The following is a 115,343-nucleotide window of genomic DNA, read 5'->3' on the forward strand; positions in this document are numbered from 1 at the left end:
CGTTATGCAGTCAACCAATATGGAGCCACGAATGGGGCGTAATACGACGAATTGGATAAAGTTCTGGGGAATCCTTGCGATGCTTCTGGCCGGTACTGTCCTAGCGAAGTCGTCCAATTCTCCGAGCTACGTTACAGGAAAAGCCAAGAAACTATATAGCGTAATCTTTGGTATTGTGGTGGAGGTCAATGGGTCTGTTCGTTCAGTGCGGGTTGCCCGCGTCACTGATCCAATATCTGGCGGCGTAGCTCCAGTTGATGTGTCTGTTCCACCAGTATATGTAGATGCGGCTAAGAAATTTATCCTTGATAAGGGGTATTCACCGAAACTCGATAATGGCAAGCCGGTTGAGTTCTATACCTATTTCTTTTACGACCCAGCAAATCCTAACGTGTTGATAACCGAAACAAAGTAACAATCAATGCATAACTTATCATTCCAGCCGACCGCTTTCCGCTACGCTTCAAGCATCGGCCGCTGAAAATCGTGGAAACGGAGCGCTAGCGAAGTGACGATTTTTAGTCCCCGATAGGCGTAGCGCCGGGCGGGTTTTCGCAGTGAAACGGAGAAAACCTGCAAGGCATCGCGAGACGCCGTCAAGTCATGCGAGAGCCCATGTTTCGCCCCCTTGTTGGGGCGAAACGAGGCGACGCGGACGAATCGGGGCCGCCGGAGGCATTGGCGGTCGCGTAATTTTTTGCCGATTTTTCGGGCAAGGGATTGCCGAAAAATCTTTCGCAAAAATAGCGACTCCCCGATGAATTCTACGTTAAATGCGGGGCCAATCTCGAAAGGCTTGGAAAGCAATTAATTTATCGTAAAGAAATAGCAAATAATGGCTGAAGAAATCATGAAAATATGTTTTTCCCTCCAGGTTAAGCCATGATTTTCAGCGTCATTCGCGTTTCTTTGCTTGAATCAAAATTATTGTTTGGAAATGTCATCAAGGCATTTAACCAGTCGTTAAACCTGACCAAAACTCCGCTTCGCTCCGTTTTGGCAGGTTAACTCTATTCGTTGGGTGTCATGAATCACATATCGAGGCGTACATCAAGAATCGGTGGGACCGTCTTAGTTGTTTCTATTCTATTAGGGGTCTGGTATGTCGCAGATCGTTTTTTGCATTATCAGGTCTATGCAGATAGGCTTGTTGCATTCCTAATTAATTCGAACGGCAGTTTGAATCAGACTGTGGTTATTGCAGCGGTACAAGCCAGATTTCCCGTTGGAACATCTTCGTCCGAAATATTGAACTTTGCAGAGCTACAGGGGGGGCATTGCAATATGTCAGGAGGCACACATGAATGCATGATTGTCGTTGGCGGTGCTTTTTGTCATGCAACGTCTATCATTTTGGAGTTTCCTGACGGTAAACTTTCTCGCTCAGTTGACACTTTTGTGTTTGAGGACGGATGCTGATCGCAAACCACCCAACCAGCGTATCAACTTGACCCCCGCTGAAAATCGTGGAAACGGAGCGCTAGCGAAGTGACGATTTTTAGTCCCCGATAGGCGTAGCGCCGGGCGGGTTTTCGCAGCGAAGCGGAGAAAACCTGCAAGGCATCGCGAAACGCCGTCAAGTCATGCGAGAGCCCATGTTTCGCCCCCTTGTTGGGGCGAAACCAGGCGACGCGGACGAATCGGGGCCGCCAGAGGCATTGGCGGTCGCGTAATTTTTGCCGATTTTTCGGGCAAGGGATTGCCGAAAAATCTTTCGCAAAAATAGCGACTCCCCGGAAAAAGCTATGCTCCTACCGTCGCTCCGCTTTTCGGGGTCAAGTTATACTTGGCGTTATAAGGCTCAATTATCAACTTTCTTCTGTATTTAATTTCAAGTTGATGCCTATTTTCTCTCGCCAGATTTTCAGTTTCAAATCGAGTGGCTTCTTGACGGATTGTTGTTCTTCCTGGGTCGCCATCAATACTAAAATCAACCCAGCCCGTAGGATGATGACATGGACTCCTCCCCACCCCTAGCCCTTAGGATCCGCCAACCAACGGGCGGCGCATCTTTCGAGTTATTCAATGCCTTCAATATCCAAGGGCATAACGCTACCCCAGTTTTCGGGATAAATTCCTTGCTTGACGTAATTTTGAAAACTCGAATAAGGCCAGTCCTTTACCGAATTTGCCCATTGATGCTTTACCGGATTCCAATGGATGTAATCCATGTGGCGGCTGTAATCTTCTTGATCGCGCAAGCCATGTTCCCAAAATCGCCGCTGCCAAATGCCACGTTCCCTTCGAGATTTTCGACTGGCTGAAACTCGCTCCCCTTTTTCGAGACTTTTGGAAAAGGCTCCTTTCAAAATATTCCAGCGGGTTGAGAAATCGGAATCCCCTTCAGGTAAAGTCCAAATACAATGAATGTGGTCCGGTAAAACAACCACGGCGTCTATTTTGAAAGGATGTCGGCGTTATTATCAATCAATAATCGGTTTCCCTTTCGTTGCGCCAAATTTATGGTAAAAAACCATGATGCGCCGGGGATATAGAGCCTACGATAATCCGTCATATTAAATCGATGGTTTGTGTCATTATTATCTCGAACGATGCGCCGCCCGTTGGTTGGCAAATCCTACCCGAGTTTCAAATTTAATCACCAGTTACCGGTAATTTTAAATGTCAGGTATGTATCGAATAGCTAACATACAACGTTGCATAGTGAATGGCTACTCTGGGTCGTTTTCCGCCGAACGCGGATGAAGCCGGCGAGTGGTGTTCTCGGAAAATCCGAAAGGACAGTGTCGTGAGAAGGGAGTTTGTCCTTACACAGGCAGGGCCCGCGCGATGGTTTTCGGCGGACTCTTGCAAAGGACAATTCGCCCGGACTTTCGCGCCGTAACGCTCGGTTTTTAGCTTCGGTCTGCTAGGGTTGAGTCGGCCGATATTTCCCGCCGGCTCCGTTCGGGAATCTCGTCAGTTGTTCCTTGTGGCGGTAAAGGAAATTTAGTCATCACCAAGTCTGTTCGACCGAACTTAATCCCAAAAAAGTGCGGATGGGTGGTTTCGCGGGGGGTTATTGCTTAGATCGTTGCCGCCGCGCATCCATCGGATTTTGTTTCAGCGGCCGATAAATCTCCACCCGGTCGCCGTCGGTCAGCGTTGCGTTGGGTTTGGCGACGATGCCGAAAATGCCGAACTTTTGAACGGTCAAATCGATTTCCGGATGCCGGGCCAAGATGCCTGATGCCTGGATGGCTTGTTCGGCGGTGGCGTCCGGCGGTAGGGTTAGCGCGATCAGGGTTTGCCGCTCGGGCGTCGCGTAGGCGACTTCGATGCGGATGTCAGCCATACACCGCTTTGGCGCGTTGGGTGAAGGCGCCGACCATGGTGTTGCAGATTTGATTGAAGACCGGGCCGAAGGCCAGGCTGGCGAAGGTGCTGGCGATTTCGAACTCCAAATCCAGCGAAATCTTGCTGGCGTCTTCGCGGAGCGGCATGAAACTCCAAAAGCCTTCCAGCGATTTGAACGGCCCGTCCAGCAGGCTGATTTGAATCTTGCCGCCTTGATCGGATTTATTGCGGGTCGTGAACGATTTATGGAAACCGGCCTTGGCGATGTCGATTTGGCCTTCGACGATGTTGCCCTCGCGTTTCAGCACCTTGCTGCCGGCGCACCAGGGCAGGAATTTGGGGTAGGACTCGATGTCGTCTACCAAATCGAACATCTGTTTGGCCGAGAATTTGACCAACGCGCTTTTTTGCACGACGGTGATCATTACAGTACCCCCAAGACATGCAGGAATACCAGGAATACCGAAGTCGGCGCGACGTAGCGGATCAGAAATTGCCAAGCTTGAAAACCTTGCGGCGGCAGTTCCAGTTCCTGTTCGGCGTGGGCCGGTTTCATTTTCCAGCCGGCGAATACCGCGATCGCCAAACCGCCGAGCGGCAGCATCAGGTTGGCGGTCAAATAATCGAGCAGCTCGAACAGATTCTTGTCGAACCATTTATGTTCCGACCAGATATTAAACGAAAACACCACCGCCACGCCCAGCGCCCAGCAGGCGCCGCCGGCCCACAGACAGGCTTCGCGGCGTTGCAGATCCTTGTTTTCCACCAACCAGGCCACGGCGGGTTCGATGATCGAAATCGACGAGGTCAGCGCGGCGAAAAACAGCAATACAAAAAACAATAGACCGAACAGCCAGCCGCCGCCCATGTGGCCGAAAGCCAGTGGCAGGGTCTGGAAGATCAGGCCGGGGCCGGCGGCGGCTTCCAGGTGATTGGCGAACACCAGCGGAAAGATGGCGATGCCGGCCAGTAGCGCGACGATGGTATCGGCGCCGGCGATGTAAAAGGTGGTTTTGGCGATGGATACATGGCCGGGCAGATAGGAGCCGTAGACCATGATCGCGCCCATGCCCAGGCTCAGTGTGAAGAAGGCATGGCCCATCGCGGTCAAGACCGCGTCGGCGTCGATTTTGCTGAAGTCGGGGTTGAACAAAAATTCGATACCTTGTTCGTAACCGCCGGAACTCATCGCATAAGCGACCAGGATCAGCAGCAGGAAAAATAAGGCCGGCATCAGAAATCGCACCGATTTCTCCAGGCCGCCTTGCACGCCGCGCATGACGACTTGCATCGTCGCCAGCATGAATACGGTGTGCCAGAAAATTTGCTGGATTGGGCTGGCCATCAAGTCGTCGAACAGGGCCTTGATGTCGCCGGCGTCCGAGCTAAAAAATTGGCCGGTGAAGGATTTGACGATATAGGCCATGGACCAGCCGGCGATGACGCTGTAATAACCCAGGATCAAAAAACCGCCGACCATGCCCAGCCAGCCCATGTATTGCCAGCGCGGGTCGGCGCCGGCTTCGACGGCCAGACTCTGCATGGTGTTGATCGGGTTTTGCCGACCGCGCCGGCCCAACATGATTTCGGCGATCATGATCGGCACGCCGATCGCCGCCACGCAAAACAGGTAAACCATGACGAAGGCGCCGCCGCCGTTTTGGCCGGTGATGTAGGGAAATTTCCAGATGTTGCCCAAACCGACCGCCGACCCGGTGGCCGCCAAAATAAAGGCGAAGCGGGACGACCATGCGCCGTGGATGGATTGGGTTTTGTCGCTCATTGCTGCTGGCCCTGTTATTTAAAGTGTTATTTGATGGGGGTGCGGGTAAAATATCAAAATTACAGTTTACAGTCAGTTTAATCATCGTCGCTAGTCATGGCCGCCAAGAAAAAAAAGGACAATAAAGCCACCGATAACACCATCGCCGTCAATCGCCAAGCGACTCACGAGTACACGATCGAGGAGCAGTTCGAAGCCGGTTTGGTCTTGGAAGGCTGGGAAGTCAAGAGCTTGCGTGACGGTCGCATCCAACTCAAGGAAAGCTATATCGAGATTCGCCGGGGCGAGGCTTGGTTGTGCGGGGCTCATATCTCGCCGATGTTGTCGGCGTCCACTCACGTCAACCCCAATGCGGTGCGCCGTAAGAAATTGCTGCTGCATGCGCGGGAACTGGCCAAGTTGATCGGTTCGGTCGAGCGCAAGGGCTACACCTTGATTCCGTTGTCGATGTACTGGATTCGCGGTCGCGCCAAGCTCAAATTGGGTCTGGCCAAGGGCAAAAAATTGCACGACAAGCGCGTCGCCTCCAAGGAAAAGGACTGGCAACGCGAGAAAGCCCGCATCATGAAACACGCTTAACCGATGGCGCCGCATCAGGATTTGGCCGATTGCGCGGACAGCGTGCTGGTCGTCATCGATTTGCAGGGCCGCCTGAGCGCGGTCATGCCGGCCGACGAGGCCGAGAGGGTCGGTAAGGCGACGCTTCGCTTGCTAAAGGCCGCCGATTGTTTGGGCGTGCCGGTGCTGGCGACCGAACAATATCCGCAAGGTCTCGGGCCGACTCAGGCCGAAATCGCCGCTGCTTGGCCTTCCGCGACGTCGGTCTTCGCCAAGACCGGATTTTCCTGTTGCCGGGCTCCCGGTTTCGTCGAGGCGCTGGCCGAGAGCGGCCGCCGACAAGTACTGCTGGTCGGGCAGGAAGCCCACGTCTGCGTCTTGCAATCGGCCTACGACTTATTGCAATTGGGTTACCGGGTGCAGGTGCTCGGCGATGCGGTCTGTTCCAGAAATTCCGAGCATAAAGCATCGGCGCTGCGGCGTTTGCAGTCTCGGCAAGTGATCGTCACCAATCATGAATCGGTCTTGTTCGAATGGTTGGGCGATGCCGCTCATCCGCAATTCAAAGCGGTGTCGGCGCTATTGCGCGAAAAAATTTAATAATAATCGTCACGGATAAACGAAAAGGGGGATGCATGCGGTACGTGTGGATGGTGGGGCTGCTGGAAGCGTTGATGTTGGTGGGCTGCCAGGAGCCGTTGCCGCCGATCGAGAAATTGAGCGGCTTCGCGCAGGGCACGACCTATAACATCAGCTATTGGTCGCCCGAGCCGGTCGACTTCAAGCAAGTCGAGGCTGAGGTCAATCAAGCGTTTGCCGACCTGGATAAAGTCTTGTCCAATTACCGGCCGGATTCGTCGATAGAACAATTTAACGCCAATCCCTCCACCGAAAGTCAAACGGTCGATCCGCAAGTCGTCACGCTGGTCAAAATCGCACGTACCGTCAGCGAGCTGAGTCACGGCTGTTACGACTTGACCATCAAGCCGCTGTTCGATTTATGGGGTTTTAAGGACGACAAATTGGTCATCCCCGAGGATGCCGCGATTCAAGACGCAATGGTTAACGTCGGCATGGACAAGCTTGCGGTGGTCGACGACAACCACATCCGTAAGCATTTGGCGAAGGTCAGGGTAGACTTGTCGTCGATCGCCCAAGGCTATAGCGTCGGAAAAATCAGCCAGGTCATGGAACAATTGGGCGTGGACAATTATCTGGTGGAAATCGGCGGCGAATTGAAAACCCACGGCCACAAACCGGACGGCAAGTCCTGGCGTATCGCGGTGGAAAAGCCGTTGCCGGGTGAGCGCGAGTTGCACAAGGTGGTGACCTTGCCCAAGGACGAGGCGATGGCGGTAATGACCTCCGGCACTTACCGGCACTTTTTTGATGTGAAGGGGCAGCGCTACAGCCATATTTTGGATGCCCGCACCGGCCGGCCGGTCAATCATGATCTGGTTGCGGTCAGCGTGTTTCACGCCGACCCGACGATCGCGGATGCCTGGTCCACCGCCTTGTTGTGCCTGGGGCACGATGAGGGCATGAAAGTAGCCGACGAAGAAAAATTGCAAGCGCTGTTCGTGCGCCAGCAAGGCACCGAATTTACCGAAAGCAAGACTCGGGCACTCACGACATCGGCGCAAATCGCAATCAACTGACGATTCGGGCGGGAAAGCCCGGATCGATATAGGCTCAACGAAAACGGGGGACGTATGTTGGGATGGCAACAGCATTTGACGATGGCGGTGCACGGCGGCGCCGATAGTGGCGGCGGGTTTGCGGGCAGCGTGGCCGGCTGGCTGGCCGCGATTGAGAGGGCGGCGGGGCGATCGCCCGGCGAGAATTTCGCCGATTTGCTGCCTGGCATTGCCGCGATGGAGAACTGGCATCCGTTGCTGGTGCATTTTCCGATTGCGCTGTTGCTCTTGTTCGTCGCGATCGACATCGTGGCCAGTTTGGCGGGCAAGCCGGCTTGGCGCGGCGCGGCGAGCTGGTTTCTGTATGCCGGTACGCTATTCGCGGCGGCGACCGTCGCGGCGGGTCTGATCGCGGCGGCCAATGTCGCGCACGGCGGCAATGTCCATGAAATCATGGAAAAACACGAACACTTGGGAATTTCGGTATTGGTCTTGGCTGCGCTGTTGTCGGTCTGGCGTATCGCGGTAAAAGGGGGGATCGGCGGGCCGGCCAATCAAGTGTTTGGTTTATTGGCCATGCTACTTGCCGGTTTGTTGGTGTTTACCGCCGACTTGGGCGGCTTGATGGTTTATAAGTTCGGCGTTGCGGTGCGGGCCGCCGACCCAATCAACCAAGGCGCCGCCCAGCAGCACCGGCACGAGGGCGGGGCGGAGGGCGCGGACGATCATTCCGCCGAAGACCACGGCGGTCATGCTCATTGACGGTACGTCGGCAAGAACGCGGGTTAGGGGCTAAGCGGCCCCGGCCTTTTTTGATTTCGCCTAGCCCGACTCGGCGGGCAGTTGTGTTATCCTACGCCGCTTTTTTTCAGAGACGTTTCGATGCGGACCCGCGTTAAAATTTGCGGATTTACCAGGGTAGACGACGCGCTTGACGCGGCTGGCTTGGGGGTCGATGCGATCGGCTTGGTGTTTTATCCACCCAGCCCTCGCCACGTCGAGATCGGGGCGGCCGCCGCGATAGCCAGAGCCTTGCCGGCCTTCGTTTCGGTGGTCGGCTTGTTTGTCGACGCGGAACCTGACTGGATTCGAAGCGTATTGGGCCAAGTTCGGATCGACTGCCTGCAATTTCACGGCGACGAAACGCCGGAGGCTTGCCGAATCTACGACAAATCCTACATCAAGGCAGTGCGGATGAGGCCTGAAAGCGATCTCGACGGCTTGCAGCGCCAATACCCGGATGCGGCCGGGCTGTTGTTGGATGCTTATCATCCGGGTTTGCCGGGCGGTAGCGGCCAGCGCTTCGATTGGGAGTTGATCCCGACGGCCAGACAACTGCCTCTGATTCTGGCCGGCGGATTGACGCCGGACAATGCCGGCGACGCGGTGCGCGCGGTGCGGCCTTATGCGCTGGATGTCAGCAGCGGCGTCGAGGCGGGTAAGGGTGTCAAGGATGCGGCGAAAATGGCTGACTTTATAAGAACGACCAACCTAGCGACATTAGAATTATGACAGACAAGTACCAAATGCCGGACGCCCGGGGCCATTTCGGGCCTTACGGCGGTATTTTCGTGGCGGAAACGCTGATGCCGGCGATTACCGAGCTGAACGAAGCCTATCAACGCTATATTCAAGACCCCGAATTCGTTGCCGAGCTCGATGCGGACTTGCGCGATTACGTCGGCCGGCCGTCGCCGCTGTACCATGCCCAGCGCTGGAGCCAACATCTGGGCGGCGCTCAAATTTATCTGAAGCGCGAAGACCTGAACCACACCGGCGCTCATAAGGTCAACAATACCGTCGGCCAGGCTTTGCTGGCTAAGCGCATGGGCAAGACCCGCATCATCGCCGAAACCGGCGCCGGTCAGCACGGCGTGGCGACCGCGACCGTCGCGGCGCGGCTGGGTTTGGAGTGCGTGGTCTATATGGGCGCGGTCGATGTGGCTCGCCAGGCGCTGAATGTGTACCGAATGAAATTGCTCGGCGCCACCGTGGTGCCGGTCGAATCAGGCTCGAAAACCCTGAAGGACGCCTTGAACGAAGCCCTGCGCGATTGGGTGACCAATATCGACAATACCTTCTATATCATCGGCACCGTGGCGGGTCCTCACCCGTATCCGGCGATGGTTAGAGACTTTCAGGCCGTGATCGGCCGCGAAGCCCGTCAGCAATGTCTCGCCCAAGCCGGTAAATTGCCGGACGCCTTGGTGGCTTGTGTCGGCGGCGGTTCCAATGCGATCGGCTTGTTTTATCACTTTATCGACGATGCCGGCGTCAAGATGTACGGCGTCGAGGCGGCCGGCGACGGCATCGCCACCGGTCGCCACTCCGCGCCGTTGTCGGCCGGACGGCCCGGTGTGTTGCACGGCAACCGCACCTATCTTATGGCCGACGACGATGGTGAAATCATCGAAACCCATTCGATTTCGGCCGGTCTGGATTATCCCGGCGTCGGACCCGAGCATGCTTGGCTGAAGGACACCGGCCGCGCGGAATATCCCAACATCACCGACGACGAAGCCTTGGAGGGCTTCCACGCCTTGACCCGGATGGAAGGCATCATTCCGGCATTGGAGTCCAGCCACGCCCTGGCCTACACGATGAAATTGGCGCCGACGATGGCTAAGGACCAAGTGATCATCGTCAATTTGTCCGGCCGCGGCGATAAGGACATGCACACCATCATGCAACGCGAAGGAATTAGCTTATGAGCCGTTTAGCCGCCAAATTCGCCGAACTGAAGGCGTCCGGCCGCAAGGCCTTGATTCCGTTCATTACCGCCGGCGATCCTTATCCCGAATTCACCGTGCCCTTGCTGCACGAGATGGTCGCCGCCGGCGCCGACGTGATCGAACTCGGCGTGCCGTTTTCCGATCCGATGGCCGACGGTCCGGTGATACAGCGAGCCAGCGAACGCGCCTTGGCCCACCATGTCGGTTTACGCAAGGTATTGACGATGGCCATGGAATTTCGCAAAACCAATCAAGTCACGCCGCTGGTGTTGATGGGCTATTTGAATCCTATCGAAATCATGGGCTACGAAGGCTTTGCCAACGCGGTACAGCGTGCCGACGTGGACGGCGTTTTGACCGTCGATTTGCCGCCGGAGGAGTCCGATGAGTGCGTCAAACTGTTGCGCGAGCGGGGCGTCGATCAAATCTTTTTGTTGGCGCCGAATACCACCGCCGAGCGCATTCAAAAGATGCACGCGGTCGGTAGCGGTTATTTGTATTACGTATCGTTGAAAGGCGTGACCGGCGCCGGCCATCTGGATACCGCCGACGTCGAGGATAAATTGCAATTGATCAAAGCGAACACCGACCTGCCGGTTGGCGTCGGCTTCGGCGTTAAGGATGCCGAAACCGCGAAAACCATCGCCAATATCGCCGACGGCGTGGTGGTCGGCAGCGCGTTGATCAGCAAGATCGAGGCGAATCTCGACGATCCCGAGCAGGCCCGGCGTGAAATCATCGGCTTGTTGAAGTCCATGCGCCAAGCGATGGACAGTTAAACAGTGGTTAGCGGAGTAGTTTACGCATGAGTTGGTTTGAAAAATTAGTTCCCTCGGTGATTAGGACCGAAAGTACCCCGAAACGTACCTCTGTGCCCGAAGGCTTGTGGAGTAAGTGTCCGCGTTGCGATGCAATCTTGTTCAACGCCGAATTGGTCAAGAATTTCCATGTGTGCCCGAAATGCAGCCACCATTTGCGCATTTCGGCGCGTGCCCGTCTGGATATCTTTTTGGATGAAGGCGAGCGCGTCGAAATCGGCGCCGGCCTGAAACCCAGCGATCCTCTGAAATTCAAGGACAGCAAGAGTTACAAGGACCGCATCAAACAGGCGCAAAAACAAAGTAACGAAAACGATGCATTGGTGACGATGCGCGGCAAACTGATGGGCGAGGGCATCGTCGCGGCGGCTTTCGACTTCGGTTTCATGGGCGGCTCGATGGGTTCGGTGGTTGGCGAGCGTTTCGTGCGAGGCATTAACGAAAGCTTGCGCACCGGTTTTCCGTTCATCGTGTTCACCGCCAGCGGCGGGGCGCGGATGCAGGAGTCGCTGTATTCGTTGTTTCAGATGACTAAAACCAGCGCGGCGTTGACCAAATTGGCCGAGGCCGGGATTCCCTATATCTCGTTCATGACCGATCCGACGATGGGTGGCGTGTCGGCCAGTCTGGCCATGCTCGGTGACATCAACGCGGCCGAACCGGAAGCTTTGATCGGTTTCGCCGGTCCTCGCGTGATCGAACAGACCGTTCGGGAAAAACTGCCGGAAGGATTTCAGCGTAGCGAATTCTTGCGCGAGCACGGCGCGATCGACATGATCATCGACCGACGGGAGATGCGCGAAAAAATTGCATCGATACTGGCGATGCTATGCGTCGGCCGTTCGACTGGGGCGGCGCCGGGCGGCGAAAGTTATGCCGATTCCGGAGACGCCGGAGCGGGCCAGGGGTAGTCGCGGTCGCAATGGCGCGCTTCGAGACGCTTCAGGCATGGCTAAACTGGCAGGAACAACTACACCCCAAGTCTATCGATCTGGGACTGGCGAGAGTCGCCGGCGTGTATGCCCGGCTTCGATCAGACCGTCCGGCGCCGCTGACCGTGACCGTGGCCGGGACCAACGGCAAGGGTTCCTGCGTGGCGTTTTTGGAAGCGATCTACCGCGCGCAGGGTTATAAAGTCGGGGCCTACACCTCGCCGCACATTCTGCGGTATAACGAACGTATTCGCATCGCCGGGCGATCGGCCGGCGATGCGGAGATTTGCGATGCTTTCGCCCGCATCGATGCCGCACGGGGCGAGACCAGTCTGAGTTATTTCGAATTCGGTACGCTGGCGGCCCTGGATTTGTTTGCCCGCGCCGATGTCGATGTGCAGTTGCTGGAAGTAGGGCTTGGCGGCCGACTCGATGCGGTCAACATCGTCGACCCGGACGCGACTTTAGTGACGACGATCGCGCTGGACCATGTCGATTGGTTGGGCAACACGGTCGAAGCCATCGCTCGGGAGAAGGCCGGGATTTTTCGGCCGGGTGTTCCGGCCGTCATCGGCGACCAACAACCGCCGGCTTCGCTATTGGCGACCGCAGCGGATATCGGCGCCGTGACCTTGCGCATCGGCGCCGCATACCGTTATCGCAAACGGGGCGAAGTCTGGGATTGGCTGGGCGAATCCGCCGAACTGCTGGGATTGCCGGTGCCGGCCTTGCAGGGCGAGCATCAGTACCGCAACGCTTCGGCGGTCATCGCCGCCGTCCAGGCGTCGAACGGGCGGCTGCCGGTCGGGGCGGAGGCGATACGGAGGGGCGTGGCCGAGGCCCGTTTGAATGGGCGGTTTCAGCTCATTGATCGCAGCCATCCGGTGTTGCTGGATGTCGGTCATAATCCGCAGGCGGTGGGGACCTTGCTGGAGTATCTCAGCGAAAGCTTCCCCAATGCCAAGATACGCGCGGTGTTCGCGATGATGAAGGACAAGGACATTGCCGGCGTGATTCGGATCATGGCCGATCGGGTCGCCGAGTGGCATCTCGCGCCGCTGGCCAATCCGCGCGCCGCGCCGCCCGAAACGATTGCGGCACTGTTTCCGCCCGAACTGCGCGACCGCGTTCGCGACGGCTATCCGGATTTTTCCGCCGCCTACCGAGCGGCCAGCGGGCAGGCCGGGCCCGGTGAACTGACGCTGATTTTCGGTTCTTTTTTTCTGGTATCCGAATATTTATCTAATTTTCCCAGAGGTGCTTGAGTATGGATCAGGAGTTAAAGCAACGATTGATTGGCGCTGCGGTAATTACCGCGTTGGCCGCCATCTTCGTGCCGATGTTGTTCGACGACCCAATCGACGAAACCGGTAAAACCATCAACGAATTGAAAATCCCGGAAGTGCCGGCCAAGACTCAGGATGTAGAATTCATGCCGCTGCCCGATAAGCCGGAAGCGGTGGCCGAAACCGCGCCGGCTGGCGAGCCGCCGGTCGGCGAAGTCCCGGCGCCGAGAGCGGTGGCGGAGGAAGGTGAAGGGGAAGCGGCGCTCGAGGCGCCGAAACCGCAATTGAAACTGGGCGCTCGGGAAACCTTGCCGCTTCCCAAGAAAGCGGCGCCGGCTCCGACGCGCGCGCCGACGCCTGTCGTGGGTGACGACGAAGAACCGGTGGTGGCCGAGGCCGAAGACGTACCGCCGCCGCGTCCGACCAAATTGCCGGCGCCGACCGCGGCACCGGCCGTACAGCCCTTGGCTCAGGTCGCGCCCAGTGCCATCGCCAAGCCGAAGCCGACAAAATTACCGGAAACCAAACCCGAGACGGTCGTTGCACCGGCGACCGCGCCGGCCGTTAAGGCGCCGGTCGGCGGAGAGGAAAGCAACCGCTGGTATTTGCAGGTCGGTACGTTTAGTCAGAAACCGAACGCGGCCGCATTGCAAGAAAGCCTGAAACAACAAGGTTTCGCCGCTTCGGTCAAGGAGTTCGCCAGCGATAAGGGGTCGGTGTTCAAAGTTCGGATCGGCCCTATCGTCGATAAGGCTAAGGCTCAAGCGATCAAGGCTAAACTGGCGCAAATCAACGTGAACAGTTTTGTTTCGCCGGACGAGTAAGCTAACGATCCCGGTTTAAGCGATGCTGGATTTTGTGCCTTGGCAGCAAATGCTATGGGTCGATTACCTGATTATCGTCATCGTGGGCGGTTCGGCCCTGATGGGTTTGTTTCGCGGCTTCGTCAAGGAGGCGTTCGCGCTGACGATATGGTCGGTCGCGGTCTGGGTCGGTGTGCACTACAGCCGCGATGTGGCGGTATTGTTGCAGTCGACGATCAGTTATCCGTCGGCCCGCGCCGCTGCGGCGTTTGCGCTGCTGTTTTTCGCGACCTTGATTCTGGGCAGTTTGATCAGCTTTTTATTGAGCCAGTTGATTGAATCCACCGGATTGACCGGCAGCGATCGCTTGCTGGGCATGCTGTTCGGCATCGTGCGCGGTTCGGTGCTGGTGGCCTTGCTGGTGATGATGGCCGGCGTGACGCCGCTGCCGGAAGACCCTTGGTGGAAACAGTCGGTTCTCATTCCGCCGTTCCAGGCGCTGGCCTTGTGGTTGAAAAACCATATGCCGGCAGGTTTGGCGGATTACATTCATTATCGTTAAATCGGATCAGCTATGTGTGGTATTGCGGCAATCGTTTCTCATCAAAGCGTTAATCAGGATCTCTACGATGCCCTGACGGTGTTGCAGCATCGCGGCCAGGATGCCGCCGGCATCGTCACCTGCGACGGCGGGCGCTTGCATCTGCGTAAGGATAACGGGCTGGCGCGCGACGTGTTTTCAACCGAGCAAATGATGAAGCTGAAAGGCAATATGGGGATCGCCCACGTGCGTTACCCGACGGCCGGTTGCACCAGTTCGGCCGAAGCCCAACCGTTTTACGTCAACTCGCCGTTCGGCCTGACGCTGGCGCACAACGGCAACTTGACCAATACCGAGGAATTGAAGCGGCAGGTGTTCGTCGACGATCAGCGCCATATCAACACCGACTCGGACTCCGAGGTGTTGTTGAACGTGTTCGCCCACGAGCTGCAACAATTCGGCAAGCTGCGTTTGACCGTCGACGACGTGTTCCAGGCGGTCAGCGCGGTCCACAAACGCTGCCGAGGCGCGTATGCGGTGGTCGTGATGATTGCCGGTTTCGGCGTGTTGGGTTTTCGCGATCCGCACGGCATTCGGCCGATCGTGTATGGCGAACGCAAATCGGATGAAGGCATCGAATACATGATCGCTTCGGAAAGCGTGGCCTTGGACGTGTTGGATTTTCGCTTGATTCGCGATTTAGCGCCCGGCGAAGCGGTGTTTATCGAGGCTTCCGGCAAGCTGCATACCCGGCAGTGCGCCGAAACCACCGATCATTGTCCGTGTATTTTCGAGTACGTCTATTTCGCCCGCCCCGATTCGATCATTGACAACATCTCGGTGTACAAAGCCCGGATGCGGATGGGTAAGAAACTGGCGGAAAAAATTCAGCGGGAATGGCCGGATCACGATATCGATGTCGTGATTCCGATTCCGGATACCAGCCGCACCGCCGCCTCGCAGATCGCCCACGACCTGGGCGTCAAATTTCGTGAAGGTTTCATGAAAAATCGCTATATCGGCCGGACCTTCATCATGCCCGGCCAGAAGATGCGGAAGAAGTCGGTCAAGCAAAAGTTGAATGCGATTTCGCTGGAATTCGACGGCAAGAACGTGTTGCTGGTCGACGATTCGATCGTGCGCGGCACCACCTCCGAGCAAATCATTCAAATGGCCCGCGATGCCGGCGCCAAGAAAGTCTACTTCGCATCGGCCGCGCCGCCGGTGCGCTATCCCAACGTTTACGGCATCGACATGCCGGCCGCGCGCGAGTTGATCGCCCACGACCGGAGCGAGGAGGACGTTTGCAAGGCCTTGGGCGCCGATAAATTGATATTCCAAGATCTGAGCGATTTGATCGAAGCGGTCGGCAGGGGTAATCCCAATATTAAGCATTTCGATACTTCGTGTTTTAGCAGCGAATACATCACCGGCGACATCGACATGGCGTATCTGGCGCGTATCGAGGCCCTGCGCAACGATCACGCGCAGTCGCAGCGCAATGGCAGCAACTTCATCATCGATATGCAGGTGGCGAAATAATGAGCGAATTCGATTGGCAAGACTTCGGGCCGGAGACCCAGGCGATTCGGGCAGGCCAGCGCCGAACCCACGAAGACGAACATAGCATGCCGATTTTCGCGACCTCCAGCTACGTGTTTCAGTCCGCCGAACAAGCGGCTTTGCGCTTTACCGGTCAGCAAGCGGGCAATATTTATTCACGCTTCACCAACCCGACGGTCGCCGCCTTCCAGGCGCGTTTGGCCCTGTTGGAACAGGGCGAACGCTGTTTGGCGTTTGCGTCAGGGATGGCGGCCATCATGGCGGTCGGGATGGCTTTGCTGAAGGCCGGTGACCACGTGGTTTGCTCGCGCAGCGTGTTCGGCAACACCGTGTTGGCGTTTCAAAATTACTTCGGCAAATTCGGGGTCGAAACCGACTTTGTGGCCTTGACCGATCCGGCGGCCTGGGAGGCGGCCATCAAGCCGAATACTCGGCTTTTGTTCCTGGAAACGCCATCGAATCCGCTGATCGAGATCGCCGACATTCGCGTGTTGGCCGACATCGCCCACCGCCACGGCGCCTTGTTGGTGGTGGACAACGTGTTTTGCACGCCGATCCTGCAGAAGCCGTTGTTGCTGGGTGCCGATCTGGTCGTGCATTCCGCGACCAAATACATCGACGGACAGGGCCGTTGCGTCGGCGGCGCGGTGGTCGGCGGCGAAGCCCTGATCGAAAAACAGGTCTATCCCTATCTGCGGACCGGCGGCGCGACGATGAGTCCGTTCAACGCCTGGGTGTTTTTGTCCGGTCTGGAAACCTTGGCCGTGCGAATGCAGGCGCATTGCGACCGAGCTTTCGAACTGGCTCAATGGCTGGAAAGCCAGCCGGCGGTCGCCAAGGTGCATTATCCGGGTCTTAGCTCACACGCCCAGCACGAACTGGCTAAACGCCAGCAAAGCCATTTCGGCGCGGTCGTCAGTTTCGAATTGCGCGGAGGCAAGGACGAGGCTTGGCGGCTGATCGATTCTACTCGGATGCTGTCGATTACCGCCAATCTGGGTGACGTCAAAACCACGATCACCCATCCCGCGACCACCACGCATGGCCGCCTGTCGCCGGAGGCTCGCGCCGAAGCCGGCATCAAGGACAGCTTGGTGCGGATTTCGGTCGGTTTGGAGAATCTCGACGATATCAAAGCCGACTTGCTGGCGGGTTTATCGGCCGCGAACGTCGAGAACGCTGGTCGCGCGACGGTCGCCGATTCGGCGTAGTGCGAAATATCGGCTATCTTTGTCCGAACTATCACCTGGATTTTCAGTATGTTTCAAGACCGCAAGGAATACCGGAAAAACTTTAGCGCCGAAGGTTTTTTATATGTCGGCGGCGAGGTATTGAAACTCGGTTGTTACGATGTCTCGTTGAAAGGCGCGATGATCGAGGTGGAACCCGGCGAACTGCTGAGCGGTATTGCCGAGTTCGAAAGCCTGCTGGCCGAGGACCGCCGCGCCGAGATCTTCGTCGAGGCCCTGTCGCTGGCCGGCGAAGTCGATATCGTCTGGGTCAAGCGCGAACGCCAACGGATCATGATGGGCTTGGAGTTTCGCGATGTGGTCCACAACGCCCAAAAACTTTGGCGGCGGAGGCGGGGCTATCGGAAAACGGAAAGCTTCGAGGTCGATCTGTTCATCGATAAGGATCGCTACAGCGCGGAAGGTATCAACCGTTCTACCGAAGGCATGTGCTTGCGCGTCCAGGCGCCGGCTTCGGTGAAGATCGGCGCCCCGGTCAAGCTACAAGTCAATCAATTGGGTTTTAGCGCGCTCGGCAAAGTGGTTTGGGTGGAAGCCAACGATTTGGCTTGCCGATTCGGCGTGCAATTGGTGATCGTTAAATAGTCGAGGCCTTCAAGCCTGCAACAAAGGGTCGAGTTCGCGGCCCACATCCAATGCATAGAGATCGTCGAAGCCGCCGATGTGGCGGTCGCCGATGTATATTTGCGGCACGGTGCGGCGGCGGGTCTTCTCCATGACTTCCTCGCGCAAACCCGGTTCGCTGTCTACGTCGATTTCGGTGTAACTCGCGCCTTTCTTGTCGAACAAACGCTTGGCCATCGTGCAATACGGGCAGAGTTTCGCGGTATAGATGATGATTTCCGGCATGATAAAATTAATAAATACTAATGAATGCTGCATTTTAGCGGGCTGGCGGGCATTGCTCAATAGCCATCGCTCGGCTCAATTGGCAAAGCAGCTGGCAAGCGGCTTCGGCCAAGCTGGTTCCGAAGGCGACGACACCGTCGAGATGGCCCAGCATTGTAAATAACGGTAGGGCCTGCAAGTCGCCGTTGGCGAACAGTTCGGCGACAGCCTCCGCCATTCGCGGCGTGCCGTACGGAATGTCGGCGCCGGTGTGGGGTAAGGCCAGCGCGGCGGTTTGCCGCCAAATTTCCGGGCTGTGCACATGGATGACGGCTTGCGCGTCCGGGCATTCGCGATACACGCCGGCATGGGTCAGCGCTTCCGACGACGGTTGGCAGGCGCCGCGCGAACACAGCCGATTTTGTTCGGGAACGGCCTCGACGACCCAGACGAATTGCCGGGCCTCGAGTTGCGGCAAGTCGCCGGTTTGGGTGCCGGAGATGATAAATTCGTCGCGGCCGGGAACCAGTCGCCGGCTGATGTTGCCGAAACCCAAGCCATCGTAACGGTCGGGGACCCGGCCGATCAGACCCAAACGATGCATGATCGATCGCCAGGCGTTCAGTTCGGCGAAGCCGAAGTCGACCGGTAAATCGGCGAGCTGATGCTCGAGCCGGTATTTGATCACGCCTTCGCGGTCGCTCATGATGTTTTTCCGTTTATTTTCACGTTTTCCCAAGCGCGCATGAAGCCACATTCGTTCAAAATCGGCCTGGTTTGGCCGCTGTTATTTTTGTTTTTCAGTGTAACGCTTGCTCATGCCGCAAATCAAAAGCCGGCGATCAAGCCGGCGTCGATCGCCGACATCAAACAGCGGATACAGTTCGTCAAGGATAAGCAGAATCTGGGCGAGGACTTGAAAAATCGCATCTTGTCCGCTTATTACGAAAGCGAGGATAACCTTAACGAAACCGAAGCTCAGGACGCTCAAGCCGAGTCGTTCAAACAGGCTTTGAACAGCTTGCCGCTGGAAACCAAGCGCATTGCCAAACAGATCGAAGAAGCCGAAGCCAACCTGAAGAATCGCCGGCCGGAACGTTGGTCGCTGTTTCCGACCGACGAGTTGGAGCAGCGTTTAATCATCGAGAAAACCAAACTTAGCGATTTGGATGCCGAAATCAGCCGCGTGGAAGCGCAGATCGGCGAGTTGATGAATCGGCCGCAATTGCTCAGGGAAAAGGTTTCGGAACTGAAGGGCAAGCAGGCCAGCAGCCAACAGGAACAGCAATTGCTCGCCAGCCGGGGCGGGGACAATCTTTACGAGAAAGAAGCCAGCCAAATTCAGTTGGAAACTCGCGTCAAGTTGCTGAACAGTACCTTGAAGACGCTGGAACTGGAAAACATCAGCAATCCGCTGCGCTTACAGGCGCAAAAGGACAGGATGCATTTGTTGAATTTGCAGCGAGAGCAACTGGCCATGCTGATCGCCGATCTGGACAATCACTTGCTCGACCGTCGTCAGCAATTGATCGACAAGGAGCGTGACGAGTTGTTGCAGGCGGAGAAGGACGCCGAGGGCAAGCATCCGTTGATCCGCGAAGCGACTAAGGAAAACATGCGCTACAACCGCAGTTTGCAGGCGGTCAATAAGAACATGGAGCAGTACCTGATTCAAAAAAACGAGATGGATGCTCGATACAAGCAGTTGGAAAAGGACTACCAGAGCGCCGAGCAAAAAATCTCGCTGGCCGGCTTGAGTCCGGCGCTGGGCAATCTGTTGCGCGAGCAGCGTCGTAACATTCCGCAACATAAGCAGTTCGGCGCGCTGAACGATGAGATTCAAGATCAGATCGCGCTGACCAGTCTGGAAAGCTTCAAGCTCGACGAAGCCAAGAAAAATCTGTCCGATATCAATCAGACCTTACTGAACCGGGTGGCTCAATTGCCGGCCGATACCGACGACGCCGAGAAACTCCGAATCCGTGCCGAGTTGCGCCTGTTATTGAACGACCAGAAGGATTTGGTGGTTCGCTTGGCCGGGGCTAACACCGAATACGCCCGCGTGTTGGGCGACGTCGATTTCAGTTTGCAGCAAATGCTGGGTATCGCCGATAAATTCGGCGCCTACCTCGATCAGCGTTTGCTATGGGTGCCGAGTGCGCCGGTCATCGATCAGCAGTATCTAAAGGATATTGTGCACTCGGTCTTTTGGTTTTTTGACCCCGGTAATTGGCGGCAAGTCGCTCAGGGATTTTGGGATGGCCTGGTTCATAATCCGGTATCGGTGCTGGTCGGCTTGGCGATCGTTTTGCTGCACTGGCGGTTTCGCAAGTCGGTCAAACTTCGGCTGGAAACCTTGCTGCGCGGCAATGCCGCCAACGCCAGTGTCGGTGAAACTTTGTCGGCACTGGTTTACCTGGGGCTGCTGTCCTTGTACGGTGCGTTGCTGATGGCGTGGATAGGCGGCGTGCTGGCATTGAACGCCCGTGCCGATTTTTTCAGCCGCTCGTTTGCCGAAGGATTGCTTTCCACTGCGTCGGCCTTGTGCGTGGTGCAATTTTCGTTTCGCTTGTTCAAGCCGTCCGGGGTCGCGGAAACCTTGTTTCAATGGCCCAACCAAGTCGCGCAGTTGCTGTACCGCCAGATCAAATGGTTGCGTTTTTTGCTGGTGCCCAGCGTTTTCGTGACCGCGATGACCGGTAGCGATTTGTTTTCGGAGCACAGCTATGCGTTGGGACGCACCGCGCTGATTGTGCTGATGCTGGCGTTTACCTATGTGTTTCATTGCCTGGCCCATCCGCAAACCGGTTTGGCCAAGAGTTTTTACCGGCTGTCGCACGGCTGGCTGAGCCGCTTGCGCTTCGTTTGGTACGCGATCGCGGTATTGACACCGTTGGTCATCGTCGGTTTCGCGGTGGCGGGTTATTACCAAAGCGCGCTGGAACTTTACGAAAAACTGGTTTACAGCCTGCGGTTGATGTTCGCGACCGCGTTGTTGTATGCGCTGATCTTGCGCTGGTTTCGGCACACCGAGCGCCAACTGGCCTTGCGCAACGCCAAGCAAAAGCGCAAGCAGGCCGAGCAAGTGCAAACCAGTAGCGCCGCCGACGAGGCCTTCGCGCCCGACAAGGACTTATTGGACATCACCAAAATCAATCAGCAGGGACGCAAACTGCTGACGACGCTGGTCATGGCGACGATGTTGGTCGGTTTCTGGGCGATCTGGAGCGATATTCTGCCGGCCTTTTCGGTGTTCGATAACGTCGTGCTCTGGCAATACGGGCAGATGATCGACGGCAAGGACGCGCAGCAACCGGTGACGTTGATTAATTTGTTGATCTGCCTGCTCTACGGCGGTTTGGCGTTTGTGTTTGCCAGCAATTTTCCCGCTTTGGTCGATCTGTTGACGGTCGGCAAATTCGCGATGACGGCCGGCAGCCGCTACGCCTTGATTCAACTGGTGCGTTACACGTTGACCGCGATTACCTTTCTGGCCGTGGCCAATGAACTTGGCGGCAGTTGGTCGCAAGTGCAATGGCTGGTGGCGGCGCTGTCGGTGGGGCTGGGTTTCGGCTTGCAGGAGATTTTCGCCAACATGGTATCGGGTATCATCTTGCTGTTCGAGCGGCCCATCCGGGTTGGCGATACCGTCACGGTCGGCGATGTGACCGGTCGGGTCAGCCGCATTCAAATGCGCGCGACCCATATCGTCGATTGGGATCGCAAGGAATTGGTGGTGCCGAATAAAACCTTCATCACCGACCGTTTGATCAACTGGACTCTGTCCGATACCGTGACGCGGGTGATGGTTCCGGTCAGCGTCGCCTACGGCAGCGACATCGAGATCGTCGAGCGGATCTTGCGCGAGGCCATCAAGGCAACCGAGCTGGTGTTGCAGGAGCCGGAGCCTGCAGTGATTTTCGTCGGTTTCGGCGAAAGTTCGCTGGATTTCAAAATCCAAGTGTTTGTCAGCGAACTCGCCGAGCGGGTAACGGTGACCCACCAATTGCACGTCGGCATTTACAATGCGTTGCAATCGCATCATATCGAGATTCCTTATCCGCAACGCGACGTACATATCCGCTCGATCGCCGACGTAATTTTGCCGGATCGCGGAGCGTCTTGAGCGAACGATTTCGAGATAACCCCGTTCTGTAATAGAATGGCCGACTTTTAGCCTAGATAGTTTGCCGATATGCGTTGTCCGTTTTGTGCCGCGCAGGATACCCGCGTCATCGATACCCGCCTGGCGGACGATGGCGATCAGGTCAAGCGCCGCCGCGAGTGCGTGGCTTGCAAGGAGCGCTTTACCACCTTCGAAGTGGTCGAATTGGCGCTGCCACGCATCGTCAAGCGCAGCGGAGCTAGGCAGAGTTTCGACGAAAATAAATTGCGGGCCGGCATGCTACGCGCTTTGGAAAAGCGGCCGGTTCAAGTCGATGCGGTCGAAGCGGCGATCAGCCGGATCAAGAAAGTACTGGTTACCCGCGGCGAGCGGGAAATACCGGCGCTGGCGCTGGGCGAACTGGTGATGCAGGAACTCAGTCAGCTCGATCACGTCGCCTTCGTGCGCTTCGCCTCGGTCTATCGCAGTTTTCAGGATGTCAGCGAATTCACCCGGATGATAGAGACACTGCAGCAACATGATCCAGGCTAGTTCGGACGCCTATTTCATGGCGCGCGCGGTCAAATTGGCCGAGCGCGGGCTGTATACCACCGATCCCAATCCCCATGTCGGTTGCGTATTGGTCAAAAACGGCGAGGTTCTGAGCGAGGGCTGGACTCAGCGGGCCGGATTTGCTCATGCCGAAGTCGACGCGCTGAATAAGACCCCCGATGCGCGCGGCGCGACCGCTTACGTGACCTTGGAGCCATGTAGCCATCACGGTAAGACCGGCCCGTGTACCGACGCCTTGTTGGCCGCCGGCATTGCCAGGGTCGTCGTGGCGATGGTGGATCCCAATCCGCTGGTGGCCGGACGCGGCCTGCAAAAATTGCGCGACGCCGGCGTCGAAGTCGTTTGCGGCGTACTGCAACAGGAAGCCGAAAAGCTCAACCCAGGCTTTTTCAAACGGATGCGGCTCGGTTTGCCGTGGATACGCAGTAAACTGGCGATGAGTTTGGATGGCCGCACCGCGATGGCCAGCGGCGAAAGTCAATGGATCACGTCTCCGCAAGCTCGCGCCGACGTCCAGCGCTGGCGGGCCGCCAGCAGCGCCATCGTTACCGGCATAGCGACGGTGCTGGCCGACGACCCGCGCATGAGCGCCCGTGTGGATTTCGATGCGGAACAGCCGGTCAAGGTGGTGTTGGATTCCGGCTTGCGTTTGCCGCCGACCGCCAAGCTGTTCGAGGCCGGGACCGAGGTCTGGGTATTGACTTGCAGCCAAGACACCGAGAAGGCCGATCGCTTGCGCGCGGTCGGCTGTCGGATTTTTCAGATCGGCGCCAGCGGCGGACATGTCGATTTGCGGCAAGCCTTTCGTTTGTTGGCCGAGCAGCAAATCAACAGCGTCTGGATCGAAGCCGGCGCGACCTTGAATGGCGCCTTGTTGGACAGCGGACTGGTCGACGAATGGTTGTTTTACCTGGCGCCCTGCATATTGGGCAGCGAAGGATTGGGCTTGTTTCATTTACCCGGCTTGCAAAGTCTGGCGGACAAAAAATCCTTACGTTTGCTGGAAACTCGCCAAGTGGGTCCCGATCTACGGCTGCGTTATCGCTGCGAAGCCTGATATAGTCATCTCTTAAGTTCACCGGAATTTAATCATGTTTACCGGAATCATCCTGGCGGTCGGCCGAATCTCGGCGATACAGGCTCGCGGCGGAGACTGCCGTCTGCAAATACACACCGGCAAATTGTCGCTGGCGGGTGCCGCGCTCGGCGACAGCATTGCCGTCAACGGCGTCTGCCTGACGGCGGTTGAGTTGGGCGAACACCATTTCGTCGCCGACGTGTCCAACGAAACCTTGTCGCGAACCACCTTGAGAAATGCCGTGGCCGGCACCCCGGTCAACCTGGAACTGGCGCTGATGCCGTCCAGCCGCCTTGGCGGTCACATCGTCAGCGGCCACGTGGACGGCATCGGCGGTGTCGTCGAAAAGCAGCCTGACGGCCGGTCGATCCGCTTCAAGTTTAAGGCGCCCGACGAGTTGGCTAAATATATCGCCGAGAAAGGTTCGATTTGCATCGACGGCATCAGTCTGACCGTCAACAGCGTCGACGGCGGGTTTTTTTCGGTCAACATCGTGCCGCATACCTTGGCCGAAACCACGCTCGGCCAGATTGAAGTCGGCGGCAACGTTAACCTGGAAGTCGATTTGCTGGCCCGTTACCTGGAGCGACTGATGAAGGGCGAAGCGGCGGCTCGTTGCGGCGGTGGCGTCACCGAAGCTTTGTTACATAACGCAGGATTCATGCAATGAACACAACCGAAGAGATTATCGAAGACCTGCGACGCGGCAAAATGGTCATCATCATGGACGACGAGGATAGGGAAAACGAGGGCGATTTATTGATGGCCGCCGCGTTTGCCCGCCCGGAGGACATCAATTTCATGGCCAAATACGGCCGGGGCTTGATCTGTCTGACCTTGACCCGCGAGCGCTGCCAACAATTGCGCTTGCCGCTGATGGTCAACGATAACAAAACCCCGTACACGACCAATTTTACGGTATCGATCGAGGCGGCCGAGGGCGTGACCACCGGCATTTCCGCCGCCGACCGGGCCTTGACCGTGCAACGCGCCGTCGCGCCGAACGCTCAGCCCGGCGACTTGGTGCAACCCGGCCATATTTTTCCGTTGATGGCCCAAGCCGGCGGCGTGTTGAATCGAGCCGGTCATACCGAGGCCGGTTGCGATCTGGCGCGCTTGGCCGGCGTCGAGCCGGCGGCGGTCATCGTCGAAATTCTGAACGACGACGGTTCGATGGCGCGTCGTCCCGATCTGGAGGCCTTCGCCGAGCAGCACAATCTGAAAATCGGCACGATCGCCGATTTGATCCATTATCGGATCAAGCACGAAAACACGTTGGAGCGGATTGCCGAATGCGCGTATCCGACCGAGTTCGGCGATTTTCGACTCTACGCCTATCAAGATCGTAACGACGACAACGTGCATCTGGCTCTGGTGCTGGGTGAGGTCGCCGGCGAGGAACCGGTCCTGGTCAGAGTGCATGCCCGCAACGTCGTCGACGATTTGTTTTGCTCCAAGCGTAGCGATTGCAGTCTGCCGATCCGCGAGGCCATGCGGCGGATCGCCGAAGCCGGGCGCGGCGTGCTGGTATTGATTCGCCAGAACGAGAACAACAAGGCACTGGTCGAATTGATCCATGCTTACCAGATGCAGGACAACGGCATCAAAAGCCAAGCCAGCGCCGAAGTCGGTTGGCGCACCACCGGTACCGGTTCGCGAATCTTGGCCGATTTGGGCGTGCGTCGCCTGAAGGTGATGGGTGCCAAGAAAAATTACATCGGTCTGGGCGGTTTCGATCTGGAGATCGTCGAGCAAGTCGAGTTCGGCGTTTGATCGCGATTTTTCGGGGCGCCGCACGCCGAAACCGCGTAAAATTAGCGGCCTTTTTATTTGCGCGGCGGCCGGTGTTTCGGTGCCGACCGCCGCGTCGTCATCGCTCAACTCTATTGGATAAGTTATGTCAGTCAGTATCGTAGAAGGTCATTTGTCGGCCCAGGGCGGCAAGTTTTGCATCGTTTCCTCGCGTTTCAACAGCTTCATCGTCGGCCAGTTGGAAGCCGGCGCCATCGACGCGTTGGTCCGCCACGGCGCCGCCGAAGCCGACATCAAGTTGATCAAAGTGCCGGGCGCTTTCGAATTGCCGGTGGCGGTGCAACGCATCGCGGCCGCGAAAAAATACGATGCGATTATCGTACTGGGCGCGGTGATTCGCGGCGGTACTCCGCATTTCGAATATGTGGCCGGCGAATGCGTCAAGGGCATCGCCCAAGTTGCGTTGCAGTACGACGTGCCGGTCAGCTTCGGCGTGTTGACGGTCGACAGCATCGAACAAGCCATCGAGCGCGCCGGCACCAAGGCCGGCAACAAGGGCGCCGAAGCGGCGATGTCCGCCATCGAAATGGTCAGCCTGTTCAACAACCTGAGCCTTTAATGAGTCAAGCCAAAACCAACGCCAGAAAATGCGCGGTTCAGGCGCTGTATCAATGGCAGATGTCGGGCGATAGCCTGAGCCGCATCGAAACCTATTTCCTGGAAGAAGAGCATCTGAAGGGTGCGCAAAAAAGCTATTTCAGCGAGATTTTTCACGGCGTGCCCAAGCAACTGGATATCGTCGATGCGGCGTTGGCGGGCTTTGTCGATCGGCCCATCGAAAAAATCGATCCGGTCGAGCGAGCGATACTGCGGATAGGCGCTTACGAGTTGATTTACCGGTTGGAAACGCCGTACAAAGTCATCATCAACGAAGCCGTTAACTTGGCCAAGTGTTTCGGCGCGGAAGGTAGCCACAAATACGTCAACGGTATTCTTGACAAAGTCTCCCAGACTCAGCGAGCGGTCGAAATCGCCGCTAAGCAGAAGCAAGGGTTGCCGAAAGTCTGACGACCGGCGCGATGGCGATTTCTTGGGTGGCTCATGCCTGAACGACTAGGCGAATTCGATCTGATTCGCCGTTATTTCGCGGCGGACGCGCCGCGCCATCCCCACAACAAGCTCGGAATCGGCGACGACTGCGCGCTGATGAGTCTGCCGCCCGGCCAGCACTTGGCGATCACCGCCGACACCATGGTCGAAAATGTGCATTTCTTCGCCGATGCCGCGCCCGAGGATTTGGGTCACAAGTTGCTGGCCGTGAACCTCAGCGATCTCGCGGCGATGGGGGCCGAGCCGTTTGCGGTGACCTTGGCCTTAACCCTGCCCAAAGTGGATCCGACTTGGTTGGAAGCGTTTTCGCGCGGTTTTTTGACGCTGGCTCGCCGCTTTAACGTCGATTTGATCGGCGGCGATACCACGTCGGGACCGTTGACGCTGACCGTGCAGGCGATGGGCACGGTGCCGAGCGGGGCGGCGTTGACCCGCTCGGCGGCCAACGTCGGCGATTTTGTGTATCTGAGCGGACCTGTCGGCGATGCCGGGTTGGGCTTGAAGATCAAGCGAGGTTATCGCTGCGCGTTCCCTGAAATGCCACTGCGCTGTTTTCATCGGCCCGAGCCTAGAGTCGAACTGGGGTTGGCGTTGCGGGGCATCGCTCACGCCTGTATCGATATTTCCGACGGATTGGCGGCCGATTTGGGACATATTTTGACGCAAAGCCGGGTCGGCGCCTGTCTGGACTGGTCGGCCTTGGTGTTTTCCGATGCGATGGACGCCTATTTGGCCGAAACCGGCGACTGGCGGCTACCGCTCACCGCCGGCGACGACTATCAACTCTGCTTTACGGTGCCTCCGGATCGGTCCGCCGCGCTACCGGCCGGTTGCCGGAAAATCGGCGTCATCGAAGTCGAACCTGGCCTCCGTCTGCGCCGCGCCGGGTCTATCGAATTGTTGGAGTTTACCGGTTATGAGCATTTTCTTTAGAGCGTCCTACGGTAAGGCTGGCTTATCGGCCGGCGACATCTTGCGCGATGTCAGGCTGTGGCTGGCGTTCGGTTTTGGCGCCGGCTTGATCAAGCGCGCGCCGGGTACCTTCGGCACGTTGGCGGCCTTGCCGGTTTACGCGGCCTTGTTGCAAACCGGTTTCTGGGGCTACTGGTTGGCGACGGCGGTAGTCATCGCGGTCGGCATTCATTTGTGCGATTACGCCGCCGCGCGCCTGCAAGTTCACGATTTCGGCGGCATCGTCTGGGACGAAATCGCCGGCTTGTTGTTGACGATGGCCTGGGTGCCGTTTTCGTGGAGGAACTTGGCGCTGGGTTTTGCGTTGTTCAGATTTTTCGACATCGTCAAGCCTTGGCCGATCGGCTGGCTGGACCGTCGCATCCACGGCGGTTTGGGCATCATGTTGGACGATGTCGTCGCCGGGCTGTTCGCGGCGCTAGTATTGGTGTTGTGCGCGCCGTGGATGTCGCAATATTAGCGCCAGCTAAACCGTTAGACAGGATGGCGGGCCTTTGCTATAAATAAATTCCCGCTCAACGCGCGGGGCCATTCCAGAATAATCAAATAACGAGAGAAGCAACTATGAAAACAAAAAAACTGTTGGCCTTAAGCCTGGGTAGCGCCGCGCTGGTATTGTCCGCGCAAACCGTTTCCGCGGCTTGCAGCGATGTTTCGCGCTCGGCGTTGACCGACGCGATCAGTGCCGCGGAAGCCGCAAGCACTGGAGGTTATGGACTGAATATGTGGGTGACCGTGGTCGACGAGACCGGCAAGGTGTGCCACGTCGCCACCAGCGGCACTACCGGCTCGGCGGCAGGTAACTCCGAATGGCTGGGCAGCCGGGTCATTTCGGCTCAAAAAGCCTTTACCGCCAACGCCTTCAGTCTGGACGGCTACGCCATCTCCACCGGTAACTTGTACTCGGCGGTGCAGCCTGGCGGCAGTCTATACGGTCTACAGCACAGCAATCCGGTTGATGCCAGCCGGGCTTACGCGGGCAGTCCGAATGCCTACGGTACTAACAGCGATCCTTTGAAAAACAAACGGGTCGGCGGCGTGAACGTATTCGGCGGCGGATTGGCTATCTATAGTGGTGGCCATAAAGTCGGCGCAATCGGCGTCTCCGGCGATACCTCCTGCCGCGATCATGCCTACGCTTGGCGGGTTCGCGAAGCATTGGGCATGCATCCGGCCGGTACCGGCATCACCACGTCCAACATGAATGCCGCCGGTACCGCGCAAACGGCGTTGACCGGCGCGGCCAAGGGCGACGAATTGATTCTGACTGGAACCGGCGGCTATTGGGACGCCTGGTCGCAGCCGGCTTGCCCGAATTCCACGCCGACGGCAACGACGGCCAACGGCACTTTGCAAGCGCCTTGATTGCTTGAGGCAGGTGTCGCGCGGCCTGCTGCCATCGGCGTGAGAGTGTCGCTAGTCCTGGTTGGGGCGTTGCTTATGGCGCCTTATCTCGCATTGGGCCTGTTGCCGATTTGGCAACAGGTCCGCGTCGTTCGGCCTTGCCCGGCGGCGGGAGGGGTTCCAATTCAGGCGTCCCGGTCCATGCCGGACTTGCACCAGCTTGCTTCGTCAGCCGAATCCGGCGGTGGAGCGTCTACCCCGGAGCAGATCGCCGAAGAAGAGAGTGTCGACCTCGAACAGGTGGAAACCGCCAGACAGTGGCTCGGCGATCACGATCCCGCGCAACGTATCGCAGGCGCTCAACAACTGGCGGCCTATCCGACTCCGGAGGCCGGTCGCTATCTATTGGAAGCCTTGCGGCAAGATCGAGTCGGGGAAGTTCGTGCGGCGGCGGCGGAAAGTCTGGGTTATTTCGATCAACCAGCGCTGCCGGTCTACGATGCCTTGATAGCGGCATTGAACGACCCTGACGAAGCGGTTCGATTCAATGCCTTCAGCGCCCTACAAACACTGATGGATAAGCTGGTGGACCAGCCCAGGTTGCTGGCGCGATTGCAGGCAAAATTAAAACAAATCTTGAAGTCCAAGAAACTGCCGGCCGATAGCCGTGTAGCGGTCGAGGGCTATTTGCAAGATCAGTCGCCTTGACAGCCGCGTTGTCCGGCTGTCTGGCCGGACGAGAGGTGCGAGTATTTCGGCCGAATTAGGTCAAGCAAAATACGTAGTAACTGTAGTAAAACACGATAAAAAACAACAGTACGTTCAACAGTCTCTCGACGGCCAAATGCCCGGCCGATACTTTGGATGTTTTAGTTTTCAAGACTCCCTCCCGAACTTTAGTGCCGCGAAAGCGGTTTTGATCTATCAAGGCTTAGCGGCCGATGCCGTTGCCTATCCACGCGCCGGCGGCAGCGCCCAAACCCGCGCCCAGCGGGTCACCCTTGCTGATTTCGTAGCCGACCGCGCTACCGAGCGCGCCGCCGACCAAGCCTTCGGTCGAACGTCGATCATTGCTTGGATTAGTGCCGGGCATTTGCGCGTAACGCGGTTGTAATGCGGGAGCCGGGCGGTAAACGTGCTCCACGACGACCGGCTCGCGATGATGGTGACCGTGTTTGCGGTGCCCGTGCCCGTGGTCGTCGGCCATCGCAAAATTAGGAAAAACGAATCCGACGCAGACTACCAGCGTGGTTTTCAACATGATGACTCCATTTCAAGATTGTTAAGGAAAAGTCTAGTCACGCAAGCTGAATCCCGAATGAATAAACCATTAGGAATCGATTAAAACTAAAGAGGCTTGGCCGATAGGTCGGGACTGTTTACCGAATTTCGCTTCAATGTACACGAAAGTCAAAAAACGTGTTAGCATTTTTGCTCAGTTGACAGGTGGCTGTTCAACGCCATCGTTTTCAGCGATGTCAAACGGCGCGACCGATTTTTTGGTGGGCTTGATGGTAGCGAATCGATTATACTGCAACTGTTCCGGTGCCTTGTTTTTTGCGGCGGCTAAGCTGCTGCGTAAACGTTTGGTTTTCAATGATTTCTAGGAGCTGTTCATGTTGATAAGTAGTCGAAATCGAGTAGTTGCGGGAATTAGCCGGGTAGTGCTAGTGGTGGCGGGTGTCTTATTGATATCACTAGGTTTGTCTCCCAGTATTCGGGCCGATAATCTATCGGAGCCGCCATTCGGCGGGGCGGGAGTCGGGTGTCCAACCAGTTTCCGGTAAGGCGATACGCTGAGCAAGGAGACTAGCGTAGTTCTCGGCTCGTAGAGGTAACTCTACTTGAACAGTTCGGCCATCGAAATCACGTTTTTCGCCATTTCGCCGATTGCCATGTTGCGGTCCATCGCTAATTTGCGCAAGGCATGGTAAGCCTCTTCTTCGCTAAAGCTCTGCGATTTCATTAGGATTGCCTTCGCGCGGTCCACCAGCTTGCGATCTTCCAGCTGGGTCTTGGTTTTTTTCAATTCGTCCTTGAGGGCTTGATGTTCCTTGAAACGGGCGATGGCGATATCGACGATGGATTTGATGCGTTTCGCTTCCAGGCCGTCGACAATATAAGCGCTGACGCCGGCCTTGATGACTTTGTTGATGGTTTCGGTTTGCTGGTCCTCCGCAAACATCACCACCGGCAACGAATAGCTCTGATTGATTTCGATGATGGTTTTCAGAATCGGCTCGGTAGGGGTGTAAAGATTGAGTACCACCACGTCCGGGTGCAAGGTTTGGACGATGCGCAGCATATCCAACTCCTGCAGCTTCAACGTGGCGACTTCGCAGCCGTGTTGGCGTAGCGTGCGTTCCAGCACGCGATCGCTGTCGAATTCGTCGACGACTAAGACATTCAACACTGTCATCGTCAATCCAGCTCGATTTGTACCAAGCTGCCGTCCGGCATGATTTCGGTGATAAAGTTTTTCGGTTCCCTCAGAAAATAAATCAATCCGAGAAGGATCGCGCACGCGCCGCCCAACATCAGAAAAAAGCTGAATGTGGAGACGAAAGTCAGCAAGATCAGAAACACGATGGCGCCGGCATTGCCGTAAGCGCCGACGATGCCGGCGACTTCGCCGGTGATCGATCGCTTGATCAACGGCACGAACGCAAAGATGGCGCCTTCGGCCGCTTGCATGAACACCGAACAAATCAACGTGACGGCCACGCTCAAGGCGATGGACCAGTCCGGCGAAATCCAGGCCATCGCCAGATAGCCAAGCGCAAGTCCGGCCACGAACAGCGTCAGCGACAGTTTGCGGCCGATCTTGTCGCTGAGCCAGCCGCCGGCCGGCCGGGCGACGACGTTGGTCACGACGAAACTGGAGGCCAGCAGGCCGGCATCCAGCATGTCTATGCCCTGGGTCTCGTGAAAGGTATGGAAAAAAAACATCGGTAACATCGATAGCACCGCCAATTTGGACCCGAACGTGACCAGATACGCGATCGCCAGGATGAACACTTGCTGGTAGCGGTAATGGTGAATGCTGGGGATGGGGGCGCTCAGTTTATCGGCGTTGTTGTTGACGAGTTGATGAGCATGAGCCAGAAACAGCAGCCACACCGTCAACTGGATTCCCAGATGCCAATCCTGGCTCAACACCGGCGTTGCCGGCATCGCCAGCTTCCAGGCAAGTAGCGAAATCGTCGCGTACAACGGTATCAAGCTGAACATGTACAAAAACAGATCGCGGATGCTGGAAACTTCCATCGCCAGAGGTCGGCGGGTTTTCAGGCCGGCCAGCTCCGGAGGCAAATTCTCCACGCTAAAGTAATAAACGATCGAGTAAAGCAGCGCGATCGCGCCTGTCAACGCCACCGCATAGCGCCAGCCGTGCTCTGCGCCGAAATAAAACGCCAGGCCCGGCAGAAAAATGGCCGCGAATGCCGAGCCGAAATTGCCCCAGCCGGCATAAATACCTTCGGCGGTGCCGACCTGGCTAGCCGGAAACCAGTCGCCGATGATACGCACGCCAACCACGAAACCGGCACCGATAAACCCTAGCAAGAATCGCGACCAAGCCAATTCTGCGAAATTGTCGGCGGCGGCGAACATAAAGCACGGAATGCTACAAACCGCCAACAACACGCTGTAGCTGATTTTTGCACCAAACCGGTCCACCAGCATGCCGGTCGCGACTCTGGCGGGAATTGTCAGCGCCACGTTCAGTAGCAACAAAATGTCGATTTCGGTTTGACTGATGCCCAGGTCTTGCTGAATCAAAACCAGCAGAGAAGCATGGTTAAACCAGACCACGAAGCTGATGAAAAAGGCCATCCAGCTCATGTGTAGCACTTTGGCCTTGCCTTGTAGCGACAGTAACTTGAACGGCGTAAAAGTCATGAAAGATCCGAACGATTGAATTTGGGTAAGCGGGAAGCAGATTGCATGCCAGCGATTTCAACGAGTCAAGACGGTTGCGGCGTTGATACGGCCGCGCGACCGTGTGCTCAAGCGATAGACGGAGAGGGAAGCGTTGGACATTGGGCATGGGTCTTGGTTAATCGTGGGCCAGTTTGGTGCGAATATTTTGTTGGTTTGCATTGTTTGGGTGCGCTGATCGTCCCGGTCGAGCGCCGTTAATTTTATAAAGTCGTTATAAATCAATTGAAAGAGAGTTGTGGCATGGAATTTGATTGATTCTGGTCAAGTCTCGTCGTTGGACTTGCCCCCGTATTAGACCTGGACAAAGGCGTCCTGCGCGAATGATGTTAATCATTCGCCAGGGCGCCTTTTTTTTGGCCTGAACAAAAGTTTCGCGACGACTAGACCCGAATTAGCTTGCAACGCGGGCGGTTCGGAGTAATTCAGCCCAATTAACAGGAGTCGCGGATGAGCACGCAACAAACCTTGGTCGTGATCGGTAACGGTATGGTCGGCCAGCACTTTTTAACCGGCTTGGTCGAAAGCGAAATCGCTGATCGCTATCGCGTGGTGACCTTTTGCGAGGAGCCGAGGCCGGCCTACGATCGGGTGCATTTATCGGCCTACTTCACCGGTAAGACCGCCGACGAATTGTCGTTGGTCGAGACAGGCTTTTTCGAACGGCACGGCATCGAGCTGCATCTGGGCGACAGGGCAATCGGTATCGATCGCCAGCGCAAGCAAGTGATTTCCGCCAACGGTGCGATCATCCAATACGACAAGCTGGTCTTGGCGACCGGTTCCTATCCGTTCGTACCGCTGATCGCCGGCCGGGATCGCCCGCGTTGTCTGGTGTATCGCACGATAGAAGATTTGGAGGCGATCAAGGCCGCCGCCGCCGAATCCCGGATCGGTGCCGTGATCGGCGGTGGGCTGTTAGGACTGGAAGCGGCCAAGGCTTTGAAGGATTTGGGCTTGGAAACCCATGTCGTCGAATTCGCCTCGCGGCTGATGGCGGTGCAACTCGACGACGGCGGTGCCGCGATGTTGAAGCGGAAAATCGAGGCCTTGGGCGTCGTTACCCATTTGAATAAAAACACCACCGCGATCATCGACGGCGAAACGGCCTTGCACCGGATGACCTTTGTCGATGGCAGTCATCTGGAAACCGATATCGTGTTGTTTTCCGCCGGGATTCGACCGCGCGATGAACTAGCCAGCGCCAGCGGTCTGGCGGCCGGGTCGCGCGGCGGGATTGCGATAGACAATCAGTGCCGGACTTCCGATCCGGATATTTACGCGATCGGCGAATGCGCGTGCTGGAACGGCCAGATCTTCGGTTTGGTCGCGCCGGGTTACGCGATGGCCAGAACCGTGCTGGCCGACTTAGCCGAGGCCGACGCGGCCTTTACCGGCGCCGACATGAGTACCAAATTGAAGCTGATGGGGGTCGATGTCGCGAGTATCGGCGACGCTCAGGCCAGGACCCCCGGTTCGCTGGTCTACAGCTATCAGGACGGTGCCGGCGAAATCTACAAACGGCTGGTCGTCAGCGCGGATAACCGGCGCTTGCTGGGGGCTGTGCTGGTCGGCGACGCGGCCGATTACGGTACCTTGCTGCAATATTGTTTGAACGGTATCGAACTGCCGGCGCAACCGGATACGCTGATTTTACCGGCGCGCGGCGATGCGCCGGCCGGACTCGGCGCGGATGCCTTGCCGGCCAGCGCCCAAATCTGTTCCTGTCACGACGTTAGCAAGGGCCAAATTTGCGATGCCGTCGCCGCCGGTTGCGTCAGCATCGGCGATTTAAAAGCCGCCACCAAGGCCGCCACCGGCTGCGGCGGTTGCAGTGCCTTGTTGAAATCGGTGCTGGATAGCGAACTGACCAAACTCGGCGTCGCGGTCAGTACCGATCTTTGCGAGCATTTTCCGCATACCCGCCAGGACTTGTACCATTTGGTGATGGTCGGCCAGATCAAGACCTTCGACGAGTTGTTGGACCGGCACGGACACGGCTTGGGTTGCGATGTCTGCAAGCAAGCGGTCGGCTCGATCTTGGCTTCGTACTGGAACGACTACATATTGGAAAAACCGCATGTAGGTTTGCAGGATACCAATGATACCTTTTTGGCCAACATCCAAAAAGACGGCACTTATTCGGTGGTTCCGCGCATTGCCGGCGGCGAAATTACCCCGGAAATGTTGATAGCGCTCGGCCAAGTCGCTAAAAAATACCGTTTGTATACCAAAATCACCGGCGGTCAGCGCGTCGATTTGTTCGGTGCTAGGGTCGAGCAATTACCGGTGATTTGGCGGGAATTGATCGCGGCCGGCTTCGAGTCCGGTCATGCTTACGGCAAATCCTTGCGCACCGTGAAATCCTGCGTCGGCAGCACTTGGTGCCGCTACGGCGTCGACGACAGCGTCGGTCTGGCGATCGAATTGGAAAATCGTTACAAAGGCTTGCGGGCACCGCATAAAATCAAAATGGCGGTGTCCGGTTGCACCCGCGAATGCGCTGAAGCGCAGGGTAAGGACATCGGCGTGATCGCCACCGAAAACGGTTGGAACTTGTATGTGTGCGGTAACGGCGGCATGAAGCCGCGCCACGCCGATCTGTTCGCGACCAATCTGGATAGGGAAACCTTGATTCGCTACATCGATCGGCTGCTGATCTTTTACGTGCGCACCGCCGCGCGCCTGCAACGGACCTCGGTGTGGCTGGAAAACCTGGACGGCGGCTTGGCTTATTTAAAAGAGGTGGTGATGGCCGACAAGCTCGGGATCGCCGCCGATCTGGAGCGGCAAATGCAGCACGTCATCGACACTTATCAATGCGAATGGAAAACCACGCTGGCCGACGAAACCCGTTTGAAACGTTTCCGGCAATTCGTCAACAGCGATTTGGGAGACGAAGGTGTCGTGTTTGTCGAGGAACGCGGTCAAATCCGGCCGGCCGATCCTGACGAACGCAAGCATTTCAAATTGGTCGAGGAGGCCGCGTGATGAGCCGCTGGATAGAAATCTGCTCGGTTGAGGATTTGCAACCCGATTCCGGCATTTGCGCCCGGCTAGCCGGCAAGCAAGTCGCGTTGTTTTTTCTGCCCCGTTTGAACGCGGTATTCGCGATTGGCAATTGCGACCCCTTCAGCCAAGCCAACGTATTGTCGCGCGGGATGGTGGGCGACATCGGCGGTGAGCCGATGGTGGCCTCGCCGATGTACAAGCAGCATTTCAGTCTGCGGAGCGGGATTTGTTTCGAGGACGCCGCGGTTCGGGTACCGGTATTTCAGGCCCGCATCGAACAAGGCCGGGTTGAAGTCAACAGTTCGGCGGACTGATTGGCACTTGCCGGCCAGTCCGCCGCCGGGCCTATTCCTGCGATTTAGCGCGTTTCGACGGCGAGCCGACCCGCTTTTTGCTTTTGGCCTTTTTGATCGAGGCGGGGTCGAAGTGTGAGATATTCAGCGGCTTGCCGACGACCCGCACCTTTTTCAGCGCCTGAAACAGGTCCTTGGGCATGCCAGCCGGCAATTCGACGGTGCTGTAGGTTTCCTCGATTTTAATCCGGGCGATATGTTCGCCGTCGATGCCCGTTTCGTTCGCGATCGCGCCGACAATATTGCCCGGCTTGACGCCGTCGTTACGGCCGATTTCGATGCGGAACAATTCCATTTCGACCTGGCTGGCGCCCCGGCCGCGCTCGTGCCGCGGGCCGCGCTCGCCCCGTTCGTGCGGTCTGTCGTCGGACGGCCGGGCCGGTTTTTTTCCGGAATCCTTGAGTAGCAACGGGGTGTCGCCCTGCAGCAATTGCGCCAGCGCGGCGGCAATGTCGATGGCCGGCACGTCGTGTTCGACTTGGTACTGATTGATCAGTTGGTGGAAAAAGCTCAGTTCCGCGGACGCCAGTGTGTCGGTGATTCGCTGCTTAAAGCGGATCACCCGGGCATTGTTGATGAACTCGGTGGAAGGCAATTGCATTTCCGCGACTTTCTGGCGGGTGGCTTGTTCGATGTTGGCCAGCAAACGTTTTTCGCGCGGCGAAACGAATAGTATCGCATCCCCGGTGCGGCCGGCGCGGCCGGTGCGGCCGATCCGGTGGACGTAGGATTCGGTGTCGTAAGGAATGTCGTAGTTGACGACGTGAGTGATCCGGTCCACGTCCAAACCGCGCGCGGCCACGTCCGTGGCAATCAATATGTCCAGCTTGCCGCTTTTCAAATGATCGATAGCCCGTTCACGCAAGGCCTGCGACATATCGCCATTGATCGCGGCGGCGGAAAAACCGCGGGCTTCCAGTTTTTCGGCAACCTCGACGGTGGCGGTCTTGGTGCGGACGAAAATGATCATGCCGTCGAAATTCTCGGCTTCCAGAATTCGGGTCAGCGCGTCCATTTTGTGCTGGCCGTTGACGAAGCAATAGCGCTGGCGGATGTTCTCGGCGGTCGTGGTTTTGACCTTGATGGTGACCTGTTCCGGTTCGTTCAGATAGCGCTGAGCGATCTTGCGGATTTCGGCTGGCATTGTCGCGGAGAACAGTGCGGTTTGTCGGGTCGGCGGGGTTTGCTCCAGGATCCATTCGACGTCATCGATGAAGCCCATGCGCAGCATTTCGTCGGCTTCGTCGAGCACTAGCGTCGTCAATTGGTCCAGTTTCAAGGTTCCGCGGCGCATGTGATCCATGACCCGGCCCGGCGTGCCGACGATCACATGCGCGCCGCGATTCAGTTGCCGCAATTGGCTGGTGTAATCCTGGCCGCCGTATATCGGCAACACGTGAAAACCCTTGATATGCGCCGCGTAGCTTTGAAAAGCCTCGGCGACTTGGATGGCCAGTTCCCGGGTCGGCGCTAGCACCAAGGCTTGCGGGTCTTTTTGTTTCAGATCGATTCGGGTCAGAATCGGTAAAGCGAAGGCGGCGGTCTTGCCGGTACCGGTTTGGGCCTGGCCCAACACGTCGCGGCCGGACATCACGAAGGGGATAATTTGGGCCTGAATCGGCGAGGGGGTTTCGTAACCGATGCCCTCTAGAGCTTTAAGAATGGGGTCGGATAGCGCTAGATCTTTGAAGGAAGGCGTGGCGGCGGGGGTTTCGGACATTAAATTTACCTGTGGAAAAAAAGAGATCGCCCCGGTTGATACCGGGTCACTCGACCATTGTACCTCAGTTTGCCGGGTTTATTTTTAACTTATTGATAATTTGGATAAAACGTCCACGGATTAGGCCGGGCGCCCAGATGCGTATTTCAGACAAATCCAAATGAAAAATTGAGCGCCGAAAATCAGATTCGCCATCAGCAAATGTAGCGGTTGGGCGGCGGCCGGAAAACCCAGGCGATCTAGGCTCACGCCGGCCAGAATCGCGGTAACGATCAGACCGCTTAGGGCATAGGCCATGCGCCGCAATAGATTGCCGGGCGCGGTGTGCTCGACGATTTGCCAGGCCAACCACAGATTGGTGAACAGGATGATCGACGAGAATGAGCGGTGTACGTAAAAAATGATGGGAAAGCTATCCCGCCAAAATTGGCGATCGATATAGCTGTGCTGGTGAGCGATGAAATCCACTGATTCCCTGACTTGAGTGCCCATCGCGACCTGCAGCAAGGTCATGCCGATCGCGATTTTCAACACGAGCGCGAATCGCGGGGTTTGCCACCCGCCGTCCAATTGCGCCAACAGCGGTTGTTGCGAGCGGGCGATGGCGTAGATCAACAATGCGACAATGCCCAGCGCCAACAACATGTGCAGGGTGATCATCAACGGCTTTAAATTGCTGGCGACGACGGCCGATCCCAACCAACCCTGGAAGCCCACCAGCAGAAACACCGTCACAGCCAGATAGAAGATCCCCTTGTCGCCTTTCAGGTAAATGCGCGAAGCCCAGGCGGTCAGCAATATCAGCAGGCCGGTGCTGGCGCCGATCAAGCGATTAGTGTATTCGGTCCAGGTTTTTACCGGGTTGAAAGTGGTGTTCTCGTAGCCGCGTTGGGCGTAGATGTCGTGATAATTGGCGGGTAACTGCGCTTCGTCGGTTGGCGGTACCCATTGGCCGAAGCAGGTCGGCCAGTCCGGGCAGCCCATGCCGGCTCCCGAGGCGCGGACGATGCCGCCGACCAGAATCACGAAGTAGACGGCAAAAATGGTTAATGTGCCCAAGCGGCGAAAGCGGGCGGCGGCAAGCGGGTCTATCATCGTGATTTAAAAAAATAGGGATTGAGCTAATTCGATTTCTTCGGACACGCCTTCGATTTCGAGAATTTCGGCATCGCCGGCCAGTCCGAGCTTGGCGAAGGCCGGTACGGAATGCCAATCGACCCGGCAGGCCGGGTGGTCGGTGCCGGCCACGCTTTGCAGAAACGCGACTTGCACCAAATCGACGTAATCGGCTTTCGGACCCGCGTCGCGCTGAAAGTCGACGTATTCCGACGGCACCGGCTTGAGTTCCTCGGGAAAATGCCAGGTGTCCATGATGATTTTGCCGACGTGCGGGTGGGCTTTTTCCAATAACTTGTCTAGGCGGGACGGACTGTCGCGAAATTCGGGGATATTCTCGACCAGGCTGAGTATCGGCAATTTGCCGATTTGGTGTATCAAGCCGGCCAGCATGGCTTCGTCGGCGTTCAGATGCGGAGCAAAACCGGCCAGTGCCCGGCAGATTGCCGACACGTTGACGCCTTGCTCCCAGATCGTTCGGAAGTAACTTTCCAGCAAGGCCGATTTGGGGGCGAACATTTGTTGCATGATCAGGCTGGTGACTAAAGTTCGGATGGTGTTGTTACCCAGGCGAGTCACCGCCATCTGGATATTTTTGATTTCCATCGCCCCGCGATAGAGCGGGCTGTTGGCGACTTGTATCAAACGCGCGGAAATCGCCGCGTCGGTGGCAATGATCTCGGCCAGACTTTGCGCGGTCACGTCGCCCTTGCTGACGGCATCGCGCACTTTGATCGCCACGTCCGGGAGGGTCGGGAGCACCAAACGGTTGGCGTCCAATTCCGCTTGGACATGGGCTAAAAAGTCGTTAACGGATTTGAATTGCATGATGCTGTGCCCTATTCGGCGAGGATTAAACTAAGCGGCGTCTGATGTTCGTCGCCAAGTATAAAGCGTTTTGACTCGCCTTCAAGCGCGTGTAATACCAGTAGCAAGCGGGTGTCGCCGTTGTGAGCGGAGCTCAGCACGCTGCCGACGGTTTGACCTGTGTCGCCATCCAACACCGGTGTACCCGGTGCGATCGTCAATTCGCCGGCACAGCCGCCAACAAGCAATTGCCGTTTCACCTTACCAAGATAATGGCTTCTGGCGACGATTTCCTGGCCGGTGTAACAGCCTTTGGTGAAGCTGATGCCGCCGAGGCCGTCGATGTTGAGCATTTGCGGCAAGTGTTGTTCGGATTGAGACGCATCGAACCAAGGCAAACCGTCAAGCATATCCTGGTAGCGCCAATCGGTTTCAGGTCGGCTAATTAAGTCTGTTAGTATGGCGCTATCGTGCTTTGCCAAGATCAAAAACCGACGGTGGCCGGGCAGTTTGACTATCGTTAGCGGTGCGTGGCCGACCGACCAATCCTTCTCCGGCAACGGAAGCGAGTGGAATTCGTGGCCGGCCGCAATCGTCAGCCCGGCGACGCTTAGACGGTCGCTGGCGTCGCCGAGAGTCACGGCGGCGCGCAACACGTATTTGCGCAGTTTTTCGATAACCGGGGTGGCTAGCGAGGTTGGCATTACCAACCAATAGCCGTTGGTTTTTTTTATCACCAGCAAGGTACTGATGACCCGACCCTTGGCATTGCAAAAGGCCGCGATACTGGCTTGGGTTTCGCTGATCTGCTGAATGTCGCACGTCAGCTGACCTTGCAAAAACCGGGCGCTGTCGGCGCCGATGACCTCGATCGCGGCTAGCCCGGTGGCCGGGTAAAGAGTGGCATGCTCGTCACGCGGATCAAGATTGTCGGGCAGTTTGTCGATCGTATCGGTGTTCATGTTTAAGTTTAAAGGTGGCTTCCGCTATTAGTTTACCGTAGCCTGATCGCGAGATCGTTTTAATGAAGCGAAATTTCGAACCTCCGTTGCAGTTTGCCGTCCGTGAGTCGCGATCGGCGCTCAAAATGTTGTGTGGCCTGCACGCCGCGGCACTGTACGCTTGCTTTGAGAACGGCATGCCGTTGGTCTATCGGTTGGCGGCGGCCGGCTTATTGATTTTGACGGCGGTTAACAGCGGGGTGTTTCGAAAAACACGGCCATTTTTTCTGCGCTATACTCCGGGCGGCGGCTGGGAAATATCGGCGGACCTTGAAGCATTTCAGCCGATACGAATCGAATCAACTACGGTGACAACTCGGATGCTGACAATTTTGCATTATCGGACGGATGGCGGAAGTGTCGAGAGGTTGCCGATTTTTCGGGATGCACTGCCCGAGAACGACTATCGCAGATTGGTCGTCAGTCTAAAAATTTCCGGCTTTTCGCGAGATAGACGCTAGTGAATGCGATGGAAACCTTGCAGTTGCAAGTCGGGGCGCTAAAAAATTTGCCGGTATTGCCCCAAGCCAGTTTGCAAATTTTGCAGGCGATTAACACGCCGGATATTTCCATTGACCGTCTGGTCGCGGCGCTTTCGACGTCGCCGAGTTTAGTGGCTCGCCTGTTGGGATTGGCTAATTCCGCGTATTTTTCGCGAGGCAAGACGACTACCGACATTCGGAGCGCGGTGTTTCAGGTTTTGGGGCTGGATTTAGTCAAGGGCTTGGCGTTAGGGGTGATTTTTAACGTCCAGTTCGATACCGGTAAATGTCAAACTTTCGAAAGCGACTATTTTTGGATGCGTTCCCTGGTCACGGCGGTCGCCGCGCAAAAGCTGGCCTCGGAAATAGGCGCGCTGCAACATTTGGCGCCGTCTACCGTATATACCAGCGGCTTGTTATTGGACATCGGTATATTGGCCTTGGGATTTCTGGCGCCGGATCAACTTAACCAGATCTTTATCGCCGCCGAGCGTGGCCCGGAACGAGTGACCGATTTGGTCAGCGATCAGTTTGGTCTCAGTCATTTTCAAATCGGCGGGGCTCTATTAAAAAAATGGCATTTGCCGGAGTTGTATCAGTTGGTCTTGTCTGAGTATCAGCGCCACGAATATGTCGGGCAGGAGCAGTCGTTGTTGGATTTGTTACGTCTTTGTCGACGGCTCAGCGCGGAGTTCGCCTCTGGCGTCGAATTCGAGCCGGCCGCTTATTTGCAGAATTGTCAGGCGTTGCGGTTGCCGATCGAGACGTTGAACGCGATAGCCGAGCAGTTGCTGGAAAGCCGGGTGGCAATGCAGCAATTGGCCTACGTGATGGGGAACTGATGGCCGACAATAGTTATGGTTCCGGGACGAACGGCGGTGCTTACGGATTCGGCATGCACGATCTGGTGGTGGACTTGTTCAACGCGCTTTCGACCGTTAAAGAACTGTCGGAAGTCAGCTATCAGGCCGACGATGAAAAACAATTGATTCGCCGGGCCTTGGCCAGTTTGATCCAAAATCAGGACATGGAACGTTGTTCTTTTTTTGCGGTGGACGGCGATGGCTGGTTAACCAATGTGGTCGGCCTGAGTTTTGTCGAACTGAACTTGCCGGAGGTGCCGGCCGGCGACACGACCCGATTCAAGGTCGGGGACGGCGTGATCGGTTTGGCCGCATCTACGGGGCAATTGCAGTATTGTCAGAACTGCCTCGAGGACGAACGCTTCAGCTCGGAAAGCGACAGCGCCGCGATGCCGGGTTCGTTGATCAGTGTGCCGGTGTTTACTTGCGACGAGCAATTGATCGGGGTCTTGAACGTTTCGCATCCGCTGCCGTATTTCTTCACCGATTGGCATATGCGCTTGCTGGAAATCTACAAGAACATGTTGGGTCAATTGATAACGACTCGGCGATTGCTGCGACAAATGGATCAGCAGATTGCGCTAAGAACCTCGCAATTGGAGTCATTGGTTGCCGAGACCAAGCAACTCAAAGACCATTTCGCCAGTATGTCGATGCTCGACCAACTGACGGGATTGCACAATCGCCGCTACTTTTACGACCAAGTGGAAATCGCAATTTCGCATCACAAGCGCTACCGGAACAGCTTCTGCCTGCTGGTAATGGATATCGATTTCTTCAAGCGCATCAACGATCTCTACGGGCACTTGTTTGGGGATGAAGTTCTGGTAGGGGTGTCCGAAGCACTCAAAAAACTGGTCAGGGCTAGCGATATCCTGGTTCGGTTTGGCGGGGAAGAATTCGTGCTGGTATTCACCAATACTTGCTGCGAGGGCGGCTACGCGTTGGCGGAACGTATCCGGCAGGAAATCAAGACCTTGCGCTGGCATGTCGGGCTGGAAACGGTCAACGTGACGTTGAGCGTGGGTTTGCATTGCGTCGATAGCGGTTACCACGATACCCACGAAGCCATCGATATCGACGACATCATTCATTGCGCCGACTTGGCGCTTTATCAAGCCAAAACCAGCGGCCGGGACCGTATCGTGGTGTACTCCAACGGTTTGACCAAAGACGGTTGAATTCGCCGCGGCAATAAAAAAGGCGCCGGTTAAGCGCCTTTAACGAGTGCCGGCCTGGCGCTATTTTACTTTCAACGAACCGCCGGTACCCAAACCGTCTTGTACGTCTTGCGCTTTATAGTTGCGTACGGCGATGACCATATTGTTGTAAGCGTCGAAGAATGCCGCCGCGATGGCTTGGCCTTCCGGCGTGCGCGAGAAGGAACTGACACCGCCGCCGACCCCGCCTCCGAGCAGATAACCCCAGCCGCCGATACCGGCGGCCGCGGAAAAGTTGGTATTGTTGGCGGTGGCGCTGCCAGAGGAAATCGCGACTTGTACCGTCGAACGGATGTCCGTCAAGGTCAATGCCACATCCGAGGTTCTGGTCTCGACCGAGTTCGACAAGGCGCCAGCGGCCGCGCCCAGTGCGCCCAGGCCGGCCGCGCTCAGACCAATGCCGACCAGACCGGCGCCGATGTTGTTGCTGTTGCCGCTCGTGGCTTCGTTGGCGACGATGACTTGCGGATCGAGCAGATAATCGGCGGCGACGCGTTGGCCTTTGTGTTGCTTGGAGCCTGAGCGGTATTCGCCGGAGTCGCGCTGCTCGCCGGTGATTTCATTGATCAGCGCCCGAGTGGCCCTGTTGCCGATAGAGGTTAAAACAAAGCAATTCGATTGTTGCACCGCCAGCCGAATCAAGGGTTCGACTGTGGTTACGTTGCTGGAGCCGCTGAAGCGGCCGTCGGCCACGGCCAAGGTTCCCAGCGGGGTAGCGCAACGCTCCAAGGATTTATTCGCATTCACACTGGTTGCTCCCCCCGCGGAACCGGTTACCATTTGGCTGCTGCCGCCCGTTTGCAATCCCGCTTGTTGCGTGGCGCAGCCGCTTAGGGTCGCCATGACAGCCGATAGCCAGATTTTGTTAGTGGGCCGTTTGCTCATAAAAACTCCTCAGTTGTGTGGGTCAATTCTCTTTGAAAATACACGGGGGTGAACGTGAAAACCAGTTGTCTAACGCGCCGATTAGCAAATAAGATAGGCCGGCATGATAGCTCAAGTTAGAAACTAACGCGATAACGAGACCGACAAATATGAAAGCATCGTTCTGGATAGCAATTCTATGGGAAATCGCGACTTTGCCGGGGTGTACGCAGACGCCGCCGCCGGTCGCAAACGTCAACACCGTTACCATTTGCGACGAAAGCGGTTGCGCCGACCGGCCCAGGAATTACGCAAGCTTCGACCCGGCCAAACGCAGTCCGGAGGAGGAAGCCGCCAATCAGCGGATGGCCGATCTGGAAGCCCTCGCGGAAAAAGACCCTTCCGCCGCCTACGATTTAGCATTACGGCTATTTCGCGGTGACGGCATCAAACAAAATACGCATAAATCCGTGGAATGGATGCGCAGCGCCGGCGAGCGCGGGCATTTCGAAGCCCAGAAAGCGCTGGGACGTTTGTACTTGACCGGCTTGGGCGAAATGGGGTCGGACCCCGGCGAGGCCGAAAAATGGCTGAGCATGACCGCGAGCAAGGGCGACAAAGAGGCGCGTACGCTGCTAAAGGAAGCTACCCAAGCTCGGCAAACCTTGCAAAGCAACTACCGCTATTGGGATCGCTGGCGTTCGACCTTCTATAACTATTGGTCTAGCGGATATAACTACCACTGGCGCTGGGACACCGGGCGTTGGTATTACAACTACTAAGCGTTAGGCGGCTATTGCCGTCATTGTTTTCGTGGCGACCGCTTAAATCCAGTGGCTTTCATCCGGAGATTTGGCATCGAGATACCGCGTTTGTCCTGATGTTTGCTGGCCCATTCCTTGCTATAATTCCGGGCTTTTCGTACTCCGGCCCCGCCGGGTTTCATCGACTCTCATCACTGCTGAATTATTGCCATGGCACTTCATTGCGGAATCGTTGGCTTGCCCAACGTCGGTAAATCGACTTTATTCAATGCGTTGACCAAAGCCACGATCGCCGCCGAAAACTATCCCTTTTGCACCATCGATCCCAACGTCGGCGTGGTCCCGGTCCCCGATCCGCGCATGGATAAACTGGCGGAAATCGTCAAACCCGAGCGCATACTGCCGACGACGATAGAATTCGTCGATATTGCCGGACTGGTGGCCGGTGCGTCCAAGGGCGAAGGCTTGGGTAACCAATTTCTGGGAAATATCCGCGAAACCGATGCCATTGTTCATGTCGTCAGATGCTTTGAAGACGACAACGTTATTCACGTGGCGGGCAAGGTCGATCCGATTGGCGATATTGAGGTGATCAATACCGAATTGGCATTGGCCGATATGGCATCGGTCGAAAAAGCATTGCAGAAAGCGGCGAAAATCGCCAAGTCCGGAAACAAAGACGAATTGGCCCGAAAAGAAGTGTTGGAGCGGGTGTTGGAACAATTGAATCGGGGTGAGCCGGTCCGCACGCTCGGCTTGAGTGACGATGAAGTCAAGTTGATCAAGGAGTTATGCTTGATCACCATCAAGCCGACTCTATACATCGCCAACGTACAGGACGACGGTTTCGACGATAACCCGATGCTGGATCAAGTCAGGGCATTCGCGGAAAAGGAAGGCTCCTCGGTTGTCGCGGTCTGCGCAGCAATCGAAGCCGAGATCGCTCAGCTCGAAGACGAAGAGAAAAAGGAGTTTTTGCAGGATCTGGGTTTGGATGAACCAGGGCTGGATCGCGTCGTTCGCGCCGCCTATCAGTTGTTGAATTTGTCCACTTATTTTACAGCCGGCGTCAAGGAAGTCCGCGCTTGGACCATTCCCGTGAACGCGACCGCGCCGCAAGCCGCGGGCGTTATCCACTCCGATTTCGAAAAAGGCTTCATCCGGGCCGAAGTGATCTCTTATCAAGATTTTGTCAGCTACAATGGCGAACAGGGCGCTAAGGATGCTGGAAAATGGCGTTTGGAAGGTAAAGAGTACAAGGTGCAAGACGGCGATGTCATGCATTTCCGTTTCAACGTTTGACACAAAAACCAGCTTGTCATACACTATGCGGCTCTTGAGTTGATGTCAGTGGCGACATAGCTCAACCGGTTAGAGCGCGGGATTCATAACCCCGAGGTTCCAGGTTCGATTCCCGGTGTCGCCACCATTTCTCGATTCAGAGAAACTCAAGGAAGATCAGAAACCCGCAAGCTATAAGGCTTGGCGGGTTTTTTATTGCGTTATCGGAAAATTACCGGCCAGTCCCAGAACTGCACCAATGGCGCGGACGGTGTATGCGCTGTTGCTAATGGGCAGATATATAAGCTCCTGTAATCTCTACCCTTGGCGCTTAAACGGTGACGATGCCGCGCACCAAGATCATTCACTGTAAGTTTGAGCGTTAACCTGAAGGAAGCGATCAAAACCGACGTCAGTTCGAAAGGGCCTTACGCCATGTCGCGGACACCAATTACGCAGATGGCAATGAATAAGCTCTTAGCAAAAAGTTAGCGTGTATTGTGAGCCAAACCCTCGGCCAATTTCGTCAATAGCCTGCTCAAGCTCATCCGGCATAAATGTTTTGAATGGCAGCCATTCATATTTCATTTTATGCCACAGCAATTCAATCCGATTCAACTCAGGGCTATAGGGCGGCAGGAAATAAAATCGAATACCTTTCTCTTCCAGCAAATCCCAATACGGCTTCAGTTTTTTGGCCGTATGAATGGACGCATTATCTAAAATCACCACCAATGGCTTGCTGACGCGTTGGACCAATGCCATCAGAAAGCCAAAAAACCACAGACCATTGACGCTTTGCCACAGCTTAGTCAGCATTAATCGACCCGATGAAAGCAAAGCGCCAATGACGTTCATCCGCTGCGCGCGTTTAGCGGTAAGCTCGTCAAATAAAGTTGAACCCACTCCACTCCTTTTCTTGCAGCTAAAACCCGTAGTTCCTCGCTTTTACGCTCATCCACAGGTGTTTGTTGCCAGTATTTTGCCGGGGGATTAAGAATCGCACTCATCAAGAAAATGCAATACGGCTGCCCGGCATTCGCCGCCTGCACGACATAACGTTCGTAATTCCGCATGTCCAAATCCCAGCGGGCGATCACCAACGCCGCCAAACATTGCGCCGATGGGTCGCCGGCGTCGGCCAGCCTGCGCAAATGGTGGTAAGCCGAGCGCTCCCACGGCATCAGCCAATGCCGACCGGAATTAACGGTGGGGCCGATATTCAACAGTTGATACGCCAGATCGGCTACTTCGAAGCCTTGTTTGGCCATGTCCAGGATCAATTGCCGGCGCCTTTCGACCGTATAAAGCGGCGGCCTTGAACCGTTGACCGCCAGCTCGTTGAACAACTGCAAATCCATGCGTTGCCGATCGGCTTCCGCTAGCGGCGGATACTCGCGCGGTGAATGGTAAGGCGGCGTGTAGATGTACCAACCCAGTACCGACAGGGCCATAACGCTAAGAACGAGCAGTATTTTTTCGAGGGGCATGTTGGCGCGAATAAGCGAACCGAATGAAGATGTGCAAAAGAGCGTATTTTATAAAAATGACAAATCAATGACATCGGCTGAAGTCAGCTGATTCAAGCATTGTTCTATTCGCTAGGCGTTGATTTATAAGTCTTTTACGTCAGTGCTCGTCCCGGGGCGAATAGGATTAAATCCTTCCTGCTTACCCACGGCCGTGGCGTGAACCGAATGGTCGTGGGTATCGACGAAATGGGCGCTTTGATTGCCGATTAAATCGGGATGGTTCAAATCAGCGGCTTGCCGGCCGACGGCGAATTGGCCGCTGGGCTCCAGTACCAAGACATTGACGCCTTGTCCGCGATTGCCGTTTATTCCAATACGCAACTGCCCGTCGGCGTCAGGATCGCGTCGTTGGGGTCCAGGTCCAGGAAGGTGGGCAGCGGGTGGTGGGAGCCGCTCGCGCCGACCGCGCCGATTCTCGCCAGCGGTTGGTAGGGGCGGCCGTCGATCGGCAGACGCAGTTCCGGATGGTCGAACGGCGCTTTTTGGTAGCGCACGCGTTGGTCGGTCAACGACACCAGAAAGGAGACCAGTTCTTCCTCTTGCAGGTCGGTCAAGCCCAGCGGTTTGATGTTGGGGGCGAGATCCGGCGCGTTGAAGTGGCAAAAGTTGCCGCCGCGATTGTAAAACTGCACCACCTGCCGTAACGTCGCGACGCCGCCGTTGTGAAAGTAGGGGCCGGTCAATTGGCTGTTGCGCAGGCCGGGGGTTTTGAAAGCGCCATCGACCGCCGCCCGTTTAAAGTCCCGGTTGAGGATTTCGTCGGGATCGCAGATCTGATTATGGTTGGCATCCGTGCAGACCGCGCTGTTGCCGTCTTCGCTCAGCGCTGGAATCGCATCGTTGCCCAGAATTGGGAACGGAATCGGGTCGGGTTTTCGCGGCTCGCCGGCCGGTAAGGCTTGATTGGCTTCGAAATTCCGGCGCTGCATCAGCGCCTGACGAGCAAACGCCAGCGGTAGATTGGCATTGTCGGAGCCGCCTCGGCCCAAGTCGTCGGTGGTTGGCGTCACCGCGATATTGTAGAAGCCGCTATCGTAAAGGGCGCTGCCGTCGGCCATAGTCATCGGCCGAATCAGGTTTTTACCCTGGTTGGCGGCGCGGATCGAGGCTTTGGTCAGTTCCGGACCGGCGTGGCATTGCACGCACTGGCCCTGGTTGACGAACAGATTCAAGCCGGCCAGTTCCTTGTCGCCGAAGCCTGCGTTAAAGCGGCCGGTTTCCATCCAGACGTCGAAATAACTGCGGTCGGCGACCAACGTCGATTCGTACAGCGACACCGCCAGCCCGAAAAACAGGCTGAAGTTGTATTCCATTTGGTTGAAGACGATGCCGGGCGCTTCGATGGCTTCGTCGGATTCCCAATATTGGTCGTTAAACGCGGCCTTGATCAAATCGGCGTAAGTCGTATCCAGGCCGCGATAGGGCGCCTTGGCGAGGCCGCCCAGCACCGAGTCCTCGGGATGCACGACTTGCTGTCCCAGCGGCGTTAAGGGTTTGCCGGTCGCGGCGGATGCCGCCAACAGTTTTTTGCCGATTTCCGGAAAGCTGCGGCCGTTAGGCAGGCTGGGGTCGGTGGTTGATTTTTGACGCGGGTCGCCGAACGACATTTCCGCGAAGCTGACGGTCGGGTCCATCGCCTGCGACGCCAAACTGGCCTGGGCTAGGGAGATTTGTTCCAGGGCCAATCCGTCCGGCGTGTTGACGACGATCGCGGCGTTGGGATTTTGGTCGCCGAAACCGTCCTGGCCGTTGAAATGCGGATTGGCGCGGCCGTCCCAGAAGTTGCTGAAGTTGAACACCGCGTTGATCACCGACGGCGCGTTGCGCGGGACCGAGCGGCGCACGTTCTTCTTGCCGAACAGGTTCCAGACCGGGTCCTGGACCGGCGTGCCGCTATCGACGGCGAGGCCGGGGTTTACGTGGTCGAAAAAGGTGTACAACATGCCCATCGAGCCGGCGATGTCGTTGCTGTTACCGGTGCTGGGATCGATGGCGCTATTGGCGCCTTGGACCACGCTGTCGATGGTCTTGACGAACGGGAAGTCCTGGCGGGTTAACCTGGCGTTCGGGCCCTTGATTTCGAAATCGGCGGCATTGATTTTGTTTGCGTTGGCAAAACCGTCGATCGGATTGGTTTTGGCATTGGCTACCGCGAGAAAGCCGGGGTTGAGTTGATTTTTAGCGCGACTGTCGGCACCGGCGTGAAAATGGCAACTGGCGCAGGCCTGCACGCCGTCGCTGCCGATTTGGCTGTCCCAGAACAGCGCCTTGCCCAGTTGCAGGGCCGCTTCGCGGTTCTTGACGAAGCGGTCCAGTCCTTCCGGCAGCGGCGCGCCGCCGTCTTGTCGCACGGCCAGACGCAAGGATTCCAAGCCAAAGGAGCGAGCGTCGGCCGGCGCTTGCACGATGGTGGTATTGGCGGAGACGCCGGCACCGGCCAGCAGGCCGGTTATCAAGGCGGTGTTCAGAAAAATCCTGGCGGCTCGGGAATGGGCGGCCGGTTCGATGGTGCGTGCGCTAAACAGGTGGCGGTACATGACAGTCCTCTTGATGTTTATTCGATCATGTCCCGGAATGCTTGGATCGCAACCCCTGCGAGACCGGGTTGCCGTGACGAAGGATGGCTTGCAATCTCGCCGTTGATTCCGCGGTTTGGGTTTGGAGAAACCGGTCCGGGCGTTATTAGTGTTTCAAAATAAGGTTGGCTCGGCCGGCTGGTGGCCGGCCGAGCCAAGAAGCGAGGGACGTCCTTTTCCCTCTAGGGTTTTGGCTTAGGCCAGTACGATGCCGCCGCTGCAACGGCCGCCGACTGAACTGCCCAATTTGACAGCCAAACCAGCACGAATGTTGGATTTTACTTTCATGACACTCTCCTCTTTATACCCGTGCCCATCGCACGTCGATTCGCCGGCCCCATGCCGACTGATCCGGTTCGAGTTTGACCGCCCGCGATCCGCTGCGCCGGCGCGGTCCGACCATCCTCTATATTCAAAATCGCTGGCGCCACGCCGGAATAGGGTTGACGCCCCGTTAAACCATCCGGCCGATCCGCCCGCGCGTCCGGCCCCAACTCGATAGGCCGACCCGAAAGGCTATGTTCGCGTTAATCGTCGCCGCCGCCCCGGTATCGATCGCTCAGGCCCGGTAGCCGCGGATGGCGATGGCTAAGCGTCCTGCCGGCCGAGTTCAGGCGAACGATGCCCGAGGCGACGGTCGCGCATCCTTGTCATGATTAACGCGAACATAATCGTTAGAGGCGCTCGGCCATCCCTAGCCGAGGCCGCGTGCCGGGCTAGCCGTGCTCGCGAATGTCGATGTTGCTCTTGGTCACCCGTATCTCAACGTGGAACAACTGTTCGAAGACTTCGCCGATGTGCGGAATACGCTGGACTTCGCCGAGCAGCAGGTTGTAGATATTCAAATCCGCCGCCGAGAATTCGCGCTCGGGTTGCGGGCGGCCGAGCAGTCGATTGATCGCTTGCTGGGTTTGTTCGGCGGCGGCCAAAATGCCTTGCTCGCGGCGGAAATACTTCATCAAGCAGCGAATCAAGCGCTCGAACGCCGCCGCTTCGTAGGCCGGCCGGCCGAATTGCGTACTCAAGATGCCGCGCAATTGCGCCTCGGCGATCCGGTGATAGGCGCTAAGCGCCGGCGGCGCGATGCGTTCGGCCAAGCTGTCGGCATTCGCCGTCAGTCCCAGACCTTCGCAGGTTTTTTGATACATGTCGGCGTAGACCTTTTCCCGATCGGCCCGCCATGCTTCGCTGGCGATCAGTGATTTGGATTGCAACTGCTTGATCTGAGTTTGCACTAGCGCCTTGAACGCGTTAAATCGCTCGGAATCGACGTTCGGCCAGGTATCCAAAATCGTCCACAGCTCTTCGTAGTGGCGGCTCATCAGCGGCCATACCGAGAAAGCGATGGCGTGGGCCTGCAAGCCGTACAGGCCGTAATCCAACGCCGCCGGCAATGCGTCCAGCGCGGCCGCGACCTCCGGGGCTTGCGGAACGTCGTCCATGCCGGCCAGCGTCGTGCCGTCGACCAGCACGCCCAAAAATTCTTCGATCATCTTGCGCGGTCCGGCGCAAACGCCGTGCGCGGACTGAAACACGTAGTTGCGTTCGGCGTAGTCGTAAATGCCTTGGGCTGTCATCGGCGCGTCCGGGGCGAGCGTGGTTTCGACGACCGGCAGGAACAGCATTTGATGGGTGGTCATCCGCACACCGTCGGTGACGCGGTACATCGATGACAACACCGGATGCAACTCGCCGTTCGCGACGCGGGGCGCGGTTTTCATTAGTTGGTAGGCCGGAACCGCCAGCACCAGCGCCGATAATCGCTCCAAATGACCGACGGTCCAGCCGGCGCGGGCTTCCGGAAAACGCCGCAGATAGGCTTCGCGGATTTGCAGCAAGGCGGCCATCGCCGGCAACCAATGCTGGCCCATGCTTTTCAGCGCGGTCAAATTCATCGGCCGCTCGTTTTGGTAGCGGCTGCCGGGGTAGGGGCAGGTCGTCCATTCGGTCGGCACTTCGACGCGCAACGGTTTCGGGAAGACGTTGGATTCGCCGACTTGGCGGCCTTCGTTATCCATCGCGATATGAGCCACCCGAAATACCGGGATCATCAATTCCAGATAGCCCAATTCCACCGGTCGGCCGGTCAGTTCGGCCATGATGGCCTCGCATTCGAACCAAGTGCGCGGCGATTGACCGGGAGCCGTTGGTAGTAGGTGGTTGGCGCCGGTTTGCGCCATTTTAGGGGCGGGTGCCGGGTTGGTGGTTTGCAGGATGCCTTGTAGAATCAACTCTTCAAGCAGATCCTTAACCACCGGCCAATCGTAGCCCTGGCCCCAACCGGTGGCGCTTTTGGCTGGAAAGCTGGCTTGCTTGGCCAGGTTTTCGCCGAATGCGAACAACTCGGGTTCGTCGAAGCTGATTTCCTTGTCTTCGTAATAAAGGCGTAGTTCGGTGGCGCCGCTCTCGTTGGTGACGTATTGGGCAATCGTGCGTTTGTGCATCGGCAGAAACAGCAGATCGTCCTGGCGCAGTTCGGCCGGTTCCGGCGTCTCGGTCACGCCGGCGTGAAACGGGCAGCCGCCGCCGTGCTGGGTGTCATCGGTCCGCGATCTTTCCAAAATCGGCTGGCTCATCGCGCATACCTCCGGAGTGGGTTGAAATCGAATGGCGCGTTTGTCAACGATGCGCCGGCTCTAAGGACTGGAATCCCGTGCCGGCGGTCGTTTCTGTTGTCTTCCGCGACCGTTTCGGCGTAATGAAACAATAAATCCAGCGCCGGTTGGCGTCTGTGAATAACGGCATCGGCGCTTTGCGAGATAACTCACTTGACACCGGAAAGTGGGCGTACAGTGTTCGTCAGACCGTGTGGCGTAAGTCGTTCCGATGCTTTGCTTAGGCAGGGGGGAGACTGCTTCAGTGTGGTGAAACTGGTTCGGATCAACCAATTGCGCCGGTTGAAATCAACCAAAAGTTTCGCTGGAGAGTCGATCAAGCGCACGGTGATGGTTCGATCGCTTGTTTTGTAAGGGCGTTAACGCGATTGGCTCGGGTATTGCCTGAGCGCAACTGTCGTAATCCAAGATCGGCGAGGTGTGGTGATGAACAGTTCGGAAGCGAATTCGGCTAAAACCGGCGAGACAGCCCCATGGCGTTGATACTGGCCTATGCCGCGGTCCTGTTGAGTTTCGCGTCCGGGCTGTTGGCGCTGCTGGTCAACCGACGCGCCGATCTGCTTCGGCTCGGCCACGCCGCGTTCGGGCGTTTGCCGGGCGGGCGGCCATGGCGGCCTAGCGCCGATGCCTGGTTGGAAGAGAGCCGGTACGCGGTGTTAATGAAAGCCACGGTATTTAGGCTGCTGGGAGCGGCGGGGGTTGCCGCGATTCTGGCCGGTTTGTGGGTGCTGTTGGGTCAAACCTCGGTGGTCACCGACCGAATTGGCTTGGGCTTGCCGTGGTTGCCTTGGCATGTACGTTTCGACGGTCTGTCCGGTTTCTTCTACTTGATAATCGGCATCGCCGTTGGCGCGGTCAGCCTGTACGGGCCGGGTTATGTCACAGCCTATCAGGAAGAAAAACATCCGTTCGCGGTGTTGGGCTTGTTCACCGGTCTGTTCGTTGCCGGTATGTTGTTGGTTCTATTGGCGGACGACGCCTTCTTTTTCATGATCGCCTGGGAGCTGATGTCGGTCGCCAGTTATTTCCTGGTGGCGTTTCAGCACGAACACCCGGCCAACCGCCGCGCCGCTTTTCTGTATTTGCTGATGGCCGAGGTCGGCGCGCTCGCCATCATTCTGGGATTTGGGGTGTTGGCGGCCTTTACCGACGGCTTTACCTTCGACGCCTTGCGTCAAGCGCAACTGTCCTCGAATTGGGCGACCTTGGCTTTCGTGCTGGCCCTGTTGGGTTTCGGCATGAAGGCCGGCATCGTGCCGATTCATGTTTGGTTGCCGGAAGCGCATCCGGTCGCGCCGTCGCATATTTCCGCGCTGATGAGCGGCGTCATGCTGAAGGTGGCCGTCTACGGACTGATCCGGTTTTGCTTCGATTTGCTGGGCGACGTGCATTGGCAATGGGGCGTCGTGCTGTTGGTGCTGGGCACGATCTCGGCCTTGGGCGGCATTCTCTATGCGATGATGCAACCCAACCTGAAACGCTTGCTGGCCTACAGTTCGGTGGAAAACATCGGCATTATCTTCATGGTGCTGGGCTTGGCGGTGATCTACATGGCCAACGGCTTTCCGCAACTGGCGGCCTTGGGTTTGTTGGCGGCCTTATTTCATGCCTTCAACCACGCCTTGTTCAAAAACCTGTTGTTTTTAGGGGCCGGCATACTGCAGCATCAGGTTCACGATTTGAATATCGATACGATGGGCGGGCTGATCCAACGCTTGCCCAAAACCAGTTTCCTGTTCTTGATCGGTTGCATGAGTATCTCGTCGCTGCCGCTGTTCAACGGTTTTGTGTCGGAGTGGCTGGCCTTCCAGACCGCACTGCAGGTAGACGTGCTGGAAAACGGCGTATTGCGCAGTCTGATACCGGTATCGGCGGCGGCCCTGGCGTTGACCGCGGCCTTGGCGGCGGCTTGCTTCGTCAAAGTGTTCGGCATGATTTTCCTGGGGTTGCCGCGTTCGCGCAACGCCGAAAAAGCCCAGGAAGTGGACGATCGCGGCATGCTGTTGGCCTTGAAATTGTTGGCTGGCTTATGTTTTTTCATCGGGATTTTTCCGGCTTTCATCATCGACTTACTCAATCAGGTGGCCAGGCAATTGTTGGGTCAAGCCTTGCCCAACGACACCGCGCTGAGCTGGTTGCGGCTGGCGCCGGTGTCGCATCAACAGGCATCCTACGCGCCGCTGTTGGTGTTGATCAGCGTTTTGTTGGCGTCCGGCGCGGCGTTCTGGTATCTGCGCCGCAATCCGGAAACTAAAACCATGCGCCGCGCGCCGGCTTGGGATTGCGGCTTCGGCGGATTGAACGCGCGCATGCAATACAGTTGCAGTGCGTTTACGATGCCGTTCCGGCGCATCTTCGCCAAGGTCTGGTTGATCGACGAGCAGATTGACAAAGACATGCACGGTGCGGGTGACATCGAGGTCGCGGCCATCCATTATCGCCTGCAAGTGCAGGATCACAGCTGGCCCAGGCTCTATCTACCCATTGCCCATGGCATCAATCAACTGGCCAGGCTGGTTGGCCGCATCCAGACCGGTAATATCCGGGTTTATCTCGGTTACTCGTTTGCTACGTTAATTTTGATGTTGTGGGTGGTCAGCCTATGAACTGGTTCGTTGCCGTGCTCCAAACCTCGCTGTTCGTGGCCTTGGCGCCGCTACTGAGCGGTTGGTTGAAATGGTGCAAATGCCATTTGCAAAATCGCCGGGCGCCGTCCTTGCTGCAACCCTATCGCGATTTGCTTAAGTTAACCCGTAAACAGCCGGTTGTGGCCGAACATGCTTCGTGGCTATTCATCTACACACCGTATATCGTGTTTTCGGCGATGGTGCTGGCCGCATCGGTGGTGCCGTTGATTGCAGTGGACTTGCCGACCTCGGCCAGCGCCGACGTGATTGTGTTGGTCGGATTTTTTGCGTTTGCCCGGTTTTTTCTGGCGCTGGCCGCGCTCGACATCGGGACCGCGTTCGGCGGCATGGGCGCGTCGCGGGAAATGACGATTTCGTCGCTGGCCGAACCGGCAATGCTGATGGCGGTGTTTACGCTGACGATGACCGCATCGACCACCAATCTGTCGCTGGCGATCGAACATGTACTCTACGAAGGCTTGGTGTTAAGGCCGTCCTTCGTGTTCGCGATGTTCGCGCTGATGCTGGTGGCGATTGCCGAGACCGGCCGGATTCCGGTCGACAACCCGACCACTCACCTGGAGCTGACGATGATCCACGAAGCGATGATCCTGGAATACAGCGGCCGCCATTTGGCGTTGATCGAGTGGGCCAGTCAGTTGAAGTTGGCGTTGTACGGGGTGTTGCTCGCCAATATCTTCGCGCCTTGGGGTATTGCGCGGGAATTGACGTTGCCGGCGCTTGGCTACGGCTTGCTGGCGATTGCGGGCAAGTTGGCGGTGTTGGCGGTGTGCTTGGCGATTTCGGAAACCCTGGTGGCGAAGATGCGCTTGTTTCGGGTGCAGGAATATCTCAGCTTCGCCTACTTGCTGGGTTTGCTGGGCATGTTGAGTCACATCATCTTGGAGGCGGCGCGCTGATGAATCTCGAACAACAGGATTTTTACACCCAGGCGATTTTGTCGATGGCCGCGCTGGTCGGTTTGACCTCGTTTCTGATGCTGGGGCAGGGGCGTTTGTTGCGGCTGATCTTCGTGTTCGCGCTGCAAGGTTTGCTGTTGACGCTGACCACGGCTTTGGCGGCCTACAGCCTGGATAGCCATCATCTTTACATTTCCGCGCTGTTGACCTTGGTGCTGAAGGTGTTGTTCATTCCGTGGATGCTGCGGCGGCAGGTACTGATGCTGAATCTGCACCGCGACGTGGAGGCCTTGAAAAACAACACCTTCGTGATGCTGGGCGGCGCGGCGCTGATGGTGTTCAGCTATTACGTGCTGCATCCCATCGTGCAGACCTCGTCGGCGGTGATGTTGAATGCATTGGCGGTCAGCCTGTCGGTGGTGCTGCTGGGGATGTTGTTGATGATTTCGCATCGCCAGGCGATTGCCCACGTGGTCGGCTTCATGTCCATCGAAAACGGATTGTTTTTCGCCGCCATCGTGGCCACGCGCGGCATGCCGATGGTCGTCGAATTGGGGATAGCCTTCGACGTGCTGGTCGCGGCGGTGTTGTTCGGGATCTTTTTCTTTCATATCAGCACCAGCATCGACTCGCTGGATGTCGATCGCATGAACCGTTTGCACGAGGTGGACCGATGATCGCCGCTTATCTGGTCATGTTGATTCCGCTGATTGGCATCCTGTTTTTCGCGTTTGTCGGTCACCAGCGCGAAACCGGCCAACTCAACGTGCGCTTCAACGCCGTTACGTTGCTGGCGACGATTTGGCTGGCGGTCAATGTGCTGAACAACGGCACCATTCTGTCGGCCGGCAAGGCCTTCATCGTCGATTCGTTCAACGTGTATCTGATCGTGTTGACCGCCTTTGTCGGCTTGACCACCTCGATTTTTTCCGCGCCTTACATGGAGCACGAAAAGCACCGGGGTAAATTGACCGAGAAGCGGCTGAAGCTGTATTACTCGATGTATCAAGGCTTTATGCTGGCAATGTATCTGGTATTGACCACCAACAACATGGGGGTGATGTGGGTGGCGATGGAGGGGGCGACGCTGGCGACCGTATTATTGGTCAGCCTTTACCGCACACCGGAATCGATAGAAGCCGCCTGGAAATATTTCATTCTGTGCGGGGTCGGTATCGCTCAGGCCTTGTTCGGCACGATTTTGCTGTATTACGCGGCGGTGCAGATCGGCGACGGCGATAACGCCTTGCTGTGGTCGGTGCTGTTCGACAACGCCGCGCGCTTGAATCCGGAAATTTTGGAGCTGGCCTTCGTGTTCATGCTGATCGGTTACGGCACCAAGATTGGTTTGGTGCCCTTGCACAACTGGTTGCCGGATGCGCATTCCGAAGGCCCGACGCCGATGTCGGCGGTGTTGTCCGGATTGTTGCTCAACGACGCCTTGTACGCGGTGGTGCGCAATAAGATGCTGGTGGACGGCGCCACCCACACCAACATGGCCGGTTTGTTGATGATGGGATTCGGCTTGCTGTCGTTTTTGGTGGCCGCCTTGTTTTTGCACCGGCAAAAAGACATCAAGCGCTTGTTCAGTTACTCGTCGATAGAGCACATGGGCGTGATGACCTTTGCCTTCGGCATGGGCGGCGCATCGGCGACCTTCGCGGCGCTGCTGCACATGACGGTGCATTCGTTGACCAAATCGGCGATCTTCGTGACAGTGGGCCATGCCGCGCAACTGGCGGGCACCCAGCAGATGGAGAAAATTCGCGGTTTGATCAAAACTCAACCCGAGATCGGTTGGGGGCTGTTGATCGGTACCGTGGCGATTGCCGGCTTTCCGCCGTTCGGCGTGTTCACCAGTGAGTTTTTGGTATTGGTGGCGACGATGCATAGTTATCCGTGGCTGGCGCCGGTATTGTTGCTGGGAATAGGCGTTGCCTTCGCCGGGCTGTTTCGCCACATTCAACCCATCGTCTACGGCGAGCGCCCCGAGGGCCAGCAGCCGATTAAAGCCAATCTGTGGCCGGTGATGATTCATCTGGCGCTGGTATTGTGGTTGGGTCTGGCAATTCCCGATTTTCTGGCGAATTGGTTTTCGCAAGCCACGCAGTTGATTTCCGGGAGCGTGCCGCTATGAGCAATCCGAATTGGACCCAAGCCTTGCGCTCATCCCTCTCGGCGGCCGGCGTCGCCGTCGAATCGGACGCCGCCGGCGACGCCATTTCCCGTTGGCGGGTGGCTTCCGAACATTGGCGCACGTTGGCCGAGCTGGCGCTAGCCGATAGCGTGCGCTGGTCGGCCGGCTGGGCCCAACAACGCGCGGCCGGTTTTGTCGTGCATGTATTGCTGGAAAAACACGGCGTTTATCTTTGGGCGCAAACCGAGCTGGGTCCGGCAAAGCCGGAAGTGCCCAGTCAGGCCGGCGTGTATCCGGCCGCCAATCGCAGCGAGCGCCACACCCAGGATATGTTCGGCATCCAGTTCGTCGGCCATCCGGATAACCGGCCCTGGACGCGCCACAAGGCATGGGACAAGCACCAACATCCGCTATGCAAGGATTTTCCGGTCGAGGGCCGGCCGGAAACCGTGACGCCGCCGGACATGGATTATGCCTTCGTTAAATCACACGGGGCCGGCACCTACGAAATCCCGGTCGGCCCGGTCCATGCCGGTATCATCGAGCCCGGCCATTTCCGCTTTCAGGCGGTCGGCGAATTGATTTTGAACTTGGAAGAACGCCTGGGTTACGTCCATAAAGGCATCGAAAAAATCGCCGAGGGCCGCGATCCGCCAGGCTTGGCCAGGTTGGCCGGCCGGGTGTCCGGCGATACGACCGTCGGCCACGCCTGGGCCGCCTGCATGGCGATGGAGCGGGCGGCCGGTGTCGACATTCCGCCGCGCGCGGCGCTGATACGCGGCATTCTGGCCGAACGCGAGCGGGTCGCCAATCATCTTGGCGACATCGGCGCGATCTGCAACGACGTGGCGTTTACGTTCGCGCAAATCCAATTTACCCGATTGCGCGAAGACTGGTTGCGCACCCAGGCCGCGATGTTCGGGCATCGGCTGATGATGGATTGCGTCGTTCCTGGCGGCGTGACATCGGACTTGTCGGCTGAGCAATGCCAAGCCATGCGCGTCGGTATCGTCAAGCTCAGAGACGAATTGGCCGATCTAATGACCACGCTGGATTTGAATTCGTCGCTGGAAGACCGTCTATATACCGCCGGATTTTTGTCCGAGGATATCGCTGCCGCCTACGGCACCGTCGGCTATGTCGGTAGGGCCAGCGGTCAGGATTTCGATGTGCGCCGCGATGCGGCCTATCCGCCCTACGACGCGGTCGGTTTCAAGGTGGCGCTGGAAAATCAGGGCGATATCGCCTCGCGTTTTTGGGTGCGTTATAAGGAAATCATCGCCTCGATGAAGCTGATCGAACAGTTTATCGACCGGCTGGCGCCGGGCGCGCTGGTCGGCGAGTGGCACATCCCGGCGGCCGGCAGCCGGGGCCTGGGCATCGTCGACGGCTGGCGCGGCGAGATCGTCAGCTTCGTGGCTTTCGAAGCCGGCAACCGCATCGCCCGGTTCTATCCGCGCGATCCCAGTCAGTTGAACTGGCCGGCACTGGAAAAATTGGTGTTGAACAACATCGTGCCGGATTTTCCGGTGTGCAACAAATCCGTGAACGGCTCCTATTCCGGCAACGACTTATAGGTAGCGGCCATGCTGAAACAGTTTAAGAAAATCCTGACCACCGGCATCGTCACCGAGCGGGTGAGCGTGCCCAAGGACGCGGAGTTGGAGGCTCTGGGCATTGAAATCAAGCGCCACGTCGACCGCAAGTTTTCCGGCAGCATCGCGATTCGTCAGGTGGATGCCGGTTCCTGCAACGGCTGCGAGTTGGAAATTCACGCGCTGAACAACCCGTATTACGACATCGAGCGCTTCGGGATTCACTTCGTCGCTTCGCCGCGCCACGCCGATGTATTGTTGGTGACCGGGCCGGTATCGCGGCACATGCAGACCGCGTTGATCCGGACCTACCAGGCCACGCCGGATCCTAAGTGGGTAGTGGCGGTCGGCGATTGCGCGACTTGCGGCGGCGAGTTCGGCGTGTCCTACGCCAGTTGCGGCGCGGTGGCGAATGTAATTCCGGTCGATGCGACGATTCCCGGCTGTCCGCCGACGCCGTTGGCGTTGATGCAAGGCTTGTTGGTGTTGATGACGCGCTAGTCCCGGCCTTGCAATGCCTGTGCCCGACCTGGGCTGTTCGCGCGGCACGGCGAAGCCGGCTCTTCGTGGCTTAACCGTCGCCCGACTTCTCGTAGCCGATCAAAATCGGCGCCGTTCAATGCCAAACTCGGGAAAATCGCCGCCTGAATAATTGACCCGGCCCGCGCCGGATGGGTTAAGCTTAACCGGTTGCCGTCCGAGTCGTCGCGGCCGTTTGGCCGCTGCTACGTCGCCGGGCAACGTTGAAGTTTGGTTAGCCATATTCCTCCCTATAACAACGACAGGAGACAACATGAGAATCGGCGTACCCAAAGAAATTCACGACGGCGAAAAACGCGTCGCTACCACGCCGGAAGCGGCGGAAAAAATCATCAAGCTGGGCTTTACAGTCTGCGTGGAATCGGGCGCCGGCGCGGCGGCCAATATCAGCGACGAAGCCTACCAGGAAGTCGGCGTCAAGATTTTGCCCGACGCCAAGGCGGTCTGGCAGGAGTCCGACATTGTCATGAAGGTCCGGGCGCCGGAACGTCACCCGGAACTGGCGATAGACGAGGCGGAATTGCTGAAAGACGGCCAGACCCTGATCAGCTTTATTTGGCCGGCCCAAAACGACGCGCTGATGCAGCAATTGGCGGCCAAAAACGCCACTGTGTTGGCGATGGATAGCGTGCCGCGCATGTCGCGAGCTCAAAAAATGGACGCGCTGAGCTCGATGGCCAATATCGCCGGCTATCGGGCGGTGATCGAAGCCGCCCAGCATTTCGGTCGTTTTTTCACCGGTCAGATCACCGCCGCTGGTAAGATACCGCCGGCCAAGGTCTTGGTCATCGGTGCCGGCGTGGCCGGTTTGGCGGCGATTGGCGCCGCCAAGGGCATGGGGGCGATCGTCCGCGCCTTCGACACTCGCCCCGAGGTCAAGGAACAGATCGAAAGCATGGACGCCGAATTTCTGATGCTGGATTTTCATGAAGACGGTTCCGGCAGCGGCGGTTACGCCAAAACCATGTCCAAGGAGTTCATCGAAGCCGAGATGGCGCTGTTCGCCCGCCAGGCGATGGAAGTGGACATCATCATCACCACCGCGCTGATTCCCGGCAAACCCGCGCCGGAACTGATTACCGCCGGCATGGTGAAATCGATGAAGCCCGGTAGCGTCATCGTCGATTTGGCCGCCGAGCAAGGCGGCAACTGCGCGCTGACCGAAAAAGACCGGGTGGTGGTCAAGCACGACGTCACCATCATCGGCTATACCAATCTGCCCAGCCGGCTGGCCAACCAGTCCAGCCAGCTTTACGCGACCAACTTGCGCCACTTGCTGACCGACTTGTGTCCGACCAAGGACGGCACGCTCAACGTCAATTTCGACGACGAAGTGATCCGCGGCGCCACCGTGATCAAGGAAGGCAAGATCACTTGGCCGCCGCCGCCGCCGAAACTCTCGGCCAGCCCGAAGCCGCTGACCGAAGCGCCAGCGGTCGAGCCCAAAGTGGAGAAACCCCAATCGGCGCTGGCGCAACTGCTGCCGATGCTGCTGGCGGGCGCCGCCTTGTTCGGCATGGGCGCCGTCGCGCCGGCGTCGTTCCTGTCGCATTTCACGGTGTTCGTGCTGGCCTGCTTTGTCGGTTATCAAGTGATCTGGAACGTCACCGCTTCGCTGCATACGCCGTTGATGAGCGTGACCAACGCGATCAGCGGCATCATCGTCATCGGTGCCTTGCTGCAAGTGTCGACGCCGAATAATTTGGTGATTACGGTATTGTCCGGCGTGGCCATCCTGATCGCGTCCATCAACATCGCCGGCGGCTTTCTGGTCACCCGGCGCATGCTCGAAATGTTCAGAAAATAAGGAGTAGGCAACATGGCACAAGGTTTAGTTACGATGTCTTACATCTCGGCATCGATTCTGTTCATTTTAAGCTTGAGCGGTCTCAGCCGGCAGGACACTTCCCGGCGCGGCAACTATTTCGGCATGTTGGGCATGGCGATCGCAATTGTCGCGACGGTGTTCGGCGGCCACGTTACAGCGTTTGGCATCCTGGCCGGCGCGCTGTTGATCGGCGGCTCGATCGGCGCCTTCGCGGCGGCGCGGGTGGAAATGACGCAAATGCCGGAACTGGTCGCGCTGATGCACAGCCTGGTCGGTATGGCGGCGGTGTTGGTCGGTTACGCCAGTTTCCTCGATCATAATTCCACGTTGGTCGGCGTCGAAAAAACCATACACGAGCTGGAAATCTACATCGGCGTGTTCATCGGCGCGGTGACCTTCTCCGGTTCGGTAATCGCCTTCGGCAAACTGTGCGGCAAGGTCACCGGCAAGCCGGTATTGCTGCCGGCCCGGCATTGGCTCAATCTGGCCCTGTTCGTCGCCACCTTCATTCTGGGCCGTCAGTTTTTGGCTAACGCCGAAGCCGGCGATGCACTGATGCCGCTGTTGATTATGACCGGCATCGCGTTGGTGTTCGGCGTGCACATGGTAATGGCGATCGGCGGCGCCGACATGCCGGTGGTGGTGTCGATGCTGAACAGCTATTCGGGCTGGGCGGCGGCGGCGACCGGCTTCATGCTCAGCAACGACTTGCTGATCGTCACCGGCGCGCTGGTCGGTTCCAGCGGCGCGATCTTGAGCTACATCATGTGCCGGGCGATGAACCGCCATTTCCTCAGCGTGATTGCCGGCGGCTTCGGCACCGCCGGCGGCGGCGAGGCGGCGGAAATCGAGGGCGAAGTCCAGCCGATCGAAGCCGAGGAAACCGCGCAACTGTTACGCGAATCCAAAAACATCGTCATCATTCCCGGCTACGGCATGGCAGTCGCCCAAGCCCAGCACACGGTCAACGAAATCACCAAGTTGCTGGTCGGGCAGGGCAAGAAGGTGCGCTTCGCGATTCACCCGGTCGCCGGCCGGATGCCCGGCCACATGAACGTGTTGCTGGCCGAAGCCAAGGTGCCTTACGACATCGTGCTGGAAATGGACGAAATCAACGACGACTTCCCGGATGTCGATGTGTCGATCGTCATCGGCGCCAACGACATCGTCAATCCATCGGCCTTGAACGATCCGAACAGTCCTATCGCCGGCATGCCGGTGCTGGAATGCTGGAAGGGCGGCACCACCATCGTCATGAAGCGCAGCATGGCCTCCGGCTATGCCGGCGTCGGCAATCCGCTGTTCGTGCTGGAAAACACCCGCATGTTGTTCGGCGATGCCAACGACAGGTTACAAGCCTTGTTGAAAGCCTTGCAGGCTTAATCTGAACGGCCGCTGTCCGGACCGCGCTGATTGGCGGGCGGGCGCGACATTCGGTAGTAGCCCCCGACCGGCACCGTTACCGGCGCCGGTCGGGGCTATCGTCATTCCTTCTCTTCAATACGAGCCGCAATCCGTGCCAAATACGGTCTGCGGCTTACTCCCGCCTTAGTCTGCAGGCGCTGCCCCAGTCGAATGGGTTGATTTAGGGCGCGGCGGCGAGCTGTTGGTGCGGCGCGCAGGCCGGACAACTGACTTCCGCCAATTGGCCGCTATGGCGATGGCGCAAGGGTCGGGCAAGACCATCTTCTTGGTTCATGGAGCGGTACAGCCGGTTTTCCTCGGCTATGACTTCCCGCTCGTGTTCGAAAGGGTAAAGATTTTGCGCCATGCCGCCGCCGGCGATGAAATGGCCGCTATCCAACAGCATCAGTTTGGCGTGCAGCAGTTCGTGCAGCAGCGCGTCGGCCGGCGATACGCCGCAGGCCGGGTTGGCGTCGCAGCCCGGTTCGGCCAGTAGTTGCGCGCCTAGTCGGGTATCGAAATAAATCGTCACGCTATCGACCCGGTATTGGTTGCCCCAGGCTTGCGCCTGCCAGGTGTTCTTGCGGTATTTCAGTAGCACTTTTTGTTGGTCCAGATCCCTGATTAGCGCCGCGACCGCCGGATAACGGGCGTAGTATGCCGCGATGCTCTCGAAATCGGCGGCGATGCTGGCCGGTTCGCCAAGCTCGGGTCGATAGGCGTTTTTCAGAAAATCCAGTATCGCGGCTGCCGCGTCGGCCGGCGCCGGTTGCGGATTCGCGACCTGTTGATAGGCGTTGGCAATGTCGGCCGCAGTCGGCGGTTGGGTTCTTCGCAACTTGATCAAGGTATGGTTGGCTTCGTCGCGACTGGCGATCGCCTGCATCGCGCCGGCCGGCGGCGCCACCAACTGCGCGGCGGGACTTGGCGGAGGCGCGAGCAAGTCGTCGGCGCTGACCGCCCGCGACCAACCCAGTAAGCCGATGCAAAACGTCAATACCAAGCCGACGTCGCGGCGGCGGTTGCCGTGAGCCGGTGGAAAGTCCAACGAACGCCGGTCTTGTCTCAGGAGTACGCCGTGCGCCTCGGCGATTGCCAGCAGTTCGCGATAAGCGTCCGCCGCCGAGACGCTCAAGTCGGCTCGACAAACCAGCGCGGCCTTGCCGTCGATGACGCAGGGATGCAGAAAATTGTGCGTCGGCCAGCGCTGGTACCAGTCGTTGAGTGCTTGGGCCAGGCGCTCGGGGTCGCGCGGCGGCCGGACGGCGGTTTGGTAGGCTTGTTGCAGCGTGCGGGTTTCGCTCATCGTGACCGTGGCATTGCTCGAATATTCAAGGGACAGCGCATTATAAAAATTTCCATAGACTCGCCACAAAATAAATGACCGTGAACGACGGCGCGGATTTGCCGTCGTTTGGCGGAGTCGTGCTTGAGTATTGCAAGTATCCGATTCGAGCCACTGCCCAGTACTGCTCAGTGCCGACTTGCCAAACCCGAAAAAATATTTAGACTATACAATAATTATTGAATAGTTAAATCGATGGATAAGGAATCAGCCGCTAAATTGTTCGAATCTCTGGCTTCCGGTGTGCGTTTGGACGTGTTCAGGTTGTTGGTTAAACACGCGCCGCAAGGTTTGGTTGCCGGCGAAATCGCTGCGGAACTGGGTTTGCCGCCGACCAATCTATCGTTTCATTTAAAAGCCCTGACCCATGCCGGGCTGGTTGACGCCACCCAGGAAGGCCGCTTTCAACGCTATCGGGCTGATTTGAACCTGATCCGCGAGTTGATCGGGTATCTGACCGAGGAGTGTTGCGCCGGCAGCCCGACGGCCTGCTTCGGACCGGAGCAAATGGCTTGCGGCGACGGCGAGTCTTGAATCAAACCCATAACATGGTCATCCGTATGAACGTTTTATTTCTGTGTACCGGCAACTCCTGCCGCTCGCTGATGGGCGAAGCGATCTTCAATCACTTGGCGCCGGCGGGCTGGCACGCGATCAGCGCCGGCAGCCGGCCGATCGGCCGGCTGAACGACGGCGCGGTGGCGATACTCGAAGAAAAAGGGATATCCACGGCCGGTTATTTCAGCAAATCCTGGAACGATTTGCCGCTGACCCCGGATATCGTGATCAGCGTTTGTGCCAATGCCGCCAACGAAACTTGTCCGGCTTATCTCGGCCCGGCCTTGCGTAGCCATTGGGGCGTGGACGATCCGGCGCATGCCGAGGGCAGCCCGGAACAAATCAAAGCGGCTTTCGAAACCGCTTACGGCATCGTGCGTTACCGAATCGAGCGCTTTCTGGACTTGCCGTTGGATGAGTTGAAAAACGATCCCGAGCGCTTCAAGGCCGAGCTGGATCGCATCGGCGCCTTGTTACCTTAATCCCTCTCGCGGAGAAAACAGCCTTATGAAACGTTTCCATATTCACCTTGCCGTCGACGATCTGCAACGGAACATTGCGTTCTACAGCGCGCTGTTCCAAGCCGAACCCAGCGCCGTCCACGACGACTACGCCAAATGGATGCTGGACGATCCGCGCATCAACTTCGCGATCTCCAACCGGGGCCGAGCAGCGGGCGTGGATCATCTCGGCATTCAAGTCGAATCGGAGCAGGCCTTGACCGAAATTCAGCAGGTGCTGCAACAGGCGGCGTTGCCGATCATGGAGCAAAAACAGGCGGCCTGTTGCTACGCCGAGTCGGACAAATACTGGACGGTCGATCCGCAAGGCATCCCCTGGGAAGCCTTTCATTCGTTGAAAAGCATTCCGATATTCGGTAAAGACGCCGATTTGCCGACCGATAGCGTTGCGAGTTGCTGCGGTCCTTCGTCGAATTGCAGTCCTATCTGATCGAACAGTTCGAGGTTTTCCACGATGAACTTGCCAATCTGCCCGCAGCCGCGCTTGTCGTTTTTGGACCGCTTCCTAACCTTGTGGATATTTCTCGCGATGTTGCTGGGTGTGGGCATCGGCTTTGCGTTTCCGGAACAGGTGAATCGCCTGAACGCCCAGGCTTCGGTCGGTACCACCAACGTCCCGATCGCGATCGGTCTGATTCTGATGATGTATCCGCCGCTGGCGAAAGTGCGTTACGAGGAACTCGGCGACGTGTTTCGTAACGGCCGGGTGTTGGCGCTGTCGCTGGTGCAAAACTGGCTGATCGGTCCGCTGTTGATGTTCGGCTTGGCGGTCGGATTTTTAGCCGACTATCCGGAATACATGACCGGCTTGATCCTGATTGGCCTGGCCCGGTGCATTGCGATGGTGATCGTCTGGAATGAACTGGCGCGCGGCGATAACGACTACTGCGCCGGGCTGGTGGCCTTTAACAGTGTGTTTCAAGTGCTGTTTTTCGGGGTTTATGCCTGGTTGTTCGTCACCGTGTTGCCGCCGCTGTTCGGTTTGCCGGGCAGTTTGGTGGCGGTGACGATCGCCGATATTGCCCAAAGCGTGTTTATTTATTTGGGGATTCCGTTCATCGCCGGTTTCGCGACGCGTTGGCTGTTGGTCAGAGCCAAGGGCAAGGATTGGTACCAGCAGAGTTTCGTACCCAAAATCAGCCCGCTGACGCTGATCGCGTTACTGTTTACGATCGTGACGATGTTCTCGTTGAAGGGCGAATTGATCGTGCAATTGCCGCTGGACGTGTTGCGTATCGCGCTACCGCTGTTGATTTATTTCGTCGCGATGTTTCTGGTCAGTTTCGCGATGGGCAAACTGATCGGCGCCGACTACGGCCAAACCACGACGTTGGCCTTTACCGCCGCCAGCAACAACTTCGAATTGGCGATCGCGGTGGCGGTGGCAGTGTTCGGCATCGACAGCGGCGCGGCTTTCGCGGCGGTGATTGGGCCGCTGATCGAAGTGCCGGTCATGGTCGGCTTGGTGAACGTCGCGTTCGCGATTCAACAGCGCTGGTTTGTCGGGCGCTAGTCCCGGCAGGTTTCGGCGTTCTCGCCAGCACCGGCTTTTTCGAACGATCGATCCCCCTGTAACCTCGGTTTCGGTCAATTTCTCGCAATTCGGCGTCAGCCGCCGCATGCCCTCTACATCCGGCCCTATTTCTCACTGGTGTTTCTCGGGCTGAGCCGGTCTAAGCCCGGACCGGCGTGCCCTTCGACAGGGCGAACGGTATTTAAGAGCCGGGTTAATAGGTCCCGCTCCGGCGGGGAAGCACAAACACGCCATTCCCAATGCCACGGGCATCCTGACTTTGCAAGCTATAGTTTTCCCGTTTGGGAAACTCCGGTAGGCGGCGTTTTAGCGGCGACCGAGTGTTTAGCCGCGAATCGCCGATAACCACGGTTAGCGCGTTTGCAACGCCGGGCAAAGTCAGTCCATCAGTGCTTGGTCCCCGCGACAGCGTCTAACGATTAGTACAGTTGCCCTCTCGCCGATATTCGTTTCCGGCCAATGTTAAGTCCTCCAATCGTTGGGCGGGCGGCCGATGCCGCACGCCAAATTCGACAGTCCATGTCGGATGCGCCCAATTTAGCCTGTTAGGTACGCGGTCCGTGGCGGCAACGATTCGCCCTTGAAAAACAACGTGCTGCGGCATTCGGCGATGTTTCGGCGTATCACGCATGTAATACATTTCACGATTCTTTAACAGAGCTGTAACGGAAACTTATTGATTTGTTTGGAATAATTCGCCGCAACTGAGATGGCAGGGAGCCGCGGGATCTTGGTTGATGCGGAATTACAGGGAACAGGGAAGACCAGCGAAGGGAGCGGCAAGAGGAAGAAGGTAGGGAGTAGGTTGCAATACGGACACATGGTAGCGGGGATAGCGACACCACTCGAGGTGTTAGAAGTTTAGTGAGCAGGTAAGCGTGTAAAAGCCAAACTCGCCGCGAGGCGGGGACGGAAAGTTTCAGGTCTTGGCTTGGGTCGGTCGCCGGGGATGGCGGCGGGCGGTAGGAAGCCGACAAGCCAAGACGGCTGGGCTGTCACCTTATGTATTTTTTAAATCTTAAACATAAGGAAACCATTATGAAATCTTTAAACAAAGCCTTGTTGGCGGCGGCGATGTTCGCTGCCACCGGCGCGGCGAATGCGGCGATCAACAATACTAGCGCGGCTACGGTCGAGGCCTATTTGTCGGTATACGACAAAAGCCAAACCTTGACGTTCACGCTGGATTTGGGCGTGCTGATGAGCGATTTGATCGCCAACGTCGCCAACGACAGCTATACGCTGAGCTACGATTTGAGCCTCAATGACAACTGGAACACCTTCGCCAGCGGTATGGATGCTTCGCAAACCAAGTTCGCGGTTGCCGTCGGTTTCGGTTCCAAGCAGTTGATCACCGGCATGACCGAGATTGCTAAATACAACAGTTTGCAACAATCCACAGTCCCTGGTACTGCGATCAAAAACCATGCGAATCAGATCAATGGCGGACAAGTCGCCGATAACCCCGGCGCTACTGGAAACGATTATGCCGCGAATCTGAGTTCGTTGGTGTACGACGCCGATACCCCGAATACCGGGCAACACAATGACTTCAACAGTATCTTCGGCACGGTCAGCTTGGCCCAAGCCAATATCGCCTACGGTACCTCCGGCGATTTCTGGTACTACAACGGCATTCAGCCTCACACGCTGGCCGCCGGTAAATGGACCCTGGCCGGCAATCTGCTGAGCTTCGGTCCGGCCCCGGCCAATGTGCCGCTGCCGGCCGCGGTTTGGATGTTCGGCGCCGGCCTGATGGGCTTGTTGCGCGCGACTCGCCGCAAATACGCCGCCGCATAAGCGGTATTCGGAGCGGCGTTGGCGCCGCTCCGGTTTGACGATTTTTTACTCGAGGAACTACCCATGAAAAACTTAGTATTAGGCACCGCGATCAGCGCCTTGTTGGCCGCATCAGGTGTGCAAGCCGCGACCGTCAACGATCCGATTCCGGTCGACGGCAACAACTTGCCCATCATCGACGCCAGCCAAACCAACGTGTTGTATTTGTCCGGCGCCTCCGCGGCGGTCAACTTTATCGAAAAACTGATCACCGATTCATCGGTACCGGCCGCCGATAAAGTCTGCGACACTACTAAAAAAATCTGGAAATACAAAGACAGCCTGACCGGTTCCGACCAAAACGCTTATTTGTGCACCCGCGCCACCACCAACAGCAATGTACCGACCAACAAGCCTTACATCTTGGTCTACAAACGCAGCGCCGGCGGTTCCGCGTTCGGCGTTAGCCCTATCATCGCCGAAGCCAATGGTAACACCGCTAGTGCCACGATCGAGTATTTGAAAATCAGCTCGGCTTGCACCTCCAACACCTTGCCGGTCGCCGGTTCGACACTGGGTTTGATTACCTGCCCTTACGACTTGGCCGATGCCAGCAAATACAGCACCCACATCTCCGACTTCGGCATTTCCGACGTCGACCCGGCGCAATTTACCGGTAACAACGCCCCAGCCGGCTATCTGGACGTGAATGCTGACGACGTTGCTAAATTGACCGTGAAAAGCGCTTCGGCGGTGACCTTCGGCGTGCCCGTCACCAAAAAACTGTATTTTGCATTGCAAGCCGCCCAAATCGCCAACGGTTCCTTGGCGGGCTGCGCGGTTGGTGCCGAAACCGAGGCCTGCATGCCTAGCCTGAGCTCGGCTCAAATCGCATCGATTCATGCGGGCAGCTGGGCGGACTGGAACCAATTGAAAGTGACCGGTTCCACCGGTTTGTACGATTGGGTCCAAGCCAATGCCGCCGCTTACTTGCCGGGTTCCTCGTTGTTGCATACCTGCCGCCGCGAAAACGGTTCCGGTACCCAAGCTCAATCCAATATCAAGTTCCTGCATGATCCTTGTACTTCGGCTGCTTCCGCGACGGCTCCGGCTTCCGACGCACTGGCCTTGGGTTTCGGCGAAGGCGACGGCTATCCGATGATCCACGAGAACAACACCTCGGGTTCGGTCGGCAACTGCTTGGACGAGCTGAACGACGGCAGCAACGCCGCCAACGGTTTCGATAACACCTACGGTGTGCGCTGGGCGGTCGGTATCCAGTCTCTGGAGAAAAAGACCGCCGTATCCAGCAACTTCCGTTTTGTTAAAGTCGATGGCGTAGCGCCGACCCTGGCTAACGTAGTCAACGGCAAATACAAGGACTGGGCGGAAAACACTTTCCAATATTGGACCGACCACTTTTCCGACGCTAACCTGAAAAAACTGACCAACGCGATCATTACTTCAGCCGGCGCGCCGGAAGTGATGGCGGCGCTGAACGCTGGTTTCACCCACACCTTTACCGCTACTCCAGGTGCATTCTTGGCCGTTCCGACCAGCTTTGCTCCCGAAGCCAACGGTGCGTTTAACGCCAGCCGTCCGGTCAATCCATACAGTCATGCGACAGCAGCCGCATCGACTAATGCCTGCCGCGCACCAACCATTTACAACAACGGCGATGCCAAACTGTAATGGTTGATTAGGGGCAATCCCGAACCAGGTCAGGGACGACCGCCTTAAAAAGTGACCGGGGCAGTCGCGGCAACGCGGCTGACCCGGCCGCTTTTTCGGTTTTAACGCGATTGCCGTTTTCGGGGCGACGCGGTCGATTCGTAGCAGGCCGGTTGCCGGTGCGAATGCCCGCCGCGCGTCACCGGTTTGTCATAAAAGCTTAACCTGGGCTACCTAAAATGGCGGCTCGCAGGCCTTCATAACGAAGGCCGTTTAGGTTTCATCGGAATTCAATGAGTTTGAACACTGTCCGCTTCCGCCGGGTCTGGCGCGAAGTATTGATGGCTGCATTGCTGGCTAGCGGCTCGCTGTCCGCGCTCGCGGCCGACCAGGCCTCTACGCCTTCAAACGGCAGCCAGACCGACCAAGCCGGCGCGCCGGCCAAGTTCGATTTGCTGGAATTGCGGGTCAAGGGCAATACGCTGTTGGACAAAAAGCAGCTCGAGCGCACGGTGTATCGGTTTTTGGGGCCGGACAAAAGCATCGATAACGTCGAATTGGCCAGGGCCGCGCTGGAAAGTCTGTATCAAGCCAACGGTTTTCAAACCGTCTCGGTGGATATTCCCGAACAGGACGTTAAAAACGGCGTGGTTTATCTGCAGGTCGTCGAAGGTAAGGTGTCCAAGCTGCGGGTCAAGGACTCGCGCTATTTCGCATTGGGCAAAATCAAGGCCGCCGTGCCGGAGTTGGCCGAAGGCAACGTTCCCAACATGCCGAAAATGCAGCAGCAACTGGCCGAGTTGGCCGGCCAATCGCCGGACCGCCAGATTCAGCCGATTCTACGCGCCGGCGAAACGCCCGGCACCTTGGAAGTGGATTTAAAGGTCAAGGACGAAATGCCTTTGCACGGCCGCGTCGAACTCAACGGCCGCAACACCTCGACCACCTCGCGGTTGCGGCTGATTTCGTCTTTGCGTTACGACAACCTATGGCAGGCCTTTCACAGTGCGTCGTTGATGTATCAAGTGTCGCCGGAAAACAACGCCGAAGTGGACGTTTGGGCCGGCACCTATGCGATGCCGCTGTTCGACTCGCCGACTCGGTTGGCTGTTTATGCGGTCAGTTCGTCGTCGAACGCCCAGATTGCCAGTGCCGGCGCTTTGTCGGTGATCGGTATCGGTAACATTTACGGCGCCCGGTTGGTGCATCCGTTTAAATCCCTACCCGACTACTACCACAGCGGTACCTTGGGCGTGGACTACAAGGACTTTAAGGAAGATTTGAATTTGATCGGCGCCGACTCGATCAAGACTCCGATCAGTTACACGCCGTTCCTGGCTCAGTACAGCGGTACGCTGAACGGTGACGGCCGTCAGACCAGCTTCGATTTGGGCGCGCACTGGTCGTTTCGCGGCTTGGGCAACAGCCAACGCGAGTTCGAGAACAAGCGCTATTTGGCCAAGGCCAGCTATCTGTATTTGACCGGCGATTTAAAACATCGGCACGATTTGCCATGGGGCATGAGCTTGGTCGGTCATTTCGCCGGTCAGGCGGCCGATAGTCCCCTGATCAGTAACGAGCAATTCTCGCTGGGCGGCGCGCAAAGCGTGCGCGGCTATTTCGAAACCCAGGCCTTGGCCGACGACGCGGTGTTCGGTTCGTTGGAATTGCATAGCCCGCATTTAGGTTTGGCCGATTGGGAAGCGGTCGATGAGTTGAAGCTGTTGGCGTTTCTGGACGCCGGTAAGGGTTGGGTCAAGAACCCTTTGAAAGGCAACGCCAAGGGCAATTTCTTGAGCAGCGCCGGCGTCGGCTTACGCTTTCAGGTGTGGAAGCATTTGAGCGGGGCTTTCGACGTAGGCATACCGTTCAGCGGGTTGGCGCCGGTCAGTAGCGGCGATCCGCGCGTGCATTTCAATATCGCCACCGATTTTTAAAGGCTGTTCCGCTATGCGGAACGCGAGGGTCTATTCGGCAAGTCGCGGAGAAACTCGCGGATTTTTCGATTGTTGAAGGGAGTACAAAGCTAGGTTTGTACTCCGGCTGGTTTCTGGAGTCGATAAATAGATGCGTTTAAACGGTATTTAAAACATCGGCTTGAACGTATGGAAATTCGGCGTATTTATAGATTTTGTTTGAACGGCGGCGCGCGAACGGCGAAATCGGCAATGTTGGTTGTTACGATAATATGACCTAATTTTTATACTATTAATTTTCAAGATTATCCCGGCGATTTATTTTCTGTAACTAATTAATTAATAAGGAATTTAATTGGATGTTTTTTGTTCGGTGACGGGTTTGGGTTTTGGGTGTAATAGATTCGTCATATTTCGAATGTCTAAATAATTTGATTGCTACTTTAGTACAGTTTTTAGCGACGGTTGGTCGGATAGATTAATAAATAGTCACTATTCGCCGGGCATTTGGAAAAGGGTGGTTTATTCCTTCTCCGCGGGAAAGAAATTCGTGCCGCGCGCTGAATGGTTGCAATCAATAGAACATTAATTCGGCGAAGTCGCTGTTTGCGCTTATTTGGTTAATTCCCCGCCGGCGCGTTATTTTATTTGAAGGGCTAATTCCATGACCAACAAACCATCGGCTAAATCCCAGGACGTTCAATTTCGATTGAAACCGCTCGCGGCTTGCGTGCGCTACGCATTGGCCGGCGGCCTGTTGGTCGGCAACGGCGCCGTGTTCGCCGACTTACCGATACCGGCGGCGGCGTGGATCACTAGCGGTAGTGTGCAAACACCGGTCGTGGACGGGAATACGATGGTGATCAAGCAGCTTTCGGACAAAGCGGTCTTGAATTGGCAAAAATTCAACGTCGGCAAGGAAAATACCGTCAAGTTCGAGCAGCCCGGCACCTCGTCGATCGCATTGAATAAGATTAACGATCAAGACCCCAGCAAGATCATGGGTCAGATCGTCGCCAACGGCCAAATCTATCTGTACAACAAAAACGGCTTTATTTTCGACAAAGACTCGGTGGTGAACGTCAACAGCTTCATCGCCACCACTTTAAAGGTTACCGACGAAGCCTGGGCGCGCGGCATCACCCGCGTCTACGACGAAAGCAAGGGCGCGGCCTTGGTCATCGAACCCAAATCGCCTGACGATAAGCTCGATCCGAAAACCGCCGAAATACTGATTAACGCCGGCGCCAAGATCACCACCGACAAGGCCGGCCGCATCATCATCGCCGCGCCGAAAATTACTAACGAGGGGACCGTGAGCGCCGGCGCTCAAGGCCAAATCATCATGGCGGCCAGTGAAGACAAGGTGTATCTGCAGGCCGCCGACGATAAAAGTCCGTTCGCCGGCTTGCTGGTCGAAGTCGGTACCGGCGGCAAGGTGACCAATCGCGGCGACATTTCGGTGCGGCAGGGCAATGTGACCTTGGCCGGTTTCGCGGTCAACCAGGAAGGCCGAGTCAGCGCGACGACGTCTGTCAACGTTAACGGTTCCATTCGTTTGATCGCCAGGGAGAAAATCAAGGAGAACAATCCGGTATTGCGCGCTACGCAGACCGTCCGCGACAATGCCGGCGACGGGGCCGAAACCAAGGCCAAGGTTCGCTTGGGTGACGGCAGCGTCACCGAAGTGGTGGCCGATAGCGACGGCGGTAGCGCGATCGACGAACAGACGCAACCGGCGTCTTATATCGAGATTGGTGCCCACACGGTGGCCTTGGAGTCGGGTTCGACGATACACGCGCCCGGCGCGACCGTTGCCGTTAACGCGACCGATAATCCGGAAAACGCTGCCATCGGTAAGTCCGGCCGAATATTGATTGATAAAAACGCCAAAATCGACGTGGCCGGCTATAAAAACGTCAAGGTAGCGATGGAGCGCAATGTCGGCGAGATTTCGGTGCAGAGTTACGACTTGCGCGATTCGCCGCTGCAGCGCGGCGGGATTCTAAAAGGCAAAACAGTGTATGTCGATTTGCGCAAGGGTACCGAGCTGGTCGATGACGACGGCGCCTTGGCCAGGATCAGCCGAACGGTGGAAGAGCGATTGGGCACGGGCGGTAAAATCACGTTGACGTCCGGTGGCGACGTGATCGCCAACGACGGCTCGCAATTCGATATTTCCGGCGGCTCGCTGCAATATCAGGATGGTTACATCAAGACCACCAAGCTGCTGACCAGCTACGGTGAGGTTGTCGATATTAGCGATGCCGATCCTACGGCACAGTATGCCGGCGTTTTCGGTAGCGTCGAGGAAAATCATGCCAAATGGGGGGTCAGTAAAACGTGGAACTTGCTGGGGACGTTCGGCAAAGGCGTTTTTGAAAAAGGCTATACCGAGGGTCTGGCCGCCGGCAGCTTGAATATCTCGGCACCTCGGCTGGCGTGGGGCGGCACTCTGACCGCTGGTTCCGAGGTCGGTGTTTACCAGCGGGCTTCGGCGAGTGCCGCCGCGAACGGCAGCTTTGAGATCGATTTGGCGACGTTTCAGGACGCTCAAAAAACTCTGCAGAACGTTCAATTCGTCGATCGCGCCGGCGCGTTGGCCTTGGCGTTGAACGACGAATTCCCCAAGAACGGCGAGACCGATATCGATTTGAAAATCGCGGCCGCCACGCTAACCCGCTCCGGCGTCGGCAACGTGTCGGTGAAGACCCGCGGCGACGCTTCCCTAGACACCGACTTGGCGATGGGGCCGGGCGGCAAATTGAGCGTCGAGGCGACCAACATCGCCGTCAACGGCGATTTCAAAGCGGCCGGCGGCGCTCTAAATTTGCAAACCGATATTTCAGCGGTGGCGGATGGCGTCGATCTAGCGCGACAGGGGCGGATAGTCGTGGCGTCCGGAGTCAAAGTGGATGTATCCGGCGCATGGGTCAACGATTTGCGTAGTGGTCTGCATGGAACCCCGACCGATCCGTTGCTGATCGACGGCGGTAAAGTGGTGTTTCGCGCCAACGGCGACGTGCTTGTAAACAAGGGTGCCAAAATTTTGGCCGACGGTGGCGCATGGTTACCGGTCAACGGCAACCTGCGGTCCGGTCGCGGCGGCGAGATTACGTTGGCGGCCGAAGGCAGCACCGGCGACTTGATTTCGACGCTGACCTTGGCTGGCGAAATCTCCGCCTACGGTTTGGAACAAAACGGCGTGCTCAATCTGACGAGCGGCAAAATCCTGGTGGGATTGCCCGACGCCGCCGCCGACGTGACCGATACGCTAGTGCTGGGTACTTCAGCCGGATCGTTCGACCTATCCAAGCAGTTGGCCTTTCGCGAAATCAATCTGAGCGCCGACTTCGGCGGATTGACGGTAAAACGCAACGTGGACTTGAACTTGAGCCAGCGCAATCTGGTATTGACTGCCGGTTACCAGAACGCGGCGACCGGCAGTTCGATACGCCGGTTTAGCCGGACCGTCGAATTGGCCGACCATTTGCGCCAGTCGGTCACGCTAACTTTAAAAGGCTATGCCGGCGTCGTGATGGAAACCGGCAGCCGCATCGTCGCCGATACCGGTTCTACGATCGGACTGACCGCGACGGCCGGCAGCGTCTTTATCGATGGTGCGTTGAAGGCGGCGGCCGGAAAAATCAATTTGATCATCGACCCGGCCGCTGGCTTGCAATACGATCCCACTCAAACCATTTGGCTGGGCAACCATGCCAGCTTGGACGCGCGCGGCGTCGCGGTGAAGGAACTGGCGGACGCTTACGGGAACCGGGGCGGTCAAGTGCTGGACGGGGGCACGATCGCTTTCGATGCCAAACGCGGCGCCGTGGTGATCGCCGAAGGGGCGGTCCTGGATGTTTCCGGTACCGTGGCGACCGTCGACGTCGAGCGTTCCGATACGGTTTCGGCGGCGGCCTTCGTCAAGCGAACCTTCGCCTCCAATGCCGGCAACATATCGATCAAAGCGGCCGACGGTATCGTTATCGATGGTGAAATGCGAGCCTATGCCGGTTCGGCCAGCATGCACGGCGGGCGATTGTCGCTGCGCCTCGATCGTTCCGAATTAAACCGTCCGGAAATTCCGGTCGTGCCGTTTCCCGACGGACCGTTGGTCATTAACGTCAGTCAGAGCGGCAAGCGCCAATCCGAAGAGGATCTGAAGTTCGGCGACGCCTACCCGGAAGACGGCATCGGCTTCGCAAGTATCGGCGCGGATCAGATTAGCGCCGGCGGTTTCACCGACCTGAGTCTGGCCGTGAACGGGACGCTAGGCGACGCGGCGGTGGCCTTCGTCGGCGACGTCAATCTGACTGCGGGGGAACGCATCCACATCGATGCCGCCGAGCTGCGCGCGGTCGGATCGAACGGCGCCGACGCCGGCTCGGTTGTGTTGAATACCACTTTTCTAGAGCTCGGTTCCGATAAGCTACGCACTATTGCCGACAGCGCCGAAACCGGTAGCGGACAGTTCGCCGGCAATGCGCAATGGATACAACTGACCGGCGCTAGTCTCTGGAACGGCTTCCAGAAGGTCACGCTAAACAGCGCCCACGATATACGCACGATAGGCGTCCGCGAGGAAAGCGACGAGCAACGCGATTATGTCGGTGCCCTGGTGACGGCCGGCGATTTGTATTTGCACGCCAGCCAAGTATATCCCAGCACACTGACCGACTTCACGTTCGCGGTGCGCGGCAATCCGGACGGAAAAATCGTTATCTCCGGCACTAACACCGATGCGACGCCGTTGTCGGCGGCCGGTTCGTTGACTTTCGAGGCGCCCTTAATTAGCCAGCAAGGCGTGGTCAAGGCGCCGCTCGGGAAGATTACGTTCCAGGCCGGCGATACGCTAACGCTGGCCTCCGGTAGCGTGACTTCAGTCTCGGGTATCGATCGGCTGACCGCTACGGAGCTATTGATTCCATTCGGTGTTGTTCAGGGCGGAACCGACTGGTTATATACCTTGGATAATGTTCGAAACCTGGTTTGGGGCGCCGCGCCGGAAAAACGCATCGTCATGGACGCGCCGGAGATCGATGTCGCCAGCGGCAGTCTTGTGGATTTGGCTGGCGGAGGCGATTTGCTGGCCTACGAATTCATACCGGGTGCCGGCGGCTCCTACGATTATTTAACGTCCGGTAGCGGCAGCTATCAGGGCGGCTTCGCGATTTTGCCGACCTTGGGGTCGTTGCTGAGTCCGTACGACCACTATCAAAGTAGTAGCTTCGATTATTCGCTCGGCGCCACGATTCATTTGGAAGCGAGCGGCGATCTGCCGGCCGGCGATTACGCGATTTTGCCGGCGCATTATGCATTGCTGCCGGGCGCCTATCTGATCACACCGGTCGCCGACACTCAGGACCAAGTCGTCACCCAATACACGCCTGACGGTAGAACCATCGTGTCCGGTTATTTCGCCCAGGCCGGCGGCAGTATTCGCGATGCGCGTTCCAGCGGTTTTCTAATCGAAACCGGCGCTGACGTTCGTAAGTACTCGGAATATCAAACCTACACTGCCAACAGCTTTTACCAGGAGCGAGCTAAAACCAACGAAACCGCAACGCCCAATTTACCGATGGACGGCGGCCAGGTTTCGTTGATCGCGCAAACCCGGTTGGTGATGGAAGGGGAGTTCATGCTGCAAGCCTTGCAAGGCGGCCGCGGCGCTCGAATGGATATTGCCGCCAATAACATCCGCATCGTCGCCGACCGCTCCGGCGAGGCTGCCGGCACCGGCGTCTTGGAAATTCTGGCCGACGACTTGAGCGCGCTGAATGTGGAAAGCCTGTTGCTCGGCGGCGCGCGAGACCGCGATGTCGAGACTGGCGAGACCGCGGTTGATGTCAGTGCCGATAGCGTGGTGTTCGCCGAGGGCGTCAATCTGCGCGGCGGCGAGATTATCGCGGCGGCCAAAAACCTGGTCGAAGTGCGTACCAATGTGAGCTTGGATGCCGATCGCCGTGTGGTCGGCGGGGACAGTGTGTTCAATCTGGTCGGTAACGGGGCCTTGCTACGCTTGTCCGGCGGCGATCAAATCGAACTGAACCGTACCGAAACCGACGGTTCGGCGGGCGATTTGTTGGTCGCCAAGGATGCGTTGTTGCACGCCGCCGCTTCGATGTTATTGGATGCTTCGCACTCGACCGAGTTGCAGGGTGATATTCGGATGGAGGGAGGTTCGTTGAATCTGGCGGCCAATAGCGTCAATCTCGGTGCCGTGGACGGCTTGGCCGGCGGCGCATTGAATCTGACCAACGCCAAATTGGCCCAGTTAAACGTGGACGAATTGGTGCTGACCGCGCGTGATAGCCTCGGCTTTTACGGCAATGTGGATTGGCGGGGCGAGCGTTTGGCGATTAACGCCGCGGGTATGACCGGTCACGGCGCGGCCGGCGACGTGGCGTCGATCAGCGCCGGAACGCTGGTCTTGGCGAACAGCGGAGCGGCGGAAAATCTACAGACTGTTGACGGCGGCGGTCGATTGGCTATCGTTGCCGATAGACTGGAAACCGGTGCCGGCCGGTTTTCGATACTGGGTTTCGACGCGGTCGATGTCAACGCGAGCGAGCAAGTCCGCGCCACCGGTGACGGCGAATTGCGCGTCGCGGCCGATTTGCGGCTGGCGACCGGCGGTTTCGGCGCCGACGGCGGCGCCAGCTTGAACATTGACGCGAGCGGGCATGCGGCGGAATTCGCCGGTCTAACCGGTAACGCGGCTATCGTCAGCGGGTACGGCGCCGAATTGGCCGTTACCGCCGACAATATCGACTTCGATAGTCGGGTGGTGTTGCCGTCCGGCGCGTTGAGCCTGCACGCGTTGAGCGGTGACGTGAGCTTGGGCGAACATGCCCAGCTCGATTTGGCGGGGCGGGCCGTCAAGTTCGGTGATGTCGACCAATACAGTCCGGGCGGCCACTTCACGGCGGTGGCGGATCACGGCGGCATCGTCGCCAAGGCCGGGTCATTGATCGACGTGGATAGCGGCGGTGGCGATGCCGAGGGCGGAAATGTCGAAATCCGGGCTCTGGAAAAATCGGCTTCGTTGCAAGGCGAACTGCAAGCCAAGTCCGGCAGCGCGACGGTCGAGGTCGGCGAGTTCGCCGCCGGCCAGGGTTTCGACGCGTTAACGCAAAAATTGAACGGCGCCGGTATCGATCGTTCGATATATATCCGAGTCGGACAAGCCGATATCGTGCAAAGCCAGTCCGGCTCGGTCCGCGCCGAACAAGTGACGCTGGTCGCCGATACCGGTTCGATCGAACTGGCCGGCACCGTGAACGCCGACGCCGCCGACGCCGGCGGTAGCATCAAATTGTATGCCGGCGACGATGTGGTTCTGAACGCCGGCGCTACGCTGTCGGCGCGCGGTACCGGTGACGGCGCCAAGGGCGGTTCGGTGTTGTTGTCCAGCGTCGATAGCGACGGCGACGGGATCTCCGGCGTCGCGGTGGGCGAAGGTAGTCAAATTGACGTGCATGGCACCGGCGCGGAAGGCGGCGACGTGACGCTACGGGCCTTGCGGGACGGCATCGGGGTGCGGATACAGCCGGTCGCCGGCTCGGTTCGCGGTTACAAGACGTTTTACGCGGAGGGCGTCGCCAAATATGCCAACGCCGATTTGGGCGACGACGGCCGGATCGACGCCGCCGACATCGCCAAAATCAAGGCCGATACCGCCGCCTACATGACCGAAGCCAACATGGCGGCGGTCGCCGACCAGTTGGGCCAAGGCATCCGGTTGCTGGCCGGCGTCGAGATCGATTACAGCGGCGACCTGACCTTAAAGGACAAGTGGGATCTGGCCGACTGGCGCTACGACGAAAACAGCGACGACAATGTTTGGGACGACGTGCCGGGGCGCTTGGTGATTAGGGCCAGCGGCGATTTCACACTGGATCAGTCGTTGAGCGACGGGTTTAAAAACGTCACGTTTCAATACGACAATTTCGACGGCACTACCAAGTCGGTCTCGATTATCGACAAATTGCAGAGCGGCGCGTCCTGGTCCTACCAACTGACCGCCGGCGGCGATTTGACCAGCGCCGATTCGGACAAAACCTTGGGTGCCGGCGATCTGACGCTAACCAGCAACGTCAAGGTTAGAACCGGCACCGGCGACATTCAGTTGAATGCCGGCGGCGATATAGTGATTTCAGGCGGCGAGAGCGCCACCAACCGGTTGGCTTCGACCGCCGCGAAAAGCAGCACGGTTTTGGCGGTCAGCGATGCGTCGGCCTGGAAAGCCGGCGGTTATCTATCGGGTTCGGGGATTGTCGCCGGGACCTATATTACCGATGTAGCCGCGGGCGGAATCGCGCATGCGACGTCCGCTTCGGCAATCAATCGCAGCCTATCGTTACGGCTGGACGACAGCGACGCGTCCGGGTGGCGGGTTGGCGATTATTTGACTGGTAACGGCATCGCGTCGGGTACCACTATCACCGGTATTAATCCGGCCGGCGTCGCGGCGCAAACCACGGCCTTGGCCGCCAAGAACACCAAGAGTCTGAAAGTCGCCGATGTCGGCGGTTGGGTGGTTGGCGACTACCTGTCCGGCAACGGTGTCGCGGCCGGGACTCAGATTACCGCGATCAACGTCAACACCAAGACAGTCACGATCAACAACGCACTGACTGCGGCGGTTTCGGCCAATTCGACCTTGACGACCCTGCCTTCGGTACATTTAAGCACCGCGACGACCAAAATAATGACCGCCGACACGGCCATTTCGACGTTGCCGACCGTGACGCTTAGCCAAGCCACGTCGTTGCAGATAGCCAATAATACTCAACTAACCGCCACTTACACGCCGGCATCCATCTACAGCGCGGGCACAACGACGCAAATCGCTCCTTACGGCACGCTCAGCGACCGGGCGGTTGCCTTGTTTGCCTATAGCGAATACCCGGTGGACGGCGGCAATGTCGGTCTGGCGGCGGCCGGTAATATCCAAGGGACGGTCAGTAATAACGACTATAACGATTGGTTGCTACGCATCGGCAAGTGGTCGGATCAGGCTCAGGAAAAGCCAACCGCCTGGGGCGTGGCCTTGGGCTATATTCCCGGCGCCGCCAGTAACACCCAACCGGGTAAGGCACCAATGCCGTTGTTCCAGCAAAACGTCGGCGCTTTCGGCGGCGGCGCGGTTAAGGTCACGGCGGGCGGCGATATCAACGATCTGGAAGTGGTCATGCCGACCACCGGCAAGCAGGTCGGCGACGCCAATGGTAGCTCGAATTTGAGCGGATTTAACAGCAATCAAGTCGAGGTCGGCGGCGGCGGAACCCTGGCGATACAGGCCGGCGGCAACGTCAACGGCGGTGTGTTCTACGTGGGCCAAGGCGAAGGCTCGCTGAACGCTGGCGGAAGCATAGGCGGCGGCAGTCAGTTTGCCGACGGACCGGTACTGTTGATGGGGGATACCCGTTTCGACATATCGGCTGGAAACGACTTGTCGCTGGCCGGCGTCACCGATCCGATGATAGCGGACGACGGCGAAGTGAATTTTTTCAGCTACGGCGCCGACAGTGGTTTGACCTTGGCGAGTTTGGCCGGCGACATTGGCTTACACAGTAGTGCGTCAAAACTGATTTCCGTGTTGATTCCCACTGGAACGAATGAGCAACAGTCGTTGGCCGCCTTATATCCCGGCTCCTTGAATGCCACCGCGTTTGGCGGAGACATCGTATTGAACGACGAAATCATCCTGTTTCCGGCGGCGACCGGTAGCTTGAATTTGTTGGCGGAAGGCGACATCAGCGCGGCCGATCTTACCGATCGCCTGGGTGTATCCGATGCCGACCCGGCGTTGGCGCCCGGCGCTACCGCACCGTTGGCGCGGACGTCGATGGCGGATTTGGCCGGCGCCTTCAATCCGCTCGGGAATTCGCCGCTGGCGCATGCCGCCACGCCAATCCACGCCGGCGACAAGCAACCGGCGCGCTTGGTGACTCGCAGCGGCGACATCAAGAATATCGAATTGGTGTTAGCGACCAAAGTCTTGGTGGATTCGGGGCATGACATCCTGAATCTAGCGGTGTCGGCGCAACACGCCAACGTCGACGATGCCAGCCTAATCAAGGCCGCCCGCGATATTCGCTTTAGCAGCGCTCGCAATGCGAATGGTTCGCTGTTGGATAACAGCGCTAGTATCGAGATCGGCGGCAGCGGTGAGGTGCTGGTAAAAGCCGGCCGCGACATCGATTTGGGGGCTTCCAACGGGATATCGACGGTCGGCGACGTGACGAATGCCAATCTGCCGGACCAGGGTGCCAATCTGACAGTGATGGCCGGCGTCGGCGGCGAGATCGACTATGCCAATTTCATTGAGGTTTATCTGCAAGGTCCGACGCGTTACATCCAAACCTTGTTGGCGTTCGCCGATTATTACGAGCGATTGAATAATTTAAAAAATGCCGACTTGTTTAGTGACGTATCCGGCGCGGCTGGTCTGGACGCCGCCAAGTACCAGAAGTTGGAAACCTTGATTTCGGCGGTTTACCAAGCCCATGAAAAGGAGCATGCCGACGCCAGGCAGGCGATCGGCGCCTTGGTAACCGACTTTATGCGGACGCGCACCGGCGAGGCGAATTTAAGCGAAGCCGACGCGCTAACGGCGTTCGCTAGCCTGTCCAACGACGATTTGGTTGCGATAGAACCGCAACTTAGCAAAATTCTGATGCCGCTGTATTTCCAACAAATTCAATCCACCAGCGGAGAAGCGGTCATCAAGGTTTTGGGTGAATCCAAAGTGCAGGCATTGTTCCCCGGCGCCACTTGGAAGACCGATCTCGGTAAGGCGCTGAATGTGTTGGGCTACGCGTCCGAAGCCTTTCTGTTCCCCGGTGCCGCGACTCAATCCAAGCTTATCGATGCGACGCGGTCGCTGACGGGCGACACTACGCTAACTTCGGCATCGGCACTGGAAGCTTTTCGCGAGTTGCCGACGCAGCAAGTAGCGGCGGCACGGAAAACCTTCGATGTGATTCAAGCGCAGTTTTTCAGCGGCTTGAAGTCGGGCGACGGCGCCTTGGCCGAAAGTGCTTTGCAAGCGCTGTTCCCGGAAGGCGATTGGCTTGGTGCCGACGGTCTTGCGCAGGTCTCGTTTCCGTGGCAGGGTAACTTGCGGATGGTGTTCAGCAAAATGCATACGCTGGATGGCGGAAACATCAATCTGTTGGTGCCGGGCGGCGAAGTCAACGCCGGTCTGGCGGTATCCTTTCAGGGCGCTAAGCCGGCGTCGGACCTGGGTATTGTCGTGCAGCGCGCCGGCAGTGTGAACGCTTTCGTGCGCGATAATTTTCAGGTCAACACGTCCAGGGTGTTCGCGTTGGACGGCGGCGACATTATGCTGTGGTCGTCCAAGGGTAATATCGATGCCGGCCGCGGTGCCAAATCGGCTATTTCCGCGCCGGCGCCGAAAATCAGCTTCGACGAAAAAGGCAACATGGTCATCGAGTTTCCGCCGGTGGTATCCGGCAGCGGTATCCGGACCGCGGGCAGCTCGGAAGGCGTGGTCGGCGGCGACGTGTATTTGTTCGCGCCGCAAGGGGTGGTCGATGCCGGCGAGGCCGGGATCGGCGGTACCAACGTCACCATTTCGGCGACGGCGGTATTGGGCGCGCAAAACATCCAGGTCAGCGGAATTTCCACCGGCGTGCCGGTGGCCTCGGTCGGCAGCGTTGCCGCCGGCTTGACCGGCACCAGCAATTTGACCGCCGGTGTCAGCCAAATGGCCGAAAGCACGGTCGGCGGCGACGTGGCCGGCAAGAACACCGCCGCCGCGATTGCCAAGGCTATCCTCGGCATACTCAGCGTCGAAATCCTCGGTTTCGGCGATTGATAGCGGTACCGGCGGCAAGCTGCCGCTGATTGGCTCGGCGGAGCGCGCCGTCCGAGGCTTTGGCGTCATTCCCAAGGTGTCATAAAAATGTAAGATTTGGCGGGGATAATTCGCGATATGTTTTGATTTGAGAGTAAACATGAAGCGGATAGTCCTTGCAGTATTGACCTTGTTGAGTTTGTCGCAGCCGGCCCTGGCGTGGTGGAACGACGATTGGGGTTACCGGAAGAAAATCACCCTGGATGCCAAGCAGTTGCAACAGGAGGGCGTGAAACCGGCCGGCGAGGCTTTGATACCGGTGCGGCTGCATACCGGCAACTTCGGCTTCTTTACCGATCTGGGCGAAAACGGCAAGGATGTGCGCTTTATCGCCGGCGACGACAAAACTCCGCTGAAGTTTTTCATCGAGAAAATCGATGCCGTCAACGAGATGGCGCTGATCTGGGTGAAATTGCCCAAGGACATCGCCAATGCCGACGAGCCGGCGATCTGGATGTATTACGGCAATCCCAAGGCCGTGGACGGCCAGGACGGCGTCGGCTTGTTCGATGTCGCCCAAGGTCTGGCCTTCCACTTCGAGGCCGATGCGGTCAAGGATGCCACCGCCTACGCCAGCCAACCGAGTAGCGCCGGCTCCAGCCGGATCGAGGGCGGCGCGATCGGCGACGCGGCGGGGTTTAACGGCGGAGCGGTCATCAAGGTGCCGGCCACGCCGGCGATCCAAACCGCGACCGATCCGGGCTGGACGCTGTCGATGTGGGTCAAGATCGATCAGGCCCAGTCCGACGCGGTGTTGTTTCAACGCGATAAGTTGACTTTGTCCGTTAGAGGTCAGGCGCCGGTCCTGCAAGTGGCTGGCAAGGAATTCGTCAGTCCGGTCGGTTTGAATCTGGCCGCGTGGCAGTTGTTGGCGGTGACCGGCAACGCCGGCGGTTACACCTTATATGTCGACGGCAAGGCGGTCGGCAACGTGCCGGCGACGGTGACCGCGCTCGACGGCGAGCTGGCGATCGGCGCCGCGTTGGACGGTAGCCGCGGCTTCGTAGGCGCGCTCGACGAATTCGGCATCGCCAAAACCGTGCGCGACGGCAACGCCTTGCGCTTTGCCGCCTTGTTGCAGGGCCAGAATTCCACGTTGTTGAGTTACGGCGAGGACAGCACGCCTGACAGCGAGGAGGGCGGCGAGTCGTATTTTACCGCGACGCTGAACAACGTGACCGTGGACGGCTGGGTGGTGATCGGCATTCTGATGGTGATGTTCGTGATCAGTTGGCTGGTGATGATCGCTAAGGCCATCGTGCTGGGCCGGACTCAGTCCGAAAACAAAAAGTTCGAAGCGGCCTTTAGCCGTTTAGGCCAGCGCGATATTGCCACCTTGGACCACGCGGACGAAGACGGTCAAAGCGATTTCGACGAGTCGCCGCTGCTGCTGTCGTTGACCGGCCATCACGCTGCCTTCGCCGGGTCGTCGATCTACCGGGTCTATCACGTCGGCGTACAGGAAATGAACAAGCGTCTGGCCAAGGCGGTTGGCGCCGACGTCGCGGACCGTAGCTTGTCGGCGCAGGCGCTGAATGCGGTTAAGGCATCGATGGACGGCGCGTTGGTCCGCGAACTGCAAAAACTCAATTCGCAAATGGTGTTGTTGACCATCGCCATCTCCGGCGGACCGTTTCTGGGGCTGCTCGGAACCGTGGTCGGGGTGATGATTACCTTCGCGGCGATCGCGGTCAGCGGCGAAGTTAACGTCAACGCCATCGCGCCTGGTATCGCGGCGGCGCTGACCGCGACGGTCGCCGGGCTGGGCGTCGCGATTCCGGCCTTGTTCGGATACAACTATTTAGGTAGCCAGATTAAGGTGATTACCGCCGATATGCAGGTGTTCGTCGACGAGTTCGTCGCCAAATTGGCCGAACAGCACAGCTGACCACCCATTCGTAGGGTACGCATTGCGTACCTTGCAATTTAGCCGGTACGCGGTGCGTACCCTACGAAAACGCGAGAAGTTTCCATGAAAGTTCAAGAAGAAAATGCCGCTTACGACGAGATCAACATCACGCCGATGCTCGATCTGGCTTATGTGCTGTTGGTGGTGTTTATTTTAATGACCACCGCGGCGGTGCAAGGCGTGCAAGTTAACCTGCCCAAGGCCAGTAATACGCCCAGCCTGTCCAAGCCGCAAACCAAGGCGATCACGGTCACCGCCGACGGCACGATATTTCTGGATACCTTTCCGGTGACGATGGAACAACTGGAATCAACCTTGTTGCAATACAAGGCGGCCAACCCGGAACTGCCGGTCGTGGTCAAGGGCGACGCGACGGTGCAATACCAAAGCGTCGTGGATATCTTAGCCTTGTTGGGCCGCTTGGAAATCACCCAGGTCGGCTTGGTGACGCAGAGCTTGGTCAAGTAACGCCTTATGTCCGGCCACAAACGCTGGCGGGTGTATATCCCGCGCCTGATTGGTTTTGCACTGGCGGCCCTGGCGATTTATTACATCGTTAAGGTCATCGGCGAATTCATCAACGAAAAACCGGCGCGCGGCGAAAAGAAAATTCAGCCGATTACCTTGCTGAAGCCGCCGCCCCCCCCCCCGCCACCGCCCAAGGTCGAAAAGCCGCCCGAGCCGGAGATCAAGGAAAAAATCGAAGAGCCGGAGCCCGAGCCGGAAGCCAAACCCGAGGAAGCGCCGCCCGACGAAGCGCCGGCCCGCGATTTGGGTTTGGATGCCGAGGGTTCGGCGGGTTCCGACGGGTTTGGGCTGGCGGCGCGCAAGGGCGGCACCGGGCTGTTCGGCGGAGGCAGTCCCTACGCCTGGTACGGTGGCTTGATCAAGAACGACATCACCAACTTGCTGAGTAGCCACGACGATTTACGGCGCAAGGGTTACACCGCCATTGTCAAAATCTGGCTGAAGTCGGATGGATCGGTCGAACGCTTGGAATTGGCGAAGGGCAGTAACGACGCGGAGATCGACGAATTGCTGACGCGCTCGCTGGAGAAATTCAAGCGCGTCGCCGAGCCGCCGCCGCCGGGCATGCAGCAACCGATCAAGTTAAAAATTTCATCACGACTATAAATCTAAACAGGTAGATCCATGGCGAACAAAAAACGGCTGATGGCCCTGGCATTGTCCGGGCTGATCGGCACGGCGCAGGCCGGCGAAAAGGAGGAGTTGCTGAAGCTGCGAAACACCACCACCAATTTGATCAAGCAATTGGTCAAGCAGGGCGTGATTACCGACAAGATGGCCAATGAGATGATCAAGCAGGCCGAGGTCGACGCGGAGCAACAGGTGGCGCAAGCCAAGGCGGCCGGCGCCAAGGAAGCCGTCCCGGCCGACGAGGTCAGGGTGGCCTACGTACCCGATTTCGTCAAGGACGAGATTCGCCAGCAGGTGCGTAGCGAGCTGCGTGAAGAAGTCGTCGGCGACGTGATGCAAAAAGCCAAGAACGAACAATGGGGCTTGCCGAACGCGTTGCCGGAATGGACTAAGCGTTTCAAGCTGTCCGGCGACATTCGCTTGCGTTCGCAGCATGAGTATATGGCCCAGGACAATATCGCCGACTCGTATTTTAACTACCAAGCCTTGAATGACGCTGGTGGCTTCACCAATGCGCAAGATAACTTAACGTTGTTTCAAAACTCGACCAATGATCGCCAGCGTTTCCGCGAGCGCTTGCGCTTGGGTATAGACGCTAGTATTACCGATAGCGTCAAGGCTGGTGTGCGTTTGGCGACCGGTAACCAGCGCGATCCGGTTTCAACCAACCAGACCTTGGCCAATTTTGGTAATCGTTACGAATTCACGGTCGATAGAGCTTATCTGCAGTACGACGGGGTTGACGACAACAAATTCAAGTGGCTGACCTTGAGCGGTGGCCGGATCAAGAACCCTTGGTATACCGGCGGCGGCGAATTCAGCGGTGGTAGCGAGTTGGTATGGGATACCGATTTGTCGTTCGAGGGTTTTGCCGCCACGGTCAGGCAGCGCCTGGGTGGCTCGGACAGCTTGCTGGAGAATACCGATCACTCGGATTCGGTGTTTATAACGGCAGGCGCGTTTCCGTTGCAAGAAACCGCGTTCAGCAACGATAAATGGCTGTTCGGCGGTCAGGCCGGTCTCGAATTGGGGTTCGACAACCAAGATAGTTTGAAGTTGTCCGGCGCATATTTCGATTATGTGAACGTCGAGGCGAACCAAAACACCTCGACCACATTTACTTGCGATAACAATACTGCGGCTAATAACGCTTCGAGGCCGAGTTTCTTGCAAGGAGGCAATACGTACGCGACGATCTGCGCGGAGGGCAACCGTAACGACCTGGCGTCGCGAACGGGTTTTCCGGCCATGGTCGGCTTAGCCTCTGACTTCAACATCGTCAATATCAACGCATCCTACGATATGGCGGTGTTTGCGCCCTACCACCTAAGGTTTAGCGGCGATTACGCGAAAAACATCGGCTTCAACAAGGCTTTAGTTAGCGCTAGATACGGTTTGTCGGTCGATGAAAAAACCAACGCCTGGCAATTTCGCGCCGACTTCGGCTGGCCGAAAGTGGAAGTGGCCGGCAATTGGAACGTGTTCGCGGCCTACAAATACGTTGGGCGCGACGCGGTGTTGGATGCCTTCACCGATTCGGACTTCCATTTGGGCGGTACCAACGTCAAGGGCTGGTTCGTTGGCGGCAATTACGGCCTGATGAAAAACGTCTGGCTGACCGGCCGCTGGCTCAGCGCCGATATGATCAGCGGTCCGCCCTGGGGTATTGACGTGTTGCAGATGGACATCAATACCCAATTTTAGGAGGCTGGCATGGGATCGGCAATGAAAACGGGTTTGATGGCGGCCATTCTAGCCACGACGGTCGTTGGCGCGGTGCAGGCAGCACCGCGCGAAGTCAAGGGGGATAGCGCGGCGGTGTTGAAGTTGCAGGCGCTGGTTAAAAGCTTGACAGGCGAGCGCGACGCCGCGCAAGCCGAAGCGGCCAAACTGTCCCAAGAAATCGATCGCTTGAAAAAGGAGAAATCAGCGGCGCAAGCCGCCAAGGACGAATTGAGCGGTGCGTTGGCGGCCCAACGCAATGCCGCCGGCGATGCCAAGCAACGTTTGGATAGGTCCCAAGCCGCTTTACAGGACTGGCAAGACAAACATCGTCAGCTCAGCCAGACTCAGGCAGACTTGACCAAACAGTTGAACGTTTCGCGCGGCAAGCAGCAAGATGTCGAGCAGCATTTGCAAGAATGCGCCAGGCGTAACGTTAAACTTTACCAAGCCGCCAGCGAGTTGCTGGAGCGCTATCAAAATCGCGGTACCTTGACCGCGCTGGTCGGCGACGAACCTCTCTTGCAATTCGACAAAGTCGAAATGGAAAGTCTGGTACAAGATTACCAAGACAAGTTCGACGCGGAAAAGCTGAATTCTGACGAGTCGCAGTCCGGGCGTTAGTCCCGACGGCAATACTTTCGGGCCGGTTTTATCCTGTAGCGATAGCGGCTCGCGAGGAATTGCATTTATTCTCAGGTCAGCCGCTTATGCTGGCTAGGCGCCGGCACGGGTGGTGATGAGCGACGGTATGGCTTGGCGTTTGATACCGTCGGTTTGCCGACTTTGGCGCCAAAATCACTCATGCAAATCCCCTGCCGCTTTACGCCGTTGCTGGGTGCGTCATCATGTCGCACCCAGCAACGCACGGTTTTTGCCGATTCCGGCACTGCTTGACCTTGCAAATACGTTAAAATTTGAACAGGCACCTTCACTTGCCGGCAGTTATTCATCAAACGCAGGAACTAGCGAGATACGCAATGACGACAAAAACAACCTTTTTAAAGACTCTGGGCATTGCGGTGCTGACCACGGGCTTGGTAGCCTGTAACGGCGCCGAAGAGCGTAAAGCCAAATACATGGACGAAGGTAAGCAGTTGCTGCAGGCCGGCGATTTCGAGAAAGCCCAGCTTGCTTTCAAAAATGTGTTGCAAATCGATCCCAAGGATTGGGAAAGCCGTTATCAAATGGCCGAGGCTCTGAGCAAGCAAGGGAAAATTGAAAACGCTTTCAAGGAATATAGTACCGTTGTCGCCAACAGTGAAAATCATGTAATGGCGCGCGTTAGGGTCGGCCAGCTGTTATTGCTGAATCGGGCGGTGGACGAAGCTGAAAAAATGGCCGGCGAAGCCCTGGCGAAGCAACCGGACAATGTCGAGGCCTTGGTGTTGTTGGCGGGCGTTCAGGCGGCGAAAAACAATGACGACACCGCGATTGCCACGATCGAGCGCGCGTTGAAACAGAGCCCGGACGACGTGTCTGCCACACTGATGATGGCCTCGATTCAAACCAAATTGAATCAAGTCGATAAGGCTATTGGTTTGCTCAAGCAAGCCAGTGAAAAGAAGGCCGACAGCGTGCCGTTGCGCAGCATGTTGGCCGGCCTTTACGCCAAATCCGGCCAACTCGGCGAAGCCGAGACTTTGCTGGCTTCATTGATCAAACTTGAGCCGCAACAACTGCAGCATTACCGAACCTTGGCTTTGTTCCAAGTCAGTACTCAGCAACTGGATAAAGCCGAGGCGACATTGCGCGACGCGGTTCAACAGCTCCCGGACAACGATACCGCCAAATCCTATTTGGTGGATTTCTTGCTTGAAAAGCGCAGTCCGGAAGTGGCAACCGCCGAGTTGTTGCCGATGATCGAAAAGAAACCGGACGCTTACGATTTGCGCTTCAAACTGGCCAACATCCAGCTAGGGCAGAAGCAAGTCGATAAGGCCGAAGCCACGTTAAAAGAGGTGGTCGAGCTGGATAAACTGGGAGCCAGCGGTATCAGTGCCCGCAACAAGTTGGCCGCGTTGTATTCGATGACCAAGCGCGTCGATGAAGCGAAGGTCTTGAACAAGGAGGTGTTGGACAACAATCCGCGTGATGCCGAGGCGTTGACCTTGCGGGGCCAATTCGCGCTGAACGACAACAAAATGCCGGAAGCGATTTCCGATTTCCGTTCGGTACTGGTCGATCAGCCCAACAATATTGCGGTCTTGAAATTGCTGGCGGCGGCACATCTGCGTAACAATGAAGATGAACTGGCTAGGGAAAATATGGAAAAAGTCGTCGCGGCGGCTCCCGCCGACGAGGTCGCGCGCATGGATTTGGCGGGCTTGTTCATGAAGGCGGGTCGGCAGGATCAAGCCAAGCAGCAGTTGGAAGCGTTGATCAAGGCCAACCCTAAAAGTTTGAAAGGTTTGGAAGCATTGTTTAAGTTCGAACTCAGTCAAAAGCACTGGGATAAAGCGCAGGAGGTTGCCACCCAGGTACAGCAACTATCCGACAGGGATGCCACCGGTTTTTATATGTCGGGATTGGGTTATCAGGCTGAAAACAAGCTGGATGCCAGTGTCGAGGCCTTTCAAAAAGCCTTGGACCGCAAACCCGATGCGATCGAGCCGCTAACCGAGATGGTCAAAAGTTTGTTGGTGTTGAAGCAGCCCGAGAAGGCGGTCGCCAAACTGCAACAAGTCATCAAACAGCAGCCCGACCATTTCGTCGCCTACAATTTGCTTGGTGGCGTTTATTTGAACCAACAAAAATTTGCCGACGCCAAAGCCATCTATCAAAAGGCGTTGACAATCAAACCCGAATGGTACAGCCCGTATCGGAACTTGGCGTTGATCGAACTCGCGCAGAAGAATCAGCCCGAAGCTGAAGCAATCTACCGCAAAGGCATCGAAAAAACCAATGGCGCACTGGAGCTGGTCGACGACTTGGCGCGGCTGATACACCGTAGCGGTAATCACGAGAAAGTTCTGGCTCTTTACGAAGAGTCCTATAAAGCTCATCCGGATTCGGCGGTGGCGGTCAACAATTTGGCTAGCTACATTTCCGATTTCGCGGCAACGCCCGAGAATTTGCAGCGCGCCGAGAAAATGGCCGAACCCTTGGCTAAGGCGAACAACGCGAACTTGCTGGATACCGTCGGTTGGATTGCTTACAAACAGGGCAAGTTCGATAGAGCCAAGGAGTTGTTGCTACAGGTTGTCGAGAAAGCACCGAATGCCGCGATCAGTCGCTACCACCTAGGAATGGTGTATTTCAAACTGAACGACACGGTCAACGCCAAGGAGCAATTGCAAAAGGCGGTGGACGGTAAGGTTGAATTCGACGGCTTAGCGGAAGCCAAGGAAACGTTGGCGAAGCTTTAAACCGGCAAGTCGCCAAACTAAAAAGGCTAGTTCCGTTGGGAACTAGCCTTTTTTATTGTTTGATGGTCTGCTAGCGAAAGTTTCTTTAGCCGATCGGGTTTAAAGTGTCGGAGCGGTAAGTTGCGCCTAAAACCGTAATCGACTCGAAAGTCATTTCAACGAGCTTTAAAGCGCGGCATTCAGACTTGTTCGAAAGAGAGTTTGTCGTCGGTGGCTTTATTGAATACGCTGCCGAGCAAGTCTATGCCTTTCAGCAAATTTGCGGCGTGTTTTAGCTCCTCGGTTTTGGTATGTCCTTCGTCAACGACCAGCAACACGCAATCGACGTAGGGCGAGAAACCCAAGGTGTCGTCGTGCGACAGTATCGGTGGCATGTCGAATATGATAATCCGCGACGGATAGCGGCTTTTCAGTTCGTTAACCAGACGAACCATTTTCGGAGAACGCAACATCTCGGTCGAATTGAACAGCGGTTTGCCGGCCGGCAAAACCACTAGGCGTTCGATACCGGGGTTGACTAGCATCGTGCTCAATTCGCTGTCGTTGAGGAGATAGTCGCTGAGGCCGGCGCCTTGTGGAAAGCCGAACAACTGATGCTGACTGGGATTTTGCAAATTGGCGTCCACCAATAATGCGGTGCGGTCCAACTCCATCGCCATGCTGATGGCTAGATTGGCGGCGGTGAGGCTATTGCCGGTTCCGGAGCCTGTGCTGGTGATGGCTACGGTTTTCCATTCCATCGCATCCATTTGCTGCAAGCAACGGGTGCGCAGCATGCGATAGGACTCCAGCCATTTGCCCTGAGGGAAGGCGGATATGATCCGATTTTGCTTGAGCAGGCGCTCGTCGGCTTTTTGTACCTTGGTTTGGGTGTAGGCGATGTTGACTTTATCGCTAGGCAGCCCGGCGGCCGGGTTTGCGGTATTTTTATCCGCTAAATTTTCGATGGAGTTCATGGCGGGTTCCCTGGTGTTTTAAGCGTTGCCCGCGACGCGCAGCAGTTTGTACCAAAATACGTCGAGCGGCATGACGATGAAATGAAATGCGATTAACGCGGCAAGACCGGCGCCGATCGCCGCGATAATCAGAATTAACCGATGCTTGCTTTGCTGTTGTTTCTCCTGCTGGCTTTCCAAATACGGTATCGTAGCCAGCGGCTCCGCGCCTAGAATCGCGGCAACGGCCTTTGGGCTATTGATTGTGGAATCCACCATTTCAGTTAACGCAACGGCGCCGAAACCGCAAGCACCGGCGAAGACTATGCCCAGCACCAAGATTGCAATGCGGTTGGGGCTAAAGGGCTCCAGCGGCTCTTGCGGCGGGTCGATCAGGGTAAAGCGCTCGCCCTTGCGTTCTAATTCCAATTGTTGCGAGATTTGCGCTTCCATCTCGCGGGCGCTCACTTCGCGGTAGCGCAGATTGGTGTTGTCCAGTTCTTGGATCAAATCGCTGTATTCCTTTTCGACCAAAGGCGCTTGGCGCAGGCTACTACGAAGATCCTCCATTTTGGTTTGGATTTTTCCGCGAGTGTAATTAAGCGATTCGATTTCGGTATTGACCGAATCAAGCTGCGATTTCAATGTGATATAGGCCGGATTGTCCGGTTTTAACGAAACATTGCTGTAGCCCGACGATTTCGCTTCCACCAGGCTTTGTTGCAACGCGGTGATCTGCTTCTGCAATTTTTGTACATCCGGGTGTTTCTCGGAGTATTGCTTCAATAGCAAGGCTTGCTCGGCTTTTTTGTCGGTCAGCTCGGCGTTCAATTTGTTCAGGTCGTCGTTGGAGCCGATTTCTTTCTGTAAGGAATCGATTTCGCGCTTGATTTTAATGACGTCCGGATGGCTTGCGGAATGGGTCGATAAAACCGAGGGATATTGCGATTGCAGTTCCTTCAAACGGTCTTTCATATCGAAAACCCGGTTGCCGGTGGCATTGACCGCCAGCGCATTGGGATCGAGTTGAGCCAGTTCGCCCTCCAGATAAAAACGCCGGTCATGTAGCGAGCGCTCCTGACTGTCCAGAGACAATAGTTGGTTACTTAGGGACGTCAGTTCTTGTTGGTTCAGGGCGCTAATTTGCGGCAATTGATTCAGGTTTTTTTCCTTGAAGTTAGCCAAGGCATTTTGAATTTCCTGGATCTTGACCTTCAGGCGCTTGGATTCCTCGCTGAGGAACATCGCGGCATTTTCAGCGGATTCGGTACGCGCTTTGATGTTTTCTTTCAAGAACAACGACGTCAGTTCGTTGGCGACTTTTTGCGCCAAAACCGGCGAACGATCGTCGAATGTCAGCGTAAAGGCGATCGTCGCTTGAGTGGGTTTACCATTACGTTGGTCGGCCACGTCGGCGCTGATGGTTTCCACTTTAATCCGGCTACGCATTTTCTCCAGGATTTTTTCTTCTGGTTCGCTCTTGCGGTTGTCGGCATAGAGATCGTACTTTCTAATGATTTCCGACAGGTTGGGCCGGGTCATGATCCGTTGGCTGATAATTTGAATCCGCTGGTCGGCGAAGGTTGTCACGGTCGAGCGTACCAAGTCGACCGGAATTTCCTGCGCTTCGATCAAAATTGTGGAAGTCGAGCGATAGGTGGCCGGCAAGGCTACGGCGAGAACGGCGGCGATACATGCAATGATCAGGAAGGGAATATGTAAAAACCGCCTGCGCCGCTTGATGATTTTTAGGTAATCCTTGATGTCGAGGGTTTGATTGTCCACGCTATTTCACCTGACGATTGATTTGCGGTTGATAAGAAAATTGTAACTGTATGCTGTTGCCTATTGAGGTTTGGTTGAGCGATTCGTAAGTCCTGTCTCGATAGGTGTAGGACAGATCCAGATCGATATCCTCGGTCCAGCGCCAGCGCAAATTAGGGGAGATGGTTAAAAAGGTTCGGCTGGTATTGGTGTTTGCCGAGCTCAGAGTCGACTGGGACTCGGAGATTAAATAGTTCGCGTTAAATCCGGTGCTGAGGCGCTCAGTTAAGTTGTATTTGCTTCGCAACCCGAATGTAGTCGATTGTTGTTGGGTGCCGCTGCTGGCAGGATTTAACTGTTGCCCGGCAGATAAGTTTAGGTTGCCCCATTCCTCGGCGTGAAGCAGGTTCGCTGAAAACACGTGGCCGATAGTACTTGATGATTGTACGGTGCTATTAGTAGGAAAATCGGGAAATCTGGTCACGCTCGACGATTGCGTGTCGGTATTCCGGAGGCCGGCAGACAGCGCGATTTGAGTAGTCTCGTTTACGGAGTACTGCATGCCGGCTTGATAGGTTAGGGTTTGGGATGTCTGTGCATATGCCTGCTTGCCCGAAATCGTGACCGGAATTAGGGTCGAGCCATTCGAAACGAGGATTTGCGTCTCTATCGGGATGTTTCCGTTACCGGAACTAAATTCCGCGTAGCTGGCGGTCAAATTTGCTGAAAATTGCTCGGTAAATACATGCGCCACCGTTGCCGAATATTGAGTGTTATCGTAATCCGAGTAGCGAATTGGATTGGTCAGATTCGGCTTGCGGTTGAAGGCGACATCGACGTAAGCGAAACCTAATTGCAATGTATCCTTTTCGGTCAGGTTAAAACTGAAATTGGGCGCGATTGATCGGGTTGTTTTCGGTACTTGAGTCTGTACGTCGCCGGAACCCGTTAGGTCTAGCTGGGTATTGATCGAAGACTCTTCGGAGTAGTTGGCCGATACGTCGGATTTAAAGCGTTCGCCCTTGAATAAGTGATTGATGTCCGCAATCTTTTCGGAGAAGTCCAATTCAGATTCACCGTGGTAAATCAATTCGTTCCATCTGAAGCTGGATTTTAGCTCGTTGTTGTCGGCTAGGTAACCGAAGGTTAGGCTAGGCGAAACCGTGCTGATCCAATTGTCGCGGCGAGGCTTGGATTGCATGCGCAAGTTGTCTTCGTAGCGTTCCTTGAGCCTGAAGTCGGGCTGTAGCAGTAATTCGAGCGCATGACCGCTGGCAGGACAAAGTGCCATCGCAGTCACCAGTAAGTCCTTTTTGATACTCATAGATAGTCGTTTCTATCTAAGTCCTTAAGGTACGGTAACAGTGTCTCCGGGTTCCAGCAGTATGTTCTGTTCCAGATCTTCGCCATCGATGACATCGCCGTAGTCAAAAGGAAACACTTGGATTTCATTGCCGTTTCTGCGCAAGATACTGATAGAGCCTTCCTTCGCAAAAATCGACAAACCGCCCGCCAAACTGAGTGCTTGCAGAACGTCCAGGCGCCGGCCGGAAAACACTTGACCGGGTTTGTTGACCTTGCCGATAACGAACACTGAATTACCTTGATTGTTCAGCAGCTTGACGCTGACCGATGGGTCGGAGATGTAATCGGCCAGACGAGCCGTCAGATTGTCCTTCAATTCGGAGATGGTCTTGCCGGACGCCGCGACGGTGCCGATCAGCGGGAATACGATGGTCCCGTCGGGAGCGATCAGGATCTGCAATTGTTGCAAGCCTTCTTCCTTCCACACCGTGACTTCCAGGGCATCGCCCGGAGACAATTGGTAAGCCGCGTAATTGGTGGTCTCGACGATGACATTGGGTGCTGGCGGCGGGGTTGGGCTAACGGCCGGTTCGCTCGGAATCGCGGTCGCTTGGAGTTCGGGCTCGGCGCGGGTTACCGCCGGAAAAAGCAGACAAAACGACAAAAGAGTAATTACCTGTTTCAAAATGTTTCCCTTATGATGTTATTGAGGTTGCGATCCGTACGGTCCCGACAATTCTACGCCGCCGTCGCGGATTGTATGGACAAAATGTAACAGCAATGCGTCTTGGATAAATTTAGCCGGTTGCAGCGCGAATGGCTAGATATTTCATTCAATTATAATCTTTTATGCCTGCGTTTTGGGCGATATGGTCTCTAATTGTCTCAACTATAAAGGAGTTTCATGAGTAAGCCAATGATGCTTAACGAATTTTTACTGAAGATTCGAGATGACCAACCGGTGACATTTCAAGATTCGATCACCGTGATTTCGGAAAATTATCACTACCAGCCGACCGAATTCAGTAACGGGTCAATAGAGCCCTTGCTCAATCGCGCCGGGCAAAACGAAGGGTCGTGTAAGCTGTTTGCGTTCGGCGCGTTGCAGGGTTTGACGGTAGAGCAGACCTTGAGTTTGTTCGGCGATTATTATCGCAAGGACGTACTCGAACACCCGGATGGCGACGATCATCAAAATATTCGCCGTTTCATGCGCGACGGTTGGGACGGCATCCGCTTTAGCGGTGAGGTCTTGACGGCCAAATAAGTGAAAATCGACGTTTTGATCGTCGGTCAGGGTTTGGCCGGCAGCCTGCTAGCCTGGACTTTACTACGGCGCCGGCTGCGCGTCGTGTTGGTTGACGACGGCCGGGAGAGCGCGTCGAAAGTCGCGGCGGGTTTGATTAACCCGATCACCGGTCGGCGTTGGGTAAAGGCGGCATATCTGTCGCAGATGTTGCCGGCGGCGATGTCTTGCTACCAGGCGTTGGCGAATCACTTTGGGCAAGCGTTTTTCGTCGAAATGCCGATGCTGCGGCTGTTGCGGGATGAGCGCGATCGTCAGCGGGTGATCGCTCGGCTGGAAGACCCAATATACGAAGGCTTTCTGACCTTCGACGCAACTTTGCCGGTAGGCTTGCGATCGCCGTTCGGCGCGGTTCTGCAGACTAGCACCGGATTTTTACGGACCGAGGCCTTGTTGGCGCGAATTCGCGAAACCCTGCTGGCGATGGGCGTTTATCGTACGGCCGAGTTCGATTGCCGGCAAATCGCATTGGAACCCGAGCTTCGCTGGCGAGAGCTGGCTCCGCGCCGCATCGTGTTCTGCGAGGGGCATCGCGCCCGTTTCAACCCGTGGTTCGGCGGTTTGCCGTTTCAGCCCGCCAAGGGCGAAATCCTGACCGGCGTGACGACCGGGTCCCTGCCGGAGATCATGTTAAATTATCGGCACTGGTTGGTGCCTCTGGGCGATGGAGGTTTTAAAACCGGTGCGACCTACGATGTCGAGCGCCTGGATGCGGTTCCGACCGAAGCCGGCAAGCAAGCGCTGCTGGCTGATTTAAGGGCTGTGTACCCCGCGTCGGTCGACATTCGAATCGAACAGCATCGGGCCGGTATCCGGCCGACCACGTTGGACAAGCAGCCGTTTCTGGGGTGTCATCCGCGCCACCCGAATCTCTATATCTTCAACGGTTTCGGCAGCAAGGGTGGTTTGACCATTCCCTGGCTGGCCGAACGCTTTGCCGACTTTTTGCAGCAGAAGGCGGATTTGCCGGCTTGGTGCGACGTGTCTCGATACCATGACTCGCATTTCCCTGGTTGAGCGCGCGCACGCCCTGGTGGGCGAATGCGTTAAGCCCGGCGACGTCGTCGTCGACGCAACGTTGGGTAACGGTCATGATGCCGCATTTCTGGCGCAATGCGTCGGAGCGGCCGGCACGCTGTTCGGATTTGATGTGCAAGCGCGCGCTTTGGAAAACACTCGGTCGCGCTTGCGCGAGGACGGTTTTCAAGGGCGGGCGGCGTTGACGCTGGCGAGTCACGCCGAAATGGCGGTTCACATTCCGCCACAATGGCACGGCAAGTTGGCTGCGGTGATGTTCAATCTCGGTTATCTGCCGGGCGGCGACAAAGCGGTCGTCACGACGGCGGCAGCGACGTTAACCGCCTTGGAAACGGCTTGTCGCTTGTTGGCCTCCACCGGGATCTTGACGGTATTGGCTTATCCCGGTCATCCGGGCGGGGATATCGAAACCGAACGGCTGACAACGTGGTGCCATGCGCTGGACCCGGCCGGTTTTGCCGTCGAACGGGTTGCCAGTGGATCGGACAAACCGACTGCTCCCCGGCTTTTTGCGATTCGAAAGCGAGTCGATCTGATATGATTGCGCTCCTTTTTACCCACGGACTCGCGCCATGACCGAATTCAACAACGTATCCATCGTCAAGCAAGCCAACGTCTATTTCGACGGTAAGGTTAACAGCCGGACCATTCTGTTTGCCGACGGCAGCCGCAAAACCCTGGGCTTTATGCAGCCCGGCGAATATACCTTCAACACCGGTGTGCCGGAGTTGATGGAAATTCTGGCCGGCGAACTGGATGTGCGCTTGCCGGGCAGCGATGCTTGGCAAACCGTCAAGGGCGGCGAGTCGTTTAACGTGGCCGGCAATGCCGAGTTTACGATGAAGGTTCGGGTGGCCAGCGACTATTGCTGTTCGTTTCTGGGCTGAGCCGGATGGAGAAGATAGCGATATTTGTCGATGTTCAAAACATTTACTACACGACTCGGCAACGCTATCAACGTCACTTCGATTACACCGCGTTTTGGCGTTTGGCGACCTCCGATGCGCAAGTCGTTGTCGCCATCGCCTACGCGATCGAGCGCGGGGACGGCAAGCAGCAGGCGTTTCAAAACATCCTGAGAAATATCGGTTTCACGGTAAAACTAAAACCCTACATCTTGCGTCGCGACGGGAGCAGCAAGGGCGACTGGGATGTCGGCATCACGTTGGATGTGTTGGATTACGCCGCCGAAGTGGATCGGGTGATTTTACTGTCCGGCGACGGGGATTTCGAACCTCTGTTGCAGAAAATTCGTCGGGATCACGGTACGGCCAGCGACGTTTACGGCATTTACGGATTGACCGCGCCGGCGCTGATCAAGGCCGCCGACAATTTCATCGCGATCGCCGGCGGTTTGTTGAAAGCCGACGACAGTCGCAAATCCTGAGTCGCTCAGCTTATTGTTCGACGTCCTCTTCGACGATTTCCTTGCCTTTTTCCGCCGCCGCTGGCTCGGGTTTGGCGTCGGTGGAGTTCGCGGCGCCGGTCCGGCGCGGCAAGGTATCCGGTTCGTCGCTAAACATGCCGCTGATTTTTTCCCACATCGACCGGTCCAGTTCGCGCTTGGGCAAATCCACGCTGGTTTCGGTCGATTCCTTGACGACCGGCAGGGAACTGGGGCGGAAGTCGCCTTGGACCCCCATCAGATTCTCGCCGTTGAAAAATAGCGAAATGCGTTTTTGCACACGATCTTCGCCGCTGGGTTGTTCCGAGTATAAGTAATCCCAACGCCGCTCGTGAAAGGCGTCGGCCAGCATCGGCGAACCCATGATGTAAAGCACTTGGCGTTTGGTCATGTTTGGGCGAAGTTGATCGACCATGCTTTGGTCGATGATGTTGCCTTGCTCAATATCCAAAGAGTAAACGCCGGGGAGGTTGTTCAAAATGGTGGAGCAACCCGGCAGCGCCAGGCCGGCGGCGAGCAAAACGGCCAGTTTTTTCATTGCATCATCCAGTGAATTCGGTCGGAAACGGAAGACTATTATCCCATAATTCACCCAGCGCCTGACCGTAAAAAACGATACAATGCCGGGATTGACTGTTAGACGGGGATAGGCTTGTGGAAACTAAGGATTTGCGTAACGCCGGGTTAAAAGTGACGTTGCCCAGACTGAAAATTCTGGAAATACTCGAAAAACAGCAAGACGACCACCATCTATCCGCCGAAAAACTCTACAAAATTTTGCTCGCCGAAGGCGAGGAAATCGGTCTCGCCACCGTATACCGGGTTCTGACCCAATTCGAGGCGGCTGGTCTAGTCAATCGCCACCATTTCGAAGGCGGCAATTCGATATTCGAATTGAACAGCGGCAGCCATCACGACCACGTCGTCTGCATGAAATGCGGCAGGGTCGACGAGTTTACCGATGAAGTCATCGAAAAGCAGCAGGACGCAATCGCTCGCCGTCTGGGCTATACCCTGACCGACCACAGCTTGTACCTCTACGGCTATTGCGCCGAGTGCAGTAAAAATCCCTGATTCCCCACTTATGTTCAAACCCCTGATCCTGTACATCGGGTTGCGCTACACCCGTGCCAAGAAGCGTACCCAATTCATTTCATTCATCACTTTGACTTCGGTGCTCGGCATCGCTCTCGGGGTTACCGCGTTGATCACGGTGCTGTCGGTGATGAACGGGTTCGAGGCCGAACTGCGCGAGCGGATCCTGGGCATGACCGCCCATAGCACGATCACCGGCCGCTATGGACAGTTGGACGATTGGCGGTTGTTGGAAGACCGCACCCACGGTCTGCCGCATGTCTTGGGGGCGGCGCCGTTCATTCACGGTCAAGTGATGATCAACGCGGATCGCCAAGTCAGCGGAACGCTGTTGCAAGGTGTGTTGCCGGAATTCGAGAGCCGGGTTTCCGAAGTCGCCGCGAACATGAAGTTCGGCGCGTTAACCGATCTGAAGCCAGGCGAATTCGGCATCATGCTCGGCGCGGAACTCGCCAGTTATTTGGGCGTGATGATGGGCGATAAAGTCACTGTGATTACTCCGCAGATCAATTCGACGCCAGCCGGGATTTTGCCCAGGATGAAGCGCTTCACCGTGGTTGGCGTGTTTCAGGTAGGGATGTACGAATACGACCGCAACATGGCCTTGATGCATCTGGACGATGCCGGCAAGTTGTTCCGAATCGAGCCGGCGGTGTCGGGCCTGCGCCTGAAGCTTGACGATTTGTTCAATGCGCCGCGCATTACTCAAAGCTTGGCCGATGCCTTGGGCGACGACTACCGGGTCAGCGATTGGACGCGCGCCCACAGCAATTTCTTTAAAGCGGTGCAGACCGAAAAACGCGCGATGTTCGTGATCCTATTGCTGATTGTCGCGGTGGCGGCTTTCAACATCGTCTCGACCTTGGTGATGGTGGTTACCGACAAACGCGGCGATATCGCCATTTTGAAAACCCAGGGTCTGAGCAACGGATCGGTCATGGGTATCTTTATAGTATTGGGCTGCGTGATTGGCAGTATAGGTACTTTGTTAGGAACCGTCGGCGGCGTGTCGTTGGCCTTGAACGTCGAAACGATAGTGCCGGCCATCGAAAAAACCTTCGGTGTCAATTTCATGCCTTCGGACGTCTATTACATCAGCGAAGTACCTTCCAAACTGATTTGGGGCGATGTGTATTGGATTGCTTGCGCGGCATTTTTGTTGTCGTTGCTGGCGACCTTGTATCCGGCCTGGCAGGCCGCCAAAGTGAATCCGGCCGAGGTGCTTCGGTATGAGTAATCCCGTGATTTTGCAATGTGCCGGTCTGACCAAGCGTTACGTGCAGGGCGATTTGAATGTCGAAGTGTTGAAGGGTGTCGATCTGTCGATAGCCGCTGGCGAGCGCGTGGCGATCATGGGGGCGTCGGGATCGGGCAAGAGCACCTTGTTGCACTTGCTGGGCGGTTTGGAAAAGCCCAGTGCCGGTTCGGTGGTACTCGACGGGGCCGATTTAAATAAGATCGGCGCCGGCAAACTCAGTCAATTGCGTAATCGAGCCCTCGGCTTTATTTATCAGTTTCACCATCTGCTGGGCGAATTTACGATCCTCGAAAACGTGGCGATGCCGCTGCTGATCGGAAATCAGTCGATTAAACACGCTAGACAGCAAGCGGCAGAACTGTTGAAAAGAGTGGGGTTGGGGCATCGTTTGGCTCATAAGCCCGGCGAGTTGTCCGGCGGCGAACGCCAGCGCGCCGCCGTGGCGCGAGCATTGATCAATAAACCGAAATGCGTGTTGGCCGATGAGCCGACCGGTAATCTGGACAGCAAAACCGCCGAACAGATCTATCAACTGATGCTGGAGTTGAATCGGGAGCTGCAAGTCAGCTTTTTGGTGGTCACTCACGACCCCGATTTGGCCGCGCGCATGGATCACGTGCTGTACATGGAAGACGGTTTGATCGTGTCCGAGCGCAGCCATCATGAGCAGGGTTAGCGCTGGAACGATTTTCGACGGCGACCGGTAAGTTAAACGGTTACCGTCCTTGTAAGCCGCTGGCTGAGCGGAGTCGAAGCCAGCGGCTAACGGACATTGAGGTTTATCCCCCTCCGTAGGGAGAGGGTTTTTTTACTTCGAGTTGTATCGTTGCAGCGGATTAACCCTTCACGCTAGTGTTGCGGTTACGACGCCCGAATATCGCCAATAAACCGGGCGCAAACAAAAAAGCGGCAGCCGGCACAGGTACCGGTGCGGGATCTTGAGCGGGGATAATGGTCACATTCGCGCCGCGCAACGAACCGGCCAGCGAGGTGCCGTCGAATGAATACACAATTGGGTTGGTGATATTCAGCGGGTTATTCAGTGCGGCGTTTAGCGCTTTGAATTTGACGGTGCCTAGTAGCGTCGGAGCGGTAATGTTTAAGCCCGCTTCCAGCGTGGAAGTCGCCGAAATAGCTTCCGCGAAATGAATTTTGCCGCCGCCGACCGTCGAGATGGAATTGGCGAAGGTTTCGGTATCCGCGCCGAAAATACTGGCGCTGGTCAGTAATTCGGCGGACAGGTTAGCGCTGTTATACGTTAGATTGAAATCGAATCCGCCGAAGTCCGCCAGACCATCGACATAAATATTGGCATCGAAAAACGAGCCTACCTCGGCTGTGTAAAGATCGGTATTGCCAGGTAATTCGATGGTCAACGTTGTGGCGTTCGCGTTGGAAACGAAGGCCGCGAATCCAAGTGCAAGCACTTTAGAGAAAAGGTGTTTGTGCATCATCATAAAAGAGTCCGTCGTTAAATTGGCCGGGAGGAATGTTCCCGGCCTTGGCTGAAAGAGTGTTAGCGATTAGGGTGTCGGCGTGACCAAGGCGCATTGCGGTTTGGTGCAAAGCGACGCGGCTTTCCGATAGTCGGCGATATTAACCTTGCGGTCGTTGTTTAAATCTGCCGGGTCATTTGCCGCGACCGCTGCGCCGTACTTGGCTTTAATCGTTGCCAAATCGGCGGAGTCGATGTCGTTATCGGCGTCGGTATCGCCGGGGCCGGTCACTTTAACGGTGTAGTTTTTGTTAACGATGCTGCCGTCGGCATCGGTGGATTCAACAAAAAAGTTAAATACGCCGACTTTGGATGGGGTGCCGGACAATACGCCGGTACTGGAAGCGATCGTCAAACCGTTAGGCAGGGTACCGCCGGTCGTCGTCACGTATGGTGTGTTGCCGCCGAAAACGACCGCGCGTTGCGGGAAGGCTTGGCCAACGTTGCCGCTTTGAATTTCGTTAATCGTCGAAAGCGGTGCGGCTGCGTTGAATTCGCCCATTTGCGCACCACGGTATGCGCCGACGATGGCCACGCTAGCGCAGTCGAATTCGGTGTCGTTACCGTTAGCGTCGGTAACGGTCACAACGTCAACACCGCTGACATTGTCGGCACCCACCGCATCGCACATGGCTTCGCCGCTTTCGCCGTCTATCGAAGCGGCCGGACCCACATATTCATAGAACTCGTAGCGTCGGGTCACGACATCCCGTCCGTCCTTCATGTCCTCGGCTTTGCCGGCAAGTTCGGATTTGTTTTTATTGTTTTTATTGTTGGTTTGCAACAGATACCATTCCGACTCTACTTCGTCGGGTTCGCCATTGGTCCAATCGGAATGACCGTCGTTATCTTTGTCATCGCCTACCAATTCTTCCAAGGCCAATACCCGGACTTTATGCGTTTTGGTTTTAATGACCTTCACCCAGCTCGGCTCGCCGAATTGCTTTGCCGGCGGAATAGGTGCTACCGGTGCCGGAATCGCCGCGACGACTTGCGCCGGAAATTGCACGACGGCCGGAACTTCGACGATGGGCGGTTGATTCGGAACCGGATTCGGTTTGATCACCGGCGGTTGTACGAAAACCGGCGGCTGATAAGTGTATGTCGGGGTGCCGACGTTCACCGCGGGACCGAGGACGACTTTGCCGGTGGCGTCCTTGACCAGCCAGTTATATTTGATCGTGCTGTAAGAGCCGTAGATCCCAACGCCAAAATGCTCGCAACCCTGGTTGACCGAGGGATTGGTGCACATATGGCCATTGGTCGGAGAAATGGCGCCCGGCGTGGCCGGGTTGGTAAAACCTGTCGTGGTGCCGCTCGCTGTCGGGGCTTCGTAGCGCACGAAGACTTTTGGGTGGTTGGGGTCGCTATTGTCTTCCCGAATCTTCGGTATGCCGTAATGATTCCATGAGTAAGTGCCGCCGATACTGGTGCTGTGGATGTCGTCAATTTCGATCTCGAAGCCATGGCAGGTTTCGCCGGTATCGTTGACCGCGTCGAAATTGCCGAGCGAACCGTATGCAGTCGACGCGCCGGCGTCGTGAGTGCTCAGCAAAAAGATTGCCGGCAAGATCAGTTTTCTCATGAGTGGATCCTTGGGAGTGGGTTGCAGTAGAAAATGCTCAATTGAGTGTTTAAAGCGGACCGTATTGAAGCACAGGAAGATAAGTTTTCAATTAAAATGTGATTAAGATAACACTATGGGAAAATAATCCGCGCTTCGGCTTTTGACGCGAGCCTCGGGTTTGGTATCCCTGTCCGAGGCGAGTTCGGGAACATCCATGCCGGCGGCAGACCGAGTTTGGCTGGGCGCCTGTCAAGGTGATAATATCCCGAATTGTTCAATACTGAATCAATCAATGCCTCTCACACTCTTTCCGCACGCGTTCGTTCGACTGATTTGTTTTCGATGTGGCCTCGATGTGGAAATCACTTCGAGATGCGGCGCACCTAGTCCACTATAAAATCCACATGCTATCCAACGATTCCAGCGAGACCGGTCCGGACGCGGATTTCGCTCAGACCTTTTTGAAGCTGATGGTCGATCAAGGTGTTATCGACGCGGCCAAACTCAAATACGCTTTGCGCGTGCAAAGTAAATTGGAATCCGCCAAGCCGATCTTGGTCGTGCTTTGCGATTTGGGTTATGTGACCCAGCCTCAATTGGCCGAGTTGTTCCGTCGCCATCCGGTTAAAGTCAAACTCGGGCGTTTCCTGGTCGAATTCGGCTATATCGGCAACACCGACTTGCAACTGGCATTGGCCGCGCAACAGCAGGAGTTGGGCCGCAAGCGATTGGGCGAAATTCTGGTCGAGCGCAATTTGATCGCCGAATCCAAAATGCTGGAAGTGTTGGCGGACTTGATGGGGATTTCGGTCATTGATCTTAGCGTTGCCAATGTCGATCAAACCCTGATGTCCAGGCAGATGCTTAAGTCGGCCAATAAACACTGCTTCTTGCCGATCGAAAAACAGGAAGACGGCGTTTTGGTAGCGTTTGGAGATCCCCTGGACCACGCGGCCATTGAAATGGCCAGACATGTGCTCGGCAGCGAGATTATCCCGGCGGTCGGGCGCTATTCGCAGATCATGCGTTTTTTGTTGAATTTCGAGCGCAACGCCGGCGCCGAGAAAATTTCGGTTTCCGAACAATCGGTGGTGGCGATCGTCAACAGCATATTCAACGAAGCGATCCGCCAGGAGGCCAGCGATATCCACATCGAGCCGCTGGAGCACAAATTGCGGGTTCGTTTCCGGATCGATGGCATGATGGTGCATTATCGCGATTTCTCGTCGAAGCTGGTTCAGTCCTTAATCAGCCGGATCAAGGTGATGGCCGGTGCCGACATCGCCGAAAAGCGGCGTCACCAGGACGGCCGCGTCCAGTTCGAACAAGCCGGGACGAGTCATGTCATCGACATGCGGGCCTCGTTTTTCAGCACGCTCAACGGCGAGAAAATCGTTTTGCGGCTATTGAACCGCAAGACCGAATTGCTGGATATACACGAAGTCGGCATGGCGCCGCTGATGTTGGAGCGCTTTGTCCAGGATTCGCTGGACGTGCCAACCGGCGTCGTAATCATCACCGGTCCGACCGGCTCCGGCAAAACCACGACCTTGTACAGTGCCGTGGATTATTTGAATGCGCCGGAAGTCAGTATCGTTACCGCCGAAGATCCGGTCGAGTACGTCATCGACGGCGTCGCTCAGTGCTCGATCAATCCGAAGATCAATTTGACCTACGAAGAAACCTTGCGCCATATTGTGCGTCAGGATCCGGATATCATTGTACTCGGAGAGATTCGCGACCGGTTTTCCGCCGATACCGCGATACAAGCGGCGCTGACCGGTCACAAGGTATTGACCACGTTTCATACCGAAGATAGCATTGGTGGCCTATTGCGTTTGCTCAATATGGAAATCGAAGCATTCTTGATATCGTCGACCGTGGTATCGGTGGTGGCTCAGCGTCTGTTGCGACGGGTCTGCCGTCACTGTGCTGAACCCTTCCGTCCCGATCCGGCCTTGTTGCGACGTTTGAACATCACGCTCGACGATTTGACAGGCGGAGCCTTCATGTTGGGTAGGGGCTGCGAAAAATGCCGTTATACCGGTTATGCCGGCCGGGTTTGCGTGTTCGAATTGTTGTCGATGAACGAAATGGTCAAGGATGCGATACTGCAACGCAAAACCTCCTACGAAATTCGCCGGATTAGTCTGGAGACGGCCGGTTTGGTGACGCTGGTCGAGGACGGCTTGGTGAAGGCCGCGGCTGGCGCGACCTCGTTGCAGGAAGTCATTCATAATTTGCCGCGTTTCGGCAAACCCCGTCCACTTTACGAATTGCGGCGCCTGCTAGGCAGCCGTTGATAGCAAACACGACTAAAAAATGAGCGATAAGTCCCTCGCGGAGTTGATTGACGAAGCCATCGCGTCCGGAACTGCCGGCTTGCCGGTATTTCCACGCGCGGTCACCGAACTGCGGCTGGCACTAAAAGACGAGAATCGCTCGCTGGACGCTATCGCCAAGCAAATTGCGATGGATGCCAGTTTGGCCAGTCAAATTTTGAGGGTCGCCAACTCGTCGTTTTATGCCAGTCTGAGCAAAATTAATACGGTTAAGGATGCCATTGTCCGATTGGGCTTACCAAAGATTGTGCAAATAGCCACTTTGGTGATGCAAAAGGGGCTATTCACGACCAAGGATCCGGCCACCACGCAATTCATGACCAAACTGTGGCAGCACAGTGTCGCGGTGGCGCTGGGCAGCGAATGGTTGGCGAAACGCCTGGCTTTTCAGGCTCAGGCCGAAGAGGCCTTCATGGCCGGATTGTTTCACGACATCGGTGAGTTGTTACTGATACGCTGCTTGGAAGACCTCCGTCTAAAGGAGCCCGATCTAAACTTGCCAGACGACTTAATACAAGAAGTTATTTCGCGCCAACACGAAGCAAAAGGCGCTTGGTTATTGCGATCCTGGAATTTGCCGGAAATTTACTGCAAGGTCGCCGGTTCTCATCACCATGCCGAATGCGCCGATAGCGGCACGGTCGAGTTGATCGTTAGAGTGGTCGATATGGTCTGCTACAAGCTCGGTATCGCACCGCGCGCGCAGCCGGACTTAATGGTTTCGAGCAGCGAGGAAGCCGCGCGCTTGGGCTTGTCCGAGATTACGCTGGCCGAATTGGAGATTGCGTTGGAAGATTCGTTGGCCTTGTCGGCCTAGCGTTTGGATGGGGCTGCCTTTGCGTTCGAACTGATCGCATGCCGCGCGGCGAGGGCTTGAGCGTCGAACGATGCCTACGTTCACGAACTTGCCGGGTACTTGGAATGTCGGTTGCCGCGCCAACCGCAAGCGGCGCGGCAACCGGTTTGCTTAGACCGCCTCGATTAAACTCGGGTCGTAGTCGTCCGGCGCTTCGAAGCCCAACAAATTCAGGATGGTCGCGGCCGAATTCGACAAGCCCGGCGCCGCGATGTCGCCGCGCAATCTGTAGCCGGGATTCTCCCCTGACACCAACACGAACGGCACCGGATTCAAGGTGTGAGAGGTTTTGGCCTTGGTGCGGCCCTCGGCATTTCTGACCACATTACCTTTTTTGTCCAGCTCGTACATTTCGTCGGCGTTGCCGTGATCGGCGGTGATGATTGCCGTGCCGTTCATTTCCAGAATCACTGGAATCAAGCGTGCCAATTGCAAATCCAGACCCTGCATCGCGGTGACCGCCGCTTCGAAATTACCGGTGTGACCGACCATGTCGCCGTTGGCGTAATTGACCCGCAGGTATTTGTAGTTACCGCTGCGCACCGCGGCTATCAACGTATCGGTAATCTCGGCGCACTTCATCCACGGCCGTTGTTCGAACGGCACCACGTCGCTGGGGATTTCGACGTAGGTTTCCAAGGAATCGTCGAATTTGCCGGAGCGGTTGCCGTTCCAGAAATAAGTCACATGACCGAATTTTTGGGTTTCGCTGATGGCGTATTGAGTAATGCCGTTCTTGGCGAGATATTCGCCCAGTGTGCGATCAATGGTGGGCGGCTCGACCAAAAAGCGCGGCGGTAGTTTGGTGTCGCCGTCGTATTGCATCATACCGGCGTAAGTCACTTTCGGCAGCGGGCCGCGCTCGAACGGGCTGAATGACTCTTCGGTAAAGGCGCGGGAAATCTCGATGGCGCGGTCGCCGCGAAAGTTGAAGAACACTACCGAGTCGCCGTCCACGATGGTACCCAGCGGTTTGCCGTCTTTGGCAATGACAAAGCCGGGCAAATCCTGATCGATGACGTTGGCTTCATTGCGGAAGGTTTCAATCGCTTCGTGAGCGCTGGCAAATTGCCGGCCCAAACCCAGCACGTGAATGTCCCAACCGCGCTTGACCATGGACCAATCCGCTTCGTAGCGGTCCATCGTGATTTGCATCCGCCCGCCGCCGGACGCAATCGCCACGTCGAAATCCGCGCCGCGCAAGCCGTCCAGATAAGCTTCGAACGGATCGACGTACTCCAAAGCCGAGGTTTCGCCGACATCGCGGCCGTCAAGTAGGATATGCAGGCGCACTTTCGCAACACCTTCTTGCTTGGCACGCTCGATCATCGCTTTCAAATGGTCGATGTGCGAATGCACGTTGCCGTCGGAGAACAGACCCAGGAAATGCAAGGTGCCGCCTTGTTTGGCGGTGGCGACCACCTCATGCCAAGCATGGCCTTGCCATAAGTGGCCGCTGGCGATGGATTCGGCGACCAGCTTGGCGCCTTGGGCAAATACCCGGCCGGCACCGAAGGCATTATGGCCGACTTCGCTATTGCCCATATCCTCGTCGCTGGGCATGCCGACCGCGGTGCCGTGCGCGCGCAACGCAATCATCGGATAGCTAGCCATCAGCTTATCCAGGGTTGGGGTACGGGCGGTTTTGACCGCATCGCCGTCCTCGCGCGGCGAAATACCGACGCCGTCCAGTACGATGGTGACCACGGGGCCGGGACAGGCGGAAAAGCGGGAAGATTTTTCGAGTTTCATAAGGTTTCGATAGTGTGGAAAATCAGCGAATGGAGGAATTTGTGCCTTGGCGGCAATCGGATCTCATTTTATCAGTTGTGCCGCTCGCCGGGAAAACCGGCAAGGGCTAAGTACCGGCCGAGTTGGCAATTCGTCCCATTTGGCGGAGGCCGTGTACGCCGCGAACCGCTTTGTTGTTGAATTCGGCGATGCGGCGCTGGCGAATTCTCGGCAATGCCATTACGATGGCGCGCCGCGTCCGCCGGATGGGCGCGGCGACATTTACGACAAAAGTTTAAGGAGCGCCCGATGGCATTAGCGTCGTTACGACAAATTCTGGATTACGCGGCCGAGCACGGTTTCGCGGTGCCGGCCTTCAACGTCAGCAATATGGAACAAGTGCAGGCCATCATGGCGGCGGCGCATGCTTGCGACAGCCCGGTCATCATGCAAGGCTCGGCCGGTGCCAACCGTTATGCCGGCGAAGTATTCCTGCGCCATTTGGTTTTGGCCGCCGTCGAACAATATCCGCATATCCCGGTCGTCATGCATCGCGACCACGCGCCGGCGCCGGCGATTTGCGCGCAAGCGATCCAGTCGGGCTTTAGCTCGGTAATGATGGACGGCTCGTTGCTGGAGGATATGAAAACGCCGGCTTCTTTCGACTACAACGTCGAGGTCACCCGGCAGGTCGTCGCGATGGCCCACGCCTGCGGGGTGTCGGTGGAAGGCGAGATCGGTTGTCTGGGGGCGCTGGAAAACCGTTCGGACGATGAACACAGCCGTTTGCTGACCGATCCCGACGAGGCGGTCGAGTTCGTCGCGCGTACCGGGGTCGACGCACTGGCGGTTGCCATCGGCACCAGTCACGGCGCTTATAAGTTCAGCAAGCCGCCCACCGGCGAGGTATTGGTGATCAGCCGCCTAAAGGCATTGCAACAACGCTTGCCGAATCTGCATTTTGTGATGCACGGTTCCAGTTCGGTGCCGGGGGAATGGTTGCAAGTCATCAACGAATACGGCGGCGCGATTCCCGAGACCTACGGCGTGCCGATCGCCGAGATCGTCGAAGGCATCCGATACGGCGTCCGCAAAGTCAATATCGATACCGATCTGCGGATGGCGTCCACCGGCGCGATGCGCCGGTTTCTGGCTCAGCCCGAACAGGCCGCCGAACTGGACGCCCGCAAGACCTACCAAGCCGCCAGGGATGCGATGCAGGCCCTGTGTCAATCCCGTTACGAAGCGTTCGGCTCGGCCGGCCACGCCGGAAAAATCAAGGTCGTGCCGCTAAGTGCCATGGCCGAGCGGTACCGGCTGAATAAGGCTTAGCCAGGATGATCGCTGGCCGGCGTCCTCGGACATTCGGCCAGCGGCTCGTTGATGTCGGCGACGGCCACGGTCCATCACTTTCCGATTGGCGAACACTGATGAACGATTCATACCGCAACGCCAAAACCTTCGACACGCAAGGCTATTTGCTGGTCCGAAGCCTGTTTTCCCAAACGCAGATCGCGGAGCTGAAAGCGATAGTCGAACGGATTTATCGAGCGTGGTTGGCTGAAAACCGGGCGTTGATGATCGCCAATCGCTTGGTGAATATGTATGGTTTGACCGACACTCGCTATTTTCTCGGAGAACCGGAACAGCGCTTAGCCTTGTTTGACTGGATCGCTCAGCCTGGCCTTGCGCTCTGGCTGGAAAGCCTATTCGGCGACACGCTCTACTTTCACAATACCCAGTTGTTTTTCAATCCCCACGATCCCGGCCAGGCGCCGTACTGGCACCGGGATCTGCAATACAGCGACGTGGACGATAGCACGCAACGCGCGGAGCAGGGCCGGTTACTGGCCTTGCATGTGCGGGTACCGTTGATCGCGGAACGCGGCATGGCGTTGGTGCCCGGCAGTCATTGCCGTTGGGACAGCGAGCTGGAACGGAATGTGCGCTTCGAAACTAACGGTTATCGTCAAGGCGACGATCTATCCGGCAGCAAATTGATCCGGCTGGAACCCGGCGACGCCTTGCTGTTCGACGCGCAAATGCTGCATCGGGGACATTACCGGGACAATGCCGAGCGCTTGGCCTTCGACATTTGTATTGGTCGTTATCATCCGGCCACTGCTTCGTTTTTGGATGCGGCGGTTTTACCCAGCGAAGCCGAGATGGCGCGGCTGGTCGATGATCGTTGGTATCGCCGAGCTTGGCGGGTGGCCGCCGGTATGGACTGAGTTCGAATTTTGGCGGGTTTGGGGGATGAGTGCGCGTGGCCCTAGGACCGGAGAGGCTAGGGCGAGACGATCGATTGGTACCCGGCCGATGGCTTCGAGCATCAAACCCACCGCCGAGGGCTCTCGAAAACCGGCAAAACGTTCAAGCCGTTATACCGGTGCTAAAGCAGTTGGGGAGGCGGCTGAGCTTGTATTAAATCCCCGTGACGGAGATACGTCTGATGACAGCTCGCCTCGCGCCTAGGGTGTATTAAAGCGATTTATACAGCGCTATCGCTTTGTTTAATTCTTCAGTGGCTTTTTGGATGTCGCCTTTCTTGGCTTGAATTTGTCCTTGCATTAAGGTTGCGTGGGCTTTCTTAGCGGTTTCGGAGCTGCCGGCAATCGCTTCGGAGGCAAAGCGCGCGGCTTTTAACTGAACTTGAGCGGCGGAGAAATCGCTTTTGCTGACTTCGACCAAGCCTTTTTCGATCCGCGAAATGATTTCGGCGGTGGCCGCCGCCGGGCTGCTGGCGGTTTCTTCGGCAAGCGCCGCGGTGCTGCTCGCCGCGAATGAGGTTGCGAAAACGAAAATGAGTGCTGCAATTTTGAGTAGATTCATGATGTATGCGTTTTATGAAAAGTAGGAAGGAGCCAATGACTAAAAATTGCGCCGTTTCAGCATATAGGCTGAAGCATGGACACCATGAGTGGCAATGGGGTTCACGTCCGTGCGAATGGGATAGGCGTTCTGCCCGAGCGTCGATGAAGACCCTGAGAACGTAAAGCGAATCCGTGCTGCTTGAAGGTTTGGTTTATCGCATTGGGTTAGGTAAGGTGTCTGCCCTACCAAGACCCATCATATAGGAAAACTCGATGCGCGGTACGGACAATTTGACAGTCCCTGGAGCGAATTTGATGTTGTGGAGGGGGAGGGTGGTTTCATTGGCAAATTCGGCCAAATCCCCTTTAGGTCGAGCAAAAACGTTTCTTGGTGTTTGCCGAGATTTTTGATGTTAGAGGTCAAGGCGTTTATGCTAAACCTTCGTTGCCTACCCTTGGGAGAACCACCTTGAAGCTCTACGATATGCTGCTGTCCGGCAATTGCTACAAAATCCGCCTATTTTGCGGTTTGCTGGGACTCGAATACGAAACGGTGCCTATCGATTTGGCTAGGCAAGAAAATCGAAGCCCGGAATTCTTGCAACTCAATCCGCGCGGTCAGATTCCGGTTTTGCAGGACGGCGAGATCAGGCTTTGGGATTCGACGGCCATTTTGGTCTATTTGGCCAGACAATACGGCGCGCCGCATTGGTTGCCCCTGGAGCCTTCTGCCTTAGCCGAAGTCATGCAGTGGTTAGCGCTCGCTCAAAACGAGCTGCTATACGGCTTGGCGCGGGCCCGGGCGGCTAATTTGTTCGGTAGGCCGTGGGACATCGGCCAATGCCAAGAACTGGGCAAGCGTGGTTTGGCGGTGTTGGAGCAACGGTTGGAAAACCGCGAGTGGCTG

General features: G+C 56.9%; 98 protein-coding genes, 1 tRNA gene and 1 riboswitch (1 of these 100 running past the window's edge). Of the genes, 69 read left to right on the forward strand and 30 right to left on the reverse strand.

Translation table 11 applies throughout. The features are described from left to right. A partial coding sequence (locus tag BJL95_RS01570) for a hypothetical protein (RefSeq protein WP_217631654.1) occupies positions 1-415 on the forward strand: 415 nt, incomplete at its 5' end. A gap of 1,603 nt (positions 416-2,018) precedes the next feature. Here BJL95_RS01570 and BJL95_RS01580 read toward each other — a convergent pair. From BJL95_RS01580 to BJL95_RS01595, 4 genes are all read right to left on the reverse strand, one after another. Further along, the gene (locus BJL95_RS01580) at positions 2,019-2,390 is read right to left on the reverse strand and encodes a transposase (RefSeq protein ID WP_368086594.1); all 372 of its coding nucleotides are present in this window, start codon (positions 2,388-2,390) and stop codon (positions 2,019-2,021) included. Between the two features lie 629 nt (positions 2,391-3,019). Then, on the reverse strand, positions 3,020-3,286 hold the full coding sequence (locus tag BJL95_RS01585) for an RnfH family protein (RefSeq protein ID WP_217631656.1): 267 nt from the start codon (positions 3,284-3,286) through the stop codon (positions 3,020-3,022). A 1-nt stretch (position 3,287) separates the two neighbouring features. Continuing rightward, a complete protein-coding gene (locus BJL95_RS01590) occupies positions 3,288-3,722 on the reverse strand; it encodes a type II toxin-antitoxin system RatA family toxin (protein ID WP_082885402.1) in 435 nt (144 codons plus the stop codon). Beyond that, positions 3,722-5,080 carry a sodium-dependent transporter gene (locus tag BJL95_RS01595; protein WP_071155007.1) on the reverse strand — a complete coding sequence of 453 codons (1,359 nt, stop codon included), beginning with the start codon at positions 5,078-5,080 and terminating at the stop codon, positions 3,722-3,724. The genes BJL95_RS01590 and BJL95_RS01595 overlap by 1 nt, the downstream gene beginning before the upstream one ends. A gap of 96 nt (positions 5,081-5,176) precedes the next feature. Between BJL95_RS01595 and smpB the strand changes: the two genes are divergently transcribed. From smpB to BJL95_RS01665, 14 genes are all read left to right on the forward strand, one after another. Continuing rightward, positions 5,177-5,659 carry an SsrA-binding protein SmpB gene (smpB, locus tag BJL95_RS01600; RefSeq protein ID WP_071155008.1) on the forward strand — a complete coding sequence of 161 codons (483 nt, stop codon included), beginning with the start codon at positions 5,177-5,179 and terminating at the stop codon, positions 5,657-5,659. Positions 5,660-5,662: 3 nt separating this feature from the next. Continuing rightward, positions 5,663-6,238 carry an isochorismatase family protein gene (locus BJL95_RS01605; RefSeq protein ID WP_071155009.1) on the forward strand — a complete coding sequence of 192 codons (576 nt, stop codon included), beginning with the start codon at positions 5,663-5,665 and terminating at the stop codon, positions 6,236-6,238. Positions 6,239-6,273: 35 nt separating this feature from the next. Then, positions 6,274-7,296 (forward strand): FAD:protein FMN transferase, encoded by a 1,023-nt coding sequence (locus tag BJL95_RS01610; protein WP_071155010.1) that lies wholly within the window; start codon positions 6,274-6,276, stop codon positions 7,294-7,296. A 54-nt stretch (positions 7,297-7,350) separates the two neighbouring features. Continuing rightward, the gene (locus BJL95_RS01615) at positions 7,351-8,037 is read left to right on the forward strand and encodes a DUF2231 domain-containing protein (RefSeq protein WP_071155011.1); all 687 of its coding nucleotides are present in this window, start codon (positions 7,351-7,353) and stop codon (positions 8,035-8,037) included. A 120-nt stretch (positions 8,038-8,157) separates the two neighbouring features. Beyond that, a complete protein-coding gene (locus BJL95_RS01620; protein WP_064026274.1) occupies positions 8,158-8,787 on the forward strand; it encodes a phosphoribosylanthranilate isomerase in 630 nt (209 codons plus the stop codon). Continuing rightward, positions 8,784-9,986 (forward strand): tryptophan synthase subunit beta, encoded by a 1,203-nt coding sequence (trpB, locus tag BJL95_RS01625; RefSeq protein ID WP_071155012.1) that lies wholly within the window; start codon positions 8,784-8,786, stop codon positions 9,984-9,986. Before BJL95_RS01620 ends, trpB begins: the two co-directional genes overlap by 4 nt. After that, on the forward strand, positions 9,983-10,786 hold the full coding sequence (gene trpA, locus BJL95_RS01630; protein ID WP_064026270.1) for a tryptophan synthase subunit alpha: 804 nt from the start codon (positions 9,983-9,985) through the stop codon (positions 10,784-10,786). Before trpB ends, trpA begins: the two co-directional genes overlap by 4 nt. A gap of 26 nt (positions 10,787-10,812) precedes the next feature. Continuing rightward, entirely contained in the window at positions 10,813-11,736 is a 924-nt protein-coding gene (accD, locus tag BJL95_RS01635; RefSeq protein WP_071155013.1) for an acetyl-CoA carboxylase, carboxyltransferase subunit beta, read from the forward strand. Between the two features lie 11 nt (positions 11,737-11,747). Next, entirely contained in the window at positions 11,748-13,022 is a 1,275-nt protein-coding gene (gene folC, locus BJL95_RS01640) for a bifunctional tetrahydrofolate synthase/dihydrofolate synthase (protein WP_071155014.1), read from the forward strand. Positions 13,023-13,024: 2 nt separating this feature from the next. Then, a complete protein-coding gene (locus BJL95_RS01645; RefSeq protein WP_071155015.1) occupies positions 13,025-13,867 on the forward strand; it encodes an SPOR domain-containing protein in 843 nt (280 codons plus the stop codon). A 22-nt stretch (positions 13,868-13,889) separates the two neighbouring features. Continuing rightward, positions 13,890-14,408, forward strand: a complete 519-nt coding sequence (locus tag BJL95_RS01650; protein WP_175463627.1) for a CvpA family protein — start codon at positions 13,890-13,892, stop codon at positions 14,406-14,408. A gap of 12 nt (positions 14,409-14,420) precedes the next feature. Next, on the forward strand, positions 14,421-15,929 hold the full coding sequence (gene purF, locus BJL95_RS01655; RefSeq protein ID WP_071155016.1) for an amidophosphoribosyltransferase: 1,509 nt from the start codon (positions 14,421-14,423) through the stop codon (positions 15,927-15,929). Then, positions 15,929-17,161, forward strand: a complete 1,233-nt coding sequence (locus tag BJL95_RS01660) for an O-succinylhomoserine sulfhydrylase (protein WP_071155017.1) — start codon at positions 15,929-15,931, stop codon at positions 17,159-17,161. Before purF ends, BJL95_RS01660 begins: the two co-directional genes overlap by 1 nt. Before the next feature lie 48 nt (positions 17,162-17,209). After that, positions 17,210-17,785 (forward strand): PilZ domain-containing protein, encoded by a 576-nt coding sequence (locus tag BJL95_RS01665; RefSeq protein WP_064028944.1) that lies wholly within the window; start codon positions 17,210-17,212, stop codon positions 17,783-17,785. Positions 17,786-17,794: 9 nt separating this feature from the next. On the opposite strand, the gene grxC is transcribed toward BJL95_RS01665, so the two are convergent. Together grxC and BJL95_RS01675 are read right to left on the reverse strand one after the other, a co-directional pair. Next, positions 17,795-18,049, reverse strand: a complete 255-nt coding sequence (grxC, locus tag BJL95_RS01670; protein WP_064029016.1) for a glutaredoxin 3 — start codon at positions 18,047-18,049, stop codon at positions 17,795-17,797. 34 nt (positions 18,050-18,083) lie between these two features. Then, positions 18,084-18,734 (reverse strand): class II aldolase/adducin family protein, encoded by a 651-nt coding sequence (locus tag BJL95_RS01675; RefSeq protein ID WP_071155137.1) that lies wholly within the window; start codon positions 18,732-18,734, stop codon positions 18,084-18,086. Between the two features lie 39 nt (positions 18,735-18,773). On the opposite strand from BJL95_RS01675, the gene BJL95_RS01680 reads away from it, so the two are divergent. The 11 genes from BJL95_RS01680 to BJL95_RS01730 all read left to right on the forward strand — a co-directional run bounded on the left by BJL95_RS01680 (position 18,774) and on the right by BJL95_RS01730 (position 29,670). Then, positions 18,774-22,154, forward strand: coding sequence for a mechanosensitive ion channel domain-containing protein (locus tag BJL95_RS01680; protein ID WP_071155018.1), 3,381 nt, complete (start codon positions 18,774-18,776; stop codon positions 22,152-22,154). A 69-nt stretch (positions 22,155-22,223) separates the two neighbouring features. Then, complete coding sequence (gene nrdR, locus BJL95_RS01685) at positions 22,224-22,685, forward strand: transcriptional regulator NrdR (protein WP_064028947.1); 462 nt, start codon at positions 22,224-22,226, stop codon at positions 22,683-22,685. Next, positions 22,672-23,763, forward strand: coding sequence for a bifunctional diaminohydroxyphosphoribosylaminopyrimidine deaminase/5-amino-6-(5-phosphoribosylamino)uracil reductase RibD (gene ribD / locus BJL95_RS01690; protein ID WP_071155019.1), 1,092 nt, complete (start codon positions 22,672-22,674; stop codon positions 23,761-23,763). Before nrdR ends, ribD begins: the two co-directional genes overlap by 14 nt. A 34-nt stretch (positions 23,764-23,797) precedes the next feature. After that, complete coding sequence (locus BJL95_RS01695) at positions 23,798-24,454, forward strand: riboflavin synthase (RefSeq protein ID WP_071155020.1); 657 nt, start codon at positions 23,798-23,800, stop codon at positions 24,452-24,454. Next, the gene (ribBA, locus tag BJL95_RS01700; protein ID WP_071155021.1) at positions 24,451-25,557 is read left to right on the forward strand and encodes a bifunctional 3,4-dihydroxy-2-butanone-4-phosphate synthase/GTP cyclohydrolase II; all 1,107 of its coding nucleotides are present in this window, start codon (positions 24,451-24,453) and stop codon (positions 25,555-25,557) included. Before BJL95_RS01695 ends, ribBA begins: the two co-directional genes overlap by 4 nt. A gap of 124 nt (positions 25,558-25,681) precedes the next feature. Further along, a complete protein-coding gene (gene ribE, locus BJL95_RS01705) occupies positions 25,682-26,155 on the forward strand; it encodes a 6,7-dimethyl-8-ribityllumazine synthase (RefSeq protein WP_064028955.1) in 474 nt (157 codons plus the stop codon). Beyond that, on the forward strand, positions 26,155-26,604 hold the full coding sequence (gene nusB, locus BJL95_RS01710; protein WP_071155022.1) for a transcription antitermination factor NusB: 450 nt from the start codon (positions 26,155-26,157) through the stop codon (positions 26,602-26,604). Before ribE ends, nusB begins: the two co-directional genes overlap by 1 nt. Positions 26,605-26,637: 33 nt before the next feature. Beyond that, positions 26,638-27,579 carry a thiamine-phosphate kinase gene (thiL, locus tag BJL95_RS01715; protein WP_071155023.1) on the forward strand — a complete coding sequence of 314 codons (942 nt, stop codon included), beginning with the start codon at positions 26,638-26,640 and terminating at the stop codon, positions 27,577-27,579. Further along, positions 27,563-28,078 (forward strand): phosphatidylglycerophosphatase A, encoded by a 516-nt coding sequence (locus tag BJL95_RS01720; RefSeq protein WP_071155024.1) that lies wholly within the window; start codon positions 27,563-27,565, stop codon positions 28,076-28,078. Before thiL ends, BJL95_RS01720 begins: the two co-directional genes overlap by 17 nt. Positions 28,079-28,182: 104 nt before the next feature. Beyond that, complete coding sequence (locus tag BJL95_RS01725; RefSeq protein ID WP_064028963.1) at positions 28,183-28,983, forward strand: heme-binding protein; 801 nt, start codon at positions 28,183-28,185, stop codon at positions 28,981-28,983. Between the two features lie 75 nt (positions 28,984-29,058). Further along, positions 29,059-29,670, forward strand: coding sequence for a HEAT repeat domain-containing protein (locus tag BJL95_RS01730; RefSeq protein WP_083385558.1), 612 nt, complete (start codon positions 29,059-29,061; stop codon positions 29,668-29,670). A 223-nt stretch (positions 29,671-29,893) separates the two neighbouring features. Here BJL95_RS01730 and BJL95_RS01735 read toward each other — a convergent pair whose 3' ends face one another. From BJL95_RS01735 to BJL95_RS01745, 4 genes are all read right to left on the reverse strand, one after another. Then, positions 29,894-30,223, reverse strand: coding sequence for a hypothetical protein (locus BJL95_RS01735; RefSeq protein WP_064028967.1), 330 nt, complete (start codon positions 30,221-30,223; stop codon positions 29,894-29,896). Positions 30,224-30,397: 174 nt separating this feature from the next. Further along, complete coding sequence (locus tag BJL95_RS25010) at positions 30,398-30,559, reverse strand: hypothetical protein (protein ID WP_175463628.1); 162 nt, start codon at positions 30,557-30,559, stop codon at positions 30,398-30,400. Between the two features lie 243 nt (positions 30,560-30,802). After that, complete coding sequence (locus BJL95_RS01740) at positions 30,803-31,381, reverse strand: ANTAR domain-containing response regulator (protein ID WP_071155026.1); 579 nt, start codon at positions 31,379-31,381, stop codon at positions 30,803-30,805. A gap of 2 nt (positions 31,382-31,383) precedes the next feature. Further along, positions 31,384-32,862: an MFS transporter gene (locus tag BJL95_RS01745; RefSeq protein ID WP_071155027.1), complete on the reverse strand. Its 1,479-nt coding sequence runs from the start codon at positions 32,860-32,862 to the stop codon at positions 31,384-31,386. Positions 32,863-33,351: 489 nt separating this feature from the next. Between BJL95_RS01745 and nirB the strand changes: the two genes are divergently transcribed. Together nirB and nirD are read left to right on the forward strand one after the other, a co-directional pair. Then, positions 33,352-35,892, forward strand: a complete 2,541-nt coding sequence (gene nirB / locus BJL95_RS01750; protein ID WP_071155028.1) for a nitrite reductase large subunit NirB — start codon at positions 33,352-33,354, stop codon at positions 35,890-35,892. Continuing rightward, positions 35,892-36,227 (forward strand): nitrite reductase small subunit NirD, encoded by a 336-nt coding sequence (gene nirD, locus BJL95_RS01755; protein WP_071155029.1) that lies wholly within the window; start codon positions 35,892-35,894, stop codon positions 36,225-36,227. Before nirB ends, nirD begins: the two co-directional genes overlap by 1 nt. 31 nt (positions 36,228-36,258) lie before the next feature. Here nirD and BJL95_RS01760 read toward each other — a convergent pair whose 3' ends face one another. From BJL95_RS01760 to BJL95_RS01775, 4 genes are all read right to left on the reverse strand, one after another. Beyond that, positions 36,259-37,986, reverse strand: coding sequence for a DEAD/DEAH box helicase (locus BJL95_RS01760; protein ID WP_071155030.1), 1,728 nt, complete (start codon positions 37,984-37,986; stop codon positions 36,259-36,261). Positions 37,987-38,106: 120 nt separating this feature from the next. After that, positions 38,107-39,081: a heme A synthase gene (locus tag BJL95_RS01765; RefSeq protein ID WP_071155031.1), complete on the reverse strand. Its 975-nt coding sequence runs from the start codon at positions 39,079-39,081 to the stop codon at positions 38,107-38,109. 6 nt (positions 39,082-39,087) lie between these two features. Beyond that, positions 39,088-39,930, reverse strand: coding sequence for an HDOD domain-containing protein (locus tag BJL95_RS01770; RefSeq protein ID WP_064028981.1), 843 nt, complete (start codon positions 39,928-39,930; stop codon positions 39,088-39,090). Positions 39,931-39,941: 11 nt separating this feature from the next. Next, a complete protein-coding gene (locus tag BJL95_RS01775; RefSeq protein WP_071155032.1) occupies positions 39,942-40,871 on the reverse strand; it encodes a folate-binding protein YgfZ in 930 nt (309 codons plus the stop codon). A gap of 62 nt (positions 40,872-40,933) precedes the next feature. Here BJL95_RS01775 and BJL95_RS25985 point away from each other — a divergent pair, with 62 nt between their 5' ends. The 3 genes from BJL95_RS25985 to BJL95_RS01790 are packed head-to-tail and all read left to right on the forward strand — an operon-like array spanning position 40,934 to position 43,436. Further along, a complete protein-coding gene (locus BJL95_RS25985) occupies positions 40,934-41,371 on the forward strand; it encodes a protein YgfX (RefSeq protein ID WP_071155033.1) in 438 nt (145 codons plus the stop codon). 8 nt (positions 41,372-41,379) lie between these two features. Further along, a complete protein-coding gene (locus BJL95_RS01785) occupies positions 41,380-42,234 on the forward strand; it encodes an HDOD domain-containing protein (RefSeq protein ID WP_071155034.1) in 855 nt (284 codons plus the stop codon). Further along, complete coding sequence (locus BJL95_RS01790; RefSeq protein WP_071155035.1) at positions 42,234-43,436, forward strand: sensor domain-containing diguanylate cyclase; 1,203 nt, start codon at positions 42,234-42,236, stop codon at positions 43,434-43,436. Before BJL95_RS01785 ends, BJL95_RS01790 begins: the two co-directional genes overlap by 1 nt. Positions 43,437-43,496: 60 nt before the next feature. Here BJL95_RS01790 and BJL95_RS01795 read toward each other — a convergent pair whose 3' ends face one another. After that, positions 43,497-44,360 carry a hypothetical protein gene (locus tag BJL95_RS01795; protein WP_071155036.1) on the reverse strand — a complete coding sequence of 288 codons (864 nt, stop codon included), beginning with the start codon at positions 44,358-44,360 and terminating at the stop codon, positions 43,497-43,499. Positions 44,361-44,509: 149 nt separating this feature from the next. Between BJL95_RS01795 and BJL95_RS01800 the strand changes: the two genes are divergently transcribed. The 3 genes from BJL95_RS01800 (at position 44,510) to BJL95_RS01810 (ending at position 46,532) form a co-directional block, all read left to right on the forward strand. Continuing rightward, the gene (locus BJL95_RS01800) at positions 44,510-45,121 is read left to right on the forward strand and encodes a tetratricopeptide repeat protein (RefSeq protein ID WP_071155037.1); all 612 of its coding nucleotides are present in this window, start codon (positions 44,510-44,512) and stop codon (positions 45,119-45,121) included. A gap of 192 nt (positions 45,122-45,313) precedes the next feature. Beyond that, a complete protein-coding gene (ychF, locus tag BJL95_RS01805) occupies positions 45,314-46,405 on the forward strand; it encodes a redox-regulated ATPase YchF (protein WP_071155038.1) in 1,092 nt (363 codons plus the stop codon). Positions 46,406-46,455: 50 nt separating this feature from the next. Further along, positions 46,456-46,532, forward strand: a tRNA-Met gene (locus BJL95_RS01810). Positions 46,533-46,861: 329 nt separating this feature from the next. Here the strand turns inward: BJL95_RS01810 and BJL95_RS01815 are convergent. From BJL95_RS01815 to BJL95_RS01835, 5 genes are all read right to left on the reverse strand, one after another. Continuing rightward, complete coding sequence (locus tag BJL95_RS01815) at positions 46,862-47,242, reverse strand: transposase (protein ID WP_083385559.1); 381 nt, start codon at positions 47,240-47,242, stop codon at positions 46,862-46,864. Next, the gene (locus BJL95_RS01820) at positions 47,239-47,874 is read right to left on the reverse strand and encodes a hypothetical protein (protein WP_071155039.1); all 636 of its coding nucleotides are present in this window, start codon (positions 47,872-47,874) and stop codon (positions 47,239-47,241) included. Before BJL95_RS01820 ends, BJL95_RS01815 begins: the two co-directional genes overlap by 4 nt. Before the next feature lie 123 nt (positions 47,875-47,997). Continuing rightward, complete coding sequence (locus BJL95_RS01825; RefSeq protein ID WP_139306084.1) at positions 47,998-48,237, reverse strand: hypothetical protein; 240 nt, start codon at positions 48,235-48,237, stop codon at positions 47,998-48,000. Continuing rightward, positions 48,222-50,453 carry a cytochrome-c peroxidase gene (locus BJL95_RS01830; RefSeq protein WP_071155041.1) on the reverse strand — a complete coding sequence of 744 codons (2,232 nt, stop codon included), beginning with the start codon at positions 50,451-50,453 and terminating at the stop codon, positions 48,222-48,224. The genes BJL95_RS01825 and BJL95_RS01830 overlap by 16 nt, the downstream gene beginning before the upstream one ends. 755 nt (positions 50,454-51,208) lie before the next feature. Continuing rightward, entirely contained in the window at positions 51,209-53,068 is a 1,860-nt protein-coding gene (locus BJL95_RS01835) for a hypothetical protein (protein WP_071155042.1), read from the reverse strand. 512 nt (positions 53,069-53,580) lie between these two features. Between BJL95_RS01835 and hyfB the strand changes: the two genes are divergently transcribed. The 8 genes from hyfB (at position 53,581) to pntB (ending at position 64,137) form a co-directional block, all read left to right on the forward strand. After that, complete coding sequence (gene hyfB, locus BJL95_RS01840; RefSeq protein ID WP_071155043.1) at positions 53,581-55,713, forward strand: hydrogenase 4 subunit B; 2,133 nt, start codon at positions 53,581-53,583, stop codon at positions 55,711-55,713. Next, positions 55,710-56,654: a respiratory chain complex I subunit 1 family protein gene (locus BJL95_RS01845; protein WP_071155044.1), complete on the forward strand. Its 945-nt coding sequence runs from the start codon at positions 55,710-55,712 to the stop codon at positions 56,652-56,654. Before hyfB ends, BJL95_RS01845 begins: the two co-directional genes overlap by 4 nt. Then, entirely contained in the window at positions 56,654-57,331 is a 678-nt protein-coding gene (locus tag BJL95_RS01850) for a hypothetical protein (RefSeq protein ID WP_064029007.1), read from the forward strand. The genes BJL95_RS01845 and BJL95_RS01850 overlap by 1 nt, the downstream gene beginning before the upstream one ends. Continuing rightward, positions 57,328-58,791 (forward strand): hydrogenase 4 subunit F, encoded by a 1,464-nt coding sequence (locus BJL95_RS01855; protein ID WP_071155045.1) that lies wholly within the window; start codon positions 57,328-57,330, stop codon positions 58,789-58,791. Before BJL95_RS01850 ends, BJL95_RS01855 begins: the two co-directional genes overlap by 4 nt. Continuing rightward, positions 58,788-60,368, forward strand: coding sequence for an NADH-quinone oxidoreductase subunit C (locus tag BJL95_RS01860; RefSeq protein ID WP_071155046.1), 1,581 nt, complete (start codon positions 58,788-58,790; stop codon positions 60,366-60,368). Before BJL95_RS01855 ends, BJL95_RS01860 begins: the two co-directional genes overlap by 4 nt. Positions 60,369-60,377: 9 nt before the next feature. Beyond that, positions 60,378-60,887: an NADH-quinone oxidoreductase subunit B family protein gene (locus tag BJL95_RS01865; protein ID WP_071155047.1), complete on the forward strand. Its 510-nt coding sequence runs from the start codon at positions 60,378-60,380 to the stop codon at positions 60,885-60,887. Between the two features lie 292 nt (positions 60,888-61,179). Continuing rightward, positions 61,180-62,733 carry a Re/Si-specific NAD(P)(+) transhydrogenase subunit alpha gene (locus tag BJL95_RS01870; RefSeq protein ID WP_071155048.1) on the forward strand — a complete coding sequence of 518 codons (1,554 nt, stop codon included), beginning with the start codon at positions 61,180-61,182 and terminating at the stop codon, positions 62,731-62,733. Positions 62,734-62,745: 12 nt separating this feature from the next. Next, positions 62,746-64,137 carry a Re/Si-specific NAD(P)(+) transhydrogenase subunit beta gene (pntB, locus tag BJL95_RS01875; protein WP_071155049.1) on the forward strand — a complete coding sequence of 464 codons (1,392 nt, stop codon included), beginning with the start codon at positions 62,746-62,748 and terminating at the stop codon, positions 64,135-64,137. Positions 64,138-64,339: 202 nt separating this feature from the next. Here the strand turns inward: pntB and BJL95_RS01880 are convergent, their stop codons facing one another. Continuing rightward, positions 64,340-65,464 (reverse strand): hypothetical protein, encoded by a 1,125-nt coding sequence (locus tag BJL95_RS01880; RefSeq protein WP_071155050.1) that lies wholly within the window; start codon positions 65,462-65,464, stop codon positions 64,340-64,342. 234 nt (positions 65,465-65,698) lie between these two features. Here BJL95_RS01880 and BJL95_RS01885 point away from each other — a divergent pair, with 234 nt between their 5' ends. From BJL95_RS01885 to BJL95_RS01950, 14 genes are all read left to right on the forward strand, one after another. Further along, on the forward strand, positions 65,699-66,037 hold the full coding sequence (locus BJL95_RS01885) for a helix-turn-helix transcriptional regulator (protein WP_071155051.1): 339 nt from the start codon (positions 65,699-65,701) through the stop codon (positions 66,035-66,037). A gap of 26 nt (positions 66,038-66,063) precedes the next feature. Next, positions 66,064-66,543, forward strand: a complete 480-nt coding sequence (locus BJL95_RS01890) for an arsenate reductase ArsC (RefSeq protein ID WP_071155052.1) — start codon at positions 66,064-66,066, stop codon at positions 66,541-66,543. 25 nt (positions 66,544-66,568) lie between these two features. Then, positions 66,569-67,012: an ArsI/CadI family heavy metal resistance metalloenzyme gene (locus BJL95_RS01895; RefSeq protein WP_071155053.1), complete on the forward strand. Its 444-nt coding sequence runs from the start codon at positions 66,569-66,571 to the stop codon at positions 67,010-67,012. 24 nt (positions 67,013-67,036) lie between these two features. Further along, positions 67,037-68,095 (forward strand): ACR3 family arsenite efflux transporter, encoded by a 1,059-nt coding sequence (gene arsB / locus BJL95_RS01900; RefSeq protein WP_071155054.1) that lies wholly within the window; start codon positions 67,037-67,039, stop codon positions 68,093-68,095. An 897-nt stretch (positions 68,096-68,992) separates the two neighbouring features. After that, positions 68,993-69,116, forward strand: a riboswitch (cyclic di-GMP riboswitch). Positions 69,117-69,154: 38 nt separating this feature from the next. Continuing rightward, positions 69,155-69,916 (forward strand): VPLPA-CTERM sorting domain-containing protein, encoded by a 762-nt coding sequence (locus BJL95_RS01905; RefSeq protein WP_071155055.1) that lies wholly within the window; start codon positions 69,155-69,157, stop codon positions 69,914-69,916. Between the two features lie 63 nt (positions 69,917-69,979). Continuing rightward, positions 69,980-71,587, forward strand: coding sequence for a hypothetical protein (locus tag BJL95_RS01910; RefSeq protein ID WP_071155056.1), 1,608 nt, complete (start codon positions 69,980-69,982; stop codon positions 71,585-71,587). Between the two features lie 272 nt (positions 71,588-71,859). Continuing rightward, the gene (locus tag BJL95_RS01915) at positions 71,860-73,503 is read left to right on the forward strand and encodes a ShlB/FhaC/HecB family hemolysin secretion/activation protein (protein ID WP_254786663.1); all 1,644 of its coding nucleotides are present in this window, start codon (positions 71,860-71,862) and stop codon (positions 73,501-73,503) included. Between the two features lie 643 nt (positions 73,504-74,146). Beyond that, positions 74,147-85,330, forward strand: a complete 11,184-nt coding sequence (locus BJL95_RS01920) for a filamentous haemagglutinin family protein (RefSeq protein WP_071155057.1) — start codon at positions 74,147-74,149, stop codon at positions 85,328-85,330. A 139-nt stretch (positions 85,331-85,469) separates the two neighbouring features. Continuing rightward, a complete protein-coding gene (locus tag BJL95_RS01925) occupies positions 85,470-87,257 on the forward strand; it encodes a DUF2341 domain-containing protein (protein ID WP_071155058.1) in 1,788 nt (595 codons plus the stop codon). Between the two features lie 84 nt (positions 87,258-87,341). Continuing rightward, the gene (locus BJL95_RS01930) at positions 87,342-87,746 is read left to right on the forward strand and encodes a biopolymer transporter ExbD (RefSeq protein WP_071155059.1); all 405 of its coding nucleotides are present in this window, start codon (positions 87,342-87,344) and stop codon (positions 87,744-87,746) included. Positions 87,747-87,752: 6 nt separating this feature from the next. Continuing rightward, positions 87,753-88,412: an energy transducer TonB gene (locus tag BJL95_RS01935; protein WP_071155061.1), complete on the forward strand. Its 660-nt coding sequence runs from the start codon at positions 87,753-87,755 to the stop codon at positions 88,410-88,412. Positions 88,413-88,430: 18 nt separating this feature from the next. Further along, positions 88,431-90,140: a putative porin gene (locus tag BJL95_RS01940; RefSeq protein WP_071155063.1), complete on the forward strand. Its 1,710-nt coding sequence runs from the start codon at positions 88,431-88,433 to the stop codon at positions 90,138-90,140. Between the two features lie 9 nt (positions 90,141-90,149). Further along, positions 90,150-90,782: a hypothetical protein gene (locus tag BJL95_RS01945; RefSeq protein ID WP_254786664.1), complete on the forward strand. Its 633-nt coding sequence runs from the start codon at positions 90,150-90,152 to the stop codon at positions 90,780-90,782. A gap of 356 nt (positions 90,783-91,138) precedes the next feature. Further along, positions 91,139-93,526: a tetratricopeptide repeat protein gene (locus tag BJL95_RS01950; RefSeq protein WP_071155067.1), complete on the forward strand. Its 2,388-nt coding sequence runs from the start codon at positions 91,139-91,141 to the stop codon at positions 93,524-93,526. A 179-nt stretch (positions 93,527-93,705) separates the two neighbouring features. Here the strand turns inward: BJL95_RS01950 and BJL95_RS01955 are convergent, their stop codons facing one another. The 4 genes from BJL95_RS01955 to BJL95_RS01970 are packed head-to-tail and all read right to left on the reverse strand — an operon-like array spanning position 93,706 to position 98,215. Beyond that, positions 93,706-94,482, reverse strand: a complete 777-nt coding sequence (locus tag BJL95_RS01955; RefSeq protein ID WP_064026764.1) for a CpsD/CapB family tyrosine-protein kinase — start codon at positions 94,480-94,482, stop codon at positions 93,706-93,708. Between the two features lie 18 nt (positions 94,483-94,500). Further along, positions 94,501-96,246 carry a lipopolysaccharide biosynthesis protein gene (locus tag BJL95_RS01960; protein ID WP_071155069.1) on the reverse strand — a complete coding sequence of 582 codons (1,746 nt, stop codon included), beginning with the start codon at positions 96,244-96,246 and terminating at the stop codon, positions 94,501-94,503. A gap of 1 nt (position 96,247) precedes the next feature. Next, positions 96,248-97,549, reverse strand: coding sequence for a hypothetical protein (locus tag BJL95_RS01965; protein WP_071155071.1), 1,302 nt, complete (start codon positions 97,547-97,549; stop codon positions 96,248-96,250). A gap of 24 nt (positions 97,550-97,573) precedes the next feature. After that, positions 97,574-98,215, reverse strand: coding sequence for a polysaccharide biosynthesis/export family protein (locus BJL95_RS01970; RefSeq protein WP_231883601.1), 642 nt, complete (start codon positions 98,213-98,215; stop codon positions 97,574-97,576). Between the two features lie 219 nt (positions 98,216-98,434). Here BJL95_RS01970 and BJL95_RS01975 point away from each other — a divergent pair, with 219 nt between their 5' ends. Genes BJL95_RS01975 through BJL95_RS01995 form a run of 5 tightly spaced genes read left to right on the forward strand, consistent with a single transcriptional unit; the run spans position 98,435 to position 101,261 of the window. Beyond that, positions 98,435-98,797: a HopJ type III effector protein gene (locus tag BJL95_RS01975; protein WP_313728611.1), complete on the forward strand. Its 363-nt coding sequence runs from the start codon at positions 98,435-98,437 to the stop codon at positions 98,795-98,797. Further along, positions 98,798-99,853, forward strand: coding sequence for an FAD-binding oxidoreductase (locus BJL95_RS01980; protein WP_071155073.1), 1,056 nt, complete (start codon positions 98,798-98,800; stop codon positions 99,851-99,853). Further along, a complete protein-coding gene (locus BJL95_RS01985) occupies positions 99,831-100,415 on the forward strand; it encodes a class I SAM-dependent methyltransferase (RefSeq protein WP_071155075.1) in 585 nt (194 codons plus the stop codon). The genes BJL95_RS01980 and BJL95_RS01985 overlap by 23 nt, the downstream gene beginning before the upstream one ends. A gap of 31 nt (positions 100,416-100,446) precedes the next feature. Beyond that, complete coding sequence (locus BJL95_RS01990) at positions 100,447-100,761, forward strand: pyrimidine/purine nucleoside phosphorylase (protein WP_071155077.1); 315 nt, start codon at positions 100,447-100,449, stop codon at positions 100,759-100,761. A gap of 5 nt (positions 100,762-100,766) precedes the next feature. Continuing rightward, a complete protein-coding gene (locus BJL95_RS01995; RefSeq protein WP_071155079.1) occupies positions 100,767-101,261 on the forward strand; it encodes an NYN domain-containing protein in 495 nt (164 codons plus the stop codon). Between the two features lie 10 nt (positions 101,262-101,271). On the opposite strand, the gene BJL95_RS02000 is transcribed toward BJL95_RS01995, so the two are convergent. Then, positions 101,272-101,817: an outer membrane protein assembly factor BamE gene (locus BJL95_RS02000; RefSeq protein ID WP_071155081.1), complete on the reverse strand. Its 546-nt coding sequence runs from the start codon at positions 101,815-101,817 to the stop codon at positions 101,272-101,274. Positions 101,818-101,933: 116 nt separating this feature from the next. Between BJL95_RS02000 and fur the strand changes: the two genes are divergently transcribed. From fur to lolD, 3 genes are read left to right on the forward strand one after another with little or no spacing between them, the layout of a single operon-like run. Continuing rightward, positions 101,934-102,353 carry a ferric iron uptake transcriptional regulator gene (gene fur / locus BJL95_RS02005; protein ID WP_064026744.1) on the forward strand — a complete coding sequence of 140 codons (420 nt, stop codon included), beginning with the start codon at positions 101,934-101,936 and terminating at the stop codon, positions 102,351-102,353. 10 nt (positions 102,354-102,363) lie between these two features. Then, positions 102,364-103,611, forward strand: coding sequence for a lipoprotein-releasing ABC transporter permease subunit (locus BJL95_RS02010; RefSeq protein ID WP_071155083.1), 1,248 nt, complete (start codon positions 102,364-102,366; stop codon positions 103,609-103,611). Further along, positions 103,604-104,308 (forward strand): lipoprotein-releasing ABC transporter ATP-binding protein LolD, encoded by a 705-nt coding sequence (lolD, locus tag BJL95_RS02015; protein ID WP_071155085.1) that lies wholly within the window; start codon positions 103,604-103,606, stop codon positions 104,306-104,308. Before BJL95_RS02010 ends, lolD begins: the two co-directional genes overlap by 8 nt. A 160-nt stretch (positions 104,309-104,468) precedes the next feature. On the opposite strand, the gene BJL95_RS02020 is transcribed toward lolD, so the two are convergent. Both BJL95_RS02020 and BJL95_RS02025 read right to left on the reverse strand, forming a co-directional pair. Continuing rightward, positions 104,469-105,089 carry a cohesin domain-containing protein gene (locus BJL95_RS02020; protein ID WP_064026812.1) on the reverse strand — a complete coding sequence of 207 codons (621 nt, stop codon included), beginning with the start codon at positions 105,087-105,089 and terminating at the stop codon, positions 104,469-104,471. A 66-nt stretch (positions 105,090-105,155) separates the two neighbouring features. Next, positions 105,156-106,712 (reverse strand): putative Ig domain-containing protein, encoded by a 1,557-nt coding sequence (locus BJL95_RS02025; RefSeq protein WP_064026814.1) that lies wholly within the window; start codon positions 106,710-106,712, stop codon positions 105,156-105,158. 386 nt (positions 106,713-107,098) lie between these two features. On the opposite strand from BJL95_RS02025, the gene BJL95_RS02030 reads away from it, so the two are divergent. Together BJL95_RS02030 and BJL95_RS02035 are read left to right on the forward strand one after the other, a co-directional pair. Next, on the forward strand, positions 107,099-108,997 hold the full coding sequence (locus BJL95_RS02030; RefSeq protein WP_071155087.1) for a GspE/PulE family protein: 1,899 nt from the start codon (positions 107,099-107,101) through the stop codon (positions 108,995-108,997). A gap of 19 nt (positions 108,998-109,016) precedes the next feature. After that, a complete protein-coding gene (locus tag BJL95_RS02035) occupies positions 109,017-109,853 on the forward strand; it encodes an HDOD domain-containing protein (protein WP_064026818.1) in 837 nt (278 codons plus the stop codon). 150 nt (positions 109,854-110,003) lie between these two features. Here BJL95_RS02035 and gpmI read toward each other — a convergent pair whose 3' ends face one another. Next, complete coding sequence (gene gpmI, locus BJL95_RS02040; RefSeq protein WP_071155089.1) at positions 110,004-111,644, reverse strand: 2,3-bisphosphoglycerate-independent phosphoglycerate mutase; 1,641 nt, start codon at positions 111,642-111,644, stop codon at positions 110,004-110,006. A gap of 288 nt (positions 111,645-111,932) precedes the next feature. Here gpmI and fba point away from each other — a divergent pair, with 288 nt between their 5' ends. Together fba and BJL95_RS02055 are read left to right on the forward strand one after the other, a co-directional pair. Further along, complete coding sequence (fba, locus tag BJL95_RS02050) at positions 111,933-112,955, forward strand: class II fructose-bisphosphate aldolase (protein ID WP_071155093.1); 1,023 nt, start codon at positions 111,933-111,935, stop codon at positions 112,953-112,955. A gap of 98 nt (positions 112,956-113,053) precedes the next feature. Next, positions 113,054-113,854, forward strand: coding sequence for a phytanoyl-CoA dioxygenase family protein (locus BJL95_RS02055; RefSeq protein ID WP_071155095.1), 801 nt, complete (start codon positions 113,054-113,056; stop codon positions 113,852-113,854). 250 nt (positions 113,855-114,104) lie between these two features. Here BJL95_RS02055 and BJL95_RS02060 read toward each other — a convergent pair whose 3' ends face one another. Further along, positions 114,105-114,455 carry a hypothetical protein gene (locus BJL95_RS02060; RefSeq protein WP_064026826.1) on the reverse strand — a complete coding sequence of 117 codons (351 nt, stop codon included), beginning with the start codon at positions 114,453-114,455 and terminating at the stop codon, positions 114,105-114,107. A 450-nt stretch (positions 114,456-114,905) separates the two neighbouring features. Here BJL95_RS02060 and BJL95_RS02065 point away from each other — a divergent pair, with 450 nt between their 5' ends. Beyond that, a protein-coding gene (locus tag BJL95_RS02065) for a glutathione S-transferase family protein (RefSeq protein ID WP_083385560.1) crosses the window boundary here: on the forward strand, positions 114,906-115,343 show its 5' portion. 156 nt of this gene lie beyond the right edge of the window; the window shows 438 of its 594 coding nt (coding positions 1-438); the start codon lies at positions 114,906-114,908; its stop codon lies beyond the right edge, outside the window.

The sequence above is a fragment of the Methylomonas sp. LWB genome, assembly GCF_001856095.1.
GTDB classification, from domain to species: Bacteria; Pseudomonadota; Gammaproteobacteria; order Methylococcales; family Methylomonadaceae; genus Methylomonas; species Methylomonas koyamae_A.

What these genes read in the sequence shown, in the direction of transcription:
- BJL95_RS01590 (WP_082885402.1), bottom strand. Translation starts at nt 3,722, where the DNA reads ATGATCACCGTCGTGCAAAAAAGCGCGTTGGTCAAATTCTCGGCCAAA.
- BJL95_RS01595 (WP_071155007.1), bottom strand. Translation starts at nt 5,080, where the DNA reads ATGAGCGACAAAACCCAATCCATCCACGGCGCATGGTCGTCCCGCTTC.
- smpB (WP_071155008.1), top strand. Translation starts at nt 5,177, where the DNA reads ATGGCCGCCAAGAAAAAAAAGGACAATAAAGCCACCGATAACACCATC.
- BJL95_RS01605 (WP_071155009.1), top strand. Translation starts at nt 5,663, where the DNA reads ATGGCGCCGCATCAGGATTTGGCCGATTGCGCGGACAGCGTGCTGGTC.
- BJL95_RS01610 (WP_071155010.1), top strand. Translation starts at nt 6,274, where the DNA reads ATGCGGTACGTGTGGATGGTGGGGCTGCTGGAAGCGTTGATGTTGGTG.
- BJL95_RS01615 (WP_071155011.1), top strand. Translation starts at nt 7,351, where the DNA reads ATGTTGGGATGGCAACAGCATTTGACGATGGCGGTGCACGGCGGCGCC.
- BJL95_RS01620 (WP_064026274.1), top strand. Translation starts at nt 8,158, where the DNA reads ATGCGGACCCGCGTTAAAATTTGCGGATTTACCAGGGTAGACGACGCG.
- trpB (WP_071155012.1), top strand. Translation starts at nt 8,784, where the DNA reads ATGACAGACAAGTACCAAATGCCGGACGCCCGGGGCCATTTCGGGCCT.
- trpA (WP_064026270.1), top strand. Translation starts at nt 9,983, where the DNA reads ATGAGCCGTTTAGCCGCCAAATTCGCCGAACTGAAGGCGTCCGGCCGC.
- accD (WP_071155013.1), top strand. Translation starts at nt 10,813, where the DNA reads ATGAGTTGGTTTGAAAAATTAGTTCCCTCGGTGATTAGGACCGAAAGT.
- folC (WP_071155014.1), top strand. Translation starts at nt 11,748, where the DNA reads ATGGCGCGCTTCGAGACGCTTCAGGCATGGCTAAACTGGCAGGAACAA.
- BJL95_RS01645 (WP_071155015.1), top strand. Translation starts at nt 13,025, where the DNA reads ATGGATCAGGAGTTAAAGCAACGATTGATTGGCGCTGCGGTAATTACC.
- BJL95_RS01650 (WP_175463627.1), top strand. Translation starts at nt 13,890, where the DNA reads ATGCTGGATTTTGTGCCTTGGCAGCAAATGCTATGGGTCGATTACCTG.
- purF (WP_071155016.1), top strand. Translation starts at nt 14,421, where the DNA reads ATGTGTGGTATTGCGGCAATCGTTTCTCATCAAAGCGTTAATCAGGAT.
- BJL95_RS01660 (WP_071155017.1), top strand. Translation starts at nt 15,929, where the DNA reads ATGAGCGAATTCGATTGGCAAGACTTCGGGCCGGAGACCCAGGCGATT.
- BJL95_RS01665 (WP_064028944.1), top strand. Translation starts at nt 17,210, where the DNA reads ATGTTTCAAGACCGCAAGGAATACCGGAAAAACTTTAGCGCCGAAGGT.
- grxC (WP_064029016.1), bottom strand. Translation starts at nt 18,049, where the DNA reads ATGCCGGAAATCATCATCTATACCGCGAAACTCTGCCCGTATTGCACG.
- BJL95_RS01675 (WP_071155137.1), bottom strand. Translation starts at nt 18,734, where the DNA reads ATGAGCGACCGCGAAGGCGTGATCAAATACCGGCTCGAGCATCAGCTC.
- BJL95_RS01680 (WP_071155018.1), top strand. Translation starts at nt 18,774, where the DNA reads ATGAAGCCACATTCGTTCAAAATCGGCCTGGTTTGGCCGCTGTTATTT.
- nrdR (WP_064028947.1), top strand. Translation starts at nt 22,224, where the DNA reads ATGCGTTGTCCGTTTTGTGCCGCGCAGGATACCCGCGTCATCGATACC.
- ribD (WP_071155019.1), top strand. Translation starts at nt 22,672, where the DNA reads ATGATCCAGGCTAGTTCGGACGCCTATTTCATGGCGCGCGCGGTCAAA.
- BJL95_RS01695 (WP_071155020.1), top strand. Translation starts at nt 23,798, where the DNA reads ATGTTTACCGGAATCATCCTGGCGGTCGGCCGAATCTCGGCGATACAG.
- ribBA (WP_071155021.1), top strand. Translation starts at nt 24,451, where the DNA reads ATGAACACAACCGAAGAGATTATCGAAGACCTGCGACGCGGCAAAATG.
- ribE (WP_064028955.1), top strand. Translation starts at nt 25,682, where the DNA reads ATGTCAGTCAGTATCGTAGAAGGTCATTTGTCGGCCCAGGGCGGCAAG.
- nusB (WP_071155022.1), top strand. Translation starts at nt 26,155, where the DNA reads ATGAGTCAAGCCAAAACCAACGCCAGAAAATGCGCGGTTCAGGCGCTG.
- thiL (WP_071155023.1), top strand. Translation starts at nt 26,638, where the DNA reads ATGCCTGAACGACTAGGCGAATTCGATCTGATTCGCCGTTATTTCGCG.
- BJL95_RS01720 (WP_071155024.1), top strand. Translation starts at nt 27,563, where the DNA reads ATGAGCATTTTCTTTAGAGCGTCCTACGGTAAGGCTGGCTTATCGGCC.
- BJL95_RS01725 (WP_064028963.1), top strand. Translation starts at nt 28,183, where the DNA reads ATGAAAACAAAAAAACTGTTGGCCTTAAGCCTGGGTAGCGCCGCGCTG.
- BJL95_RS01730 (WP_083385558.1), top strand. Translation starts at nt 29,059, where the DNA reads ATGGCGCCTTATCTCGCATTGGGCCTGTTGCCGATTTGGCAACAGGTC.
- BJL95_RS01735 (WP_064028967.1), bottom strand. Translation starts at nt 30,223, where the DNA reads ATGTTGAAAACCACGCTGGTAGTCTGCGTCGGATTCGTTTTTCCTAAT.
- BJL95_RS01740 (WP_071155026.1), bottom strand. Translation starts at nt 31,381, where the DNA reads ATGACAGTGTTGAATGTCTTAGTCGTCGACGAATTCGACAGCGATCGC.
- BJL95_RS01745 (WP_071155027.1), bottom strand. Translation starts at nt 32,862, where the DNA reads ATGACTTTTACGCCGTTCAAGTTACTGTCGCTACAAGGCAAGGCCAAA.
- nirB (WP_071155028.1), top strand. Translation starts at nt 33,352, where the DNA reads ATGAGCACGCAACAAACCTTGGTCGTGATCGGTAACGGTATGGTCGGC.
- nirD (WP_071155029.1), top strand. Translation starts at nt 35,892, where the DNA reads ATGAGCCGCTGGATAGAAATCTGCTCGGTTGAGGATTTGCAACCCGAT.
- BJL95_RS01760 (WP_071155030.1), bottom strand. Translation starts at nt 37,986, where the DNA reads ATGTCCGAAACCCCCGCCGCCACGCCTTCCTTCAAAGATCTAGCGCTA.
- BJL95_RS01765 (WP_071155031.1), bottom strand. Translation starts at nt 39,081, where the DNA reads ATGATAGACCCGCTTGCCGCCGCCCGCTTTCGCCGCTTGGGCACATTA.
- BJL95_RS01770 (WP_064028981.1), bottom strand. Translation starts at nt 39,930, where the DNA reads ATGCAATTCAAATCCGTTAACGACTTTTTAGCCCATGTCCAAGCGGAA.
- BJL95_RS01775 (WP_071155032.1), bottom strand. Translation starts at nt 40,871, where the DNA reads ATGAACACCGATACGATCGACAAACTGCCCGACAATCTTGATCCGCGT.
- BJL95_RS25985 (WP_071155033.1), top strand. Translation starts at nt 40,934, where the DNA reads ATGAAGCGAAATTTCGAACCTCCGTTGCAGTTTGCCGTCCGTGAGTCG.
- BJL95_RS01785 (WP_071155034.1), top strand. Translation starts at nt 41,380, where the DNA reads ATGGAAACCTTGCAGTTGCAAGTCGGGGCGCTAAAAAATTTGCCGGTA.
- BJL95_RS01790 (WP_071155035.1), top strand. Translation starts at nt 42,234, where the DNA reads ATGGCCGACAATAGTTATGGTTCCGGGACGAACGGCGGTGCTTACGGA.
- BJL95_RS01795 (WP_071155036.1), bottom strand. Translation starts at nt 44,360, where the DNA reads ATGAGCAAACGGCCCACTAACAAAATCTGGCTATCGGCTGTCATGGCG.
- BJL95_RS01800 (WP_071155037.1), top strand. Translation starts at nt 44,510, where the DNA reads ATGAAAGCATCGTTCTGGATAGCAATTCTATGGGAAATCGCGACTTTG.
- ychF (WP_071155038.1), top strand. Translation starts at nt 45,314, where the DNA reads ATGGCACTTCATTGCGGAATCGTTGGCTTGCCCAACGTCGGTAAATCG.
- BJL95_RS01815 (WP_083385559.1), bottom strand. Translation starts at nt 47,242, where the DNA reads ATGAACGTCATTGGCGCTTTGCTTTCATCGGGTCGATTAATGCTGACT.
- BJL95_RS01820 (WP_071155039.1), bottom strand. Translation starts at nt 47,874, where the DNA reads ATGCCCCTCGAAAAAATACTGCTCGTTCTTAGCGTTATGGCCCTGTCG.
- BJL95_RS01830 (WP_071155041.1), bottom strand. Translation starts at nt 50,453, where the DNA reads ATGTACCGCCACCTGTTTAGCGCACGCACCATCGAACCGGCCGCCCAT.
- BJL95_RS01835 (WP_071155042.1), bottom strand. Translation starts at nt 53,068, where the DNA reads ATGAGCCAGCCGATTTTGGAAAGATCGCGGACCGATGACACCCAGCAC.
- hyfB (WP_071155043.1), top strand. Translation starts at nt 53,581, where the DNA reads ATGGCGTTGATACTGGCCTATGCCGCGGTCCTGTTGAGTTTCGCGTCC.
- BJL95_RS01845 (WP_071155044.1), top strand. Translation starts at nt 55,710, where the DNA reads ATGAACTGGTTCGTTGCCGTGCTCCAAACCTCGCTGTTCGTGGCCTTG.
- BJL95_RS01850 (WP_064029007.1), top strand. Translation starts at nt 56,654, where the DNA reads ATGAATCTCGAACAACAGGATTTTTACACCCAGGCGATTTTGTCGATG.
- BJL95_RS01855 (WP_071155045.1), top strand. Translation starts at nt 57,328, where the DNA reads ATGATCGCCGCTTATCTGGTCATGTTGATTCCGCTGATTGGCATCCTG.
- BJL95_RS01860 (WP_071155046.1), top strand. Translation starts at nt 58,788, where the DNA reads ATGAGCAATCCGAATTGGACCCAAGCCTTGCGCTCATCCCTCTCGGCG.
- BJL95_RS01865 (WP_071155047.1), top strand. Translation starts at nt 60,378, where the DNA reads ATGCTGAAACAGTTTAAGAAAATCCTGACCACCGGCATCGTCACCGAG.
- BJL95_RS01870 (WP_071155048.1), top strand. Translation starts at nt 61,180, where the DNA reads ATGAGAATCGGCGTACCCAAAGAAATTCACGACGGCGAAAAACGCGTC.
- pntB (WP_071155049.1), top strand. Translation starts at nt 62,746, where the DNA reads ATGGCACAAGGTTTAGTTACGATGTCTTACATCTCGGCATCGATTCTG.
- BJL95_RS01880 (WP_071155050.1), bottom strand. Translation starts at nt 65,464, where the DNA reads ATGAGCGAAACCCGCACGCTGCAACAAGCCTACCAAACCGCCGTCCGG.
- BJL95_RS01885 (WP_071155051.1), top strand. Translation starts at nt 65,699, where the DNA reads ATGGATAAGGAATCAGCCGCTAAATTGTTCGAATCTCTGGCTTCCGGT.
- BJL95_RS01890 (WP_071155052.1), top strand. Translation starts at nt 66,064, where the DNA reads ATGAACGTTTTATTTCTGTGTACCGGCAACTCCTGCCGCTCGCTGATG.
- BJL95_RS01895 (WP_071155053.1), top strand. Translation starts at nt 66,569, where the DNA reads ATGAAACGTTTCCATATTCACCTTGCCGTCGACGATCTGCAACGGAAC.
- arsB (WP_071155054.1), top strand. Translation starts at nt 67,037, where the DNA reads ATGAACTTGCCAATCTGCCCGCAGCCGCGCTTGTCGTTTTTGGACCGC.
- BJL95_RS01905 (WP_071155055.1), top strand. Translation starts at nt 69,155, where the DNA reads ATGAAATCTTTAAACAAAGCCTTGTTGGCGGCGGCGATGTTCGCTGCC.
- BJL95_RS01910 (WP_071155056.1), top strand. Translation starts at nt 69,980, where the DNA reads ATGAAAAACTTAGTATTAGGCACCGCGATCAGCGCCTTGTTGGCCGCA.
- BJL95_RS01915 (WP_254786663.1), top strand. Translation starts at nt 71,860, where the DNA reads ATGAGTTTGAACACTGTCCGCTTCCGCCGGGTCTGGCGCGAAGTATTG.
- BJL95_RS01920 (WP_071155057.1), top strand. Translation starts at nt 74,147, where the DNA reads ATGACCAACAAACCATCGGCTAAATCCCAGGACGTTCAATTTCGATTG.
- BJL95_RS01925 (WP_071155058.1), top strand. Translation starts at nt 85,470, where the DNA reads ATGAAGCGGATAGTCCTTGCAGTATTGACCTTGTTGAGTTTGTCGCAG.
- BJL95_RS01930 (WP_071155059.1), top strand. Translation starts at nt 87,342, where the DNA reads ATGAAAGTTCAAGAAGAAAATGCCGCTTACGACGAGATCAACATCACG.
- BJL95_RS01935 (WP_071155061.1), top strand. Translation starts at nt 87,753, where the DNA reads ATGTCCGGCCACAAACGCTGGCGGGTGTATATCCCGCGCCTGATTGGT.
- BJL95_RS01940 (WP_071155063.1), top strand. Translation starts at nt 88,431, where the DNA reads ATGGCGAACAAAAAACGGCTGATGGCCCTGGCATTGTCCGGGCTGATC.
- BJL95_RS01945 (WP_254786664.1), top strand. Translation starts at nt 90,150, where the DNA reads ATGGGATCGGCAATGAAAACGGGTTTGATGGCGGCCATTCTAGCCACG.
- BJL95_RS01950 (WP_071155067.1), top strand. Translation starts at nt 91,139, where the DNA reads ATGACGACAAAAACAACCTTTTTAAAGACTCTGGGCATTGCGGTGCTG.
- BJL95_RS01955 (WP_064026764.1), bottom strand. Translation starts at nt 94,482, where the DNA reads ATGAACTCCATCGAAAATTTAGCGGATAAAAATACCGCAAACCCGGCC.
- BJL95_RS01965 (WP_071155071.1), bottom strand. Translation starts at nt 97,549, where the DNA reads ATGAGTATCAAAAAGGACTTACTGGTGACTGCGATGGCACTTTGTCCT.
- BJL95_RS01975 (WP_313728611.1), top strand. Translation starts at nt 98,435, where the DNA reads ATGAGTAAGCCAATGATGCTTAACGAATTTTTACTGAAGATTCGAGAT.
- BJL95_RS01985 (WP_071155075.1), top strand. Translation starts at nt 99,831, where the DNA reads ATGACTCGCATTTCCCTGGTTGAGCGCGCGCACGCCCTGGTGGGCGAA.
- BJL95_RS01990 (WP_071155077.1), top strand. Translation starts at nt 100,447, where the DNA reads ATGACCGAATTCAACAACGTATCCATCGTCAAGCAAGCCAACGTCTAT.
- BJL95_RS01995 (WP_071155079.1), top strand. Translation starts at nt 100,767, where the DNA reads ATGGAGAAGATAGCGATATTTGTCGATGTTCAAAACATTTACTACACG.
- BJL95_RS02000 (WP_071155081.1), bottom strand. Translation starts at nt 101,817, where the DNA reads ATGAAAAAACTGGCCGTTTTGCTCGCCGCCGGCCTGGCGCTGCCGGGT.
- BJL95_RS02010 (WP_071155083.1), top strand. Translation starts at nt 102,364, where the DNA reads ATGTTCAAACCCCTGATCCTGTACATCGGGTTGCGCTACACCCGTGCC.
- lolD (WP_071155085.1), top strand. Translation starts at nt 103,604, where the DNA reads ATGAGTAATCCCGTGATTTTGCAATGTGCCGGTCTGACCAAGCGTTAC.
- BJL95_RS02020 (WP_064026812.1), bottom strand. Translation starts at nt 105,089, where the DNA reads ATGATGATGCACAAACACCTTTTCTCTAAAGTGCTTGCACTTGGATTC.
- BJL95_RS02025 (WP_064026814.1), bottom strand. Translation starts at nt 106,712, where the DNA reads ATGAGAAAACTGATCTTGCCGGCAATCTTTTTGCTGAGCACTCACGAC.
- BJL95_RS02030 (WP_071155087.1), top strand. Translation starts at nt 107,099, where the DNA reads ATGCTATCCAACGATTCCAGCGAGACCGGTCCGGACGCGGATTTCGCT.
- BJL95_RS02035 (WP_064026818.1), top strand. Translation starts at nt 109,017, where the DNA reads ATGAGCGATAAGTCCCTCGCGGAGTTGATTGACGAAGCCATCGCGTCC.
- gpmI (WP_071155089.1), bottom strand. Translation starts at nt 111,644, where the DNA reads ATGAAACTCGAAAAATCTTCCCGCTTTTCCGCCTGTCCCGGCCCCGTG.
- fba (WP_071155093.1), top strand. Translation starts at nt 111,933, where the DNA reads ATGGCATTAGCGTCGTTACGACAAATTCTGGATTACGCGGCCGAGCAC.
- BJL95_RS02055 (WP_071155095.1), top strand. Translation starts at nt 113,054, where the DNA reads ATGAACGATTCATACCGCAACGCCAAAACCTTCGACACGCAAGGCTAT.
- BJL95_RS02060 (WP_064026826.1), bottom strand. Translation starts at nt 114,455, where the DNA reads ATGAATCTACTCAAAATTGCAGCACTCATTTTCGTTTTCGCAACCTCA.